Raw genomic sequence first — 112,131 nt, 5'->3', positions numbered from 1 at the left:
AGGAACTCCGTCGTGTCCGGCGCGTCGGCGAACTGGAGGCCGATCCGCAGCCGGGACGCGCCCTCGGCGGCGGTCGTGAAGACCAGCTCGACGGAACTCTCCGCGGTCAACGGGAGCCGCGTGGCGAACAGGCGGACGTCGTTGTCGGCGCTGGGGGTCCCGGTGATCTTGAGGGACGTGCCGCCGTCCCACGGGGTGTCCCAGTCCAGGCTCGGGACCACCTTCGTGCCGGTCGACTGGACGCTCCAGCGCCACGTGGGCAGCACGTCCTGGAGGCTCAGGTTGTTCCACGGGTTCGGGTTGAGGACCTGGCCGCCCACCGCGAACTTCCTGCCGTGGCCGGTGTTGAAGTTCGTGACGAACGGCAGGGTCGTGATCGGGGTCAGCTCGGTGACGTAGTGGGCGACGCCCTTCCAGGCCGCCGTGGACGTCGTGTCGGCCGGGTCGCCGTTCGGACCGATCCAGAACCTGTTGTCCCGCGCGTAGAAGTCGGCCGGGCTGGTCGAGCTCTTGAAGGTCCACTCGGGACGGTAGAAGCCGAGCGAGGTGACGTGCGGCCTGCCCTCCGGGAACACCGACGCCCAGCCGACGGAGGTGTTGTAGCCGTTGGACTCCACGTCCACGCCGGAGTACAGCTCGTACGGGTCGCGCCCCAGCGTCCTGGCCAGCGCGGCGGAGTTGGCCAGACCCGTCGCGCTCCACCAGAAGTTGAGGAACATCTCGTCGCTGGACCGCTGGGCGCCGTCCTGGAGGAACTGCTGGTTGGCGGCGGTCAGGGCGTTCTGCCAGCTCACGCTGCCGGTCCTCGTCATGGCGTCGTACCAGATGGTGTGCAGGCCACTGGCCTCCAGGTACACCATGAAGTCGCGCATGGTCGACGCGAGCGCCGTGTCACCGCCCGCCGTCTCCTGGTTGATGAACCAGCCGTCGAAGCCGTGGTGCCTGGCGACCTCGATCAGCTTGTCCGCCACCGGGAACCGGTCGCCGTCGCGCTGCACGAAGTCCCGCACCCACTGGATCCGGCCGCCGTACGCGGTCGGCGGCAGGAACACGTTGCCGATCACCTTGACGCCGTTGCGGTGCGCGGCGTCCGTGACCGTCGGGTTCGGGGCCAGGATCAGCCCCTCGGACGCCGACCCGCCCCAGAAGACGAGGGTGTCCATGTACTGCCAGTAGTTCGTCGCGTAGTAGTTCATGCTCGGCGCGCCCTGCGCGGGGTTGTCGCTGGTCGGCGCGTACGCGACCAGCGACTGCACCTTCGCCTCACCGGGGCGCGCGTGCGCGTTGGCGGGACGCGCGGGCACCACCCTGGGGGCGAGCGGGACGGAGCTGCGGTTGAACCTGGCGTCGGGGTCCGTGGCCGGGTCCCAGGCCAGGAGCGTGTTGGGGTGCCAGTAGGAGGCGAACGGCTGCCCGTTCGCCGCCGCGTCGATGTCGGCTACCGCTTCCGCGAAGCCCAGGGGGAGTAGTGGAGTGGCCGCTGCCGCGAGGCCGAACTTCATGAACTGCCGCCGTGTGGACACCCTCCCGACCCTAGATGTCCATACCAATTCACGTGCCGCATCCATTGGAGTGAAAGGGAAAGGCCATCCAAGACGGGCGTTTCACGGACGGTGTTCCCGACCAATGGGCCTTGACGAGCAGCACAGGACGAACCCGCCGGCTTGACAAAGGGGAGAGAATAGAAAGTCGGCCCATTTTTTGGAATGCGGCCGCCTATGCATCTATTGTAGCACGAAAGGATCGGGCGTCACATGGAGGAATTGCTCGCGGAACGCGAACGCGTCGCATTCCTGTACGAGAAGCTGGACGGCCAGCGGGCTGTGGCGTTGCGGGCGCTGGAGGAGGCGCTGGGGGACACGGGTGCGCAGCGGTGGCAGCGCGAGGTGACCGTGCGGACGTTGTCCGACCAGCTCAGCAGGTTGCGGATCGCCGACGACGGGCTGTGCTTCGGGCGGACCGACCACGTCGACGGGACCCGCACCTACATCGGGCGGGTCGGGTTGTTCGACGAGGGGGACGAGTACGAGCCGTTGTTGACGGACTGGCGGGCGCCCGCCGCGCGGCCGTTCTACGTGGCGACGGCCGCGGTTCCCGAGGGGTTGACCAGGCGGCGGCACTTCCACACCCGCGGCAGGCGGCTGCACGACTTCCACGACGACGAGCTGAAGCTGGACGGAGTCGCGCTGAACGCCGCACTGGACGCGCCGCGCGAAGAGGCCATGCGGGACATCGTCGCGACGATCCAGGCCGAGCAGGACGAGATCATCCGGCTCGACCACCAGGGCGTGCTGGTGGTCGAGGGCGGGCCCGGCACCGGCAAGACCGCCGTCGCGCTGCACCGCGTCGCCTACCTGCTCTATACGCAGCGCGACCGGCTCGCCAAGCGCGGTGTGCTGATCGTCGGCCCGAACTCGGGGTTCCTGAGCTACATCGGCAACGTCCTGCCGTCCCTCGGCGAGACCGACGTGGTGTTCGCGTCGCCCGGCGACCTGATGCCGAGGCTGCGGACCGTGCGCGAGGACGTGCCGGAGGTGCAGCGGATCAAGGGGAGCCTGGACGTCCTGGACGTGCTCGGCGCCGCCGTGGCGCAGCGGCAGGAACTGCCGGACGAGCCGATCCCGATCGAGCTGGAGCACGCGGTCATCGACCTGGACGCGGCGCTGGCGGACAAGGCCCGCACGATCGCCCGCGCGGCCGGGATGCTGCACAACCACACCCGCGCGGTGTTCCACGAGGCGCTGGTGGACGTGCTGCTCGACGCGGCGCTGGCCGAGATCGACGAGCCGTGGGACGGCGTGAAGCGGGACGTGCGGCGGGAACTGTTCGCGCACCGCGAGCTGCGCGCCGCGGTCGACGTGCTGTGGCCCGCGCTGACCCCGCGCCGGTTCCTGGCCGAGTTCTACGAGTCCGCCGAGCGCTGCGCGGAGCTGGGCGTGCCCGAGCTGCACCGCGAGATCGGCAGGGCGTGGACGGTGTCGGACGTGCCGCTGCTGGACGAGGCCGCCGAGCTGCTGGGCGAGAAGCCCTTGAAGCCCAAGGAGGAGAAGGCCGAGCAGGAGTACGCGCAGGGCGTGCTGGAGATCCTCGACACGGACCCGGCGCTGGACCCGGACGTGCTGCGCGCGGTCGACCTGATCGACGCCGAGCACCTGGCCCAGCGGCACACCGAGCGCGACCACCGCTACCTCGCCGAGCGCGCGGCGGCCGACCGCGAGTGGACCTACGGCCACGTCGTGGTCGACGAGGCGCAGGAACTGTCCGAGATGGACTGGCGGGTGCTGTTCCGCCGCTGTCCAAGCAAGTCCTTCACGATCGTCGGCGACCTGTCGCAGCGGCAGTCCGCGGCGGGGGCCCGGAGCTGGGCCGGGATGCTGAACAGGTACGCGGCCGACCGGTGGCTCTACCGCGAGCTGGCGGTCAACTACCGCACGCCCGCCGAGATCATGGACGTCGCCGCCGCCGCGCTGGCCGAGGTCGACCCGGACGCGACGCCGCCGAGGTCCGTGCGGCACAACGGCATCGAGCCGTGGGCCGAGCTGGTCGACGACCTGCCCGCCGCGCTCGCCCGCAGGCTGGCCGAGCCGCACGCGGGCACGGTCACCGTCATCGCGCCGGAGGGCGTGGAGCTGGACGGACCGGTGATCACGCCGCGCGAGGCCAAGGGCCTGGAGTTCGACACGGTCCTGGTCGTGGAACCGCACCGGATGACGCCGGGGGAGCGGTACGTGGCGCTGACGCGCGCGACGCAGCGGCTCGGCGTGCTGCACACCGAACCACTGCCGGAATCGTTGCGGAGCCTCGCCTAGTCCGGGCTGGGCCGCGGTGGGGTCTCACGGGCGCGGTGACCGCCCCGCGCCCGTGAGACCGTCCGGGCGGGTCGCCCGGACTAGAAGACCGGACCTTCCGGGGCGTCGCCCATCCGCGGCGCCCCGGAGGGGTCGAGGTCGACGCGCAGCCGGTGGGCGCCGGGTTCGATCCGCCTGCTCCGCGCCTTGTCGCGCACGCGGACCTCCAGCGTTCCGGCCGCCGCCGCGGGGATGCGGACGACGTCGGCGAGACCGACCGAGTAGTTCGTCGTGACCCCGCCGCGCCGCCACACCTCCGTGCCGTCCAGGTACACCGCGACGTCGTCGTCGGCGAACCCGGTGCCGAGCTCGACCTCCAGTTGTCCGGTCACTCCAACGACCTCAGCACCGACACGGGCTCGTTCTTGGACTCCGCGAGCTGCCTCGCGTCCTCCTTCAACGCCTGCGCCCGGTTCTCGTCGCCCTCGCCGCGGTAGGCGTCCGACAGGTACGCCAGCGCCTGGTACACCGTGAGGTTGTCGACCCCTTCGTCGCCGCGCGAGGCGTCGACCACCTGCCGCAGCAGGTTCTCGCCCCGCCCGAGGTCGCGTTCCCTGGTCCGCACCTCGCCGTTCTCCAGCACCTCGGTGTACGGCCGCGCCGCGTTGATCCCGAGCGCCAGCTTCGCGTACAGGGCCGCCGGGTGGTCGCCGTAGTCGGAGGCCACTGTTTCCAGTGCGCGCGTGCCCTCGGCCAGGTACCGCGAGTCGGAGCCCAGCAGCGTGAGTGCCATGCCCGCCTGGTCGGTGAGCAGCAGGTCGGCGACCTGCTCGGACTGCTCGGTGCGCGGGGCGGCGATCCGCACGGACGTCGCGTTCGACACGATGAGCGAGCCGTCGGGGGCGACGTAGGACGCGCGGATCCGGTACGTGCCGGGGTCCTCGAAGATCTGCCCGACCGTCGCGTCGTAGCCGATGTACGCGCTGATCGGCTGCGACTCGCCGTGCCCGTCGAGCACGAGGTCGGGGACGGCGCAGTGGCTCACGGGCGGCTGGTGCACGACGACGTCGCCGCGCGGCCTGCTGATCGCGACCTGCACGAAGCGGTACTTCGGGTGGAGCTGCTCGCGCCGGTGCACCTGCTGGGTGCGCTCGACGACCAGCTTGATCTCCAGCACCACCGGGGTGCCGAGCACCGGTCGGTCCGGGGTGACCGCGATCCGCAGCTCCAGCCCGCTGGTGTCGAGGACCGGGTCGGCGAAGCCGTCCTCGGCCTCCAGCGCCGCGCCCGTGCCGAACGGGTTGCCGCCCATGATCACGTTGTTGCGGAAGCCGTGCCGCACGTGCGCCAGCTCCAGGTCGTCGAACTGGAACGGGAACGCGCCCCAGAACGCCGCCGCGCCACCGGGAGCACCGCCGCCGGGGGCGTAGTTCTGCGGGTAGTTCATCCACGACAGGCTGCCCGGCCGGTTCGGCAGCGGCGGCGTCATGAACGTCTTGTGGAACGAGTGGAACAGGTTGAAGCAGTGGCCCAGCTCGTGGGTGTTCACGTAGAGCTGTTCGCGCAGGTTCGCCGCCGTGCCCGCGGAGATGGCCTGGTAGAAGCTCGCGCAGCCCTGCCGCTGAAGCCCCTGCTGGTCGAACATGATGCCGCGCAGCCCGACGCCCAGCTCGTGCCGCATGGCGTGCAGCAGCCACACCTTGAACTGGGACCGCTCCTGGTAGCGCGAGAAGTGGGCGACCATCGCGTTGTGCAGGCTCGCGTTCGTCCAGATGTGGCTGCTCGACGTGGTGATCACGTTGCCCGCGCCGGTGTCGACCATCTGCACGCCCGCCTCGGCGTACGCGCCCGCGGTGCTCAGCGTCCGCGCGGGGCCGCCGCTCGGCAGCGAACCCGTGTTGTACGAGGCGAAGGCGGTGACGCCCGCCTCGGTGTCCTGCTCCAGCTCGACGGTCCGGAACGCGCCGGACTCCCAGGAGCACGCGTACGTCGCGCCCGGTGTGCCGGTCGGGGTCGACCAGCGGATCGTCGCGGGCGGCGCGGGCTGGAAGACCGTGACCCGCGGGATGGTCACCCTGGCGACGGTGTACGTGGTGGTCCACGTGGTGCGGGCGGTGCCGATGATGGTGACCAGCGTCGGTGTCGTCGTGATCGTGACGGCGTCGACCGTCCACGAGCCGAAGTACGTCGTCGTCGCGCCGGAAACGCTGAAGTAGTCACCGCTGAGCTTGCGCAGCGGCCGTCGGCCGTCGACGTCGACGCGCAGTTCGAGCTGGAATCCCAACGCGGGCGAGCGGTACCTGCCGCTGGCCGCCCTCGTGGGCAGCGGGATCGGGATCGAGGCCGCCTCGGGCTCCAGCGTCCTGGATTCGATGCGCTGCAACACCTCGTCGGCGGTGAGGTGGGGTTCGGGAGGCCGTTCGTCCAGCCCTGCCGGTGATAACGGGCCGCTCGGGTCCGCCGTCGTGATCTGGTGGTACAGGTCCCTGCCCGCTTCGTCGGCGCCCACCTGCTGGTCGAAGGAGAGGTCCTGGCCCGCGTACGCGGCGTTCGGTTCCATGACGGTCATCTGCGTCAGCTCCTCGGGACGGGGGTCGGCGTCCCGGTACGAGGAGGTGACGCAGGGCAGAGACGAACCTCCTCGGCCGAGGGACGCTCCGCGGGCTATTGTGCTCCCGCGATCCCTTGCGCCACAGAGTCTTTGGTCCCTCGCCTCAGGCTATCCGCGCGATGCAAACGGGGTATGACCTCGGCTCCGAACAGCCTGATCGCGTCGAGCACCTCGTCGTGCGGCAGGCCGCCGACGTCCACCATCACCAGGTGGGCGTCGAGGTCCAGCAGAACCGCCAGGTCGTTGAGCCGGGCGGTGACCTCGCCGGGGTCGCCGCACACGGCCGCGCCCTCCATCAGCAGGTCCACGTCCACGTCGCCGTCACCACGCCACGGGTCGGCGAACGTGGCGTACCCGCCGAGGTAGGGCCGCCACCGGTCGCGGGCGTCCGCCGACGACGGTGCGACGAAGACGTGGCTCGGCAGCGCGACACGACCCTTGTCCCCCATGGCTTCCCGGTACCGCTGCACGACCGGGACGTGCGTTCCGGGGTCGCGCAACGTGCTCGGCAGCATCAACGGCATCCCGAGTTCGGCACCGAGGTCCGCCGACACCGCGGAACCGCTGCCGATCCACACTGGAGGGTGCGGGCGCTGCAACGGCCGGGGCGTCGTCGTCACGCCTTGCAGCGGCGGCCGGAAGCGGCCCTGCCACGTGACGTCCGACTCCTCCAGCAACCGCAGCAGCAGCCGCAGGTTCTCGTCGAACCGGGCGCGCAGCTCGTCGGAGTGGATGCCGAACACCGCGTCCGTGCGCGGTGACACGCCCCGCGCGACGACCAGTTCCGCGCGACCGAGGGACAGCACGTCCAGCGTCGCCAGTTCCTCGGCGACCAGCACGGGGTCGCGGTGCGCGAGCAGGGTCACACCGGTCGACAGGCGCAGCGTCGTCGTGCGGGCGGCGATCGTCGCGAGCAGCAGTTCCGGCGCGGACACGATGTACCGGGTGAAGTGGTGCTCGCCGATCGCGACACCGGTGAAGCCCGCGCCCTCCGCCACGACCGCCTGCTCGACGACGGCCTGGAGCCGGGAGGCCTCGCTGACGACGGCACCCGTCACCGGGTCCGGCAAGTGGTCGCCGAGGATCAGCAGGTAGACGTCCATCGTGCCATCCTGCCCCGCCGGGCTACGGTGGGCGGACCGGTCGCCGGAGATGATCACCGTCGACCCGACGCCCGAGGTGTCCGCGACGAGGTGGAGGTCAACCCATGGCGACCGTGGTGGACAACGTGCAGTTGCACCGGTACGAGGTCGTGCACGACGGCGCCCTGGCCGGGTACGCCGAGTACCGGCGCTCCTCGGGCTCGATCATGTTCACCCACACCGTGATCGACGACGCGTTCGCGGGCAAGGGGCTCGCGTCGACGCTGATCAAGCACGCGCTGAACGATGCCCGCGGGGTCGGGGTCGCGGTGCTGCCGCAGTGCCCGTTCGTGAAGGGGTACATCTCGAAGCACCCCGAGTACCTGGACCTCGTGCCGGAGGACCGGCGCGCCCACTTCGGCCTCTGACCACGTGCTACCGTCCGGTAACCATGACGGACTGGACGGAGCCAGGTGTCTTCGAGGTGGCGCCGGGCGTGTTCCGGATCCCGCTGCCGCTGCCGAACGACGGCCTGCACACGGTGAACGTGTACGCGATCGACGACGGCGACGGCGTCGTGATGATCGACGCGGGCTGGGCGCTGGACGAGGCTACCGACCGGCTGGAGGCGTCGCTCGACACCCTCGGGTACGGCTTCGCCGACGTCCACCGGTTCCTCGTCACCCACATGCACCGCGACCACTACACGATGGCCGTGGCGCTGCGGAGGCGGTTCGGCACGCGCGTCGCGCTGGGGCTCGGTGAGCAGCCGTCGCTGGAACGGGTGATCGCGGGCCGCGCCGAGGGGCAGGTGGTGAACCTGCGCCGGTGGGGCGCCCCCGACCTGGCCGCGCGGTGGGCGGCGGTCGCGGTGCCGATGGAGGTGAGGGCGTCCGCGATCTACGAGGAGCCGGACGAGTGGCTGACCGGGGAGACCCGGCTCGACCTGGCCAAACGGGTGCTGACGACCGTGCCGACGCCGGGCCACACGGCCGGGCACGTGGTGTTCGTCGACCAGGAGTCGTCGCTGCTGTTCGCTGGCGACCACGTCCTGCCGCACATCACGCCGTCGATCGGCTTCGAGCCCGCGCGCCCCGAACTGCCGCTCGGTGACTACCTCGACTCGCTGCGCCTGGTGCGCGAGCACCCCGACCTGCGGTTGCTGCCCGCGCACGGCCCCGTCACCGACAGCGTCCACGCCCGCGTGGACGAGCTGCTCCAGCACCACGCGGACCGCCTGGAGGCCACGATCGACTCGGTCGCGGGCGGCACGGCCACCGCGCACGAGACGGCCCGCAGGCTCGGCTGGACGCGCAGGCAGCGGGAGTTCGCCGAGCTGGACCTGTTCAACCAGGTGCTGGCGACGGGCGAGACGGCGGCGCACCTCGACGTGCTGGTGCGCGACGGGCGACTCGCCGCGTCCACTGTGGACGGAGTCGTGCACTACAGCGCTACGCTGACCTGATGGTGACTCGGGGCGACGCCCGTCGTGAGCAGATCCTGTACGCGGCTATGGTGGTGTTCGCCGACCACGGCTACCACCGGGCCTCGCTGGCCGGGATCGCCGAGCACGTCGGCATCAGCCAGGCGGGGCTGCTGCACCACTTCCCGACCAAGCCGAGGCTGCTGACGGCCGTGCTGGAGGCCCGCGACCGGCTCGACCGCGAGTGGCTGGCCGAGCTGGACCCGGACGGCCGCACCGGGCCCCGGCTGCTGGTGAACCTGCTCCGCCTGGTCGACCGCAACCGCAGGCTCGGCGGCCTGGTGCAGATCTACACCGCGCTGGCGGGCGAGAGCGTCACCGACGACCACCCGGCGCGGGCCTGGTTCACCGACCGGTACGGGCGCGTCACGGCGTCCGTCGAGGCCGGGCTGCTCGCGGGCGCCGACGCGCTGCGCCCCGACGTGGACTGCGCGCTGCTGGCCCGCGAGGTCGTCGCGGTGATGGACGGCCTCCAGTTGCAGTGGCTGCTGCGGCCGGACGAGGTCGACATGGTCGCCGCGTTCCGCGACTACGCCACCCGGCTCATCAGGTCCACCGCGCTCGACCCGGAGCCCCTCGTGGCCCTGCTGGCCTCGGCGGTTCCGGTTCCGCTCCCCGCTCACGCCGGGTAACGTGCGGATAACGAACCGACCGCCCGCTCGGTAGGAGAACCATGAGCACGATCGAGACCGCCCTGGCCGCCCTCGACCTGGAAACCAAGGTGAGCCTCCTGGCGGGGCAGGACGTCTGGTCGCTGCCCGCCGTGCCGCACATCGGCCTCGGCTCGCTGGTCATGTCGGACGGCCCGATCGGCGTCCGCGGCACCAGTTGGGGCCCGGACGACCCGGCCGTCGTCCTGCCCAGCCCCACCGCGCTGGCGGCCACCTGGGACCCCGCGCTCGCCCGCCGGGTGGGCAGGCTGCTCGCGCAGGAGGCCCGCCGCAAGGGCGCGCACCTGCTGCTCGCGCCGACCGTGAACCTGCACCGCACCCCGTTGGGCGGCAGGCACTTCGAGTGCTACTCCGAGGACCCGCTGCTGACCGCGGAGATCGGCGTCGGCTACGTCCGCGGCGTGCAGGACGGGGGTGTCGGCGCGACCGTGAAGCACTTCGTGGCCAACGACTCCGAGACCGCCAGGTTCGTCCTCGACGCGGCGGTCGACGACCGCACGCTGCGCGAGGTGTACCTGGCGCCGTTCGAGGCCATCGTCAACGCGGGCGTGTGGGCCGTCATGTGCGCGTACAACGGCGTCAACGGCCACACCATGTCCGAGAACGACGCGTTGCAGAACGGCTTGCTCAAGGGGGAGTGGGGCTTCGACGGCGTCGTCGTGTCGGACTGGACGGCCGCGAAGACCACCGCCGCCACCGCGCTGGGCGGCCTCGACGTCGCCATGCCCGGCCCCGGCAACCCGTGGGGTCCCAAGCTGGTCGAGGCCGTGCGCGCGGGCGAGGTGCCGGAGTCCGTGGTCGACGAGATGGTCCGCCGCGTGCTGCGCCTGGCGGGCCGCGTCGGGCTGCTGGAGGGCGTCGAGCCCGCGGTGCCGGTCAGGCCGGAGGCGGTGGTCGACGGCGACGCCCTGGCCGAGGAGGTGGCCTCGCGGTCGTTCGTGCTGCTGCGCAACGACGGGACGCTGCCGCTGGCGTCCCCCACGGTCGCGCTCATCGGCGTGGCGGCGGAGGAGGCCCGGATCCTCGGCGGCGGCAGCGTCACGGTGTTCCCGCCGCACGTCGTGTCCCCTTTGGACGGTCTGCGCGCGCAGGGCGTCGAGCTGACCTACGAACCCGGCGTCGACCCGCGCACCAAGCTGCCTCCCGCGTATGGTCCGGAGTGGACGGACCCGGAGACCGGCGAAGCGGGCTTCCGCATGGTGTTCCGCGACGCGTCCGGCGCCGAACTCGGCAGGCTGCTGCTGGAAGCCGCCGTCACCGGGTGGACCGGCAAGATGCCCGCGGGTGTCGACGGCTCCCTGCTCGACTCCGTCGAGCTCAGCGCGTGGTTCCGCCCGCTGGTGTTCGGCGAGCACCGCTTCGGCGTCGGCGGCATCGGCGAGTTCGTGCTGACCGTCGACGGCGAGGTCCTCTACGACGACAAGCAGGTCGCCTACGACGACGACCCGGCGGCGGGCATCCTGCTGCACCCGGAGACCCGCGTGGCGACCACCGTCGAAGGTCCGGTGCTGGTCACGCTGCGCCACAAGACCTGGGTCCGCAAGGGCATCGGCGCCGTCGTCGGCATCACCCTCGGCCACGCCGAACCCGGTCCCACCGACGACGAGCTGATCCAGCGGGCCGTGGTCGCCGCGGCGGCGGCCCAGGTCGCCGTCGTGGTCGTCGCCACCACGGAGGAGGTCGAGTCCGAGGGCTTCGACCGCCGCTCGCTGGCGCTGCCCGGCAGGCAGGACGACATGGTCGCCGCCGTCGCCGCGGCCAACCCCCGCACCGTCGTGGTGGTCAACGCGGGCTCCCCGGTGGAGATGCCGTGGGTCGACGACGTCGCCGCGGTGCTGCTGACGTGGTTCCCCGGCCAGGAAGCGGGCGCGGCGCTGGCGAGCGTCCTCTTCGGCCACACCGAACCCGCGGGCCGCCTGCCCACGACGTGGCCGGTCCGCATGGCCGACTGCCCGGTCCTCGACGTGGACCCGGTCGACGGCGTCCTGGCGTACCGGGAGGGCCTGTTCATCGGCTACCGCGCCTGGGAGCGCCGCCCGGTCGCGCCCGCGTTCTGGTTCGGCGCCGGGCTGGGGTACACGACGTGGGACTACGAGTCGGTGACGGTCACGCCGTCGGACGCGCTCGCCACCGTGACGGTGTCCCTGCGGAACACCGGGGCCAGGTCCGGGCGCGAGGTGGTGCAGGTGTACCTGGTGCCGGACGCGCCCGCGGCCGACCGCCCGTCCCGCTGGCTGGCGGGCTTCGCGTCGGTGGAGGCCGGGGCGGGGGAGGTCGTGGAGGTCGTGGTCGAGCTGCCACGCCGTTCGGTGGAGGCGTGGGAGGACGGGGCCTGGGTGACGCTGTCCGGGGGCTACACGGTGGACGTGGGGCACGACTACGGCGACACGAGGCTGAGCGCCGCGCTGAAGGTGTGACCTAGGCTCGCGCGCATGACCACTCCGCCGGAGGACTGGGCCCGCTGGCGGGACCAGGTCGACCTCGGTTCCTACGACGACCGCTGGAAGCGCATGGCCGAGGCGGGGCAGGACCCGCACGGCGAGGCCGCGCTGGTCCTGGCCTACGCGCCGACGTCCGTGCTCGACGGCGGGTGCGGCACGGGCCGCGTCGGCATCGAGCTGGCGCGGCGCGGGGTGCGCGTGGTCGGGGTCGACGTGGACGCGGACATGATCACCGCCGCCCGCGCGAAGGCCCCGGAGCTGCGCTGGGAGCACGTCGGCCTGGACGTGATGGACCTCGGCGAGCGGTTCGACGTGGTCGTGCTCGCGGGCAACGTCATCCCGTACGCGGCGGCCGACGTCCGCGCGGCCGTCGTCGCGACCTGCGCGGCCCACCTGGAGGCAGGCGGCGGGTTGGTCGCGGGCTTCGGCCTGCGACCGGGCTGGCCGTCACTCGCCGACTACGACGCGTGGTGCGCCGCGGCGGGGCTGGAACGGGAAGACCGCTGGTCCACGTGGGACCGCGAGCCGTACACCGGTGGCGGCTACGCGGTGAGCGTCCACCGGAAGCATTGAGGGCTCAACGCTTCCCGGCCACGACAGCGGAGGCGATCACGTCCTCGAGCTTCTCGTACCACGAGTTGTCGTAGTCGTTCTGCTGGACGAAGACGGTTCCCTCCGGCGAAACCGCGAACCTCGACGAGGCGTCGAGGTCGTACCTGTCGAGGTACGGGGCACGCCCGGCGGAGGAGAGCCGGACCGATCCGGCGAAGCTCATGTTCTCGTCCAGTTCGACCTGGTCCAGGGTCCCGCTGTTCGGTCCGTGGTCCAGGATGTACCCCGAGTCCCCAGGGGTCAGTCCCGCCTTGCCGAACAGCTCGTGGGTGTCGACGCGCCAGTAGAACGGCACCCTGTCACGTCCTTGGGCGCGTTCGCGGTCCTGCGCCTTCGCCAGGGGTTCCATCGAGAAGCGGGTGCCGCCGACCCGGTACAGGAGCCCGTCATCGCGGACGTGCAGCCTGTTCAACTGCCAGATCCGCGCCACGACCTCGTAGCGGTTCCGGGATCCTCTCAGGCCGCTCAGGAAGCCGCGTTCCGCCCGCACGTACCGCAGGACGAACTCGGGGCCTACCCGCGCCTTCTCGAAGTGCTGAACCGCCTGCCGGAGCAGGTCCCTCGCGGCGGCGACACCGACCGGCACCATCCGGTCCGAAGTGGCCTTGCCCGCCCGTGCCCGCGCGTCGGCCTGGTCGGCTTCCGACTGAGCCCTCCGCAGCGCGTCGTCCAACGACATGGAGTTCGTCTCCTCGCTGGTGGTCCGACCCGTGGTGACGGCGAACGCCGTCAACGCTCAGTCGGCTCCCCGCTCGGATGCGTTACGGCCGAGGCGCGAACGCCGACGACCCCCGCGCGCCGGGGATCAGCGCCGAGGGGCCGGCTGCGACGGCCTCCCGCGCCGCGACCGGCCCGGAGGGCGGAGCGTGTCGAACTTGCCGCGTGCGCTGGAGCCCTTGTTCATGACGATCAACTACCCGACGCGGCGGCGGGTCAAACCAAGGTCATCGCGGGAGCTTCACGACCGTGACGAAGAAGTCGTCGATCTGCCGCACGACCTCGATGAACCGGTCGAAGTCCACCGGCTTGGTCACGTAGGCGTTGGCGTGCAGGTTGTAGCTGCGGAGGATGTCCTCCTCCGCCTCCGACGTCGTCAGCACCACCACGGGGATCGACCGGAAGCGCTCGTCGGCCTTGACCTCGGCCAGCACCTCGCGGCCGTCCATGCGCGGCAGGTTGAGGTCGAGCAGGATCAGGCCGGGCCTCGGGGCGTTGGCGTGCTCGCCCTCGCGGCGCAGGAACTGGAGCGCCTCGACGCCGTCGCGGACGATGTGCAGCGAGTTGCGGATCTTGTGGTGCTCGAAGGCTTCCTGCGTCATCAACGCGTCGCCGGGATCGTCCTCGACCAGCAGGACGTCGATCACGCTCAGTGAGTCATTCATTGGGGGTCTCGGATTTCTCGACGACGGGCAAGGTGAACTTGAAGGTGGTGCCGGTGTCCTGGCTGGTGTCCAACCAGATGGTGCCACCGTGGTACTCGATGATCTTGCGACACATCGCGAGGCCGATGCCCGTGCCGGGATAGGCGTCCTTGTGGTGCAAGCGCTGGAAGATGACGAAGATCCGCTCGGCGTACTCGGTGTCGATCCCGATGCCGTTGTCGTGGCAGGTGAACGTCCAGAACCCCTCGGTGCGCTCCACCGCCATCGTCACGACCGGTGGCTCGTCGCCGTGGAACTTGAGCGCGTTGCCGATGAGGTTCTGGAAGACCCCGCCCAGCAGGGACGCCTCGCCGCGCACGGTGGGCAGGTCGTCCGGGAGGTCGATCACCGCCCCCGACTCCTGGATCGCCGGGGACAACGAGCCGACGACCTGGCCGACCACCTCACCCAGGTCGACGAGGGTGTGCTCGCGGGCCATGCGGCCGACCCGCGAGAACGCCAGCAGGTCGTTGATCAGCACCTGCATGCGCTTGGCGCCGTCGACGGCGAACCCGATGTACTGGTCGGCCCGCTCGTCGAGCTGGCCGCCGTAGCGCCGTTCCAGGAGCTGGCAGAAGCTCGCGACCTTGCGCAGGGGCTCCTGGAGGTCGTGCGAGGCGACGTAGGCGAACTGCTCCAGCTCGGCGTTGGACCGCTGCAACTCGGTGGACTGGGCGTCGAGCCGCTCGTGGGCCTCGCGGACCGAGTCGAGGTCCTTGACGATCCGACCCCGCATGCCGTCGATGTCGTGGCCGAGCATCACGATCTCGCGCGGCCCGGTCACGTCGACCGCCCGCTGGAAGTCACCGGACGCGACGGTCCTGACCTGCTCGGCCAGGCCCGCCAGCGGCAGGATCAGGATCCGGTACAGCACGACGGCGACGACCGCGATCAGCACGACCAGCAGCAGGCCGACGCCCATGGACAGCCACAGGACCGTGTCGGCGGCCCGGTCGAGCCTGGCGCGGGCCGCGTCGACGTCCACGGCCATCCGGACTTCCAGTTCCTTCGCGGTGTTCCGCACGCTGTCGAACAGGGTCTTGCCCTGCTCGGCGGACGCCGTCGTCAGGCTGGGGCCGGTGGCGCGGATCTGGGCGATCACCGGCTCGGCGTAGGTCGAGCGCCACGTGCCCGCGCGCTCCTGGATCAGGTCCAGCTCGGCCGTGTACTCCGGGAACTCGGTGCCGAGGCGGGAGCGGGCCGCGTCGAACGCGGTGCGCTCGTCGGCCTGACCTGACAGGTAGGGCGCCAGGAACTCGTCGCGGCCGCTGAGGGCGAACCCGCGCACCCCGGTCTCCTGGTTCACGTACGAGGTCGACAGCTCCTGCACGTGCCTCCTGGCCGGGCCGATCTCCTCCAGCACGAGCAGGCGCGCGTCGGTGAGCTGGGACAGCGACAGGGCGATGGCGCCCACCGCTCCGCCGGACACGAGGATCAGGATCGCCACGGCGGCGAACAGCAGCCTCTTGGCTGGCCACCGGGTGGTGTGGTCCGGCGAGGTCATCAGGTCCTTTCCGAGAGCAGCAGGACGGCCATGTCGTCGTCCAGTTCGCCGCCGTTGAGGTCCTCGACGCGGGCGATGAGCGTGTCGAGGAGCCAGGGCTGCCTGCGCGGCCAGTCGGGGTCGTTGCCCGCCAAACCCTCGATGAGCGAGATGAGCCGCTCCGAGCCGAGCCGTTCGGTGTCGCCGACGACCCGGCCCTCGACCAGGCCGTCGGTGTAGAGCATCAGCGTCCAGTTCGGCGGCAGCGGCACGTCAAGGCCGCTCCACGTGCTGTCCTGGAGCACGCCCAGCGGCAGGCCCGCCCGGTCGCGCGGCAGCTCCACGACCCGGTCGCCGACCAGCAGCATCGGTTCGGGGTGGCCCGCCAGGTAGACGCGGGCCCAGCGGCGGTCCGGGGAGATCGTCACCATGCACGCCGTGGTGAACAGGCCGGGCTGGTGGCGTTCGTGCACGAGGATCTGGTGCAGCGTGCGCAGCACCTTCCACGGCTCCTGCTCGGCCAGCACGAGCGCGCGCCACGCGATGCGCAGGCACACGCCCAGCGCGGCCTCGTCCGGCCCGTGGCCGCAGACGTCGCCGATGATGAGCTGGAGGGTGCCGTCGGACAGCCGGACCGCGTCGAAGAAGTCGCCGCCGAGCAGCATCCGGCTCCCGCCGGGCCGGTAGCGGGACTCCATCGCCAGGTCGTCGCCGTGCATGATCGGCGACGGCAGCAGGCCGCGTTCCAGCCGGGTCTTCTCGGCCGCGTGGAGCTGCTCGTCGCGGAGCTGCCTGGTGATCTCCTCCGCGCGCTTGCGCTCGACGGCGTAGCGGATGCCCCTGATCAGCATCTCGCCGTCGACCTGGCCCTTGACCAGGTAGTCCTGCGCCCCGGCCGCGACCGCCCGCGTGCCCTGCTGCTCGTCGGTCAGGCCGGTGAGAACGATGATCGCGGCGGGCGAGGAGTGCCTGAGGAGGCGGCGCAGACCGTCCAGACCGGTCGTGTCGGGCAGGCCGAGGTCGAGCAGCACGCAGTCGGCCAGCGGCAGGAGCCCCTCGGCTTCCTGGAGGCTCCGGGCGCGCGACAGGTCGACCGGCGCGGCGGCGTCCTCCAGGAGGGCTTCGACGAGGACCGCGTCCCCCTCGTCGTCCTCGACGAGCAGCACGCGGACCGGTCGGGTCGCGATGGCGACCGGTTCCGCTTCGGTGAGGCTGGGCACGAGCGGGGAGAGTAGTCGACCGAGATCAGCGCGGCTGCGAAGGCGAGCGTTCGCGGGTCCCGGTGGCGGCCCCGCAGGCGCCTGACCAGGACCCGGCTGGAACCACTTCCGGACCGACACCGAAGATCCTGGTGTGAACGAGTCCTCGAAGGCGCTGACCGTGCGCGAGATGGCGGCGCTGACCAAGCGGCTGCCCCGGCGTGAACGCGGGTTCTGGTTCGGGTCGGCCATCGACGTCCTGTGGCCGCTCGTGGTGCTGTTCATCCCGATGCGGATGACCGGTCACGAGCACGTGCCGAAGACCGGCGGGGTGCTGCTGGCGTTCAACCACATCTCCTTCGCCGACCCGGTCAGCTCGACGGTGTTCGCCCTGGTGTCCGGGCGGGTGCCCCGCTACCTGGCCAAGGCGAGCCTGTGGAGGCTGCCGCTGGTCGGGTCCATCATGCGGTCGGGCAGGCACGTGCCGGTCGACCGCGGCACGGAACGCGCGGGCGAGGCCCTCAGCGGCGCCCAGGGGGCCGTGGCGGCAGGCGAGTGCGTGGCCGTGTACCCCGAGGGCACGTTCACCAACGACCCCGACGGCTGGCCGATGACGGGCAAGTCCGGCGTGGCGCGCGCGGCCCTGATCAGCCGCAAGCCGGTGATCCCCGTCGCGCAGTGGGGCACCCAGCGCCTGCTGCCCAGGGGCTCGTTCCTGCCCCGCCCGCTGCCGCGCAAGCGCGTCGACGTCGCCGCCGGGCCCGAGGTCGACCTGTCCGACCTCTACGACCTGCCCCTGTCCAAGGAGGTGCTGGACAAGGCGACCGCGCGCATCATGGCCGCGATCACCGACCTGCTGGCGGGCATCAGGGCGCGGTGATCGCGGCCGACCCGACCTGGAGACCCCCCTGCGCGAACCAGTCGCCCCCAGGTCGAGCCGACCCGGTGACCGACCCGCCCGGCCGGCGCGTCCCGATCACCCACCTCCGTTGTAGTGCACGTTCGTTGTCCGGGCACGGCGTACGTCGGATGGCGGACAACCCCCGGACAACTCGGCCGCCACGGGTGACGCGGGCCGGACGGCACCGGACCAGCGCTCTTGGGCCCCTGCCGTGCGGTTGGCTACCGGGTGGCGGTCTCGCAGAACGTCCACAGCGCTAGACGGTCCTCCTCGGACTCGTGCTGCCACGGCAGGAAGTGCGTCGGCCTGACGCGGCGGTCGTGCCAGAACTTCCCGTTCTCGCGGCCGGCCTCGGCCGACGCGGCCAGCCAGACGATCGTGTCCGCGCCCTGCTCAGGGGTGCGGAGCAGCGGTTTGGTCACCCGGTGGAACCTCGGCAGCGACGTGCTGACACCAGGCGTGTCCGCCCAGCCGGGGTGCATGCTGTGCACGACCACGCCGTCGACCCGCAGCTCCTCGGCCCACAGCTCGGCCAGCACGACCTGCATCCGCTTGACCCTGGAGTACGCCTTGGCACCGGCGAACTCGCCCTCGCGGTACTCGGGGTCGTCGATCCGCAGCGACTGGCTGTACATGCCGCCTGACGACACGAAGACCACCCGGCCGTCGAGGGACGCCTTGAGCGCGGGGGAGAGGAGTCCGGTCAGCAGGTGCGGGCCCAGGACGGCCGTCGCCAACGCGACCTCGTGACCGTCTTCGGTCTCGGCGCGTTCCGGCGGCAGGACACCCGCGTTGTGCACCAGCACGTCGAGCTGACCGGCGAAGGAGTCGCCGAACTCGCGCACGGCCGTGAGGTCGCTCAGGTCACACCGACCGACGTGCAGCTCCGCGCCGGGTACGGCGTCGAGGATCTCGGCTTTCGCCCGCTCACCCTTGGTGACGTCACGAACCACCAGATGCACCACCGCACCAAGCCTCGCCAGCCCCACAGCGGCAGCCTTGCCCAACCCCGAATTGGCCCCGGTGACCAGCGCCACTCGACCCTTGAGCGCGTCGGAAGGCGGATCAGCGGCCCAAAACCGCTTCCGCGCCTCAAAGCCGAGCCGCGAGTAGCCCGGCCCGATGGTCCGGTCCATCGCCCAGTCGACCGCACCTGTCACCACGTTCGTCACTGTCACGGTTCGACGGTAGTGGCGGTGGGGGGTGGGCGCTGAAGGAGCGAGGGGGGTGGTGGCCAGCGGGGGAGGGGGTGGGAGGTGGTGTTGGAGGTGTGGCCCTGCGTGGTTGGTGGACGCCGGTCGTGGCCGGGCAGCGGCTGGCAGGGGGCGCGGCGGGGGCCGCTCAAGTGGGGCTGCGGCGGGGGCCGCTGAAGAGGGCCACGGCGGGGTCGCTGAGGGGTGCGGAGGAGGCGCTGAAGGGGCGGCGGTTGTCGGTGACCGGGTTCGCCTTCGGTGGGAGTGGTCTGGTGAGCGCTGTAGGGCCGGCGCAGCCGGTCGCTGGTTGCCGGGTCCCGTCGTCCCTGGCCGACTTTGCCTCCTCGTCGTCGTCGCTTCCGCTCCCAGCCACCTAGCGACGTTGATCGTCCCTTGTGGACTATTTCTTGACGGTGAGTTTTGCCGTCTGTTCCTTGAGCACGTCCACCGTGCGGTCGACGAAGTCGGAGATGATCTTCTGTTCGGCGGGGGAGTAGCGGGTCATCATCGCGGCCATCGCGGCGCTCAGGTCGGTGAAGACGTTGCTGTGTGCGTTGTGACCTGGGGTGGTGGGGGTGACCAGTACTCGTCTGCGGTCGTTCGGGTCCGGCTCTCGTCGTACCAGTCCGGCTCCTTCCAGACGGTCGACCATGCCGGTCACCGCGCCTGGCGTGAGGCCGATCTCCTTCGCCAGCGCGCCTGCGGTCAGCGGGCCGCCGCGCAGCAGCGTGAGCGCCCGCTGATCACCCGCGCTCACCCCGAGCTTCTGCCCGACGGCCTCGTGGAACATGACCACCGCCGTGCTCAGCTCGCGCCCTACCGCCGCGCTCTTGTCCATGAGCGGTACTTTACCTGGCTCGATAGTTTAGTATACTCAAGTAAAATGTTGAGAGGGGTGAAGGATTGTGGTGAGTGGCCGGGGAGGCGAAGTGCGGCGGTCAGTGGAGGTGCCTCGGTGGGCGTGGCGTTTCTACTGTCGGCATTTCGTGCTGGTGGTCGGTTTGTCGTTGGTGGGGTCGGTGCAGCGGCTGGTGGTGGTTGGGCGGGACGTGCCGGTGTTGCTGGCGGTTGGGTCGGAGGTGGTGGTGCTGGCTGCTCGGGTGTTGTTGGTGGTGCTGGTCTGGCGGCTCGCGTTTCGCGGGGTGTCTTGGGGGTGGGGGAACGTCGGGCGGTTCGTTCGGACGCGGTGGCGGGCGCTCGTGCTTCAGGTTGGGCTGCTGTCGGTGGCGTTCCTGGTGTTCGACGTCGGTGCTGAGGCGCTCGTCGGGCGGGATGGTCTGGCGTTGCTGCTGTTCCTCAAGAACCCGACGGTGATCGCGCTGACGGTGATCTGGTGGGTCGGCCTGCTCCGTCAGATTTTGACCAACGGTCAAGAACCCGCTCCAGGTACCTCCTTGGAGTGGAATGTCCCATCGGGCAAGGGTTTTGGGAGCGATGGGCGTTAGCTTCAGGTGTCATGGACGTACACCTCGACGCCGAGCCGCACACCCGGCCGACCACCGCGCGCAGCCGGGAACTGGGCCAGGAACTCCACCTGGCCCGCATGCGGGCCAACCTGACGGCCACCTCGGTTGCCGAGGGGTTGGGATGGTCGGCGGGCAAGATCAGCAAGATGGAGAACGGATGGCGTGGCACCAGTTCCTGGGACTACGGCACGTTGCTGGGCAAGTTGGGGGCGGATCACCAGACCAGGGAAAGAGTTCGGCGCATAGCTTCCGAACAGGACATCGGACACTTCATCCGGGCGCATGACGGACGGCTTTCGGACAACCTGCTGTGCCTGATGATCCACGAGCGTGCGGCGCGGACGCTGCGCGTGTACGAGCCGATGCTCATCCCTGGGCTCCTCCAGACCGAGGCGTACGCGAGAGCGGTCATCGCCCAGTACGGACCGCTGACGGCCGAGCAGAACGAGTTCTTCGTCGAGGCTCGCTTGGAGCGGCAACAGGTGCTGTGCGGGACCAGGGCGCCGGACGCGGTCTTCTACATCCACGAGGCCGCCCTGCAATCGGCGGTCGGTGATGGTCGGGTCATGCACGACCAGATGATGCGGTTGGCCTTCATGTGCGAGTGGAAGCGGGTGCGACCGAGGGTGGTTCCGCTGTGCGCTCCGGGACACGCCGCGCTGCTCCACTCGTACAACCTGATGACCTTCGCGAAGCCGATCAGACCGGTCGCGTACGCGGAGAACGATGTCTCGACCGTCTTCACGGAGGAGGAGTTGGCGATCAAGGCATACCGGCGCAAGGGGGATGTCCTGGAAAGCCTGGCACTGGATGCGGGACAATCACGGTCAGTGTTCGTCCACTGGGCGGACGTCTACGACCGTCGAGAGGACCGCGATGGACCTGAACTGGCGCAAGAGCAGCTACAGCGGTGACCCCAATGGCAGTTGCGTCGAAGTCGCCCAGCCAGGGCCGGGTGTGCTGGTGCGGGACTCCAAGAACTCCACCGGGCCGGTGCTTGCGTTCTCGGTGGTCCAGTGGCGGGCGTTCCTGGAGGCTCTCGACTAGGTCGGCGGCAACCAGGGCAGCGGCGACTCGGCAGGCGGCGACTGGGCTGGGGCTAGCTGGGGCATCGGCACCGAGGCCAGCGGCAACCAGGCCAGCGGCAAGCAGGTCGTCGGCGCCGAGGTCAGCAACACCTACGTCGGTGGCAACTGGGTCTGGCCCTTGCGGTCTTTCTCCCAGCGCAGGTACACGCCGGTCGCGGCCGACACGCTGGAGAGCAGCCACACCGCCACGCCTGCGTCGTCGGTCACCCCGAGGATCGGCAGCAGTTCCGGGATGACGTCGATCGGGGAGACCAGGTACACCAGGGCGAAGCCCCACAGTGCCATGCGGCCCTTGGGCAAGCCCTGGTAGCCGTCCTTGCGCGCTGCCCTCAACAGGCGGGGCAGTGCTCGTGCGCGGTCGAAGACGTTGCCGATCGGTTCCGGTTCGCCGCGGGCTACGCGCCTTCGGCGGGCCTGTGCGCGGCGGAGGAAGCCTAGGCCGATCGAGGCCGCGCCGATCACCAGCAGGCCGATGCCCAAGCCTAGCGGGGGCACGCCGAGGACGTCGGCGTCGCGGAACGCGAGCGTCACCAAGCCCAGCAGGGCCAGGAGGGCGCCGAAGAAGACCATGCCCCGAACCTTATCGGTCGCGGGGCTACCTCCGCCGATCGTTGACGGCGATCACCATCAGCGCGACGGCGCACAGGCCGCACGCCGCCGCCGTGACGCTGCGCCAGAGGGCCGAGTCGCCCACGGCCAGCACGCCGTTCCAGACGGCCAGTGCCAGGAACACCAAAGCCAGCAGCACGAGGGCCACGGGCCAGCTCGATCGTCCCTTGCTCGGCAGGTCGCCGCGTTGGCTCATGCCTGTTGAGCGTTCCCGCGGGCCGGTCCGTTACTCGGTCCGTTACTTCAGGCCGGAACGCTCCAACCGAGACGCGGCTCGGACTCCTCGTTGTAGCCGATCCAGTGGCCCTCGTGGAACACCGACGGTGCCGCCGTTCGGCCGAACGAGATGCTCCGCGACCTGACCGCTTCGACCGTTTCGGCGGCCTGCCGGTCCAGCAGCACGTCGATCCGAGGCCCGTCCAGGCCCTCGATCTCGTCCCAGAACGTCAGCACGCGGTTCACGTACAGCGCCACCAGGTGGTCGCGGGTCGACTCCAGGTCACCCGCCGCGACACCGGCGACGGCGTCGGCGAGGAGCAGCGGCCACTCGTCCGTGCCGACCCGCAGACCCCAAGGCGCGGCACGGAGGTCGCGCGCGGCCGGGAAGAGGTCGCTGACGCCCTCCCAGCGGTCCGCCAGGTACCGACCCACCTGATGGGTCACGTGGGCCACCACGACCGGATCAGGGCGCACCGAGGCGCTGTCGATGGCGGCGCGGGCGACCTCGTCGCGCGGCGCGGGCGGGCGGACGCCGTCGGTGTGCAGCAGGACGTGGAACAACGAGTCCAGCACCTGCTGGGGCAGCCGCAGGATCTTCGGGAACGGCGAGTTGTGCAGCTTGCGCCCCAACGGGACCTCGACCACGCGCAGGTCCTCCCGCAGCGCGTTCGCCGTCAGCCACACGTCGATGCCGTACAGGTACGAGCTGGCGGGCCGCGCCCACGTCCTGGCGCGCTCGATGAACGCGCGGTTGAACGCGAACTCGCCACCGATCGGCTGCTGCACGTGGACGCCGTACACGGCGGCCAGCAGCGGGCTGGCGAGGTGGTTGGTGGTGTTGGCCTCGAACCTGTTGCGGCGGTAGGCGGGCACGGCGATCGTCGGTTCCGGACCGTCCACGGCGCGCGCCAGCCGGTCGATCCACTCCGGCTCGGTCGACCGGACGTCGGCGTCCAGCAGCAGCACCCGGTCGGCGCCCAGCAGCGCGCCCTGGTCCAGGATCTCGAACACGTTGGTGCCCTTGCCGGTGCCGATCCCGCCGGACCGGACGACCACCTTCTCCACCGCCAGCTCGGTCGCCTCGAAGCGCTCGGCCGTGCCGTCCGTGCTGCCGTTGTCGGCCAGCACCACGACGTTGCGGCCGTCGGGGAACGCCGCCCGCAGGCCCGCGTCCGCCGCTCGGGCCACCGCGGCCACGGTGGTCGCCTCGTTGCGCGCGGGGATCCCCACGACGGTCACCGCTGCGGTCCTGTTCGTCGGCATTGACACCACAACTCCCCGAGCTCGTTCGCCTGTTCGGCGTCAAGTGTTCCCCGGAATGCTGAGCACCGGTCATTACCCCGGTTGGTCGCGCAGGTGAACAGTGCCCGCGGGGGGCTTGTTCGGCATCCGGCGTTCCTCCGCCGCCCACCATCTTCGTGTGCTACCCATGGCAGAGCCGATACAGGGGGGCTCAGCATGGTGCAGGACGTGCGCATCACCGATCTCGAGGACGAGGTCCGGGCACTGCGCAAGCAGGTGGAGGAACTCAGGCGCTCCGACGGCGTCGTCGTGCCGCCGTGGCTGCCGGTGGCGTTCGGGCCGGTCCGGCCGCAGGACCTGCCGACCGTGACCAGCTCGTCGTTCGAGACGGTCTGGGAGGCGCGGTTCACCAAGCTCTACCCGTTCGTCGCGCTGACGACGGTCCAGGGCTGCGACGAGGGCACGGTGGGGGCCGCGCAACTCGTCGCCACCGACCTCGGCACGGGCGAGGAGGAAGTGGTCGACGCGTGGCCGCTCGGCGTCGGCGTCGCCTGGGCCAGACGTGGACCGTACGAGCTGCCGGACGACAGGTACCCCGGCGAGGTGCGGCTGTCCATGAGGTACCGCAGGAGCGGGGGACCGGGCGCGGTGCGGGCGTCCGTGGTGGACGCCGCCCAGCACCCGGCCGACTAGGCCTGGACCGATCGGTCTGGCAGGGCTCGGCGGGGCCGGTTGGGACAGAACGACCCGACCCGAACGACCCGCCCCGAAGGAACCGACCGGTTCGCGCGGGTTCGCCGTGGACTCCACGGCCCCGAACAGACCGCCGCCCCGTGCCCCGGACGAACCGGGGGCACGGGGCGGGTGGACTCGACCGGATCCGCTACCGGGGCGGGCGGGCGCCGCTGCGCCCACCACCTCCGCCGGAGCGCACCAGCAGCCTCGGCTGGCCGCCGGACCGGGACCGCGGGGCCTGGGTGCGGCGGGGGAGGAACGCCTCCGCCATCGCGGCCTCCAGTTCGCGCTCCTGCTCCTGGTCCTCCAGTTCCGGCCGGTACTCCGCCGCGGGGGCGGCGTACTGCGGGTACTGGGGCTCCGGCACGGGCTCGTACCGCGGCTGGGGCTCGCGCCTCGGCGGCTCCTGCACGACGGGCTGCGGCGGCGCGGGCCGTTCCTGCGGCACCTCCTGGCGGGGCTGCTCGGCCACCGGCTGCGGCTGCTCGCGCCGCTGGAGGTGCTGCGTGAGCGTCTCCTGGCGGTCGGGCCGGTTCACGGTGTTCTGCTGGAAGAGCTGCGGCGACAGGCGGATCAGGGCACCGGGGGAGTCCAGCGCGACCATCGCGACGAGCTTGCCGTCCTTGATGAACCCGGTGATCGTGCGGTGGTCGCCGGTCGGCTGCGACAGCGTCGTCGTGTCCGTCGCCAGCGACGCCAGACCCGCGCCCTGGATGCGCATGCCGTACTGCTCGGTCCAGAACCGTGGCACCGGCGTGTACGGGCGGGAGCTCTCCCGGCCCACCAACAGGTTCTCCGCCGCCGCGCGGCCCATCTCCACCGCGTTCAGCCAGTGCTCGACGCGGCGTTGGACGCCGCCGAAGCGCAGGTTCGGCCAGCGGGCGACGTCACCGCAGGCCACCACGTCCGTGCCGCCGACCACGTGCGTGCTCGTCTCGCACATGACGCCGTCCTCCAGCACCAGGCCGGAACCGCGCAGCCACGAGATCGAGGGCACCGAGCCGACCGCGAGCACCACGACGGCGGCGAACAGCACCTGGCCGTCGGACAGGTGGATCGCGATGCCGTTGGCCTGGCGCATCCAGTGCAGGATCTTCACGCCCATCGCCAGGCGCGTGCCCTTGGCGCGGTGGGTCTCGGTGACGTACTCGCCGATCTCCTTGCCGGTCGCGCCGCCCAGCAGCGTGTTGCCGCGGTTGATGATCGCCACGTCGCGGCCCATGCCGCGCACCGAGGCCGCGATCTCGCAGCCGATCAGGCCGCCGCCGATGACGACGACGAGGCCCTGCGTCGAGGCGATCGAGTTGCGGATCGCGATGGCGTCGTCGACCGTCCGCAGCACGTGGACGCGCTGGTCCTGGCGCGGGGCGCCCGGCATGTGCCGGGACTCCACGCCGGTCGCGATGATCAGGCCGTCGTAGCGGACCTCTTCCCCGCCAGGGAGTCCCACCACCCGTCGACCGGTGTCGAGGGACTCGGCGGGCACTCCCAGCCGCCAGGTCGCCTCCATCTCGTCGCTGATCTTGAAGCCCAGCTCGCGCGGGTTCAGCTCGCCGGTGATGACTTCCTTCGACAGGGCCGGTCTGTGGTAGGGCTTGTGCCGCTCCGCCGAAAGGATCATCAGCTCGCCGCCGAAACCCAGTTCCCGCAAGCGTTCACCGGCACGCAGCCCCGCCAGGCCACCGCCGACGATGACCACTCGTTCCTCCGCCTTCACCGCACACGCTCCCGCAGTTCGATCGCCCGCATGGGGCAGGACCTGGCCGCCGTGCGCGTCTTCGCGTACAGCTCGGGCGAAGGCCTGCGCTCGTAGGTCAGCCTGTTGTCGTCGATGAGTTGGAACACTTCCGGTGCCTCGGCCTGGCACACGCCGTAGCGGTGGCACCGGTGGTTGTCGACGCTGACATCCATCGCGTTCCCGCCGCCGGTCGGCTCGGGCTCGAAGCCCGGCTCGGGCTCCATCATCCCCAGTCGCATCAGGATCTCCGGCGGCAGGAAGCGCGCGATGACGATCGTAGCGGTCGGGATCAAGATCGTCAGGCCCGCGAGCCACAGGATCGCCAGGTTCCCGTTGGCGATGGCGCCGAACCAGGAGTGGACGATGGTGATGGTGACCGCCACGTAGGCCATCTGGTGGAACCGCAACCACTTGCGGTACAGGGCCTTCTTCCGCATCCCGACGGTGAAGGCGATGGCGATCATCAGTTCGAGCCCGACGATGCCGAGCGCGTGCCGGACGAGGCCGCCGCCCGCGAACGGGACGAGGATCTTGAGCAGGCCGAAGTCGATGGTCTTCAACATGGTGAAGCAGAAGGCGTGGAGGCTGCCGAACGCGATCGCCAGGGTCGCGAGCACCATGTGGGTGTTGCGGAGCCCTTGGGTACCGGTGATCTTGTGCGCCCAGCCGGTGGCGATGAGGACGCCCCAGGCGAGGGTCGCGCACATGGTCGCGTAGGCAAGACGGGCCGAGAGCTGCGCAACGCTCTTCACTCCGGCGTCTTGGTCGGCGCTTGCCTGAGCGAGCAGGAGCGGGACCTGGTTGAACACGTAAAACCTCCGAGAACGGCGGGGAGGAAGAAGACCTCGGGTGGTGCTGGTTGATCGTGGTGGGTGCGGTACCCGCCCGGCCTGGCGTGCAGGAGTGTTCACGCCAGGACGGACGGGCGGTGGAAACAGTTCCGCGATGGAAGTCGTTGGTGCTTCTAGTACCACCTCCTCCTCGGTAGCGGGAAGACCGGGGTGGGAACCCCGTCAGCGTGGACCGGTCAGTCTGCCTCGCGCCTCGGCTTCGTCAGGCGGAGCAACGTGACCGTGACGGTCGCTCCGATCAGGACGATGAGGCCGATCGACAGCAGGGTGGAGCCGCCACCGCCGAGCAGTCCGGACCGCGCCGACGCCAGCGCGGGATCCCCTGCCATGCCGGGCATCCCGCCCGCCGGGACCGGGTCGGACATCCCGGCCTGCGTGACCAGGCCGGTGCTCTCCAGCATCGTCATGTGCTTGGCGACGATGTTGTTGGTGGCCTGGGCGAAGTCGCGGATCGACTGGTTGCGGGTGCCCATGCGGACCTTGGCGACCTCGCCGAAGCCCTGGCCGTGCGCGGACCGCAGCCGGTTCGCGAAGGCGGTGTCGAAAGCCTTGCCGTTCAACCCCCGCAGTTCGTCGATCCAGGTCTGCTGGGTCGGGTTGACCGTCGCGGGCAACGGGACCTTCATCTTCGAGGCCAACGTCGCCAGCAGCTCGTCGAGCTTGCGGTGGTCGGCCGCGATCTGGAGGCCGACCTCGCGGACCCGCTTGTTCTGCGAGCGGGTCTGGGCCTCCTCGCCCACCGGGCCCTCCCACAGACTGGCCTGCTTCACCTTGATGAGCAAGTCCTTGTCGGCCGCGGAGATCGGGCCGAGCGGGGTCTGCTGGTCGGGACCGTCCTGCGCGGACGCGACACCGGTCGTCGCCAGCGCGAGCGTGATCACGAGGGCGCCGAGCGCGCCGAGGAAGCGGTGGACCGTCACGGGTTCACGCTCCTCAGTAGTCGCTGGCGCCGGGGCCGGACCCCGCGCCGGAGGGCTGCGTGCTCGCCGTGCCGGTGCCCGCGACCTTCCCGCCGTCGGGCGTGACCGCCCACCACGTGCCGCCCTTGCCCTGGCCGCTGATCCGGCCGGGGGCGCGGTCGCCGGTGTAGGTGTAGAGCGGCGAGCCCGCGAACGTGACCTGCGCCGTGCCGTCGGTGCGGGTGACCGTGCCGACCAGCCCGGCGTCCAGTTCCGACACCATCGTGCGCTCGGACGCGAGCACGGGCGGCCACGTCTTCGCGCACTCGCCGTCGCAGGTGGACTTCGACGGCTTCGCCGTGTCCTTGTCGAACCGGTAGACCGTGAAGCCGTGCGCGTTGACGACGAAGGCGCCGAGCTGCCGGGACTCCGACGCCGCGAGCATCCGGTTCGCCGAGTCGTTCGTGGGCTCCGCGCCCGCGGCGGCTGGAGGAGCCGCCTGCGGTGCCGTGGTGGGCCGGACGGCGACGGGAGCGTCGTTGCCGGATCCCGCCTGCGAGTAGCCCGCGTCGGGCGACTGCTGGGAGGGAGAGGCGCCCGTGACGGTGCCACAGGCGGAGGTCGCTACGAGCGCTGCGGCGGCGGGAACGAGGGTCAGGACCCGCCGGGTGCGATTGCCTAGCATCACGTAGAACCTTTCTCTCCTGTTCGGATCCGCCATTCGGAGCAGTGGCGACATGTGTCACCCCGACCCAAAGGAGCGGATACCTAGGAGTACGGTCCGCCTCGGATGAAGGTTCACAAACGATTAGAAAACTTTTCTTCCGTCAAAACTCTCGACTAGAAGGCGAACTCAAGCCAAGATGCGTGACGTGGCGCGGCACAGACGTACGCAAACTGAGCGCGATCAGATGTGGCAACCGGACGGAAGTCTGGAAGACGAACTGATCCGGCGGCTCTACCAAGAATTCGGCAGTCCCCTGCTGGGACACGCCATGCGCTTGACCGGTCACGACCGGCAATGGGCAGAGGACATCGTGCAGGAAACCCTCGTGCGGGCCTGGCGCAACGCGGAGAAGCTCGAGCGAGACCCCGTGTTGCTCCGATCGTGGCTGTTCACGGTGGCGCGACGGCTGGTCATCGACGACCGGCGGAAGCGCAGCGTGCGACCCCAGGAGTCCCAGTTGACGCCCTCGGACGAAGCGCCGGTGCGCGACGAGGCGGACCGCACGCTGTCCGCGATCGTCGTGGCCGAAGCGATGAGCGGACTGACCGAGGAGCACCGGGAGGCTATCCTCGAGACGTACCTGCGCGACCGGACCGTCGGCGAGGCCGCAGAGGTGCTCGGCGTGCCCGCGGGTACGGTGAAGTCCAGGGTTTACTACGCACTTCGCGCCCTTCGGCGGGCACTGCAGGATCGGGGCTGACCAGGTGACAGCGCTGCCGGACCACATCGACGTGGCGGCGTATGTCCTCGGTGTCCTCGACGAGGACGAGGTGGACGCCTTCGAGAACCACCTCGCCCAGTGCCGCAAGTGCGCGCTGGACCTGAAGGACTTCGCCGTGCTTCCGGACCTCCTGGACGAGGCTGACCAGGCAGGACTCCTCCGGGGGACCGCTGGTGAACGCCCCGACGGGCGCTCGGTGCGCGCGATGTTGGACTCGGTTTCGATCGACCGCGGTCGCAAGCGGCGCAACTACGCGCTGGCAGCCGCCGCGGTGGCCGTCCTGCTGATGGGTGGCACCGCCGCCGCCACCGTCAAGCTCACCTCGGGCACCACCTCCACGGTGGCGCAGACGGCCCCGAACACCGGTACCCCGCCGAAGCAGTCGAACGTGGCGAACAACGAGACCGACGTGTTCCAGGAGCTCAGCCGCTCCGACCCCAAGACCGGGCTCAGCGCGAAGATCCACGCGCGTCCCGAGGCGTGGGGCACGTCCATCGAGTTCGAGGTCGAGGGCGCCAAGGGCCCCGGCCGGTGCGACCTGGTGGCCCTCACGCGCGACGGCGGGACGATGCCCGTCACGTCGTGGCTGGTAGGGGCCCCGGCGCTGAACGGCGACAAGCCCGCCGTCGAGCTCAACGGTGGCGTGGGGATGCGGTGGAACGAGATCGCCGCGTTCGTCGTGAAGGACGCCAGTGGAGCGACGCTGCTCCACATGCCGACTTAAGACTACGGATTTCCGCAGGTCAGAGGTTCCGCAACCCGTTCAGCACCCGTTCCAGCAACGCCGTCGAAGGGCGGTTGTCCTGGATCTGGTCGTTGTGGTGGACGGTGATCAGGCTCAGGTCGGACATGTCCGCCAGGAGCACCCGCACGACCCCCAGCGGCAGCCTCAGGCGGGCGGAGACCTCCGCCACGGAGTGGGGGTCGCGGCACAGCGAACTGATGGTCCGGTGCTCGGCGGTGTCGGTCAGCGGATTGGGCGTGACCTGCTCGTTCGTGGTCACGATGGTCTCGATGTCGAGGGTGACGGACGAGCGGGTTCGGCCGCCCGTGAGGGCGTAGGGACGGACCCGGAAGTCGTTCATCAGTAGCTCCGCAGCGGTCGACGGGTGTCGGCGGCCTCCAGCACCTGAGGCCACAGCACTGTAACGACCCGACGGCGAACTGTCTCCAGGTTCTCAATACCTGGCATGTTCCGGCCGGTGGAGCTACGGATCGTGATCGGTGGCCGGAGCCCCGGAGTGGGCATTTAAAGTGCAGTTAAGGATCAAGCAAGTTTTATTTATTGCTACTTCGAAGTTCAATTCACCGATGGTGATCGGGATGCCGGGTGGAATTAGCACCGCGCCCCTCCTTCGTACCACTTCGATTCCCGCCTTCGCACGGCCTCGGCCTTTTACGATGCAGACCCGTGTCCTGGCGCTTGGACCACTGTCGATCTTGGGTTGACATTTGTCATCCGAGGTCCGTGACGCGGCATCACTACTGGGCCGCCCGCCGTCCGGCCAGGCTTGCCCCATGACATCGGTGCTGGAGGTTCAGGGGGTGCGCCACCGCTACGGCGGGACGGTCGCGCTGGACGGGGTGGACCTGGCTGTCGGCGCGGGGGAGTGCGTCGCGCTGCTGGGGCCCAACGGGGCGGGGAAGACGACGCTGGTGAACCTCGTGGTCGGGCTGCTGGCCCGCCAGGAGGGGTCCGTGCTGGTCGCCGGGGGAGACCCGCGGGTCGCGGCCACCCGGCGGGCGCTCGGCGTGGTGCAGCAGTCGCTCGGGTTCCCGACGACGCTGAAGGTGCGCGAGCTGGTCGTGGGGGCGGCGGTCCGGGCGGGACTGCCCAGGTCCGCGGCCGGACCGGTCCTGGCCGAGCTGGGGCTCTCGGAGCTGGGCGGACGGCGGGCGGTCAAGCTGTCCGGCGGGCAGCGGCAGCGGTTGCAGCTCGCGATGGCGCTCGTGGGGTCGCCCGCGCTGTTGGTGATGGACGAGCCGACCGTGGGGCTGGACGTCGCCGCCCGCCGGGCGTTCTGGGCGACCGTCGCCGACCGGCGGTCCCGCGGTGTCGGCGTGCTCGTCACGACGCACCTGATCGAGGAGTCCGCCACCGTGGCCGACCGGGTCGTGGTGGTGGACAAGGGGAAGGTCGTCGCGTCCGGCACGCCGGACGAACTGATCGGTCTGCTGCCGGACCGCACGGTGATCGCCACCACCGCGCTGGACGACGCCCGACTGCTGGACCTGCCGGGGGTGCTGTCTCTGAGCCGGGACGGCGACCGGGTGCGGCTGCGGACCCGGTCACCCGAGGACGCGTTGCGGGTGCTGCTCGCACAGGACCCGACGCTCGCGGACCTGCGGGTGGAGCACGCGGGCCTGGAGGAAGCCGTGCTGAGCCTGGGGGCCGCGGCGTGAAGACCGACCGATCCGTTCCGAGCCCGCCGTCGAACCACCGGAGCCGCGCCATGAGCACCACCGCCGTCGACCTGCCCGCCGACCCCGTCGCCGCACGGCGACCCGTGTCCCTGACCAGGGTCTTCGCCGTGGAGCTCGCGGACGACCTGAGGGGTGTCGTCCGCGAGCCCACGGCGCTGTTCTTCTCGATCGTCATGCCGGTCGGGTTCTTCGTGCTCTTCGCGTCCATGTTCGGGAAGCAGAACAGCGGCATGCTGGCCACGTTCGGCACGTTCGGCGTGCTGGCCGTGACCCTGATGAACCCCGGCATGGGGGTGGCGAAGGACCGGGAGCGCGGCTGGCTGCGGGCCAAGCAGGTGTCCGCCGTGCCGGTGGGGGTGACGCTCGCGGCGAAGGTGGCGGCGGCGTTCCCCTACGCGGTCGGGGTGCTGGTCGCCATGGCCGTCGCTGCCGCCGCCACCGGCTCGCTGGCCGTGACGCCGGGGCAACTCGCCCGGCTGGCCCTGGTCCTGGTGCTGGGGGCCTTCCCGTTCGCCCTGCTCGGGCTGGCGATCGGGTTCCAGGCGAGCACCAACGCGTCGGCGGCGATCCTCAACGCGATCCTGATGCCCTCGGCCATCTTCTCCGGGCTGTGGATGCCGCTGGAGTTCCTGCCCGCGTTCTTCGGGCACGTGGCGCCGTTCCTGCCGTCCTACCACCTGGCGCGGATCGCGCTGGCGCAGATCGGGCCCGGCGAGGTGCTGTCCCACGCCCTCGTCCTGCTCGGGATGACGGCCGTCACCGGGGCGCTGGCCGCCCTGTCCTATCGTTTCGCTCGACCATGAAGACTTCACGACTGCGCGTGTGGACCTGGGTGCACCTGGTCTACCTGGTGCTGCCCGCGTTCCAGCCGATCTTCGACCCCGAGGCGGGCGCGGGGGACTGGGTGCTGGTCGGCGTCATCATCGGGGGCTTCCTGCCGATGTACGCGATGTCGCTGCTGAGGCCCTGGCAGGCCCGCTGGTGGCTGACGGTGCCCGCGACCGTGCTCGGCGTGGCCACGATCCTGTTCAACGCGGGCGCGGCGATCCTGTTCGTCTACGCGGCGGCGTGCGCCGGGCTGACCGAGACGCGGCGGACGGCGCTGCGGTGGATGGGCTTCCTCACCGCGTTGACGCTGGGCTTCGCCACGGTCTCCACGGTGCCGATGCCGTACCTGCTGTGGAACGTCATCCCGCCGGTGATCTTCATCTGGGTGATCGGGCTGGTGCAGATCGCGGAGGCCGCGCGGGCTCGGGACCACACCGAGCTGCGGATGGCCAACGCGCGCATCGAGCACCTGGCCACGGTGTCCGAGCGCGAGCGGATCGCGCGGGACCTGCACGACCTGCTGGGGCACTCGCTGACCGCCGTGGTGATGCGCGCCCAGCTCGTGAAGGAACTGGTGGACCTGGACCCGGCGCGGGCGCGGGCGGAGGTGCTCGAGATCGAGCGCACCGCCCGTGACGCCCTCGCCGAGGTGCGGGCCACCGTGAGCGGCTGGCGGCAGGCCAGCCTGGAGGCCGAGTTGGACGCCGCCCGAGGGGCGCTGGCGAGCGCCGGGGTCGAGCTGCACGTGACCCGCGACCCCGACCTGGAGCTGGTGGGGTCCACCGAGCACCAGTTGGCGCTGGCCGTGCGCGAGGCCATCACGAACGTCGCCCGGCACGCTGGCGCCCGCGAGTGCCACGTCGGCATCCACGCCGTCGACGGCGAGCTGCGGGTCGTGGTCGCCGACGACGGCGTGGGCGGCCAGGGCGTCGACGGCAACGGGCTGTCCGGGATGCGGGAGCGGATCGCCGCGCTGGGCGGCCGGGTGCAGCGCACGGGCACCGAGGGCACGACCGTCACGATCGCCGTACCCCTGCGGGTCGCCACGTGATCCGGGTCGTGCTGGCCGAGGACCAGGGCATGGTGCTCGGGGCGTTCGCCGCGCTGCTGGACCTCCAGCCGGACGTCGAGGTCGTCGCCGGGGTCGCGGACGGGGACGCGGCGCTCGCGGCCGTCGCGGAGCACCGGCCCGACGTGCTGCTGACCGACATCGAGATGCCCGGCCGGTCCGGGCTGGACGTGGCGGCCGAGCTGCACCGGCGGGGCGACCCGACGCGCGTGCTGATCGTGACCACGTTCGCCCGCGGCGGGTACCTGCGCCGGGCGCTGGAGGCGGGCGTGCTCGGGTACGTGCTGAAGGACGCGCCGATCGCCGAACTCGTCGCCGCGCTGCGCAAGGTGCACGCGGGGGAGCGGGTCGTGTCGCCGGAACTGGCCGTGGCGGCGTGGGACTCGGCCGACCCGCTGACCGACCGCGAACGCGAACTGCTGCGGGAGGTCGTGGAGGGCGCGTCCAACGCGGAGATCGCCCGCCGCCTGCACCTCGCCGAGGGTACCGTGCGCAACTACCTGTCCACGGCGATGGCGAAGCTGAACGCGCGCAACAGGTCCGAGGCCGCGTCGATCGCCCGCGAGCGGGGCTGGCTCTGAGGGGCACGGCCTGCTCGACGCGCTGACCGTCCGGCAGGCCGCCGCGTACGGGGGCTCAGGTTCCACCTCGACGACGTCGGCTTCGCGGCGCGGCTCCCGTTCGTCCTGGGCTGACCGCTACCGGCCGTCGTACAGGTGCGCGAGCCGCGTGGCGTCCAGGCTGATGTCGTCGAACCGCACCCGGCAGCCCGCGCCGATCGGCGACTGGACCACCAGGCCCACCCCGACCGGGCGCGGGGCGCCGAGGGTGAACTGCCGCAGCAGCCGCCAGTTCCGGCCGTCGGTGGAGTGGTGCATCGCGCAGCCGCCGTCGAAACCGCTGAGGCGCAACCACATCGCGTCGGCGTCCGCGGCGGGGCCGATCGCGTCGTCGGAGCGGCCGTCGCGGGTCACCACCGAGTACAGGGTCGGGACGCCGTCGGGCGACCGCTCGAAGGTGATCTTCGCCCAGGTGTGCTCGTCGGCGTGGACGAGCAGGCCCCCGGCGTCCCAGGACGCGCCGAAGTCCACGCGCAGCCTCGCCGTCAACTGCCACTCCTCGCCGGGCGGCGGGGTGAGCGCCCTGGCGGCGTCCTCCCTCGGCGCCTCGCCGAACGGGCTGCGGAACACGTCGGTCCTCGCCGCCGCCGTGGCCACGACCGCCGAGCCCTCGACCGTCCAGGACGGCGGCTCCACCAGCCAGGCGTAGGACGTGCCCGCCACCGCGAACTCGGTTTCCACGGTCTCTCCGATCCGTTGGGGGAGAAGGGGTTCAGCGCTTGCGGAGCGCCGCGAGCTGCTCTTCGAACGGGACGACCGCCTGCTCCTGGGCGACGGGCGCGGGCCGGTTCGCCATCAGCGCGGCCAGTTCGCCCGCCGCCTGGTCGACCCGCTTCGCGAGACCGTCGGCGCCCCAGTCCTCCGGCGCGGCGAACACGGCGGTCGGCACGACGGTGGCGCGCAGGTACGCGAACAGCGGGCGCAGCGCGAACTCCAGCGCGAGCGAGTGCCTCGCCGTGCCGCCGGTCGCGCCGATCAGCACCGGCTTGCCCACCAGCGCGGTGTTGTCGACCACGTCGAAGAACGACTTGAACAGACCGCTGTAGGACGCGGTGAAGATCGGCGTCACGGCGATCACGCCGTCGGCGCCGGTGACGGCGTCCAGCTCGGCCTGGAGCTTGGGACTGGCGAAGCCGTTGGTCAGGTTGTGCGCGATGTCGGTCGCGACGTCGCGCAGTTCGACCAGGCGCACCTCCACGCCGGGCAGGTGCTCGCGGGCGGCCGCGGTCAGCCGGTCCGCCAGCAGCCGGGTCGAGGACGGGGTGCTCAGCCCGGCCGACACGACGGCCAGCTCCAGCGCGTTCATCGAACTCTCCATTGTGGACTCACAGCCAGTCGCGCTTCTTGAAGCTCAGGTACAGGAAACCGGAAAGGGCCAGTATGGCCACTGTGGACACCCAGAAGCCGGACGGCTTCTCGAAGCCCGGATAGGGCAGGTTCTGCCCGTAGAAACCGGTGATGGCGGTCGGGACCGCGATGATCGCCGCCCAGCTCGTCACCTTCTTCATGATCATGTTCATCACGTTGCCCTGCGCGGTCAACTGGGTCTCGCGCAGCGTCGTCGTCATCTCCCGCAACGACTCCGTCCAGTCCGTCACCCGCAGGACGTGGTCGTGGACGTCCTGGAAGTACGGCCGCAGCTCGTCGGTGACGATCGGCTGGTCGGCCCGCAGCAGCCCGCCGACCACGTCGGCCATCGGCAGCTCGACCCGCCGGAGCACCACCAGGTTCTTGCGCAGCCGCAACGCCCGGCCCTGCACGGCCTTGTGGTCCGGCCGCTCCTCGAACAGGGCGTCCTCCAGCGCCTCGACCTCGTCGTCCAGCGCCTGCGCCGCGGCGAGGTGGCCGTCGACGATCGAGTCCAGCAGCCCGTGCAGCAGGTACCCCGCGCCGACCGACTCGACGCCGCCCGGCGCGTCCCACCGCTCCAGCACGTCGGCGAAGTCGAAGTCGTCCCGCACCGTGATCAGCGCCCGTTCGGTGATGAACGCGGACACCTCCGACGGCACGAGCCGGTCGCCCTCGAACCGGACGGCCTTCGCCTTCAGGAACGAGTTGCCGTCGAACTGCTCGAACTTCGGCCGCTCGTGCTCGGTCAGCGCGTCCTCGACGGCGAGCGCGTGCAGCCCCAGTTCCTCGGCGACCGTCGTCAGGTCGGCCTCGGTGGGCGAGCGGAAGTCCACCCACACCACCGAGTCCGGGTCTTCGAGGTGCTTCGACACCTCGTCCAGCGGGAAGTCCGACGCTGCGAGCGTCCCCTGGCGGTAGAGCCGCGTCCTGGCCATGCCCGAAGGCTAGTCAGCCGGCGAGGGTGGCGTGCATCTCCCACACCAGCACCTCGGACGCTTCACCCGCCGTCACGCGCTGACCGCCCGTCGCGGTGAACCGGACGGCGTCGCCCTCGGCGAGCGGCCCCGCGCCCTCCAGCGTCACCGCTCCGCGCGCCACGAACAGGTGCAGGTACGGCGCGTCGGGCAGTTCGACCGACTGGCCGGGCTGGAGGCGGGCGGCGTGCAGCGCCGCGTACCGGTTCCTGATCCGGATGGCGGACGCCCCGTCGTGGACGTCCATCCCCGACGCGACCGGCACCAACCCGCCGCTGAGCAGCTCGGCGTCGATCTCCAGTTGCTCGTAACCCGGCGTGATCCGGTTCTCGTCGGGCACCACCCACATCTGGACGAAGTGCACGGGCTCCTGGTGAGTGGCCCCTTCGAGCCGCCACGAGTCGTTCTTCTCCGAGTGCATGATTCCGCTGCCCGCGCTCATCCGCTGCGCCAGGCCGGGGTAGATGATCCCGGAGTGCCCGGTCGAGTCCTGGTGCACGAGCGACCCCTGGAGCACCCAGGTCACGATCTCCATGTCCTTGTGCGGATGCGTCTCGAACCCCGAGCCAGGCGTGACGATGTCGTCGTTGTTCACCAGGAGCAGGCCGTGGTGCGTGTTGGCCGGGTCGTAGCGGTGACCGAACGAGAACGAGTGCTTCGAGTCCAGCCAGGAGATCTTGGTGGCGTCGCGCTCGGCCGAACGCCGCACGTCCACCTTCGGCTGCAAGGTGCTCCGGGTCATGACCGACCTCCTGGGTTGATGTGTCACCTACGTATAGCCACAACCTAGTTGCCGCTGCAACTATTCCCCGGCAGGGGAGTAGCGCTCGCGCAGTTTCTCGACCCGGTCCTCCGGCCACGGACACCGGATCTCACCGAACGTGGCCGCGAAGAACAACTCCAGGTGAACATGCCAGGCGGCCAGGACGGACGCCGCGTCCGCGCCCACCGGCAGGTCGTGGGTCAACTCGACCCGCGTGCCCTCCTCCGGGTCGTGCACGATCTCCCACCGCACCGCCCCGTACGCCAGCACGCGCGGCGCCTCCACCACGGTCAACGGCTCGGCAGGCACGTATCCGTTGACCGCCCGCACCGACGGCTCACCACCCACCGCGGGCTCGGAGCCCTCCACCAACAACGCCCACACGTCCGCGGCGGGCCTCCACACCAAATCCCGAACAAACCGAACCAGCCTCCCCTCCAGGCTCCCTACATCCAGCCCGAACTCCCGGATGTACCCCTCCATCGGCCCGAGCCACCCGGACGGCCCCTCGAACCCCCGCCCGTCCAGGAGGGCGTCCAACGCGTCCAGGCACACGTCCCACCCCACCGCGTTCCGCCCGGCCGCGATCCGACCACCACCGATCACCTGGGTGAACCGGATCAGGCACCCGTCGTCGATGGACGACAGTTCGAAGCGGAGGACGTCGTTGTTCCAGCGAAAGGTGAACACCTCGGGAGGATCCACTTCCAGCACCTCACCCGTGCTGCTCCCGTCCACCGGGGCTTGGTCGGGGAAGGTGAAGCGCATGGCGGCGCCGGGGATCAACTCCAGGTCGACCGACGCGGGAAACCAGACGGCCAGGTGGTCCGCCTCGGTGATCGCCCGCCACACCTTCGCGACCGGATGCTTCACCGTTCGCTCGAACCTCAGCACGGGCCTGCCGTCGACCGTCTCCAGTTTCGCGCTCATCCCCTGGTTCCTTCCTCGGGCATCGTGTCGAGGTGGCGTTCGAGGGCGTCGAGGCTGTTCTCCCACATGCGGCGGTACGGGGCCAGCCAGGCGTCGATCTCGGCGAGCGGCGCGGGTTTGACGCGGTACCAACGCCGTTGGGCCTCTTGGCGGACGTCCACCAGACCGGCTTCGCGGAGGACTTTGAGGTGTTTGGAGACCGTGGGTTGGGTGAGGGTCAGGCGGTCGACGAGGTCGTTGACGGGGCGTTCGCCGTTGCGGAGGAGGTCGAGGATTTCGCGCCGGTTGGGGTCGGCCAGTACGGCGAAGGTAGATGCCATGGGGGGAATATAGCCAGGGTGGCATACTCAAGCAAGTGGCGCTGGGTTGTGCGACGCTGACTGAGATGGGTGGTCGAGTGTCCGGAGGCTCAGTGATGGTTCGAGCCGTTCTGGTTGTGGTGGTTGCGGTTTTGGCGAGCGCTTGTGGGGCGGCGCCGTCGGAGAGTCCCGGGTCGACGTCTTCCGTCGTGACGTTCTCGGCTGAGCGTCCATCTGGTGCGCCGTCGTCTGTGGTGCCGACGTCTGCGGTGCCGACTGGGGCGGTGTCGACTTCTGTGGTGCCGACTGGGGCGGTCGAGCCGGTGGGGAAGACGTGCACGGTTCCGGCGGTGGTCGGGATGGTGCATCAGACGGCTCAGGACACGATGCAGAGCAGTGGGTTGTACGTGCTGCTGGAGAGGGACGCGTCGGGGCAGGGTCGGTTGTTGATCAACGATCGGAATTGGGTCACCACTGCGCAGACACCCGCCGCTGGTGAGGTCGTGGATTGTGGCGTCGAGGTCACGTTGTCAGCAAAGAAGATAGGCGAATAGGCGGTCCGGCGTTTTCCAGTAGCGTCGTTGGTGTGGTCGATTTGACTTGGGGACCCCTCTTTTTGGCCCTTTGTCGGCCAAAAGGACAGGTGGAAAGCTGTCAAGCCGACAAATTTTAGGGCCAAAAACCCCAAGTAAAATCGACCACGCTACCAGCGCAAGTCCGGTAGCGAGATGCGCACGCAACGGCACAAAACGCAAAACGTAAGAACAAGGGCATGAAAAGCCGGGAATCCAACAACCCGCAGCCACCGGGAGGCCCTAGAACCGTGGCCGATTTTACTTGGGGGATTCGACCCTTAAACTTGCGCCGGGCGGCAGCTTCACCTTCTGCCCTTTAGTGCCCGGCGAAGGGTCGAATCTAGGGGCCCCAAGTCAAATCGGCCACCCCACGCTGGAACTCGCACCGCAAAACACCCCCACCAGGCCACACATGCAGCAAGCCCCGGAACTCCCGAGGTGACCACACCCACACCAACCCACCCCCCAACCGCCAAAAGCCCCGCACCCCCCCACAACAGAAAGGGAGGGCACGGGGCAAAAACCACCCTCAATGATCCCGATGCGAAGCGAGCTCAGCCACCGCGTCCAACTCCGCCGCCGCCCGAGCCGTAGGCTCAGCCGCCACCAAATGCCCCCGAGCCCGACTCAACAAATCATCCGCCCGAGCCTGACTCCAAGCCCTCCCCCCAGCCAAATCCACCAAATCAGCAGCCCGCCGCAAATCATCACCCGACAACGGATGATCCGAGTGGTACAGCAAGTCCAGTTCCCGCCCAGCCTCCGTCCCCGAATTCAAAGCCGCCACCACAGGCAACGACTTCTTCCGATTCCGCAGGTCCGAGAACACCGGCTTCCCGGTCACCTCAGGATCCCCCCAGATCCCCAACAGGTCGTCCGCGAACTGGAAGGCCAACCCCAGCGCCTCCCCGAACCCCCGCAGGTGCGCCACCTGATCGGGGTTCCCGCCACCGAACAGCGCCCCGATCTCGCAAGCGCACCCGAGGAGGGCCCCGGTCTTGCCCTCGGCCATCTTCACGCACTCCAGCAGGTCCACGTCCCCGCGCTCCTCGAACGCGAGGTCGGCGGCCTGGCCGTCCAGCAGGGCCTGCACGGCGACGCTGATCATCCGCACCCCCTGCTGGGCGGTGGGGTGTCCGCTGTCGGCCAGCACGTCCAGGGCCAGCATGAGCATCGAGTCGCCCGCGAGGATCGCCGAGTTGATCCCGAACACGCTCCACGCCGTCGGCCGGTGCCTGCGGGTCGTGTCGTGGTCCATCACGTCGTCGTGCAGCAGCGAGAAGTTGTGCACGAGTTCGACCGCGACGGCGCCGCTCATCGCGGCCGCGGCGACCCCGCCCACGGCTTCCGCCGCGAGCAGGGTGAGTGCGGGGCGGATGGCCTTCCCGCCGTTGCCGCCGGTGACCTGACCGTGCTCGTCGCGCCACCCGAAGTGGTACCCGGCGATGGTCCGCATCGACTCGGGCAGCCTGTCGACCGCCGACCTGAGGGCCGGTTCGACGCCGAACCGGCTCCACGACAGCACCTCGTGCGCCGAGCGGACCCCCTGCTTGTCCTCGACATCGGTCATGACCAGTCCTTCCTCACCAGCGTCATCTCAGCGGTCGATCTCGACGTTCTCGAGCACTCCGAGCGCGTCGGGGACGAGCACAGCCGCCGAGTAGTAGGTGCTGACGAGGTAGGACATGACCGCCCTGTCGTCGATCCCGGTGAACCGCACCGACAGGCCGGGCTCGTACTCGTCCGGCAGGCCGGTCTGGTGCAGGCCGATGACGCCGTTGTCCTGTTCGCCCACGCGCATCGCGAGGATCGAACTGGTGCCGTTCGAGCTGATCGGGATCTTGTTCGACGGCAGGATCGGCACCCCGCGCCACGTGTTCACCTTGGTGCCGTTGAAGTCCATCGGCGTCGGGTAGAGGCCGCGCTGGTTGAGCTGGCGGCCGAACGCGGCGATCGTGCGCGGATGGGCCAGGAAGAACCCGGTCTTGCGGCGGCGGCTGAGGAGGTTGTCCATGTCGTCCGGCGTGACCGGGCCGGTGCGGGTGTGCAGCCGCTGCTTGAGGTCGGCGTTGTGCAGGAGGCCGAAGTCCGGGTTGTTCAGCAGGTCGTGCTCCTGCCGTTCCCGCAGCGCGTGCACGGTCAGCCGGATCTGCTGCTGGAGCTGGTCCATCGGCTGGTTGTAGAGGTCCGCGACACGGGTGTGGACCCGCAGCACGGTCTGGGCGACGCCCAGCTCGTACTCGCGCGGGGACAGCTCGTAGTCGACGAACGTGCCGGGCAGCTCCACCTCGCCCTCGTGTCCCGAGGCCATCTCGATGGACGCCTCACCGGCCTTGTTGCTCGGCTTGCCCGCGTTGGCGACGAACGCCTCGATGTGGGCGCGCAGCGCGTCGGCCTGGCCGTTGAGCGCCTGCACCTCGCGCCACGGCAGGACGAGCACGATCACCGGGGTGACCGCCCTGACCGTGAACGGCCACTCGTCGACCGTCCCGGTCAGCACCTCGTCGCCGAAGTGGTCGCCGTCGGCGAGCACGCCGAGCGACGTCTCCTCGCCGTACTCGCCGACCCCGGTCGCGCTGACCTTGCCGTGCGCGATCAGCACGACCTCGTCGGCCGCCCGGCCCGCCTGGACGACCACCTCGCCCGCCGCGTACTCGCGCTGCTGGAACCGGTCGGCCAACGCGGCGAGCACGCCGTCGTCGGTGAACCCGCGCAGCACGGGCAGTTCACGCAGCTCCTGCGGCACCACCTTGACCACGGTGCCGGTGTTGGTGAAGCTCACCCGCCCGTCGCCGACGGCGTAGGTGAGCCTGCGGTTCACGCGGTACGCGCCACCGTTCGCCTCGACCCACGGGAGCGTGCGCAGCAGCCAGCGGGGCGTGATGCCCTGCATCTGCGGCGCCGACTTCGTGGTCGACGCGAGGTTCCGCGCGGCCCTCGTGCTCAGGCTCGAAGGCGCGGTGGCCTCGTCGAGCCCCGGATCTGTCACCGTCACGTGTCTTCCCATCTCCTGTCTTGCCTGCGCCGGACGGACGGGTCGAACTCAGCCCTCACGGCCGATCTCGACGTTCTCCAGGACACCGAGCGCGTCCGGGACCAGCACGGCCGCGGAGTAGTAGGCGCTGACCAGGTACGAGATGACCGCCTTCTCGTCGATGCCCATGAACCGCACGGACAGGCCGGGCTGGTACTCGTCGGGCAGGCCGGTCTGGTGCAGGCCGATGACGCCCTGGTTCTGCTCGCCGGCGCGCAGCAGCAGGATCGAGCTGGTGCGGGTCGAGCTGACGCCGATCTTGTTGCACGGCAGGATCGGGACGCCCCGCCACGACGGGACCTGGTGGCCGCCGAGGTCGGTGGACGCCGGGTAGAGGCCGAGCTTGCTGCACTCGCGGCCGAACGCGGCGATCGTGCGCGGGTGGGCGAGGAAGTAGCTGGGCTCCTTCCACACCGTGGCCAGCAGGGAGTCCATGTCGTCCGGGGTGGGCGGGCCGGAGCGGGTGTGGATGCGCTGGCCCAGGTCCGCGTTGTGCAGCAGGCCGAACTCGCGGTTGTTGATCAGCTCGTGCTCCTGGCGCTCGCGCAGCGCCTCGATGGTCAGGCGCAACTGCTGCTCGACCTGGTCCATCGGCTGGTTGTAGAGGTCCGCGACGCGGCTGTGCACGCGCAGGACCGTCTGGGCCACGCTCAGCTCGTACTCGCGCGGGGACAGCTCGTAGTCGACGAACGTGCCGGGCAGCTCCACCTCGCCCTCGTGCCCGGAGGACATCTCGATGGCCGCTTCGCCGCTCTCGTCGCGCTTGCCGTTCTCGCCGCGCGCCCGTGCGTGCTGGATGTGCTCGCGCAGGCCGCCCGCCGCGCCGTTCATCTCCTCGAACGAGCGCCAGTCCAGGGTCAGCACGGTGACGGGGGTGACCGCCTTGACCGTGAAGTCCCACTCGCCCTGCGGGCCCGCGAGGACCTCGCCGCCGAAGTGGTCGCCGTCGGCGAGGACGCCGAGTGCCGTCGTGTCGCCGAACTCGCCGACGCCGATCTTGTTGACCTTGCCGTGCGCGATGAGGAACACCGCGTCCGCGCGCTGCCCGGACTCGACGATGAGGTCGCCGGGGGCGTACTCGCGCTGCACGAACTTCAGCGACAGCGCGGCGAGCACCGCGTCGTCGTCGTACCCGCGCAGCAGCGGCAGCTCGCACAGCTCCTGCGGGATCACCCGGATCTCGGAGCCGGTGTTGGTGAACGTCACCCGGCCGTCGCCGACCGCGTAGCTCAGCCGCCGGTTGACCCGGTAGGCGCCGCCCGCGGCCTGCACCCACGGCAGGACCTTCAGCAGCCACCGCGAGGAAATGCCCTGCATCTGCGGCACGGACTTGGTCGTGGTGGCCAGGTTCCTGGCCGCGGCCGTCGCCAAGCTCGATTGCGCACGGCCCGCATCCACGTCCGACGAGGGGTTGTCCGTCACAGTCACCCGTGTTACCGCCTATCCGCTTGCGCGCCTCTGTGGCGCGTAGTGGGAATTCAATTCACGAACAATGGACTTGTTCGTGGCGGTCAGACGTTAACCAGCGGCGGCACGTGTGCGGAAGCGGCCAATGCGGCGTCCTTCAATGGTGTGACCAGCGCTGTTGGCAGGCACGCGCCGTGCACATGGGGGACGGATCACACTACATCGGGTGAAAATTCCGGGTCGACACGATTGATTCGCGTCGACCCGGAATAAATCACTCCAATGCCGCAATGATGATCACTCGAAGGTGTGTCTCAAGCTCCGGAATTGGTGAATGGTGTCAGGTGATTACGCGACCGTGGAGAAAAATTCCCACGGTCGATGAAGCTGGAAAAGGCCTACTTCTGCAAAGCGGCGGTGAACAGCGGCACCGCGTTCTTGATCGCGTACGACGTGCCGAGGGTCGATCCGCTGGAGAACGCGTCCGACAGGGCCTTGTCCTCCAGGATCACCAGGTGCCCGGCCTTGGCCGACGGGATGCCGTTGAGCACCGGGTCGGCCTTCAGGACGGCCGCGTCGCCGCCGATGGGGAACATCACCGTCAGGTCGGAGTCCAGCAGGGCGAGCTGCTCGGTGGAGATGTCCACGTAGAACGAGCCCTTGGCCAGCGAGTCGACGTCCTTCTTGGTGCCGAAGCCCAGTTCCTTCATGAAGTCCACGCGGCTGTCGCCCGGCACGTAGGCGCCGTACTTGCCGCCGAAGAAGGCCCCGACCACGGCGGTCTTGCCGCTGAACGCCGCGGCGTCCTTGAACTCCTTCTCGACGCCCGCGATCAGCTCCTTGCCCTTGTCCGGCTTGCCGAGCGCCTTGGAGACCAGTTCGGTCTGCTGGCGCCAGGTCGTGCCGTAGGGGATGACGTCCTTGGGCGCGGCGATGGTCGGCGCGATCTTCGCGAGCGTCTCGTGGGTCTTCTGGTCGAGGTTCGAACGGGTGTTGAGGATCAGGTCGGGCTGGAGCGCCGCGACGGCCTCGAAGCTCAGCTCCTGGGTGCCGAGGATGGTCGGCGCCTTCTCGTAGAGGCCCTTGGCCCACGGGCCGACGCCCTCGCCGCCGAAGGCCAGCCAGTCGCTCGCGCCGATCGGCTGCACGCCCAGCGCGAGCGCCGTCTCGGCGTCCGACCAGCCGAGCGCGACCACGCGGGTCGGTGCCTTCTCGACGGTGACCTGGCCGAACGCGGTGTCGACGGTCACCGGGAACGCGGAACCGGCGCCCGACGGCGCGTCGCTGGTCGCGGGGGTGGAGGAACTGCCGCAAGCGGCCAGGGAGGCGGTGAGGATGGCTGTCAGTAGCCCGATGGCGGCGCGCTTCATGTTCACCCGTTCGTTCTAGTGTTTAGGTAACCCTAAGCTAACATGCTGGTGGGGTCGGCTGAGAATCCCCTGTGAAGTCCGCGTGAGCGGCACGATTCAGCGGGGGCCGCGCGTTGAAGGGGGTGTAAGAGGACGAAACGCCCCCACGAGGGGTCGTTCACAGAGGTGAGTGAGATGACAGCGTTCATGCAGTCCCCGTCGACGGTGAACATCCCGACGCTGCCCGAGGGATGGCCGATCGCTTCCTACAACACCTACGCCGAGGCCCAGCGCGCGGTCGACTACCTCGCCGACAGCGCCTTCCCCGTGCAGGGCATCACCATCGTCGGCGTCGAGCCGATGCTGGTGGAACGCGTCGCCGGTCGTCTGACCTGGGGCCGCGTGCTCGGCAGCGCCGCGGCGTCCGGAGCGTGGCTCGGTCTCTTCGTCGGCCTCCTCCTCAGCCTGTTCACGCCGAACGCCGGGTTCGCGCCGATCGTCATCGGCCTGGTCGGCGGTGTCCTGTTCGGACTGGCGACGTCCGCCGCCCGCTACGCCGCGACCAGGGGCCAGCGCGACTTCGTCTCGGTCAGCCAGGTCGTCGCCCGCCGCTACGATGTGCTGAGCATCCCGACCAGCGCCCAGCGCGGTCGCGACATGCTCGCCACCCTGGCGATGAAGGCCCCGCAGGCGAGCTGACCCGGACGTAGAGTCCGGGGCATGACGGAGATCGGTGCGGTGGGCCTCGTCCTGCACCCGCGCAGGGACTGCGCCCAGGTGATCGGCACCATGGTCGACTGGGCGCGGTCCCGCGACATCAAGCTGTTCGGCGTCGAGTCGGAGGTGGAGCGCGCCAAGGGCGCGGTCTCCTCCGTCGACGCCGCCGACCTCGCCGACCGGGTCGACCTGCTGGTCAGCCTCGGTGGCGACGGGACGATGCTGCGGGCCATGAGGCTCGGCATCCCCGACCGGACCCCCGTGCTCGGGGTGAACCTCGGCAAGCTGGGCTTCCTGGCCGAGATCGACCCGCCCGAGCTGTCCGACGCGCTGTGCGCGATCGACGAGCACCGGTACACCACCGAACCCCGGTCTGGGCTGCGCGCGGTGACCGAGGGCAAGACCGCGGTCGCCTTCAACGACATCGCCCTCGTCCGGGTGCCGGGCAACGGCATGGCCGCCGTGCGCCTGCACGTCGAGGGCCACCCGTTCGTCAGCTACTCCGCCGACGCCGTCGTCGTGGCCACGCCGACCGGGTCCACCGCCTACAGCTTCTCCGCGGGCGGCCCGATCATCTCGCCGCGTGCCGAGGGCCTGCTGATCACGCCCGTCGCCCCGCACTCCACGTTCAACCGGGCGGTGTTCCTGTCCGGCGGCGAGAAGCTGGCGCTGGAGATCACCGGCGGCCAACTGGGCGTCGAGGCCGATGGGCTGCTCATCGGGCACGTCGGCGTCGGGACCGTGATCGACATCGAGGTGCTGCCCGCCGCGGCCCAGGTCGTCCGGCTCGGTCGGACGACCTTCTACCAGCGGGCCCAGCGCAAGTTCGGGCTGAGCGGCTTCACGTCCACGGATTCCTAGGGGCGGCGCGTGAACGGGAACACCGCTCTGGCCGCGCGGTTCGAGGCCGACCGGCCGCGGCTGCGGGCCGTGGCGCACCGGATGCTCGGTTCGACGAGCGAGGCCGACGACGCCGTGCAGGAGGCGTGGCTGCGGCTGGACCGCTCGGACACCTCCGAGGTGGGGAACCTCTCCGGCTGGCTGACCACGGTCGTCGCCCGCGTGTGCCTCGACGTGCTGCGCTCCCGCAAGTCCCGGCGCGAGGAGCCGCTGCCGACCGAGGACCCGGCGGGTGGCGTCGACCCCGAGCACGAGGCGCTGCTGGCCGACTCCGTCGGGGTGGCGCTGCTGGTCGTGCTCGACACCCTCGCCCCCGCCGAACGTCTGGCGTTCGTGCTGCACGACCTGTTCGGGGTGTCGTTCGTCGAGATCGCGCCGATACTGGGGAAGTCACCCGCCGCCGCCCGCCAGCTCGCCAGCCGGGCCCGCCGCCGGGTGAGGGGCACCGAGTCCGCCCCCGACCCGCACCGCGGCCGGGTGGTCGTGGACGCCTTCCTGGCCGCGTCCCGCGAAGGCGACTTCGCGGCCCTCCTCACCCTGCTCGACCCCGACGCGGTCGTCCGCTCCGACGCCGCTGCCGCCGCGGCGGGGTCCGACGCCGAGGTGCGCGGGCGCGACGCCGTGGCGGCGTTCTTCAACGGCCGCGCCAAGCACGCCCGGTCGGCGTTCGTCGACGGGCTCGCGGGAGCCGCGTGGGCACCCGGCGGCACACCGAGGGTGGTGTTCGACTTCGTCGTCTCCGACGGCCTGGTCGTCGCGATCGACGTGCTGGCCGACCCGGACCTGCTGGCGGGACTGGACCTGGAGCTGGTGGACTAGCCGTTCCCACCCGCGGTAGACGGCTCCCGCGGGTGGGCCATGGCCGGGACCGGGCGGACCGGGTTACCGCGGCGTGAAGCGCACGGGCAGCGACAGCGGGCCGCGCATGATGCCGCTCGACACCCATTCCAGCTCGTCGAGCGGCACGGAGGGGCGCAGGTCGGGGATGCGGCGCAGCAGGGTCTCCAGTGCGGTGGCGGCTTCCAGCCGCGCCAGCGGGGCGCCGAGGCAGTGGTGGACGCCGTGCCCGAACGACAGGTGGCGGACCCCTTCGCGGGACACGTCCAGCACCGCGGGGTCGCCGGGGACGGGTGTGTCCCGGCTGGCCGACGACAGCGCCACCATGACCACCTCGCCGCGGGTGATGGCCGTGCCGCTCAACACCAGGTCCGCGTTGGCGTAGCGGGGTGTGGCGTGCTCGACCGACGAGTCGTAGCGCAGGAACTCCTCCACCGCGCCCGGTACCAGCTCGGGCCGCGCCCGCAGCAGGTCCGCCTGCTCCGGGGCGCGCAGCAGCGCCACGAGCGCGTTGCCGAGCAGGTTGACCGTGGTCTCGTGGCCCGCGACGACGAGCAGCACCGCCGTGCCGACCAGCTCGACCTCCGACAGCCTGCCGTCGTCCTCGTCCCGCATGGCCACCAACGCCGACAGCAGGGCGTCGTCCGGCTCCCGACGCTTGGCCGCCACCAGGTCGGCGAGGTAGCGGTTCAGGTTCTCGCCCGCCGCCCGCTGCGCGTCCGACGGTGCCGTCAGCATGAGCGAACTCCACGCGCGGAAGTCGCCGCGGTCGTGCCGCGGCACACCGAGCAGCTCCGAGATCACCGCCACCGGCAGGGGAGCGGTGAACGCCTCCACCAGGTCCACCTCGCCCTTCGGCGCGAGCGCGTCCACCAGTTCGTCGGCGATCTCCTGGACGCGCGGACCGAGCCGCCTCGTGCGGGCGGGGCTGAACGCGCCCGCGACCAGCCGTCGCAGCCGGGTGTGGTCCGGCGGGTCGGCCACCAGCATGTTGCCGCCGAGCCCGACGCCGGTCCGGTGGCTCGTGTAGCCCGCCGCCTCCAGCACGTCCAGCGAGGGCGTGGGGTCCTTGACCAGCGCGGGGTGCAGGAGCGCGTCCTGCGCGGCGTCGTGGCCGACCACCAGCCAGCCCTCGATGCCGTTGGAGAACCGCGAGCGGTGCACCGGACCCAGCCGCCGCAGTTCGGCGTACCGCGCGGGCGCGTCGGCCTTGAACTCGGCGGTGATCGTCACGAGCTCGGACATCCCTGACCCCCTCGTCGCTGCCTGGCGAACCACGCCACGCTACGGGGAGGGCCGGGTCGGGCAACGGCGCTGAAAGGGTGGTTCGGGCAGCGAAGGGCCCGGACGCCGAGACGTCCGAGCCCTTCGACCTAAGCGCGTTCGGGCACCTTCTCCGGTTCCGGGGTGTCCTCCTCGCGGTCGAGCATCGTGGCCTCGTCGAACGGGTCCGCGCCGCTGAACACGCGTTCCGCCTGCGCCTTGTCGAACTCGCCGACCCAGTTGCCGATCAGGACGGTGGCGACCGCGTTGCCCGCGAAGTTCGTCAGCGCCCGCGCCTCGGACATGAAGCGGTCGATGCCGACGATGAGGCCGACGCCGTCGAGGAGTTCCGGCCGGTGGGCCTGGAGGCCGCCCGCCAGGGTCGCGAGACCGGCGCCGCTGACGCCCGCGGCGCCCTTCGACGCGATGATCATGAACAGCAGCAGCGAGATTTGCTCGCCGATCTGCAACGGCGTGCCGAGCGCGTCGGCGATGAAGATCGACGCCATGGTCAGGTAGATCGCCGTGCCGTCCAGGTTGAACGAGTACCCCGTCGGCACGGTGATGCCGACGACCGGCCGTGCGACGCCGAGGTGCTCCATCTTGGCGATCAGGCGGGGGAGCGCGGACTCCGACGAGGACGTGGAGACGATCAGCAGGAACTCCCGGCCCAGGTACCGCAGCAGGTTCAGGATGTTCACGCCGGTGCCGAACTTCAGCACCAGGCCGAGGATCACCAGGACGAAGATCAGGCAGGTGATGTAGAAGCCGAGCATGATCTGGAGGAGGCTGGCAAGCGCTTTCCAGCCGGTTTCGCCGACGACGGCGGCGATGGCGCCGAACGCGCCGACCGGGGCGGCCCACATGATCATGGCCAGCACGCGGAACACCAGGCGCTCGAAGTGCTTCACGCCGCGCAGGATCGCGTCGCCCGACGCGCCGAGCTTGGGGATCGCGAAGCCGATCAGCAGCGCCACGAACAGCGTCTGGAGGACGTTGCCCGCGGTCAGCGGCGACACGAGCGTGTCGGGGATGATGCCCAGCAGGAACTCGGTCGTGGACTGGGCTTCGGCGCTCGCGGCCTTCTCGCCCGCCTTCCTGGCGGTCTCGGACAGGTTCAGGCCCTCGCCGGGCTTGATGATGTTGCCGACGACGAGTCCGATGGCGAGCGCGAACGTCGACATCACCATGAAGTAGCCGAGTGCGAGGCCGCCGACCTTGCCGACGGTGGCGGCCTTCCTGATGGAGCCGACGCCGAGCACGATCGTGCAGAAGATCACCGGGGCGATCATCATCTTGATCAGCGAGACGAACCCGGTGCCGACGGGCTTCAGCGCGACGCCGAACTTCGGGAACACGAAGCCGACGAGGATGCCGAGCAGCACGGCGATGATCACCGCGATGTAGAGGTAGTGCGTACGGTCGCGCTTCGGCGCGGTTGCCGTGTCTGACATGTGTGGGGCCTCCCGACAGGCTTTGCGTGCGCGACCGCAGGTGTCGCGACGGGTGGGATCCTCCTCCACCAGCGGCGTCGACGCAGTGGTGAGCGGTCTCATCAGGCGGCGTGTCGGGCTGCTTCGCCTTGAGCACTATTGCTTCAGTGTTGACTAAATTCAATTTAGGTGAACCATCCTCACGTGCCGGACCGAAGCACGTGCAGGGAACCGGAAGAGGGGTTCCGGGGTCCAACGCGCGGTGCGGGAACGGCGTTGCGCCATCCGGAGCAGTGGCGCGGAGTTGTCGTACCAGCGGGTTAGCATCCCCGCCGTCGAGGGAGGGCCTGATGGGCTTGGGGCAGCGCCTGGCGAGAGTCGGGCGGCGTGTGGTGGGCAGCGGTGGTCGTGAGTCGGCGAGCTTCGGGGCGGCGCTGGTCGGGGTGATGCTCCTGGCGGGGGCGGCCTTCGGCAACGGCATCTCGCGCACCGCCGTGTCGGTGTCGGACGGGCTCACCTGGCTGGGTGATGACGAGCGCGGCGAGGTCGTGCAGGTCAACCCCAGCTCCGGCAAGCCGCAGACCCGCTTGCAGATCAGCGGCGGCGACGCCCAGCTCGAGATCGCGCAGGACGACGGCACGCTCATCGTGCTCGACCGGCGCACCGGTCAGATCACCGTGATCGACCTGTCCACGCTGCTCTCCAGCGGTAGGCGGCAGGCCCCCGCCGGGGCGTCCGCCAAGGTGCTGATCGCGCAGGGCCGCGTGTTCGTGGTCGACCGGACCGCGGGCACGATCCACAACGCCGACCCCGTGACGCTCGCCGACATCGGCGCGGCCTGGTCGGCCGGTCAGCCGCTCGCGGACGTCGTGGTCGACGACAGCGGCCTGGTCTGGGCGGTGGACCACGGCGGCAACCTGCACGCGCTGGAGTGGTCGGACGACCAGGAGCGGTTCGTCGAGAAGTCCAACCGGCCCGTTCCCGGCGCGGGTCCGCGCACCGCGCTCGTGCCGCACGACATGGGCGTGACGCTGCTGGGCCTCGAAGGCGGGGTGGTCCTTCAGGACGGCACCGGCCAGCCGCTGTCGGTGATGACGGTGCAGCTCACCGGGGACGTGCTGGCCGCCGCAGGCAGCCCGAGCGACCTCGTGCCCGCCGCGGTCCCGGACTCCGGGGTCGTGGTGCTGGTCAGCGGTGACAAGGTGCTCCGCGTCGACGTGGCCGGGTTCGGCTGCTCGAAGCCCGGCCGTCCCGCGGTGTTCCGCGGCAAGGTCTACGTGCCGTGCCACGGCGCCGGGAAGGTCGTCGTGCTCGACGGCGGCGGCAAGAAGTCCGGCGACGACGTGCTGACGCAGGGTTCCGGCGACCCGGAGCTGGTGTTCGACGACGGCAAGCTGTTCATCAACACCCCCGGCGCGTCCCAGGGCGTGATCGTGGACTCCGACGGCACCACCCGGTCCGTGACGGTCCGCAGCCCGGACCTCGCCGTGACCGACCCGGACCGCGAGCCGCTGCCGACCGTGCCGCCGCCCCCGCCGCCGAGGCCGGAGGAGCTGCCGACCGGCACGCGCGTCAACAGCAACGGCAACCAGCCGCCCGCCGTGACGACCACCGTGGTGGCGCCCCCGACGACCACCGGGTCGGTGTCCGTCGACGGCGTGCCCGGCAAGCCGCCGGGTGTGTCGGTGTCGCTCAAGAGCCGGGACGCCTCCACCGTCGTCGTGACGGTGTCCTGGGGTGCGGTCACGCCTGCCACCGGGTACACCGTGACGGCGAGCGGGTCGTTCAGCGGCGGTAGCCGGACCGCCCAGGTGGCGGGTACGAGCACCGACCTGTCGATCCCCTGCGGTGGCAGCACGTTCTGCGCGTCGGGCAGCCTGGACGTGTCCGTGACGGCCTACAGCGGCGCGGGCACGAGTGCCGCGTCGACGGCGGCGTGGAGCGTCCCGCCGGCGGGCACGACGCCGCCGCCGGTGGTGACCACGACGACGCAGCCCCCGCCGCCGCCGCCGGTGGTCACGACGACGACCGAGCCGCCGCCACCGCCGGTGGTCACGACCACGACGACCGAGCCTCCTCCACCTCCGTCGCTGCCGCAGGCGGGCGCGACGCTGATCACCTCGATCACCGGTGGCGTCGCCTCGTACATCAAGACGGTGAACATGGCCTGGCCCGCGGACTGGGCGAGCCACAACGGGACGTGCGAGGTCGTCAACACCACGTTCGGCTACAGCACGCCGATCGCGTGCGGTACGACGCAGACGACCATCGACGCGGACATCGGCCCCAACCGGATCGTGGTGCGGGCGTACGCGGCCACGGGTGGTGGATCGGTCGACTCGCTGTCCAAGAGCACGACCGTGCGCGACCTGGAGCAGTGCGGCAACAAGCCGTGCCAGGTCCCGCGCAGCGCGCCGGAAGCACCCGAGTCCGCCCCGATGGGCGCGGGCGGGCTGGGCTTGATCGCCGTGGCGGCGCTGCTGCGCGTCGGCCGTCGGCGCGACGACGAGGAAGGCGAAGTCCGGTGACGACTCTGGAGAGCACGGCGATCGGCGAGGACGAGATCGCGGCGTTCCGGGCGCTGCACACGCGGCTGGGTGACGCGGTGGAGACGGCCGTGCGCGGCAAGCGCGACGTGGTCGACCTCGTGCTGGTGTCGATGTTCGCGGGCGGGCACGTGCTGCTGGAGGACGTGCCAGGCACCGGGAAGACGACGCTGGCGCGGGCCGTGGCGGGTGCGCTCGGCGGGGTGTCGCGGCGCGTCCAGTTCACGCCGGACCTGCTGCCGTCGGACGTGACCGGCACGTCGGTGTTCGACCCGCAGACCGCCGAGGTCCGGTTCCGGCCGGGTCCGGTGTTCGCGAACGTCGTGCAGGCGGACGAGATCAACCGCGCGGCGGCGAAGACGCAGTCCGCGCTGCTGGAGGTCATGGAGGAGCACACGGTCACCGTCGACGGCGTCGGCCACGCGGTGCCCGCGCCGTTCCTCGTCGTCGCCACGCAGAACCCGATCGACCTGGACGGCACGTACCGGCTGCCCGAGGCGCAGCTCGACCGGTTCATGATCCGCGTGTCCATCGGCTACCCGGACGTCGAGCACGAGCTGGACGTCCTGCGGCCGGGCAGCGGGGCGGGCCGGGTCGGCGCGGTGCCGACGGTGAGCAACCCGCACGAGGTCGCCGCGTACGGGCGCAGGCTCTCGCTGCTGCACGTGGCGGACCCGATCCTGCGCTACATCGGCGAACTCGGCACGGCGACCCGTGCGGACTCCCGGCTCCGGCTGGGGGCCAGCACGCGCGGTCTGCGGGCGCTCGTGCGCTGCGTCCAGGTCCACGCCGCCGCCCGCGGCAGGCACTTCGCCGTTCCGGGTGACGTGCAGGAGCTGGCCGTCGCCGTGCTGGCGCACCGGTTGGTGCTCACCAGGGAGGCGCAGCTCGCGGGCACGACCACCGCCGAGGTCCTGGCGGACGTGCTGTCCGGTGTGGACGTTCCCCGACCGGAAACCCGATGAGACTCACCGCGCGCGGCGCCGGAACACTGGTGCTGGGCGCCGTGCTCGCGGGACTCGGGCTGTGGTGGCGCTACCCCGGCGTCGCCGGGCTGGGGTTGGCGCTGGTGCTCCTGGTGGCGGCCGGTGTGGTCTCGGTGCGCACGACTGTGCCGGTCGCGGCGTCCCGCGACGTGCGGCCGCGCACGGTCCAGCGGCTGGCCGGGTGCACCGGCCGGGTGGAGCTGGTGAACCCCGGCAAGCGCTTGCCCGTCGTGCTCGACGCGACGGACCACGTGGCGGGCAAGCCCATGCCGGTCGACGTGCCGCTGCTGGCGCCCGGTGAGCGGACGGTGGTCGAGTACGCGATCCCGACCGACCGCCGCGGTGTGCTGCGCGTCGGCCCGCTCACGGTGCACCGCAGGGGTTTCGCCGGTCTGGCCGCCGCCAGGTCCGTGCTGGGCGAGGTGATCGACGTGCGGGTGGTGCCGCGGGTGCTGCCGGTGCGCGGCCTGCCCGGTGGGGTGCGGCGCGGGCACGTCGGCGCGGACGAGCGCGTCGAGAGCGGCGGCACGGACCTGGTGGGGCTGCGGGAGTACGTGGCCGGTGACGACCTGCGCAGGCTGCACTGGGCGACCACCGCTCGCACGGGGACGCTGATGATCCGCGAGGACGCCGACCCGTCGCTGCCGCACCTGGCCGTGGTGCTGGACGACGGCGTGGCGGCGTACGAGGACCCGGTGTCGTTCGAGGACGCCGTCGAGGTGGCGGCGTCGCTGGTCGGGGCGGCTGTCGAGAGTGGACACCCGGTGCGGCTGCTGACGTCGTCCGGGACGGTGGACGTGTCCGTGGTGGACGAGCCGTCGCTCGCGCTGGCGGCGTTGGCGGACCTGGAGCTGACCGGTGTGAAGCGGTCGGTGGGGCTGCGGGACCTGGACGTGGTCGCGGTGGTGTGCGGCGACTCGTCGGACCTGCCGTCGCTGCTGCTGGAGGTCGGCCGGGCGGCGTTCGGCGTGGTGCTGGCCGTCGCGCCCGAAGCGCCGGTGTCGGCCGTCGGCTCGGTGCTGGTGCTGCGCGCGCCGAAGGCGGACGACCTGGTGACGGCGTGGAACACGGTGGTGGCGAAGTGAACGCCACGTGGTTCGTCCACACCGGACTCGGAGACTTGGTGGTGGCGCGATGAGGCTCGCGTGGTCGGCGTTGGTGGTGCTGGTGGCCGCCGTGCACCTCGGTGCGGGGTGGCAGGGAGTGGTGCCGCGGCTGGTGTTCGCGGGGGCGGTGCTGGTCGCGTTCGCGTGCCTGCCGGTGATCCGGCGGGCGAAGGTGTCCGTGGTGCCGGTGCTGGGGTTCGCCCTGACGGGCGCGTACCTCGTGGCGCGGTCGGACGGCACCGCGCCGGTGTCGGTGCTGCTGGACCTGCTGCCGCGGCTGCTGAGCGCCGCCCGTCCCGCGCCCGCGACGCCGACGCTGCTGGTGCCCGGCGCGCTGCTGGTGTTCCTGGTGGCGCTGGGCGTGGCGATGGCGAGGTCGTTGTTCGCGCCCGTGCTGGGTGCGGCCGTGCTGTACACCGCGACGGCGCTGCTGACGACGGGTCGGGCCGACCCGCACGGCGTGGTCGCGCTGGCGCTGGTGCTGCTGGTCGTCCTGGGATGGCTGCTGGTCGACCGGCGCGAGTCGGGGCGGCCGATCCCGGTCGGACGGCCCGCGGCCGTGCTCGGCGTGCTGGGGGCGGTGACGTTGACGGCGTCCGTCCTGCCCGCGGCACAGGCGTTCGAGCCGCGGGAGCTGGTCCGGCCGCCGATCTCGAACGTGGCGGTGACGAGTCCGTTGCCGCGCCTGGCCTTCTGGGCCGGGATCGGGGACACGGAACTGCTGCGGGTGCGCGGTCCGGAACGGCCGCTGCGGCTCGTGGCCCTCGGCGACTACAACGGGGCGACCTGGCGGGCGGCGTCGCTGTACGGGCCGATCGGCGCGGTCGCCGAGCCGGACCTGCCGCCGGGCGCTCGGGTGGCGGAGTCGACGATCGACGTGACGGTCGGCGCGCTGGGCGGCACGTGGCTGCCCGCCGTCGGCAGGCCGACCGCCGTCAGCCTGGACGGCGCCGCCGTGGACACGGACTCGGGGTCCCTCGTGCTGCCGGGCGAGCTGTCGGCCGGGCTGCGGTACGAGATGAGCGGCACGGTGGACACGCCGGACGACCAGGACCTCGTGAAGGCGTCGGTGCCGACCGGGTCGGCGGCGCGGAGGTACGTGGCGCTGCCCGGCCTGCCGTTCTCGCTGGCGGAGTACGCGCGCAAGTCAGTAGCGGGTGCGAAGACCCCGTACGAGCAGGCCGTGGCGATCGAGCAGGTGGTCCGGTTGGGGCGCAAGCCCGACGTGGAGGCGCCGGTCGGGTCGTCGTACGCGCGGCTGGAGACGTTCCTGTTCGGCGCGGAGGGCCAGTCGGGCGCGAACGCGGGCACGGCGGAGCAGTTCGCGTCGGCGTTCGCCGTCCTGGGCCGCGCGGTGGGCCTGCCGACCCGTGTGGTCGTGGGGTTCCAGCCGGTGCCGGAGGGGCCGGACGGCGTCCGGGTCGTGCGGGGGAGCGACGCGACGGCGTGGCCCGAGGTGTACTTCTCCGGTTGGGGCTGGGTGCCGTTCGACCCGGTGTCGGGTACCGGTTCCGGGCCGAGCCCGGCGTCGAAGCGCGAGGTGCTCGACCGGCTGGCGTCCGTGACCGCGACGCCGACCACGCCGCAGTCCGCGCCCCCGCCGCCCCCACTGGTGCAGCCCGCGGCACCGGTCGCCGCGCCACCCGCGGAGCAGACGGGCGCGCGGCTCCTGCTGCTCGCGATCCCGCTGGTGCCGCTGGCCCTGCTGCTGTCGTTGCGCGGTGGCCGCCGACTGCGCCTGAGGCGCGCGGGTGCTCCCGGCGCGTGGGCGTACGTGCTGGACTCGCTGCAACTGGCGGGCCGCACGCCCCGCCGTGACCGGGCGGCGCCGGACATCGCGCGGGACGTGGCCGCGGTCGCCCCGGCCGCCGTGCCGCTGGCCGAGCTGGCCGACCGGGCGGCGTTCGGCCCGACGCCGACGCGCGACCCGGAGGCGTGGAAGCTGGCCGTGGAGGTGCGGAAGGGCCTGCGGCGCGTGGTGCCGTGGTACCGACGCCTGTTCTGGTCGGTCGATCCCCGGCCCCTGCGCCGCCGCTGACCTACTCGGGGTCCTCCACCGCGGGTTCGAGCAGCTCCGGCTGCTCCTGGCTGTTCTCGTCGGCCTGCTGGTCGGGCTCGGCGACCTCGTTCTCGCCGAGCCGGGGGTCTGGCGCGTAGGGGGCGGTCATGCGTCCGGGGTACACCGCGGGCGCGTTCCGCACACCTGGTGTTTGCCGCTCGGCGGCCTCGGGTACCGCGAACAGGTGTTCGAGCGTAAGGAGAGCGCCATGACCGGAACGCCGGAGAAGGACCTGGACGAGTGGACGACCGGTGACGAGCCCATGACCGGCCCGCAGGAGTCCTACCTGCACACCCTCGCGCGGGAAGCGGGGGAGGACGTGCCGGAGGAGCTGACCAAGGCGCAGGCGTCGCAGCTCATCGACCGGTTGCAGCAGGAGACCGGCCGCGGCGCCTGAGGTCAGCCGCTCGTCGTGCAGGTGCGCGGGGAGGCGCCGCGCTGCGCGTTCGGGTCGTCCAGGCCGATGGCGATGACCTGGAAGCAGTAGCGGCGGGAGGTGTCGAGGCCTTCCAGCACGTGGGTCGTGGTGCCCGCCGTGACGGTGACCAGCGGTTCGGGCTTCTTGCCGGTCACGTCGACCAGCACGAACTGGGCCTTGCCTAGGCTGGGGTCGGACCAGTCCAGCTCGACGCTGGTCGGGCCGAGGACCTCGACGCGGTTGAGGGCCGGTGAGAACCTCGGGTCGCCGCCCGGCGGGACGCTCGCGCTGGTGGGCGGTTCCGTCGTGGTCGGCGGCGCGGAGGTCGTCGTCGAGGCGGGGGACGGTGCTCCCCGCGTGTCCATCCGCTCGCCGGTGAGGGCGATGCCCAGCACGGCCCCGCCGATGACCGCGACCACCGCGAGCGGGATGAGCCAGCGCGGGCGGGTCCCGGTGCGGCTCTTCGGCGGTGGCGGTCCGCGGTCGTCGAGGGGCGCCAGGAACGTGGGCTGGGTGTTGGGCTCGCCGGGGAGGACGGCGACCTGGACCGGTGGCGCGGCAGGCCTCGGCGCCGGGGCCGGTCGATCCGCGTGGGCCGTGGGGTCGTCGAAGTCGAAGTCCGTGGTGCGCGCGGCCGGTGGTGGGCTCGGCTCGGCCTCCGGGGTGGGCTCGTCCGGGCGCGGGCTGTAGTCCTGCACCGGGGGAGGCGGTCCGTCCGACGTCGTCGGGCGGGGCCCGAAGTCGGGGGTCTCGGGTTCGGGCTCGTGGTGGCGGACGGTCAGGTCGGCGAGCTGGTCGGCCCACGTCTTCGGCTCCTCGGGAGCCGGTGCCGGGGCGGGTGCCTCCTCGACCGGGCGCGGGCCGAAGTCCGGCAGCGCGGTCGGGCCCTCGGGGTAGACCTGGGGCGGGGCGAGGGGGAGCACGGCCCTGGTGCTGTCCGGGTCCACAGTGGACGGCGTCGGGGCCCAGGCGGTGTCGACGGCGGCCAGCGCCGTCCGCAGGGAGGCGGCGTCGGGGAACCGGTCCTCGCGCGCCTTCGCCAGGCAGCGTTCGATGATCGACACCAGGACCGGCGGCACGTCCGGGCGGGTCAGCTTCCTCGGCTGCGCCGAGCGGACCCGGCCGAGGTAGCCCAGCATCGAGTCGGAGTCGTCCGCCGCGAACGGCGGCGCGCCGTCCAGCAGGGTGAACAGCGTCGAGCCGAGCGACCAGACGTCGTCGGTGGCGGCGGGCTTCTCGCCGTCCACCATCTGCGGGGCCGCGTGGCGGTAGCTGACCAGTTGCAGCGACGCGGAGTGGCCCGCGTCGACCGCCCGCGCGATGCCGAAGTCCGCCAGCACGTACGACGTGGGCAGCACCAGGATGTTCTGCGGCTTCACGTCGCGGTGCAGCACGCCCTGGCCGTGCGCGAACGCCAGCGCGTCCGCGACGGCGATGCCCGCGGCGACCACCTCGGTCACCGGCAGCGGTCCCCGCGCGCGGAGCCGGTCGTGCAGCGAGCCGAGGTCGTGGAACTCCATGACGATGCACGGCCTGCCGCGCACCACACCGGTGTCCAGCACCGTGACGATGTGCGGGTGCTGCCTGCCGAGCCGGACAGTGATCTCCAGTTCGCGGCGGAACCGCGCGAGCGTGGAGTCGTCCTGCGCTTCGAGCACCTTCACCGCGACGTCCCGGCCGAGGCCGTCCTGGCGGGCGCGGTACACGGTGCCCTCACCGCCCTGGGCGACCAGCCGGAAGCCGCTGTAGCCCGCGAGCGCGATCCCCGTCGGCGCGGTCGGTTTCGGCGCCCACGCCATCAGCTCGTCGTCAGTCGACACCCTTCGATCCTACGACGGCTTCGGGGGTCACCGAGGCCGTCGTGATCTCCCCGTGGCAGTGCGCGCACACCAGCAGCGCGTCGACGACCGAGCCGCACGCGTCGTGGCGCAGGGCGATGGGGGGTCCGGCCGGTCCGGACAGGTGCGCGTCACCCCACTTCATCAGCGCGACGATCGCCGGGAACAGGTCGCGGCCGCGATCGGTGAGCCGGTACTCGTGGTGGTCCTCGTGCGGCACGCGGTCCAGCAGACCGGCGTCGACGAGCGTCCGCAGGCGCGCGGACAGCGTGGGCCTCGGGACGCCGAGGTTCCGGCTCAGCTCGCCGAACCGGCGCACCCCGAAGAACGCCTCGCGCAGGATCAGCAGCGTCCAGCGCTCACCGACCAGCGCGAGGGCCCGCCCGACGGAGTCGGCGTCGAACCGCTGCGGGAGGTCGTGCACGGCTCACCCCACCGCGGCCAGGACCCGGCGCCCGGCCGGATCGTCGGCGGTCGACGGCGCCACGCCGACGTGGTCGGCGCCCGCGCGGTGGTACTCGGCGATCCGCTCCCGCACCGCGGCGGCCGACCCGAGCGCGCACACCGCGTCCAGCAAAGCCCGCGGTACGGCCAACTCCCGCCGCGGCACCCCCGCTTTCGCCTGCGCCACCAGCGTTCCGTGCCCGAGTTCGGTGAACATCTCGGCGTAGCCGGGTGCCCGCAGGTACAGCGCGAGCTGTTCGGACACCTGGCGGAGCGCGTTCGGCCCCGGATCCACCGCGGCCGTGACCCAGACGGCCAGCCGGGGCGCGGCGCGGCCCGCCTTGGCCGCGTGCCCGTCCACGACCTCCCGCACCCGTGCCACCTGCTCCGGTGTCACCAGGTTCAGCACGACCTCGTCCGCCTCCTCGGCGGCGACCCGGAGCATCGCGGGCCCGAAGGCGGCCACGGACACCTCGGCCCCCGGCACCGGCTCGCGCAGCCGGAACCCGTGCGACCGGACGTGCGCGCCGTCGACCGAGAGCCGCTCGCCGCCCAGCAGCGAACGCACCGCTCGGACCGCCTCCCGCATCCTCGGCGCGGCCCCGGCCCACGGCCGGTCGTGCCACCCGGCCACGATCGCCGGGCTGGACGCGCCCAGCGCCAGGTCCACCTGCCGCCCGGTCAGCGCCACCACCGACGAGACCCCGAGCGCGAGCGCCACCGGACCGCGGACCCCGGCGGCCAGCGGTCCGACCCGCAACCGGATGTCCTTGGTGCGCAAGCCGATCGCGGTCGCCAACGCGAACGCGTCGAACGTCGCCATCTCCCCGACCCACACCGTCCCGAACCCCAGCCGGTCGGCCTCGACCGCGATCTCCACGGCCTCGCCGTCCGGCCGGTCCAGCCAGTACGGCAGCACGACCCCCGTGCTCACAACTGCTCCGTCCGCGTGGGCAGGCCCAGCAGCAGCCGCCCGCTCAACTCGTAGCTGGCCGGGTTGACCTGGAAGTGCGCGGTGGCCGTGTGCGCGTCCCGGAAACGCCGCTGCAACGGCGAACCGGCGTAGATCGCCGACCCCGCGCCGAGGTCGTACATGGACGTCACCACCGACGCCGCCGTTCGGGTCGCGTGCGTGGCCGCCAGCCGCAACCCGACCCGAGCGGCGATCCCGTCCTCCGGCTCCCGCCACGCGTGGTCGACCGCGTCGAACACCAGCAGCCGAGCCGCCCGCAACGCCGCTTCCGCCTCGGCGACGGCGGCCTGCGTCTGCCCCCGCTCGGCCAGCGACTTGCTGGACCCGAGCGCCTTCTTGTCCACGGCCAGTGCCGTCAGGTCGTCGATGGCGCCGCGGGCGTTCCCCAGCGCCGCCACCGCGATCGACAGCGCGAAGAACCCGAAGATCGGGAACCGGTAGAGCGCCCCGCCGTGCACCGGCCCGTCGAGCACCGACAGCACGCGGTGGTCGGGCACGAACACCTCGCGCGCCGCGGTGTCGTGGCTGCCTGTGCCCCGCAACCCGTTCGTGTGCCAGGTGTCCAGCACCTCGACCTCGGTCTTGGGCAGCGCCACGACCCTCAGCACCGCGCCGTCGAGCACGCACCCGGCGAACAGCCAGTCGGCGTGCGGGATCCCGCTGCAGAACGGCCACTGCCCGGACACCACCACCCCGCCGTTGACGGTCGTGGCCCGGCCCCGCGGGGCCCACACCCCGGCCGCCACGACGTCGGGCGGCCCGAACACCTCCCGCGCCCCCTCGGCGGGCAGGTACGCGGCGAGCAGGCTGCTGGTGGCGGCGATCGACACGCACCACCCGGCCGACGCGTCACCCCGCGCCACGGCTTCGGCCGACCGCAGTATCGCCTCCGGCGGGAGTTCCGGACCGCCGAGGTCCGCGGGCACCCCGGCCCGCAGCAGCCCGCTCTCCCGCAACGCGGCCAGCACCTCGGGCGCCAGCGCTCGCCGCGCCTCCGTCTCGGGCGCGAACTCCCGCGCCACGTCGGCTACGGCCACGGCGGACTCGATCACGGTGCCTCCAGCACTCCGGACGGTGGTTCAAAATCTTTACCTCCCAGTTCAGCCCGAGTCAAGGCGGCCTCGACCAGTCGAGACAGCGGCCCGCGCGGCACGTCTCGGCGCGCGTCGTCCCGTCGTCGTCGATCACCGAGGTCACGAGAGGTGGGAAGACCGGATCGGCCGACGTCTCAACGGGTTCGATCAAGGATTCGACCATCCACAGTGGACTGGTCGCGGTCGAACCCGGCGCTCAGGGGTGTATCGGCGGAATGGTCGCGGCGTTAAAGTCGCGAGACCGGGGCGACTTGACCTTGACGGGGCTGCTACCAGGGTCAATGCTGTCGCGCATCCAGAAACGATGTGCGCGATCCGCAACAAGGCGCACGGTTTGGAGCGTAGGTGACGGCCCAAGAAGTCGAGGTCGATCCGGTCGGAGCGGGGCAGCCCGACCCGGTCATCTCTGTTCGGGATGTGTGGAAGGTGTTCGGCCCCAAGGCCTCGGAGGTCCCGAAGTCGCCCGAGCTGTGCGCGCTGTCGCGCCGGGAGCTGATGGACCGCACCGGGTGCACGGCCGCGGTGCGCGACGTGGGGTTCGACGTGGCGCCCGGCGAGGTGTTCGTGGTGATGGGACTGTCCGGGTCCGGCAAGTCCACCCTCGTGCGGTGCCTCACGCGGCTCGTCGAGCCGACGTCGGGCCAGGTGCTGTTCGAGGGCGAGGACATCCTCGCGGCCGACGAGAAGCGGCTGCGGGACCTGCGCCGCAACAAGTTCTCCATGGTGTTCCAGCACTTCGGCCTGCTGCCGCACCGGAGGGTGCTGGACAACATCTCCTACGGCCTGGAGATCCGCGGCGTCGGCAAGGCCGAACGCGCGAAGCGGGCCATGGAGGTCGTCGACCTGGTCGGCCTCAGCGGCTACGAGAAGTCCTACCCGGACCAGCTCTCCGGCGGCATGCAGCAGCGCGTCGGACTGGCCAGGGCGCTCGCGGGCGACCCGGACGTGCTGCTGTTCGACGAGCCGTTCTCCGCGCTCGACCCGCTGATCCGCCGGGACATGCAGAACGAGGTCGTCCGGCTGCACCGCGAGGTCGGCAAGACGATGCTGTTCATCACCCACGACCTGTCCGAGGCGCTGAAGCTCGGCGACCGCATCCTGATCATGCGCGACGGCAAGGTCGTGCAGGTCGGCACCGGTGACGAGCTGGTCGGCGCGCCGGTGGACGACTACGTGCGCGACTTCGTCCGGGACGTGCCGCGCGCCAACGTGCTGACGCTCAAGTGGATCATGCGCGACCCGCGTCCCGACGACGTCCTCGACGGTCCCGAACTCGGGCCGGACGTGGTCGTGCGCGACGCCACCCGCGCGGTGCTCGCCGCGGCGGCGCCGGTCAAGGTGGTGCGGGACGGCGAACTGCTCGGCATCGTCGGCGACGAGGAGATCCTCGCCGTCGTGGCGGGGCAGGAGGCGGACGCCTGATGGCCGCCGTCGCGGTGTCCGGAGTGGACTTCCGCCGCCCGAGCCGCGGTGTGGTCGTCGCGCTCATCCTGGCCCTGTGGCTGGCCCTGTGGGCCGTGCTCAAGGGGCTGCACACGCTCGCGCTCGGCCCGGCCCAGCTCACGCCGCTGCACCAGGGCCTCAACGACCTCAACGACGCCATCGGCGCGAGCCGCAACACCAACCCGCTGTTCCTGTACTTCTTCAACGAGATCCGGCTCGTCATCGACGAGTTCGTGATCCTCGTCCAGTCGTTGATCGCGCAGCCCGCGTTCGGCAGGCCGCTGCCGCTGATCGGCTGGCTCGGCGTCGTCGCGCTGGCCGCCTTCGTCTCCTACGCCGCGGGCGGCTTCCGGGTGGCGCTGCTCGCCGCCGCCGGGTTCACCTTCCTCGGCTTGCAGGGCCTGTGGCAGGAGAGCATGGACACGCTCGCGCTGACGCTCTCCGCCGTGCTCATCGCGCTGCTCTTCGGCATCCCGATCGGCATCTGGGCCGGGCTGTCCGACCGCTTCGCCAAGATCATCACGCCGGTGCTCGACTTCATGCAGACCATGCCGACGTTCGTGTACCTCGCGCCGCTGACGCTGTTCTTCCTCATCGGCCCGGCGTCGGCGACGATCGCGACGCTGATCTACGCGGCCCCGCCCGCGATCCGGCTCACCGCCCACGGCATCCGCAACGTCCCCGGCGACACCGTGGAGGCCAGCGAGTCGCTCGGCGCCACCCGCGCGCAGACGCTGGGCAAGGTCCTGCTGCCCACGGCGAAGCGCACGATCATCCTGGGCGTCAACCAGACGATGATGGCCGCGCTGTCCATGGTCACCATCGCCGCCCTGATCGACGCGCCCGGCCTCGGCAAGACCGTGATCAAGGCGCTCCAGACGCTCGACGTCGGCACGGCGTTCAACGCGGGCCTGGCGATCGTCGTGCTGGCGATCGTGCTCGACCGCGTCACGACGGCGGCGGGCACGCGCGTCGAACGCGCCCGGCAGAACCGCAACCCGTTGGCCGCCAAGGTCCGCACCGGCGGGCTGATCGGCGGGGGAGCGCTCACGGCCGTCGCGATCTGGCTGTCCTACACCTACGTCTGGGCGGCGGAGTTCCCATCGGACGGGGAGATCGGCGGTTCCATCGCCAAGGGCGTCGCCACCGCCACGGACTGGGTGCAGGGCAACCTGTCCGGGATCACCAACGGTGTCAAGGACTTCGCGACCCTGGTCCTCGTCGACCCGTTGCAGTCGGTGCTGACCGGCTCGCCGTGGTGGCTCGTCGCCGCCGCGGTCGTCGCGATCTCCGTGGTGCTGGGCGGGGTCCGGGCCGCCATCGGCTCGGCGGTGTGCCTTGGTCTGCTGGTCGCGACCGGCCTGTGGCAGGACGCCATGGCCACGCTCGCGTCCACGCTCGTCGCGACCGCCGCCGTGATGGTGCTCGGCGTCGTCGTTGGCGTGTGGATGGGCCGCAGCTCCCACGCCGACCGGTTCATCCGGCCGGTGCTCGACGCGGCGCAGACCATGCCCGCGTTCGTCTACCTGGTGCCGTTCCTCGCGCTGTTCGCGGCGAGCCGGTTCACCGCCATCGTCGCGGCCGTCGTGTTCGCCGCGCCGGTCGCGATCAAGATCGTCGCCGACGGCGTCCGCGCGGTGTCGCCGACGACGGTCGAGGCCGCCACCGCTTCCGGGTCGAGCGCGTGGCAGACCATCACCAAGGTGCAGTTGCCGATGGCGCGGCAGGCACTGGTCCTCGCGACCAACCAGGGGCTCATCTACGTGCTGTCGATGGTCGTCGTCGGCGGGCTGGTCGGCGCGGGAGCGCTCGGCTACGACGTGGTGGCCGGGTTCTCGCAGGGACAGCTCTACGGCAAGGGACTCGCGGCGGGGTTGGCCATCGTCGTGCTCGGGGTGCTGCTCGACCGCCTCACGCGCGCCGCCGCCGCCCGGACCGGCCGGGCGTGACCCAGTGGACGCGCCACCTTCGAGGTGGCGGAACGAGGAGGTTCGATCACGTGGTTCGGAACGGGAAGACCGGCGTGCGCGGAGCGGGCGTCGTGCTCGCCTGCGCGCTCGCGCTGGCAGGCTGCGGCGGCGCCAAGGTCGGTGACACCGGCAGTGCGCAGTCCGGGTCCACCGGCGACTGCGGGACCTTCACCATCGCGATCAACCCGTGGGTCGGCTACGAGGCCAACGCCGCGGTGCTCGCCGAGGTCGCCGAGAAGGAACTCGGCTGCAAGGTCACCAAGAAGGACCTGAAGGAAGAGGTCGCCTGGCAGGGCTTCGGCACCGGCGAGGTCGACGCGGTCGTCGAGAACTGGGGGCACGACGACCTGAAGAAGAAGTACATCGAGGAGCAGAAGACGGCCGTGTCGGCGGGCTCGACCGGTGTCGAGGGGCAGATCGGCTGGTACGTCCCGCCGTGGCTCGCGGAGAAGTACCCGGACATCACCGACTGGAACAACCTCAACAAGTACGCCGACCTGTTCAAGACGTCGGAGTCCGGCGACAAGGGCCAGTTGCTCGACGGCGACCCCTCGTTCGTCACCAACGACGAGGCGCTGGTCAAGAACCTGAACCTCAACTTCAAGGTCGTCTACGGCGGCAGCGAGACCGCGCTCATCCAGGCGTTCAAGCAGGCCGAGGAGAAGAAGACGCCGCTCATCGGCTACTTCTACTCGCCGCAGTGGCTGCTGTCGCAGGTCAAGCTGGTCAAGGTGAAGCTGCCCCCGTACGCGGCGGGCTGCGACGCCGTCGCCGAGGCCATCGCGTGCGACTACCCGGACTACGACCTGGACAAGATCGTCAGCAAGAAGTTCGCCGACGCCAACGGGCCCGCGTTCCAGCTCGTGAAGAACTTCACCTGGACGAACGAGGACCAGAACCTGGTCGCGAAGTACATCGCCGAGGACAAGATGTCCGCCGACGCGGCGGCCAAGAAGTGGGTCGGCGACAACGCCGACAAGGTCAAGGCCTGGCTGCCGGGAGGGGCCAAGTAAGACCGGCCTCCCGAGTTCGCTTGAACGTTCGCCGACCGTCGTCCGTATCCCCCCGTGGAGGTGGACGAGTGCGGACTCGGGCGATGTTGGTGTCTGCGGTCGCGGTCCTGTTCACGGTTCTCGCCGTCGGGACCGCGGCCGCGCACGGTTCGGTGGTGTCCCCGGTGAGTCGAGCCGCCGCGTGCGGTGCCGACGGCGCCCAACCCCCTCCGGTGGCGTGCAAGGCGGCGCTGTCCGCCAGCGGCCCCAAGGCTTCCGCGGAGTGGGACAACATCCGGATCGCCAACGTGCGGGGCCGCGACCGCCAGGTCGTCCCGGACGGCAAGCTGTGCAGCGCCGGGCTCCGCGAGTACGCCGGGCTCGACCTGGCCCGCGCCGACTGGCCCACGAGCACCCTCGACGTCTCCGCCCCCGCGCGGATCACCTACCGGGCGACCATCCCGCACAAGGGCACGTTCCGGCTGTACCTGAGCAAGGACGGCTACCGCCCGGAGGCCGCGCTGCGCTGGGCGGACGTCGAGGAGCAGCCGTTCCTCACGGTCACCGACCCGCCGCTGGTCAAGGACTCGTACGTGCTGAACGGGAAGCTCCCCGAGGGCAAGACCGGCAGGCGGGTCATCTACACGATCTGGCAGAACTCCGACACCCCGGACACCTACTACTCGTGCTCCGACGTGACGCTGGTCGCCAAGGCCGCGGCGGGTACCCAGCCCGCCGCCGAGGCGGCGGCCGATCCGGGCACCCCGAGGCCCGGCGCCCCGAACCCCGACGCGGCGCAGGCCGCGGGCACCCCCGAGGTCGACCGGCTCGCGTCGATCGCCTCCAACAACAAGGTGCTGATCCCCGCGGGCGTCGTCGTGGTCGGTGTCCTGCTGGTGGCGGCGGCCCTGTTCTGGCGCCGCCGCGCATAGACGTTCTGGCGAGCCCGCACCGGTGGCACAACGACGTGCCGCCGGTGCGGGGTTTAACTTCTGCTCCACTGTGGACAGTTCCCGCGCGGCACGAAGGAGCCCCCGCCCGCCCGGAGGCTTGCGGGGGCTCCCTCAGCCTGTCAGGGGCAGGGCTTCCAGGCGAAATGATACGTCGTCTCGATCGTGCCGTCGGTGGAGTCCATGGCCATGAAGCTGGTCGTCCTCGTGGGGTCGGAGGTCCCCGCGTTGACGCGCAGCTCCGTGTTGATGTTGAAGTTGCGCCGCTCACCGCACGGCGAGTAGACGATCGCGGCCACCTCGGTGGTGTCCGTCGCCTGCCAGTCGTCGCTGAACGGCCCGCTGTAGGTGTGGGACTTGTAGGCGGTGGGCGACATGCCCTGGAAGTAGTAGTTGGCCCTCTCCGTGCCGCTCGCCCCTCTCTCCAGGTGGGCGAAGCCGCGGTAGTCGGCCTGCGCGATGCCGTAGGTGAAGCCCTGCGGCACGTTGACCCGCAGGTTGAGCTGGCAGTTCTTCCGGAAGTCGGTGGGCAGGGCACCCACGCCGACCTGGGCGAGGAAGTCGCTGTAGGTCACCGTGAACGCCTTGTTGTCCGGCGAGACGGCCACCGCCGCCGTGCCCGCCGGGCAGCCCGACCCGTTGACCGTCACGACGTCGATCGTGATGTGGTCCGGTGGGGGAGTGGTGCCCGGTGCGCCGCCGGGTGGGAACGTGATGGCGAGGGTCATGAAGGCAGCCGTGATCGCACTGAGCATGGGTGCACCTTTCTAATGCGGTCAACCGTGATTGGCGGCGCGGGTGAAAACGTTCTAGAGGGAGATGAAAACGTTCCTAGTCGACCGAAAACAATTTCAGGGGCACCGTTTCCACGAGAAGTGGAATGTGGTCTTGACGCTGCCGTCGGTCGAATCCATCGCCATGAAGCTCGTCGTTTTCGAGATGTCCGACGTGCCCGCGCTGACGCGCAATTCGGTGTTGACGTTGAAGATGCGCTGCTCGCCGCAGGGGGCGTAGACGATCTGTGCGACCTCCGTCTTGTCGGTCGCCTGCCAGTAGTCGCTGAGCGGTCCGCTGAACGGGTGGGTGGCCCCCGTCGACGGGGATCCGGAGAAGTAGTAGTTCGCCTTCTCCGTGCCCTTCGCTCCCGCCACGAGGTGGGCGAAGCCGCGGTAGTCGGCCTGTGCGATGCCGTAGGTGAAGCCCTGCGGGTAGTTCACCCGAAGGCTGAGCTGGCAGTTCTTCCGGAAGTCGGTCGGGCTCGCCCCCACGCCGATCTGCGCGAGGAAGTCGCTGTAGGTCACGGTGAACGCGGTGTTGTCCGCTGCCGCGGCCACGGCCGCGGTGCCCGCCGGGCACCCGGAGCCGTTGACCGTGACGACGGTGACCGTGATCCGGTCGTCCGGTGGTGAATCGGCGGCTTCGGCAGGTGCCACGACCGTCGATAAAGCCATGACGGCAGCAGCCATCGCAGTGAGCATGGGGATACCCTTTCCGATACCTCGACCTGATGGCGGCGCAGGATTCGAACGGTAGCGCAAGGCGGTTCCGCGAGCACCAGGCTGGATGGAGTAAAAATTTCCGCGCAATTTACTTAGCCGAAGCAAGCGGCTGCGGTTGGAGTTTCACCGGTTGTTCGCGAAAAATGTTCTACGAACGTTTTCAGCGCACGCCGCGCGGGCGGAACTGGACGCTGACGCGCGGGCCGACCGGCTTCGCGGTCTTCGGGATGGCGTGCTCCCACGTCCGCTGGCACGAGCCGCCCATGACGATCAGGTCGCCGTGGCCCAGCGCGTGCCGCACGACCTCGCCGCCGCCGCGGGGGCGCAGCAGCAGGGCGCGCGGGGCGCCGACGGAGACGATCGCGACCATCGTGTCGTCGGTGGCGCCGCGGCCGATCGTGTCGCCGTGCCACGCCACGCTGTCGCGCCCGTCGCGGTAGTAGCACAGGCCCGCGGTGCGGAACGGCTCGCCGAGTTCGGCGGCGTAGTGCTCGCTCAGCGCGGCGCGGGCGGCGGTCAGCACGGGGTGCGGCAGCGGCACGCGCTCGTCGTAGAAGCAGAGCAGGCGCGGCACGTCCACGACCCGGTCGTACATCTGCCGCCGCTCGGCCACCCACGGCACGGTCTCGGCCAGTTCGGTGAACAGGTCGGTCGCCCCGGTGAGCCAGCCCGGCCGCACGTCGACCCACGCCCCGGCGGCCAGTTCGGTCCGGCGCACGGTCAGCTCGCGGAGTCCGATGGCCTCCGCGTCGTCGAACAGCGACGCCTGCACGGGTACCGACATGCCCGGCAGCCTAACCCAGGTCGAACGGGTGTTCGAGTCTGGACATTCTGTCCAATCGGTAAGTAGTGTCCAGATCATGCCGTCCCTTCCCGACTTCCGGCTGGAGAAGCACTTCGCCCGCTGGGAGTTCGCCGCCCGCTACCACCTGACCGCCTCCGACGCGCAGACGCTGTCGCTGGCCGAACTGCTGGCCCTGGCCGACGACGACGGCCGCGAGCGGTGGGAGTCGCTGCACCTGGGGTACGGCGAGACCTACGGGCTGCCCGCGCTGCGCCAGGCCATCGCGGACACCTACGACCACGTGGAGGCCGAGGACGTCCTGTGCTTCGCGGGCGCCGAGGAGGCGCTGTACCTGGCGATGACGACGCTGCTCGACCCCGGCGACCACGTCGTGGTGATCACCCCCAACTACCAGGCCGCCGAGACGGTCCCGCTGTCGGTGTGCGAGGTGTCCGGTGTGGCCCTGCGCGCGGACGACGGGTGGGCGCTCGACGTGGACGCCGTCGAGGCCGCGCTGCGGCCGACCACGCGGATGGTGTCGGTCAACTTCCCCAACAACCCCACCGGCGCCGTGCCGGACCTCGACACGTGGACGCGGCTCGTGCGGCTGTGCGACGACCGCGGGCTGTGGCTGTTCAGCGACGAGGTCTACCGCGGTCTGGAGAGCGGTCCCGCGCTGCCGCAGGCGGTCGACCTGTCACCGCGGGCGCTGTCGTTGAACGTGATGTCCAAGGCGTACGGGCTGCCGGGGCTGCGGATCGGCTGGATCGCCTGCCGCGACCGGGAGGTGCTGTCCAGGTTGGACGGTGCGAAGCACTACACGTCGATCTGCAACTCCGCGCCGAGCGAGGTGCTGGCGCTGATCGCGGTGCGGGCGCGGGACCGGGTGCTGGGGCGCAACCGGGCGATCATCGCCGAGAACCTGCCGGTGTTCGACGCGTTCTTCGCCCGGTTCCCCGACCTGTTCGAGTGGGCTCCGCCGCAGGGCGGCTGCGTCGCGTACCCGCGCTACCTCGGCGCGGACGGCGTGGAGGCGATGTGCGCGGACCTCGTGGAGCAGGAAGGGGTTCTGCTGCTGCCCGCGAGCGTCTACCGGTCCGAGCTGACCCCGACGCCGACCGACCGGTTCCGGGTGGGGGTCGGGAGGTCGGCGCCGGAGGAGGGGTTGGCGCGGTGGGGTGAGTGGCTGGAGAAGCGGCGTTGAGCACGGGGCGGGCGGGTCACCCCTTCTCGACCAGCCCCCGCACGAACGCCGCCTGGCCCGCGTGCTGGAGGTCGTCGGACACGACGCTGACCAGCCGCACCGCCAGCGTCACCGGCGGGTCCCAACGCTCGTCCACGACCCGGCCGAAGTCGGCGTCGGCCAGCCCGCGCACGTAGTCCGTGGACGCGCGGTGCACGGCGTCGTGGTAGTCCAGCAGCAGCTCGGCCGACCGCACGCGCACCGCGGCGACCTCGTCGGAGCCGTGGCCGTAGCCGATGTCGGCGTCGTCCAGGGGCAGGTCGAACTTGCGCGCCCAGCCCTGCGCGGTCCACACCTGCTCGGTGCCCGCGACACCCGCCACGTGGTCGTCTTGGACACGGGTGAGGTGCCAGAGGAGCCAGGCGATCGAGTTGGCGGTGCCGTCGACGCGCTGGGCCAACTGCTCGGCGGACAACCCGTCCGCGACCTGGTGGACCACCTCGCGCACCCGGTCCAACGCGTCGACCAGCAGGGCGGTGCTCGTGTCGGTGCTCATGCCGTCGACGGTAGTGCCGCCGCGAACGGCCCGCGACGGGGGCGACTTCCCGACCTGCCGGAACGGCGGGGTTTGCCGCGGGAGGCGTTACCCTTCGACGCTCAGGCGACTCCGGAGGTGCGGGGATGTCCGAGGTGAGCAACCGAATCGACACGGTCCATGGAAAAGTGGTCCAGGCGGCCGACGTCCACGGTGACGTGGTGTTGGTGGACGTGAACCTCCACCCCACGGTTCCCGCACCCGTGCCACGACAGCTTCCTCTGCAGAGCAAGGACTTCACCGGTCGCGCCTCGCACGTCGAAGCCCTGAACTCACTGCTGCTCGGTCCGGGGATGAGTCCACCTGTGCTCTTGACCGGGTCCGCCGGGGTGGGCAAGACGACGTTGGCGGTCCACTGGGCCCACAGCAGCGGTGAGAGCTTTCCCGACGGCCTGCTGTACGCGGATCTCCACGGCTTCACCCCCGACCAGGTGGAGACCGCGAGCATTCAGGTTCTCAAGAGGTTCTTGAAGGCGTTGGGAACGCGTCCGGAGTTCCTCCCGGACGACCTCGACGGGTGTGCCGCCGCGTACCGGACGCTGTTGGCTGACCGGAAGGTCCTGGTCGTGCTCGACAACGTGGGTTCGGCCGCTCAGGTGAGGCCGTTGCTGACCGCGTCGACGAAGTGCCGTCTGCTGCTGACCAGCCGAACGCGCCTGGCGGGGCTCGACATCGAGCGCCTGCCGGTGGAGGTGTTCTCCTCGGCCGAGTCCGACGGGCTCCTCCGGCGGATCCTGGGTGCGGAGCGCGTCGACGAGGAGCCTGCGGTGGCGGTGAGGATCGCGCTGCAATGTGCGCGGTTGCCGTTGGCCCTGCGCGTCGCCGCGGAGCGGCTCAGGCACCGCCCGCACTACACCTTGGCCGACCTGTCCGCCGAACTCGACGACGAGCGGCTGTCCGCGCTGGAACTGCCGGGAGACGTCCTCATGGCCGTGGGGCCCGCGATCTCCCTGTCCTACAGATCGCTGGACCCGTGCAGCGCCAAGGTGTTCCGCCTGCTCGGCGTGCAAGCCTGCGCCGACAGCAGTGAGCAGGCGGTGGTCGCCCTGACGCGTTTGGAGCCTCGCCAGGTCCGGAAGTCGCTCGCGTTCCTGCTCGACGCCCACCTGCTGGAGGAGGTCGAGCACGGCCGCTACCGGTTCCACGACCTCCTGCGTGCCTACGCGCGGCAGCAAGCTGCCGAGGTCGACTCGACCGAGGACAGGTTCGCGGCCATCCTGGGCCTGACCACCTGGTACGCCTCCATGGCCGATCACGCGGACCGCACGTTGGCGGGGCACCGCGCCCGGCGTCACCTCGATCTCCGCGAAGACGCGCACAAGGTCGAATTCGCGAGCCATGACGAGGCCATGAAGTGGTGCGACGCGGAACTCGTCAACATCGAGTCGTGCCTGGAACAAGCTCACCCGCTCGGACTGCGCGACCTCGTGTGGCAGGTACCCGCCGCGCTCCAGGGCTTCTTCAACCTGACCAAGCACCTCTCGGTGTGGTGCGACTCCCACGGTCTCGGCCTCGCCGCCGCGACGGCCGGGAACGACCTCGCCGGAACGGCGTTGATGCACCACGGCCTCGCGTGCGGGTACCGCTATCGCCAGGATGACGAAAAGGCCGTCATCCACGGCGTGCGAGCACTCGACGGCTTCAGGGAACTGGGAGACCGGCGGTTCCAAGGCATCGTGTTGAGCAACCTCGGCCTCAGCTACTTCTGCCTGGGCCAGTACGACGAGGCTCACGAACGGCTGGAGGAAAGCCTGCGTGCTGCACAGGAGGTCGGTGACCGCCACGCGGAGGCGTGGGCGTTGACGAACCTCGGATCGGTCCACCGTCGGCAGGACGAGTTCGGCAAGTCGTTGGAACGGCTGCTCCTGGCGGTGCGGATCAGGGACGAGATCGGTGATCTCGACGGAGAGGCGTGGACGCGCGACGAACTCGGACGCACCTGTGCGAACCTGGGTCGGTCGGAAGACGCTGTGGAAGCGTTCGACCGCGCGATCGACCTGCACCGCGCGAACAGCAACGTCTACGGCCTGGCCAGGGTTCTTCACCACCTCGCCCTGCACCTCGTGGGCACAGGGCAGGAGGAGCGGGCGCGAGCCGCCGGAGCGGAAGCCTTGCAGATCTTCGACAGGCTCGGGAGTTCCGACGCGAGTGCTCTTCGCCTGTTGCTGGCCGCGCTCGACCAGGTTCGAACGGGAACACCGCTTCGTCCTGACGACCTGAGGAGCTAGGTTGCCCGTCATGGTGAACGGGTCCGGGCGGGACGTGCTGGGGCACATCGTCGAGCGGTGGCCGGTGTGGTTCGGGCAGGCTTCCGGGTTGCCCGCGGCCATTGAGGTCGACGCGGACGCGCCGCCGCCGCGGCGTGGACCGGTCGATCTGCTGCTGTCCAAGAGTTTGTGGCTCGTGGTCATGGCGCTGCTGTGGGGTGGTCTCGCCGTGGGCATGGTGGGGGTGCCGGTGTGGGCGTTCCGCGCGCGGTTGGAGTCGGCCGAGCTGTTCCTGGTGGGGGTGCCGCTGGCGCTGGTGGTGATGCCGTTGCTGTTCATCACCATCGGCTACACCTACGCCGTCGCGAAGCGGGCCGAGCGGTGGCGGGTCGCGGCTACCTCAGGTGGGACGCGCCGTTCAGGTCGATGACCGCGCCGCTCGCCCAGCCCGCGCCGGGTGTGGCCGAGCCAGGCCACGGCGGAGGCGACGTCCTCGGGGGTGGCGACGCGGCCGAACGGGCTCTGCGCGCGGATCGCGGCTCCGCGTTCGCCCGCCAGGATGTCGTGGGTCATGTCGGTGTCGACGAACCCCGGCGCGACGGCCGTGACGGCGACGCCCAGCGGGGCCAGTGACACCGCGAGCGACTGCGTGAGCGAGTGGACGGCCGCTTTCGAGGCGCCGTACGCGGGCGCGTCCGGTTCGCCGCGGTAGGCGCCGCGCGAGCCGACGGTGATGATCCGCGCCCCCTCCGGCCCCCGTGGCCGGGTGCGCAGGTGCTCGACGAAGCACCACGTGGTGTTGGCCGTGCCCAGCACGTTGACGTCGGTGATCCGCCGCCACTGCCCGATCCACTCGTCGTAGGAGGTGGCCGGCAGCGGGTGTTCGGTGTAGATCCCGGCGTTGTTGACCAGCACGTCGACGTCGCCCAGCCGCGCGACGGCGTCGGCGACGAACGCCTCGACCCGCTCCGGGTCGGCGAGGTCGCCGCCGACGACCACGTGCCCGTCACCCGGCAGCGCCGCGACGACCGCCTCCGCCGCGGCCAGGTCCGCCCTCGCGTGCACCGCGACGGTCATCCCCGCCTCGGCCAGCGCCCTCGCCACGGCCGCCCCGACGCTCCGTGCCCCGCCCGTCACCAGTGCTCCTGTCATGGCCGAAGTCAATCACCCCGAAAAACTGTTATTGACTATCAAGTGGTAGCGAGTAACACTTCGGTCATGGACATCACCGTGGTAGGAGCAGGACCGACCGGGCTCGTGCTGGCGTGCGGGCTGCTCGGAGCAGGACTCCAGGTGCGGGTGGTCGACGGGGCCGACGGCCCGGCGGTCACCTCCCGCGCGCTCGGCCTCCAACCCCGCGGCGCGGAGGTGCTCGACCGGCTCGGCGCGCTGGGCGACCTGCCGGAGCGGTCCATCGGCATCGACCGGATCGCCCTCCACGTCAACGGGAAACCGCTGGGGGCGCTCAAGGTCGGGCAGGTGACCAAACTGGTGAAGCGGCGCGGGCTGATGATCTCCCAGACCGAGGTCGAGGGGCAGTTGCGCGAGAGGCTCGCCGAACTCGGCGGCGCGGTCGAGTGGGGCACCTCGCTGGTCGACGCGCACCAGGACGCCCGCGGGGTCCGGCTCACCACCGCCGACGGCCGGGAGTCGCGGACGGACTGGCTGGTCGGCTGCGACGGCGCGCACAGCGTCGTCCGCAAGGCCTCGGGCATCGGCTTCCCCGGCGCGCCGCTGGTCGAGCGCTTCCTGCTCGCCGACGTGGTCGCCGACCTGCCGCTGGAGCGCGACGTGGTCGCGGTCTGGCTCAGCGGCGAGGACATGCTGGCCGCGTTCCCGCTGCCCGGCGGCGTGTGGCGGCTGATGGCACCCGCACCGGCCGGGTTCCGCGACGACGGCGACATCGCGGCGGTGATGGCCGGGCTGCTGCGCGACCGGGCGGCGCTGCCGGACGTCGTGGTCGCCTCGACCGCGTGGACGTCGAGCTTCCGCTTCCACCGCAGGCTCGCCGACACCTACTGCCGAGGTCGTGTGCTGCTCGCGGGCGACGCCGCCCACATCCACAGCCCGTTCGGCGGCCAGGGCATGAACACCGGTCTCGGCGACGCGGAGAACCTGGCGTGGAAGCTCGCGCTGGTCGCCTCCGGCCACGCCGAGGCCGCGCTGCTGGACACCTACGAGGCCGAGCGCCGCCCGATCGCCGAAGGCGTCCTGTCGTCCACCAGCGGCATGACCAGGCTGATCGTCGGCGAATCAGCCACGGCCAGGTTCCTGCGCGACCACGTCCTGGTGCCCATGATGAACCGCGGGTTCGTGCAGAAGGCCATCTGGGAGAAGTCCTCGCAGCTCAAGGTCACCTACCGCGGCGGCCCGCTCGGCGGCGGCCACCGGTTCGGCCGCGGCCCGCGACCCGGTGACCGCGTCCCGGACCGCCAGTGCGCCCGCGCCGACGGCACCGGTACGCGGCTGCACGCCGAACTCGGCTCGCGCTGGGTGCTGCTCGGCGGCGCGGACCACGCCCTCGTGGCCCGCAAGAGGCTGGGGGAGGAGCGCGTCACGGTCCTGCCGACCGACGGCGAGACCGAGCTGATTCGCCCCGACGGCCACCTCGCCTGGCGCGGCCACGGGGGACCCGACGCGCTCGACTCCTGGTTGACCGGCATCCTTGGCACGTGAGCTCACCAGCACCGGGGCTGCGGGAACAGCGCAAGGCCCGAACCAGGAAGGCCATCCAGGAGCACGCGCTGCGCCTGTTCCTGGCCGACGGCTACGACGCCACCACGGTCGAGCGGATCGCGTCGGCCGCCGGGGTCTCGCACATGACGTTCTTCCGCTACTTCCCCAGCAAGGAAGCGGTCGTGGAGAACGACGAGTACGACCCGATGCTGGTCGAGCTCATCCGCGCCCAACCCGCCGGGGCCGGTCCGCTCACGGCCCTGCGCAACGCCGTCGTCGGCGGCATCCGCGAGGTCTACGCCACCGACAAGGACGCGCTGCTCGTCCGCACCAGGCTCATCCTCACGACCCCGGCGCTGCGCGGACGGCAGTGGCGCAACGCCGAGAGCACCCAGGCGCTGTTCGCCGAAGCGCTCGCCACCCGCGCGGACGGCGGGACCACCTTCGAACTCCGCGTGCTCGCGGCGGCGGTGCTCGGAGCGCTGTCCACGGCCCTCGCGGAGTGGGCGGAGGGCGACGGCGCCGACGACCTGCCGACGCTGATGGACCGGGCCTTCGACGCGCTGGCCCACCTGGACTCCTAGCGCGTCGACCCCGTGCCCCGATCCTTTCGACCGAAGGGGTTCGCGGTGCGGCATCAGGGCTCAACCCCGAGGAGTTTCCGGGGTAGCCCCCTGCCCCGGATGGGGCACCTTCCCGACGCGCCGGGCCGCGCCGATCGACAGGATTTCCCCAACACACCTGCAAGCGGGGGAAAGACGGAGGATCCGGTGACAGCGACGATGCGGACGGCGACGACCGTGGCGGCCAGGGCCGTTGGCGTGACGAAGGTCTACGGATCGGGGGAGGCGAAGGTGACCGCGCTCGACGGCGTGTCCGTCGACATCGAGCGGGGGCGGTTCACCGCGATCATGGGACCGTCGGGGTCGGGCAAGTCGACGCTCATGCACTGCCTGGCGGGACTCGACGACGTCGACGGCGGCGAGGTGTTCGTCGGGGACACCAGGGTGACCGGGTTGAAGGACAAGGGCCTCACGGACCTCAGACGGATGAAGGTCGGGTTCATCTTCCAGCAGTTCAACCTGCTGCCCACATTGACCGCGGAGGAGAACATCGTGCTGCCGCTGGCGATCGGCGGCCGCAAGGTGGACCGCGAGTGGTTCGACACGGTCATCGACACCGTCGGGCTGCGCGACCGGCTGAGCCACCGGCCCACCCAGCTCTCCGGCGGCCAGCAGCAGCGAGTGGCGTGCGCCCGCGCGCTGGTCAGCCGTCCCGAGGTGGTGTTCGCCGACGAGCCGACCGGCAACCTGGACTCGACGTCGGGCGCCGAGGTGCTCGGGTTCCTCCAGCGGTCGGCGCAGGAGTTCGGCCAGACCGTGGTGATGGTGACGCACGACGCGAACGCCGCGTCCTACGCGGACCGGGTGATCTTCCTGGCCGACGGCCGGATCGTCAGCGAACTGGTCGAGCCGACCGCCGAGGTCGTCCTGGACACGATGAAGCACCTCGACGGCGTGATCGCGCGATGATCAAGGCCACGCTCAAGAGCCTGATGGCGCGCAAGCTGCGCCTCCTGCTGTCCGGGCTCGCCGTCGTGCTCGGCGTGATGTTCGTGTCCGGCTCGTTCGTGCTGACCGACACGCTCGACCGCTCGTTCACCTCCCTGTTCTCCAGCGTCTACACCGGGGTCGACGCCCAGGTCACCGCCAAGCCCAAGCTGGAGGGCGGGGAAGGCGGGCCGGACTACGCGGTCCAGTCCCTGCCCGCGTCCACACTGGACACCGTGCGCGGTGTCGACGGCGTGCGCGCGGTGACCGGTGACGTCATCGGCTCGGCCCGCGCGATCGGCAAGAACGGCAAGGTCCTCACCACCAGCGGCGCGCCCCGCGTCGGCGACGCGTGGGGCGAAGACCTGTCAGGCCAACGGGTGCTGCGCGAAGGCCGCGCCCCCACGGCCGACAACGAGGTCGTGCTCGGCGGGTTCCTGGCCAAGTCCGGCGGGTTCTCCGTCGGCGACGACGTCGCGGTGCTCACCGCCGCGCCCAAGGAGACCTTCGAGGTCGTCGGGATCTTCGGCTACCAGGGCGGTCGCGACTCGCTCGGCGGCGAGATGAGCCTGAGCTTCAGCCCCGCCACCGCGCACCGCGTCCTGCTGGGCGAGCCGGACACCTACAGCTCCATCACCGTCCAGGCCGCCGACGGCGTGTCGCAGGACGTCGTGCGCGACCGGGTCGCCGCGGCCGTCGGCGCGGACGTCCAGGTGAAGACCGGCGCGGAACTGGCGAAGGCGCAGACCGACGCGATCGGCGAAGGCCTGAAGTTCTTCAACTACATCCTGCTCGGCTTCGCCGGGATCGCCCTGTTCGTCGGCACCTTCATCATCTTCAACACGTTCTCCATCATCGTCGCGCAGCGCACCAAGGAACTCGCCCTGATGCGGGCCATGGGCGCGAGCCGCAAGCAGATGATGGTGTCGGTGGTGCTCGAAGCGCTGGTGATCGGCGTGATCGCCTCGGTGGTCGGCCTCGGCGCGGGCGTCGGCGTGGGGGCGCTGCTCGCGACCCTGTTCGCCACGTTCGGCGGCGGCAGCCTCCAGCTCGCGGCCGTCGGCCTGCCCGCCGCCGCGGTGATCTCCTCCTTCGCCGTCGGCATCCTCGTCACCATGGCCGCGTCGGTGTTCCCGGCCGTCCGCGCCTCGCGGATCGCGCCGGTCGCGGCGATGCGCGAAGCCGCCACCCCGGACCGGCCGCTGACCAAGCCGACCGTCGCGGGCGCCGTGCTGTCGGCGGCCGGTGGCGCGCTGCTGGGCGTCGGACTCGCGAACGCGGTGCTGTGGATGGTGTTCTCCGGCATCCTGGTGGCGTTCCTCGGCGTCGCGCTGCTGACCCCGTTGATCAGCAAGCCGGTCGTGGCCGTCATCGGCGGCCTGCTGTCCTGGTCGATGCCGGGCACGCTGGGGCGGCGCAACTCCGCGCGCAACCCGCGCCGCACCGCCATCACCGCCGCCGCGCTGATGGTCGGCATCGCGCTGATCACCGGTGTGAGCATCATCCTGACGTCGGCGACCGCCAGCATCACCAAGGTCGCCGACACGCAGATCTCCGCCGACCTGATCATCTCCGGCGAGCAGCAGGCCACGTTCGAGCCCGCCGTCCTGGACGCGGTGAAGGCCACGCCGGGCGTCGAGTCCGCCTTCGGGTTCTACTCCGACTACGCCGTGGTCAACGGTGAGCAGCAGTACCTCCAGGCGATCACCGACTTCTCCGCGTGGCAGCGGCTGTTCGGCCTGAAGGCCACGGCCGGGTCCTTCGACGGCGCGGCAGGCCGGACCGTCGCGGTGGCCGAGGAGACCGCGAAGGAGAAGGGGCTGGGCGTCGGCAGCGCGGTGACCGTGCAGCTCAGCAAGGGCGAGCAGCAGACGTACACGGTGGCCGTGGTCTACGCGAAGAACGGCGCCATGGACGGCATCCAGCTCTCCGCCGCGGCGGCGGTCGACTTCTCCCAGGCCAAGCTGACCGACGGGTTCGCCAAGGCCGCGGCGGGCACCTCGGTCGCCGACGTGCAGAAGCGCATCGAACCGCTGTTCGCGGACAACCCCGAGGTGTCCGTGCAGGACCGCAGCGCGTACGTGAAGCAGCAGGCCGCGCAGCTCGACACCGTGCTGCTCATGGTGCAGATCCTGCTCGCGCTGGCGATCCTGATCGCCGTGCTCGGCGTGATCAACACCCTGGCCCTGTCGGTCATCGAGCGGACCCGTGAACTCGGGCTGCTGCGGGCCATCGGCATGCGCCGCTCCCAGATCATGCGGATGATCACCGTGGAGTCGGTGGTGATCTCGGTGTTCGGCGCGCTGCTCGGCCTCCTGGTCGGCACCGGCCTCGGCGTGGCCACCGTCGAGGCGCTCAAGGACCAGGGGATCACCGAACTCGGGTTCCCGTGGACGCAAATGGGTACCTACCTGGCGGTGGCGGCGGTGGTCGGCGTGGTCGCGGCGATCCTCCCCGCCATCCGGGCGGCACGCCTCAATGTGCTGAACGCGATCTCGTACGAGTAGGTAGGGTGGGTGGAATGTCGTTGCGCCGCAGGATGTCCGAGTACGACGGTGAGGCGTGGGACGCCCTCATCGCGAGCGAGCGGCCGTCCGAGCGCTCCTTCCTCCCCGCCGTCGTGCGGAACCGCCTCCAGAAGACCGGTGAGGTCGCCAAGCGCCGGATCGACATGATCCCCGGCTCCGAGCAGTTCCAGGGACTGCTGATGAAGGCGCTCGGCGGCTTCACCGACCTCGGCTCGCGCGCGGCACGGGCCAGCGTCCGGTCCGGCGCCGTGCTGAAGGCCTACCAGAAGCGCGGCCACGCCGTGGAGACGATCGAGGACATCCGCAAGCTGCCGCTCAGCGAGATGGACAAGGTGAAGCCGCACCTCGACATCGCCTACATGACCGCGTCCACCGTGCAGGGCGCCGCCGCCGGGCTCGCGGTGTCCGGCGGCGAGCTGCTGGGCCTGGCGAGCGGCGGCGCGCCGGGCGCGGGCGTCGTGGTCGGCGCGATGGCCGCGGACGCCGCCGCCGTGCTGGTCGCGAGCCAGCGGGCGGTCGCGCACGTGGCCGCCTACTACGGCTACGACCTGACCCGGCCAGAGGAGCAGATGTTCGCGCTGGGCGTGCTGAACCTCGGCACGTCCTCGGACGTGACCAAGGCCGCCGCCTACCTGGAGCTGAACAAGCTGGTCCAGGGCCTGGCCCGCAAACACACGTGGGACCAGCTCCGGCAGAACGTCGTCACCAAGGTCGTCGAGCAGGTGTACGCCCAGCTCGGCATCCGGCTCACCCAGCGCAAGCTCGGCCAGGCCGTCCCCGTCGTCGGTGTGCTGATCGGCGCGGGGATGAACGCCATCACGCTGCGGCGGGTCGTGGACGACGCCGAGCACGCGTACCGCAAACGGCACCTCCAGGAGAAGTACGGCATCGTCGAGGACGTGCCCCAGCCGACCGTGACGGCGGAGCGCGACGACACGATCCCGATCGTGGACATCCTGGACGCGGAGATCGTCGAGGCCGAGCCCGACGTGTCCCCTTGACCTCGGTGGGCGCGGAGAGGTCTGCTGCTACCCGCAGCCCAGAGCGAGGAGAACACCCGTGGCAGTCCACCCGCGCGCCGGTCAGCCCGCGACGCGAGCCGACCTGGTCGACGTAGCGCACCTGGTCACGTCGTACTACGCGGAGCACCCGGACCCGGCGGTCGCCGAGCAGCGGGTCGCGTTCGGCACCTCGGGGCACCGCGGGTCGGCGTTGAGGATCGGCTTCACCGACGACCACATCGCCGCCGCCTCCCAGGCCGTGTGCGAGCACCGGGCGCGCGCGGGCGTCACCGGGCCGCTGTACCTCGGCCGCGACACGCACGCGCTGTCCGAGCCCGCGTTCGTCACGGCGCTGGAGGTGTTCGCCGCCAACGACGTGCAGGTGCTGGTCGACAGCCGTGAGGGCTACACGCCGACGCCCGCCGTGTCGCTGGCGATCCTGGTCCACAACGAGGGTCGTACCGACGGCCTCGCGGACGGTGTCGTCGTCACGCCGTCGCACAACCCGCCCGAGGACGGCGGCTTCAAGTACAACCCGCCGGACGGCGGGCCCGCCGACTCGACCATCACCAAGGGCATCCAGGACCGCGCGAACGAACTCCTCGAAGCGGGCCTGGTCGGCGTCAAGCGCGTCCCGCTGGCTCGCGCGCGCCAGTCCGCCAAGCCGTTCGACTTCCTCGACCTGTACGTGTCCGAGCTGCCGTCCGTGGTCGACCTGGACGCCATCCGCTCGGCGGGCGTGCGCATCGGCGCGGACCCGCTGGGCGGCGCGAGCGTCGCGTACTGGTCGGAGATCGCCGACCGGCACCGCATCGACCTCACCGTGGTCAACCCCGTGGTGGACGCGACGTTCGGGTTCATGACGCTCGACTGGGACGGCCGCATCCGGATGGACTGCTCCTCGCCGTACGCGATGGCGTCACTCATCGAGCGGCGCGCCGAGTTCGACGTGGCCACCGGCAACGACGCGGACTCCGACCGGCACGGCATCGTGACGCCGGACGGCGGCCTGATGAACCCGAACCACTTCCTCGCCGTGGCGATCGACTACCTGTACTCGCACCGTTCCGGGTGGGCTTCCTCCGCGGCCATCGGCAAGACGATGGTGAGCTCGTCGATCATCGACCGCGTCGCCTCGTCGCTGGGACGGCGGCTGGTCGAGGTGCCCGTGGGGTTCAAGTGGTTCGTGCCGGGGCTGCTGGACGGGTCGATCGCGTTCGGCGGCGAGGAGAGCGCCGGGGCGTCGTTCCTGCGGCGCGACGGGCGGGTGTGGACGACCGACAAGGACGGCCTGATCCTGGCGCTGCTGGCGTCGGAGATCATCGCGGTGACCGGGTCCACGCCTTCCGCCCGGTACCGCGAGCTGACGGCGTCGCTGGGCGACCCGGTGTACGCCCGCGTCGACGCGCCCGCCACTCGGGAGCAGAAGGCCGCCCTGGGTGCTCTGTCGCCCTCGCAGGTGGCCGTGGAGGAGATCGCGGGCGAGAAGATCCTCGACCGGCTGACCAACGCGCCCGGCAACGGGGCCGCCGTGGGCGGGCTGAAGGTCGTGACGGAGTCGGGCTGGTTCGCCGCCCGGCCGTCGGGGACCGAGGACGTGTACAAGCTGTACGCCGAGTCGTTCAAGGGGCCGGAGCACCTGGCGCGGTTGCAGGAGGAAGCGCAGACCGTGCTGGACGGCGTGCTGGGGTCGTGACGTTCGCGCGGGGCTCCCGATCGGGAGCCCCGCGGCGGCGATCACCACTATCGTGTTCCCATCCGGCGGCGAGGGCCGTGGTCTGCCGCGCCACCGCTGGGGAAGGCAGGGTTCGGTGGACCACGGGGAGTCCGGCGACGCCTGAGCGGTGAGTCCGGGGGGAGCTTCCAGTGGGCAACGGGTACAGGTACTTCGCGATCGTCGACGCCGAACGCGGTGTGGACGACCCGCTCGCGGTCGTCCGGGAATGGGACACCGAAGGTGGCTTCACCAACGAGGAAGTGTTCACCAGCGCGGGGTGGGAATCGACCAACCGGCTGGCGCGCCTGCGTGCCGGCGCGGGCCACACCGACCAGCGGGCCGTGCCGATCGGTCCGCCCGCGGTCGAACCGCCCGCTCCGGTGCGTGAGCTGGTCGCCGTGGCCCCGAAGAAGAACCTGGTCAAGCTCGCGGTGCGGATCGGCGTTCCGGTCGTGCTGCTGGTCATCGCCGTCGTGGGCGGGAACGCCTACTCCTCGCGGACCAGCTCCGTGGGCGACTGCCTGCGCGGCTCGATCGACAAACCCGAGGACGTCCGACCGGTGACGTGCGGATCCGCCGCCGACTACAAGGTGGTCGGCAAGACCCGAGGCGTGGACGAAGCCAGGGCCACGGCGAGCACCACCTGCGAGGCCTTCGGCACGACCGACGCGGTCTTCTGGGAGGGGTTGTCCGGCTCGCCAGGCACCGCGCTCTGCCTGGAAGACCTCAGGAACCCCGGTCCGCGCGTCCCGGCGGTGGGTGATTGCGTCAAGGGCGACCTCACGGTGCTCGAGACGGTGCACAAGGTCGAGTGCGGGCCCGAGGCCGAGTACAAGGTGCTCGGCAAGGACGTCGAGCTGACCGCCAACTCGCAGAGCAGCCCGACCTGCGTCGACTTCCCGGCCGCCAGCGTCAAGCTGAGCTGGGAGCGGAAGGGCGCTGCCATCCCCGCCGACAACGTCCTCTGCCTGGAAGACCTCAAGGGCTAGAGCGGGGGTCCTCCCGGAGGGCTCCGACGAGCCCTCCGGGAGGGGCCGGTCAGTCCGACAGCAGCTTGCGGACGCGGTCCGCGCCCACCGCCAGCAGCAGCGTGGGCAGGCGGGGGCCGGTTTCGACGCCCACCAGCAGGCGGTAGAGGAGGGCGAAGAACGTGCGTTGCGCGACCTTCAGCTCCGGCGTCGGCTTGGTGTCCCTCGGCAGGCCCGCCTGGTCCTTCGGCACGCCGTAGACCAGGTCGGTCAGGCCGTCCAGCGACCAGTGGGTGTCGAGACCCTGCGTGAGCAGGCGCAGTGATTCGCGCTGCTGCTCGTCCAGCGACTGGATCAGCTCCACGTCCGCGTGCTCGCGGACGCGGGTGCGCTGGTCCAGCGGCACCTGGTTGGTGATCCAGTGCGCGGCGCGGTCCAACCTCGGGCGGACCTCGTCCAGTGACGCGACCTGGCGCTCGGGGTCGAGGTCGCGGACGATGCGCAAGGTCTGCTCGGGGTCGCCGGTGGTGATGTCCACGATGGACGCCAGCGTGCGGTAGGCGATCGGGATCGGTGTGCTCGGCAGGGGACCGGCGGCCGTGCGGACCGCGCGGTCGTGCGCGAGCGCGTCGACGGCGACCGCGGTGCCGTCGGCGAGCTTGCGCTCCAGCGCGTCCCACTCGTCGTAGGTGCGCTGCACCTCCTGGTCGAACGCGACCTTGAACGACTGGTTGGGCTTGCGGCGCGCGTACAGCCAGCGCACCAGCGGGGCCTCCATGATCTCCAGCGCGTCGCCCGGCGTCGGCACACCGCCCTTGGAGCTGCTCATCTTCGCCATGCCGGAGATGCCGACGAACGCGTACATCGGGCCGATCGGCTGCTTGCCGCCGAACACCTCGCGCACGATCTGGCCGCCCACGACGAACGACGAACCGGGGGACGTGTGGTCCACACCGGACGGTTCGAACACGACGCCCTCGTACGCCCAGCGCATGGGCCAGTCGACCTTCCACACGAGCTTGCCGCGCGTGTGCTCGCTGAGCAGCACGGTCTCGGCGTGGCCGCACACGCAGGTGTACGACAGCTCGGTCGTCTCGTCGTCGTACGAGGTGACCGTCGTCATGTCCCGGTCGCACACCGAGCAGTACGGCTTGTACGGGAAGTACTGCTCCTCGTCGTCCTGCTCCGTGGCGGGCTTGTCCTTGGTGCGGTACCGGTCGAGCACCGCGTCGATCGCGGCCCGCTCGCGCACGGCCAGCAGCACCTGGTCGCGGTACGCGCCGGACGTGTACATCTCGGTCTGGCTGACGCCCCGGTACTCGATCCCCAGCTCGGCGAGCGCCTTGACCATCGGAGCCTTGAAGTGCTCGGCCCAGTTCGGGTACTCGCTGCCCTCGGGCGCGGGAACGGACGTCAACGGCTTGCCGATGTGCTCCGCCCACGCCGGGTCGACCCCCACCGGCACCTTGCGGAACCGGTCGAAGTCGTCCCACGACAGCAGGTGCACGACGTCGTGGCCGCGACGGCGGATCTCGTCGGCCACCAGGTGCGGTGTCATGACCTCGCGGAGGTTGCCGAGGTGGACCGGGCCGGACGGGCTCAGGCCGGAAGCGCAGACGATGGGTTTGCCGGGCGCCCGGCGTTCGGCTTCGGCGATGACGTCGTCCGCGAAACGGGAGACCCAGTCGGTCTCGGTCTGAACCTGCATGGGTCGATTGTCCTACGGCGTGTCGAGCGAGTTCACACCGAGGGGTGGTTGTGACCACCGCATACCGGAGGCCGCGCACACCGTCGATGGGCGCGGCCTCCGGTATGCGGTGGAGCTGTGTTCAGTTGTCGAACCGACCGTTCCGCGCATCCATCAGGAAACGGTCGAAGTGGTCGCGGTCGAACCGGAGCACGATCCCCGGATTCTTCGAGTCGCGAACCGCGTCGAGTTGGTGCGCCACCTCAACGCAGTCCGTGTTCGTCCCGGACCTCAGCGATTTCTTCCAGCGTGTCATTCCTTCTTGATCCGATCCGCCTCGTCGGCGAGGAGTGCGGCCGTCTGTTCCGCCGTCATCGCCACACGAAGCACCATCTGCGCAGCCTCTCTGTAGACCGCGACATCCTTGTCATCCCTCAGGAACAGTCCGGAACTTCGATTCTCCAGATGGACGACCTCCGTGGACCCGTCGATGGACAGCATGAGGAAGTTGCCGTCCAGACCGGGGTGCCATCCTGCGTCGAACGGGATGATGCGCAGATCGACGTTCGGCAGTTCGGCCATCTTGGCCAAGTGCTCCAGTTGCAGGAGCATGACTTCCGGGGTGCCGATCTTCTGGCGTAGAGCGCCCTCGCCGAGTAGTGCGGTCATCTGCACTGGTTGTGGCCGGGTAAGCACATCTCGGCGACCCATTCGGACGGCCACACGCGTCTCGATCTCGTTTTCCGGAACCACCCCGCCGCTCATGATCGCTCGCGTGTAGGAGCTGACCTGAAGAAGGCCGGGAACGAGCAGCGGCGACCAACTGACGATCGATTTGGCGATCTGCTCGAAATCGAGGAGGGCCGCAAGTTGGGCGCGCTGTTCCGGCAGGCTCACGGCCAACCACGCCGTGCCTGACGTGTCGGTCGAAAGTTCGATGATCCGCTGTAGTTCGGCACCGCTCACACCGAGTTCCACGAGGATCGTGGATACGAGTTCGGGGCTCGGTGGCCGCTCGCCCGACTCGGCTCGCGACAGGGTGCTGTGGTCGATGCCGATGCGCTTGGCCAACGCTCGCACGCCGATGTTCTGTGCATCTCGGGCACTGCGGAGTTGTGAGCCGAGAGCGAGTGCCTTTGGGCTGGTGCGAACCATGCACCACAGCATAGGTGCGCTGCTGGATGGCTTTCGGGTCGCTCGATCAGGGCATTGACGGAGTGGTGCCGCACCACGGACTCTTGGTGCGGCACCACGCTCGTCCGCTGTGCCACTCCAAGCGTCCAGCCCAAGGAGACGGATTTGACCATCCGCGTTCGGCCCTCGATGCCGGGAGCACCGTCATGACGGCCGCGTTGCTCACCCTCCTCATTGCGGGCCCGATCACCTGGTGGCTGACTTCACCTCGACGGCGAGCCCGCCGCGCGGTGCGACGCTGGGAGCGCATCGGCGCCGAAGTTGTTCTCCTGATGAACGCGCCACGACCACCGGTCGTCCTGAGCGGCCGGACATGCGCGGCGGGAAGCGCCAGTGCGCGCGACGTCTGCGCAGCGCCAGGTGCGCCCGCCGTGCCCGCGTTCCCCCGGCGGGTACCGCTTGGTGTTGTGGGGCCGAGCCTCTCTTCAGCGGCTGACTGCTACCTGGTCGGAGTCAGGGCCGATGACGGAGAACTGGTCTACGCGACGGTGATGAGAATGGTCGAGGCGGCTCACGATGAGTGAGTACAGGGGTGCGATGCTGACCGTGGCCGACCTCCTGGCGAAGGCCGCGCGCGAAGGGTGGCCCACCAGCGCACTCTCCGTGTGCTCCCATGAACTCGGCCCAGCCGGTGACGACACCCCGACCGGGCCGATCTCGATGGTGCGCCCCTACCTCGAAGGGGCACCGATGCCAGCGCGACCTGAAGCCGACTGGACGGCGAGGCCGCTCTGCCCACCGCGGCGGAAGTGACCTGGCGAGTTCACCCCGGGATGTCGACCGCGATCTCCGCGCTCAGCTCCGCGCCCAGTTCGAGCTCCAGGCCGTCGCCGCTCCAGAACCGGCCGGGGTCGTACCAGTTCACCCGGCGACCCGTCGGCAGCAGCCCCATCGCCTCGTAGGTGATCGCCACGACCTCCGCGCAGTACGCCGTCTCCAGCGCCGCGTCCGGCACGCCCTTGCGCACCTTCGGCAGCCGACCGCGCAGCCACCGCGACGCCAGCTTCGCCGTCGACGGGAACGGCGTGCCGTCCAGGCGGGCGATCGTCTTCAGCACGGCGTCGTCCGTCTCCCGCGTGTGCGTGTGGTCGAGCTGCCGCAGCCACGCCCGCTGCCCGTACCTGTTCGCCCACACCAGCACCGCGCTGCGCAGGTCGTGCAACTGCACCCCGCGCTGGTGCGTGCCGGTCCACACGTCCGTCAGCGACTTGCCCAGCTCGGCGTGCCACATCAGCGGCGGCAGGTCGTCGATGACCACGGCCATGCCGACGTGGTTGACCGGGCTGTTCGTGGTCATCCTGATCGCCCGGTCGGCCGCCGAGTCGCCGCGGAACAGCCACACGTCACCCGTCCTGGTGAGACTGACGGCTTCGTCCAGGGTGATCCGCGTTTCGGCCATGGCTTGTAGCCTAGGCAGATGAAGCTGTGGAAGGTGCTGGGGCTCGCGGGTGTGGTCGGAGTGGCCGCGACCGGGGCGGTGGTGGCGCGGGCGGAGCGCAAGCGGCAGGCGTACACGCCGGACGAGATCCGGGAGCGGTTGCACGCCCGCATCGCCGAGGTGGAGACCGCCGAACCGGTGAAGTGAGTCCTCGCTGTTCCTGACGGCGCTGTGCGGTGGGACGATGGATTCCGCGGTCGGGGAATCCGCGGTCCACCGGAGGCGACGCTGTACCAGGACGATTCCTCGACCGGTCCGCGATCAGGCGGGCCCAGCGAGAACACGATGTCCGGCACGGTTCACGGGAATGCGATCCAGGCTGGTCGGATCGACTCGGTGACCATCGGGCACAAGCCCCCTCCGTGGTGGAAGTCGCTGGTGGCGGTGCTCCTGGTGGCCGTTTGCGCGGTGGTGGTCGCGGTCGTGCTCGACGGTTCCGGGAAATTCGGTGGAACCCGGTCCGATTCCAGTTCCACCGGAATTCCCTCCGCGACGGAAATCATTTCGGGAACGACGGAACCGGACATCCCGACTTCGACCAAGACCACCACCACCACGCGCGAGTACGAGGTGGGAGGTCCGGTTCGGACAGGTGAGGTCGAACTCGCCGCGCTCACCGGTCACGACCTCGACCGGGACCGGGAGGCCTTCCCGCGCGAGGGCGCCGACGTGCTCCTGGACTGCTGCGCGCTGCACGCGCTCGCCGAAGACGAGATGAGCTTCCCCCGCGGCGACCGGCCCGCGGACTGCCTCGGTCAACCCACCCGGCAGGAACTGGCGGTGGAGAAGCTCCAGGAGCACCCGACGCTGTGCGTGGTCACCGACCAGGGCGGGCTCGCCACGGTGCACGCGACGCTCGTGTCGGGGCCGCTGGAGAGCAGCCCGCGCGTCGCCATCACCTACGAGCTGTGGACCGTCTCTAGATGAGGAACCGGTACGCCGTCGTGCCGGGCGCGACGTGCTGGATCTTCAGCGGGCTGGCCTTCATCCTGGCCCACAGCGGGTCGTAGTCCTCGCGGGCGCCGATCTCCACGCCGCACAGCGCGGCGCCGGTCTCGCGGTTGTCGCGCTTGACGTACTCGAACAGGACGATGTCGTCGTCCGGGCCGAGCACCTCGTCCAGGAAGCGGCGCAGCGCGCCCGGCTCCTGCGGGAACTCGACCAGGAAGTAGTGCTTGAGGCCGCGGTGGACGAGTGAGCGCTCGACGACTTCCGCGTACCGGCTGACGTCGTTGTTGCCGCCGGACAGCAGGCAGACGACGGTCTGGCCGGGCTCGACCACGACCGATTCGGCCAGCGCCGCCGACGCCATCGCGCCCGCGGGCTCGGCGATGATGCCGTCGACCTGGTAGAGGTCGAGCATCTCGGTGCAGATCTGGCCCTCGGAGACCGTGACCAGCTCCGCGCCCGAGGACCGGACCAGCGGGAAGCTCGCGTCGCCGACGCGGCGGACGGCGGCGCCGTCGACGAACGTGTCCACCTCGGGGAGCCTGACCGGGCCGCCCGCGGCCAGCGCGGCGATCATGCTGGCCGCGCCCGCCGGTTCCACGCCGACCACGCGGGTGGACGGGTGCCGCTCGGCCAGCCACGTGCCCAGGCCCGCGAGGAGACCGCCGCCGCCGACCGGGACGACGACCACGTCGGGGGCCTCGCCCAGTTGGGCGAGGATCTCCTGGCCGACGGTGCCCTGGCCGGTGATCGTGCGGATGTCGTCGAACGCGGGCACGACGGTCGCGCCGGTCTTCGCGGCGTACTCGGCCGCGGCGGTGGCCGCGTCGTCGTAGGTGTCGCCCTCGACGACCAGGTCGACCACGTCACCGCCGAGGGAGGCGATGCGCTGGCGCTTCTGCCTCGGGGTGGTGCTGGGGACGTAGACGCGGCCGTGGACGCCGAGGCGCCCGCAGGCGTACGCGACGCCCTGGCCGTGGTTGCCCGCGCTCGCGCAGACGGCGCCCGCCTCGCGTTCGGCGGCGTCGAGCTGGGCCAGGAGGTTGTAGGCGCCGCGGAGCTTGTAGGAGCGGCCGACCTGGAGGTCCTCGCGCTTGAGCCACACGTCGGCGCCGGTCGCGGTGGAGAGGCGGTCGTTGCGCTGGAGCGGGGTGGTCAGGGCGACGCCGTGCAGCCTGGCGGCGGCCGCGGACACGTCATCGGCGAAGGACATGCTCCGGGATTGTCCTCCGCCGGGTTCACCGTGCGCGCACGAGGGCGGTGAATAGGGTCGGGGCATGAGCTCACTCGCAGACAAGGCCACGACGTTGTTGGACCTGCACCGCGCGCCCGCGTTGCTCAAGGTGGTGAACGTGTGGGACGTGATCGGCGCGAAGGTGGTCGCCGACGTGGAGGGGACCACCGCGCTGGCCACCGCCAGCCACTCCATCGCCGCGTCCTACGGCTACCCGGACGGGGAGAAGATCCCCGTCGACCTGATGATCGAGGCCGTCGGCCGGATCGCCGCCGCGGTGGACCTGTCGGTCACGGCCGACCTGGAGGCCGGGTACGGCGACGCCGGGGAGACCGTGCGCAAGGCGATCGGCGTCGGGATCGTCGGGGCGAACATCGAGGACCAGATGAAGCCGCTGGACGAGGCCGTGGCCGTCGTGTCGGCCGTGGTGAAGGCGGCCGAGGCCGAGGGCGTGCCGTCGTTCGTGCTGAACGCCAGGACGGACGCGTTCGTGCGGGGGCGGGACCGGGACCCGGCCGACGTGCTGGCCGACGCGGTCGTGCGCGGGAAGGCGTTCCTGGACGCCGGCGCGCCCGTGGTGTTCGTGCCCGGCCCGCTGGACGAGGCCGCGGTGTCGACCCTGGTGGAGGCCTTCGGGCCGCAGCGCCTGACGGTGATCGGCGCTCCGGGGAGCCTGCCGCTGGCGAAGCTGGAGGAGCTCGGGGTGGCGCGGGTCTCGTACGGGCCGTTCAGCCAGCAGGTCGCGCTGACGGCGTTGCAGGACCTGGTGATCGACGTGGTCGCCGGGGGCGGGCTGCCCGAGGGGACCCGGCGGCTGAACTGAGGTCGGTTCGATCGACGGTGTTCGGGGCTCCGCCCCGGCGCTACGGTCGGGCCTGCTGGGTGCGTCCATTGAACGGATCGGGGAGTGCGTCTTGAGGTTCCGGGTTGTCGCTGTTCTCACCGTCGTCGCCGTGGCCGTCGGTGGGTGCGGGGGCTCGTCCACGACCTCGGGCGCCTCCACGAGCGGCAGCGCCGCGTCCAGCGGTGTGCCGTCCTCCGGAGGGGCGGCCACGTCCAGCGCCTCGGCGGCGGCGCCGTCGTCGTCCGCGCAGGCCGTGCCCTCCGCTCCCGCCGGGTCGTCGGCGGTCGTGCCGCCGTCCGCCGCGCCGTCCGCGCCGGTCGTCGTGCCCCCGCCCGCCGCGAACACCGGCAAGGACAAGGGGGTCCTGTTCCTGGAGGCCCTCACCGGCGCGGGGGTGCCGACCAGCACCACCGGGGCCGCCGAACTCCAGCTCGCCCAAGGCGTGTGCTCCTCGCTCGCGAGCGGGACGCCGCGGGTGAAGGTGGTCGACGACATCGCCCTGCGGGGCGGGCTGATGACCGACGAGCAGGTGGACGCGCTGGTGACGGCCGCGGAGACGATCTACTGCTGATCGAGGACAGTGGTTGTCCCGCACCGGTCCTAGCCTCGCGGCCATGACGAACGAACGGATGATCCTGGTCACCGGTGCCACCGGGACCGTCGGCGCGCACCTGGTCGGCAGGCTGCTCGCCGACGGCCACCGGGTCCGGGCGCTGACCCGCGCCCCCGAGCGCGCCGACCTGCCCGAGGCCGTCGAGGTGGTCCGGGGGGACCTCGCCGACGTGGACGGCCTCGACGGCGTCTTCGACGGCGTGGACGCCGCGCACCTGATCACCTTCGACGGCAGCGCTTTCGGGCCGCTGACCACCGGGGCGGAGATCGTCGCACTGGCGGAGAAGGCGGGCGTGCGGCGGATGACGGTCCTCAAGGGGGACCTGGAGCCGAGCCCGCTGGAGACCGCGATCGACGCGAGCGGGCTGGAGCGGGTGTTCCTGGCGCCCGTGGAGTTCATGGCCAACACGCTCGACTGGGTGGCGGGCATCAGGGACGAGGGCGTGGTGCGGGAGGGGTTCCCGGACGTGCCGAGCGCGCTGGTGCACGAGGCGGACATCGCGGCGGTCGCCGCCGTCGGCCTGACCGGTCCCGAGCACGGGCGGACCCACTGGATCACCGGCCCGGAGGCGTTGACGCCCCGCGAGCGGGTGCGGATCGCCGCCGACGTGCTCGGCCGCGAGCTGGAGCTGGTGGAGCTGAGCCGGGACGAGGTCGTGGCCGGGTGGCGGGGGAGCGGGTTCACCGAGGAGGACGTGGAGTTCTTCCTGCGCATGAGGACCGAGCCGCCGGAGGCGGGGTACCGGGTGCTGCCCACGGTCGCCGAGGTGACGGGGGTGCCCGCGCGGACGTTCGCGTCCTGGGTGCGCGAGCACGCCGCCCTCTTCTGACCCGTCAGTCCGGGATGGACTCCTGGGCCAGCCTCAGCTTGTCGCACAGCCGTCGCAGGGTGCGCAGCTCCTCGTCGTCCAGCGCCGGGCCGACGTAGCGGCGGATGCTGGTGGTGTGCCGCCTGCCGACGGTCCGCTGCATGGCCGCGCCCGCCTCGGTCAGGACGACCACCGTGCCGCGGCCGTCGGCGCGGTCCGGTTCGCGGGCGACCAGGCCCGCGGCCTCCAGGCGCTCGACCATCCTGCTCAGCGACGGCTGGCTCAGGAGCACCTCCCGGTTGAGGTCGCGCAGCCGGGCCCGCCGGTCCGGCCTGCGGCTCAGCGTGAAGAGCACGTCGTACTCCCGCAGGCTGATCGGGTCCCACACGTCGTCGGCCGCGAACCGCCGCAGGAGCGCGGACTGCGCTCGGAAGAGCGCTTCCCACGACTCCGCGGCGAGTTCGGCGCGGCTGGGGTCAGCCGACGGGGGCGGCGTCACGGGCCAGCTTCCTCGACGAGTGGGTGGGCGGGTCGGACGGGACGTCGGCGGGCCTGCGGGCGTCGAACTCGCGGCGCAGCTCCGGGGCGATCTCGCCGAGCATGTCGAGCTGCTCCAGCACGACCTTGAGCGGCAGGCCCGCGTGGTCGAGCAGGAAGAGCTGGCGCTGGTAGTCGCCGAAGAACTCCTGGAACGTCAACGTCTTCTCGATGACCTCCTGCGGGCTGCCGACCGTGAGCGGCGTCTGCGCGGTGAAGTCCTCGAGGGACGGTCCGTTGCCGTAGACCGGCGCGTTGTCGAAGTACGGGCGGAACTCGCGGACGGCGTCCTGGGAGTTGCGGCGCATGAACACCTGACCGCCCAGCCCGACGATCGCCTGGTCGGCGCGGCCGTGGCCGTAGTGCTCGAAGCGCTCGCGGTAGAGGTTGATCAGCCGGATGTAGTGCTCCTTCGGCCAGAAGATGTTGTTGGCGAAGAACCCGTCGGCGAAGTAGGCGGCGATCTCGGCGATCTCCGGGCTGCGGATGGAGCCGTGCCACACGAACGGCGGCAGGTCGTCCAGCGGCCGGGGCGTGGAGGTGAAGCCCTGCAACGGGGTGCGGAACTTGCCCTCCCAGTCCACGACCTCGTTGTCCCACAGGGCGCGCAGCAACTGGTAGTTCTCGACCGTGAGCGCCATGCCGTCCTGGATGGACTTCCCGAACCACGGGTACACGGGTGCGGTGTTGCCGCGGCCCAGCATGAGGTCGATCCGGCCGTCGGCGAGGTGCTGGAGCATCGCGTAGTCCTCGGCGATCTTCACCGGGTCGTTCGTGGTGATCAGCGTCGTCGAGGTGGAGAGGATCAACCGCTCGGTGCGGGCCGCGATGTGGCCGAGCAGCGTCGTCGGCGACGACGGCACGAACGGCTTGTTGTGGTGCTCACCGGTGGCGAAGACGTCCAGGCCGACCTGCTCGGCGTGCTCGGCGATGGTGACCATCGCCTTGATCCGCTCGTGCTCGGTGACCGTGGTGCCGGTGGTGGGGTCCGGGGTGACGTCCCCGACCGTGAAGACGCCGATCTGCATGGTGCCTCTCCCAAAGTCGATGCGTTTGCATGAACATTGGGGTCAACACCGAGCAGACCGGCGGCTATTCCCGGCTAGTTCGCGGGGACGACGCCGATGGCGTCGGCGATCTTGATGGTCAGCGAAACGCTGCTGGTCACGGTGCCGGGCTTGATCCACGACGAGTCCGGCTTGTCGGCCGCGACGGCTCGCTCGCCGATGATCTCACCGTTGTCGGGGTCCACGATCAGGTCGCGGCGCTCCCGCTCGTCACCGATCCCCAGCGCGATGCCCTTGCGGCCGTCCGAGGTGGTGGCCTCCTCGACGACCTTCACGCCGTCGATCTTCGCCATCGCGCGCAGGAACGGTCCGCGCAGGTCGGCGGGCATCACCCCGGAGGTCAGGAACTGCACGCCGAAGTGGAACATCGTGGTCGGGGCCGAGCCGCGCTGTGCGGTGTAGTCCGTGAGCCACGTCACGAGCTGGTCGGGGTCGCGCGGGAGGGCCTCGTAGAACGCGGGCTGCCCGAAGTCGGTCGTGTCGCCGCACACCTTCTTCGGCTTGGCCTTCGGGAAGAAGTCGCCGCACGCGCCGCGCCGCTCACCGGACTGGACGTCCGAGAACTCGTAGGCGGGCACCTCCGACTTCGGCATGGAACTGGCGAGGTACTCCGCCTTGCCGGGAATGCGCTTCTCCAGCCAGTCCTGCGTCACGTCCTGCGGGATCCAGGTCTGGTTGGTGGAGTCCACCAGGTAGGTGTACCCGGTCTCGGGGTCGGTCGAGTCCTGCGGGACCCCGTTGATGGTGCTGCTCGCGTAGGTGGCCTTGACCTCGATGAACCGGTACTGGCCCGGCTTGAGGTCCAGGTCCTTCGCGGTGATCTTGTCCGCGGTGTCGTTCAGTACCTGGGCCGCCGACAGGAGCGACACGTCGCGCTTGACGGGCTGCTGCGAGGTGGTCGGCTGGGCCGACTGCGCCGCGGGCTGCTGCTCCGGCGCCTTGCCGCTCCCGCCGAAGGCAACGGCGCCCCCGACGATCGCGACCGCCGCCGCTGCCACGCCGACGACCAGCCCGCGCCTGCGGAAGGGCGACCTCGTCGGAAAGGAGGCGGGGGCGCTCGCGGAGGACGCCTCGGCCATCAGCCTCTCGCGGGCGTCGTCGAGCGAGCGGTCGGACATGCGTGCCTCCAGGTGCAGCGAGGCGAGCGCCTCGTCGAGTTCGCGATCGGGGTCGTGGTCGCCGCGCTCAGTCATCGCGGTTCTCCTCGTCGGTGGTGCGGAGGTGCGCCCGGAGCTTGTGGCGCACCCGGTGCAGACGTGATCGGACGGTGCTGGCGGGCACGCCGAGTGCCGCGGCGACCTCGATCGGTTCGAGCCCGGCCCACGACGTCAGCAGCAGCACGTCGCGCTCCTGCTCGTTCAGCGAGGCCAGGCCGTCGGCCAGGACCCTGGTGTGCCGCTGGGCGTCCAACCGGTCGACGGTCTGCGCGTCGTGGTCGACCCCCGCGTCCCGGAGCGCGTGCACGCGGGCGGAGGCCCGGTAGCCGCGGATCTCCGTGCGGACGTGGTTGCGCGCCAGGTTGGTGGCGATCCCGTACAGCCAGCCGCGGACGGGGGCCTGCTCGGGGTCGTAGGTGGCACGTCTGCGCAGGGCCACCAGGAACGTCTCGGCGACCAGGTCGTCCGCGATGTCGACGCCGACCCGGCCCGCCAGGTACCCGTGCAGGGCTCGGGCGTACGTGTCGAACAGCCTGGCGAACGCGGCGGAGGGCTCCGCGTTCGCCAGGTCGGGGCGCGTTTCGTCCACGTCCGGAGCGCCTCGCGCCCGTTCTGCTCTGCGTTCCTCGATCCGGTTCACGCTAGTTCTTGTCCGGGAACGCCGCTCGCGTCCCCGGACGGGCCCGGCTATGTGACCGGGGTCACTTCGTGAGCGTGTCCCAGAGGAACGTGTACGTGAGGGCCCACATGAACGCCGACTGCTCGTTGTCGGCCGCCGCGCCGTGACCGCCCTCGATGTTCTCGTGGTAGGGCACGTCGTAGCCCAGGTCGTGCAGCTTGGCGACCATCTTGCGCGCGTGTCCGGGGTGAACGCGGTCGTCGCGGGTGGACGTCATGAACAGCGTCGGCGGGTAGGGCCTGCCCGCCTCGGCGTTCTGGTAGGGCGAGTACTCCTTGATGAACTCCCAGTCGCCCGGCTCGTCGGGGTCGCCGTACTCGGCCATCCACGACGCGCCCGCGAGCAGCAGGTGGTACCGCTTCATGTCCAGCAGCGGCACCTGGCACACGATCGCCCCGAACAGTTCGGGATAGCGGGTGAGCATCACGCCGACGAGCAGGCCGCCGTTGCTGCCGCCGCGGACGCCGAGCCGCTCGGGCGTGGTAATGCCGCGCCCGACCAGGTCGCGGGCCACGGCGGCGCAGTCCTCGTAGGCGCGGGACCGGTTCTCGCGCAGCGCGGACTGGTGCCACTCCGGTCCGTACTCGCCGCCGCCGCGCAGGTTCGCGACCACGTACGTGCCGCCGCGGGACAGCCAGCCCAGCCCCGCGGTGGAGTTGTAGCCGGGCCGCAGCGACACCTCGAACCCGCCGTAGGCGTTCAGCAGCGTCGGCCCGGTCGACCCGCCGGGAGGCGTGACGACGAAGTACGGCACCTGGGTGCCGTCGTCGGAGGTGGCGAAGTGCTGCGCCACGGTCATGCCCTCGGCGTCGAAGAACGCCGGGGCCCGCTTGAGCACCTCGACCTCGCCCCCGACGTGCCCGAGCCGCAGTTCCGAGGGCACGGTGTACCCGCTGGAGGAGATCAGGTACTCGTCGCTCTGGTGCGGGTCGGTGCCGACGACGTCCGCCGTCTCGAACTCCCGGACACCGTCCAGCGGTGCCCGCGACCAGCCGTCCGGGCCGGGCGTGAGCACCTCCATCCGGGTCTGCACGTCCCGCAGCACGCTCAGCACCAGGTGGTTGCGCGTCCACACGTAGCCGGTCAGCGACGTGTGCGCGTCCGGCGTGAACAGGGGCGTCAGGTCGCGCCCGCCCGCGAGGAAGTCGTCGAACGGCGTCGCGAGCAGCGCGCCCGCCGGGTGCGTCGTCCCGGCCACCGCCCACGGCGTGCGCAGGCTGATGAGCAGCCACTCGCGGTGCACGTCGGTCTCGGCGTCGTCCGGCACGTCGATCCGGACCAGGTCGCCGTCGTCGGAGCGGACGAACTCCTCGGCGGTGTAGAACGTCGTGCTGCGCCGCACGAACGTCCGCTCGAACCCGTCGGTCGAGTCGTGGTAGGCCCGGACCGACACGTCGTCGACCTTGCCCGCGTAGACGACGGTCGCCGTGTCGAGCGGGGTGTCGCGACGCCACTCCTTGACCACCCGCGGGTAGCCGGAGCTGGTCAGCGTGCCCTGACCGAAGTCCGTGCCGACCAGGATCCGGTCGGCGTCCAGCCAGCCCACCGACGACTTCGCCTCCGGCAGGGTGAAGCCGCCGCTGACGAAGTCGCCGGTCTCCAGGTCGAACTCGCGCACGACCACGGCGTCCGCGCCGCCCCGTGACAACTGCACCAGCGCGAGCCGGTACTCCGGGCGCAGCACGGCCGAGCCCTTCCACACCCAGTTCTCGCCCTCGGCGGCGGCGACCGCGTCGAGGTCCAGCAGCACGTGCCAGTCCGGCTGCTCGGCGCGGTAGGACTCCAGCGTCGTGCGCCGCCACAGGCCGCGCGGGTGCGCGGCGTCCTGCCAGTAGTTGTAGAGGAACTCGCCGCGCCGCCGGACGTACGGGATCCGCTCGTCCGAGTCCAGCGCGGCCAGCACCCGCGCCCGCAGCGCCTCGAACTCCTCGGACCCGCTCAGCGCGCCCAGCGTCCGCTCGTTCTGGGCCCGCACCCACGCCAGGGCGTCCTCCCCGGTGACGTCCTCCAGCCAGAGGTGCGGGTCATCGGCGGGCACGGCGAGTTCCTCGGTCATGCCGCCCAGTCTGCCCCGGGTGATCGTCCGTGTCGGGGGAACCGGCGCGGTGACCGTCAACTGATCGTCGCGGCGGCCTCCACGGGTGGGGTCCGCAGCACGTAGGTCGTCGACAGCACGGTCGACAGCAGGGTCAGCCCGGACGCGCCGCCGATCACCGCGAGGTAGATCCACAGTGGACCGCTCGGCCACGGCGAGTCGTACACCGCGTAGGCGAACGGGATCAGCGTCATGGCCGACACCAGCGCGCCGAGGATGATGCCGCCGAGCGCGATCAGCACCGCCTCGACGCCGACCATCCGCAGGATCTGCCCGTGCGTCGCGCCGATCAGGCGTTGCAGCGCGAACTCGCGCCGCCGCTCACCGGTCGCGATCACCAGGGTGTTGACCAGCGAGATCACCGTGTACGCCAGGATCATGCCGACCAGCAGGTAGTTCACCCACGCGCCGGTCTGCTCGCCGCCGCCACCGCCGCCGGAGCTGATCAGCGACGCGCGGTCGCCCACCCGCAGGTCCTGGTCGGACGAGATGAGGCCCTGGAGCGCGCCGACCAGCGAGGCCTCCGACGTGCCGTCCGCGGCGCCCACCAGGATCTGCGAGGCCAGGCCGGTCGTGGTGTGCTTCGCCACCAGGTCCGCGGGCAGGAGCAGCGTCTCCTCGCCGGACCCCTCGTACAGGGCGACCAGCTTCGCGTCGACGTTCGCGCCGTCGCCCATCTTGAGCTGGACGCTGTCGCCCAGCGCGTGGCGCATCCGGTCCGCGCGCTCCGTCGTGAGCGCGACCGTCGTGCCGGTCAGGTCGGCGAACGTGCCGGAGGTGGGGTTGATGCCCAGGGTGCCCTGGACGCCGTCGCCGTTCACGCCGAGCGCGGTGGCCGAGTCGTCGGCGTCCTCACCGGAGCGGAAGATCACCGTGCTGTCCACCAGCGCGGACACGGCGCCCACGCCCTCCCGGCCCTTGATCCTCGACACCACGTCGAGCGGGACTCCACCGGTCTGGGACGTGATGGCCGCGTCGGCGGTGAGATCGTCGGCGAAGCTGGAGCCGCCGCCCGCCGAGGTGGTCTGGAGGTAGATGAGCGCGGTCGCCAGGCCGGTCGCGAGCATGACCGGCGTGATCGCGCCCGCGACCCGGACGCGGCGCGCGTCGGAGTTCATCACGGCCAGGTAGCCCGACAGCCCGGTCACCGCGCGCACCGGCCAGCGCAGCACGGCGATGATCACCCTGGTGATGCCGGGGGAGAGCAGCGCCAGGCCGGACGCCCACAGCATCGCCGTCGGACCGGCGGTGCTGGCGGCCACGGGACCGGACATCACCAGCGCGGTCACGATCGACAGGGCCGTGCCGCCCGCGAGGCAGATCAGCGCGAACGTGAGCCGCACCCAGCTGAACCACTTGACCTGGAGGCTCGCCTCGGCCAGCGCCTCGGTCGGCCGGGTCAGCGCCGCGCCCCGACCCGCGACGAACGCGGCGACCGTGGCGCTGAGCAAGGAGATGCCGACACCCGCCGCGATCGGGATCCAGCCCTGGCGGAACACGATGGCCTGCGACGTGACGCCCGCGGTGGCCAACTGCTCCAGCAGCCACTCGCCGAGCACCCGGTTGAGCGGGTACGCCAGCGCCGTCGCGAGCACCGCGACCACGATCGTCTCACCGAGGATCATCCGCCGCAGTTGGCCCGGCGTGCTGCCGATCGCCCGCAGCAGGGCCATCTCCCGGTGTCGCTGTTGGACGGACAGCCCCAGCGTGCCCGCCACGACGAACATCGCGACCATCACCGCGAGGCCGCCGAACACCGCCGACAGCGCGATCAGGTCGTCACCGCTGCCGACCGCCCCGTCGGCTTCGGCGCGCCCGCGGTCGTCGCCCGTGAGCACGGCGAGCTTGCTGTCCGCGATCACGGCCGTGAGCCGCTCCTGGAGGTCGGCCACCGACACGCCGTCGGACGGCAGGACCGCGATGGCGTCGACCTTGCCGGACTTGCCGTGCAGCCGGGTCGCGTCGGCGTCGCTGAAGAACGCCGACCGGTCGTCCGACGCGGCCGACGCGATCCCGGTGACGCGGAACGCCTGCTTCTTGCCGCCGACGGCCACGTCGAGCGTGTCGCCGACACCCTTGCCGGTCTCCGCGGCCACGGCCTCGTCGAGCACCACCGTGCTGTCACCGGTGGGCGCGGTGCCGTCCTTGAGCGCGTACGGCGTCAGCTCCGCCGACGTCCACGCGTGGCCCTCGACCTCGCTCGCCGGAGCGCCGTTCCGCAACGGGGACACCGGGAACGTCACGTCCGGCACGGCCTTCGCCACACCGGGGACCTTCGCGATCTTCGCCGTCAGCGACGCGTCGACCCGCGCGCGCTCCAGGAAGGACTGGCTGCTGGCCACGACGAGCGGCGCGTTCACCAACCGCTGCGGCGGCACGGCGTCGCGGATGCCGGTCTCCATCAGACCGCCGCAGGCCATCACGATGGCTGCGCCGAAGAACAGCGCGATGAACGAGGCGGCGAACCCGCCCTTGCGGAAGCGCAGCGTGCGCAGCGCGAGCCGGAACATCAGTTCACCGTCCCCGCGGGCTCGTCGGCCCAGGCGCCGAGCTGCGTCATGCGCTCACCGACGGCGTGCGCGGTCGGCGAGTGCAGCTCACCGGCGATCTGGCCGTCCGCGAGGAAGATCACCCGGTCCGCGTGGGAAGCGGCCACCGGGTCGTGCGTCACGATCACGACGGTCTGGCCGACCTCGCGCACGGCCCGGCGCATCAGCGCCAGCACCTCCAGCGCCGTGCGGGTGTCCAGCGCGCCGGTCGGCTCGTCGCCGAAGATGACGGCGGGCTTGGTGATCAGCGCCCGCGCGATGGCCACGCGCTGCTGCTGGCCGCCGGACAGCTCACCCGGCCGGTGGTGCTTGCGGTCGGCGAGGCCGACCCTCGCCAGCACCTCGTCCACGTCCGCGCGCTTGGCCTTGCGGCCCGCGAGCCGCAGCGGGAGCTGCACGTTCTCCACGACGTTCAACGCGGGCAGCAGGTTGAACGACTGGAAGATGAAACCGATCCGGTCGCGCCGCAGCCGCGTCAGCTCGCGCTCGTTCAGGCCCGTCAGCTCGTGCCCGTCCAGGACCACCGAGCCCGACGTCGGCCGGTCCAGGCCCGCCGCGCAGTGCAGGCACGTGCTCTTGCCCGATCCCGACGGACCCATCACGGCCGTGAACGTGCCGCGCCGGATGCCGAGCGACACGCCCGCCAAGGCCACCACGCCGTTGCGGTCGTTGCCGTACATCTTGCGCACGGACTCCAGGCGCACCACGTCGTCGTCCACTGTCCCGCTCCCCACGTCTCCCACTCCGAACACCGGGAGGACCTTACGGACGGTGCGCAAGCCGTCGCACTGGTGCAGACCCCCCGAACCCTTCGCCCGATCGGGTCAGGGCTGGTGGGGACAGCGATAGGCAGAACGAATCGCTCGGGGGGCCGACCTTCGGCTCTCCGACGAAACGCCGGGTTCCGCGCGAGGTGCTGGGGTAGGTTTGGCCGAGCCACCCCGTCCCAGGTGAACGGTGGGTCGCATGCACCTCGAAATCCGGCACGCACGGGTGGTGATGACGCTCGCCGAGGCGGGCAGCATCTCGAAGGCGGCGGCGAAGCTGTCGCTCCCGCAGCCCAGCCTCACCGCCCAGTTGCGGCGCATCGAGAAGGCCGTCGGCGGCGACCTGTTCGTGCGATCGGCTTTCGGCATCACCCCGACCCCGCTGGGCGAACGGCTCATCCCCATGCTCGCCGACCTCGCGACGCGCGCCGACGCGGTCGTGGCCGAGGCGTCCTCATTGGCCAGCGGCATCCTCCGCTTCGGCAACGCCGAGTGGACACCCGTCACCCTGCGCCGCGCGTTGCAGGCGTCGCTGCCGTCCGTCGAGGTCCAGACCGTGACGCTGGACCCGGCGCTGAGCGTCGAGGCGGTGAACCGCGGCGAGCTGACCGCCGCGCTCGTCCCCAGCCCCGAGGCGGTGGACGGCGTCCGCCCCCTCGACCCCTCGCTGGCGAAGGAGATCATCGTCCGCGAGCCCATCTGGCTCGCGCTGCCCCGCGAGCACGCGCTCGCCCGCCGGACCACCGTCAGCCGCAGGCACATGGCCGCGCTGAGCTGGGTGCAGCACGTCCAGGGCCACTGGTTCCACCCCGTCGAGGAGCACCTGTTCCGCAAGCTCGACCACCCGACCCCCGAGGTGCTGCACTACGCGGGCGGGCACGCCGAGGCCATGGCGTGGGTCCGCGACGCGGGCGCCGCCGCGCTGGCGACGCCGACCGGCTCCACGTCCGACGTCAGCCTCGTGGCCATCACCGAACCGCTGCGCAGCCGGCTGCTGCTGGTGTGGCGGCCGGGCTCGATCCACCCGAACACGCTGCGCCAGTTGATCGACGCCCTGCGCCGGTACTACTGCGACTACGCGAGGACCATCCCGCGGTACTGGAACTGGATGACCGAGCGCCCGACGGACTTCCCGGAGCTGGCCAACTTCCTGCCCCGCCCCGGCCGCTGGTGGCCGCGTGACCCGAGCGACGCCGAACCGCACCAGGCGTCGAGCTGACCTGCCCGTTCGACGGTTCGGCGCGGCCGGTGGGATGACCGCCGGGCCGCTCCCCGCGGTGCGCGGCCCGTGGTCCGGTCCGGCGGTCAGCCCGGTGTCAGCGGGTGGTCAGCACGGGCGGTGACGCTGTGGCCATGACGTCATTGGTGGCAGTGTCGAGTCATCTGCCGGAGACCGTGTCCGTGGCGGACCTGCGGGAGTCGTTGGGGTTGAACGACCAGCAGGTGCGGCGGTTCACCAGGCTGTACGGCCTGGACCGGATCTGCCAGGCGCCGGGGCAGACCGAAGCGGAGCTGATGATCGCGGCGGCCGGGAAGCTGGACGCCCTCATCGGCCAGGAGGAACGGGTCCGGTACGTCATCCGGGCCAAGGGGATGCGGACCACCGCGCCCTACCCGGTCAGCCCGGTGCAGGACGTGCGCGAAGCGCTCGGGCTGGCGCACGCCAAGACGTTCGCGGTGGCCGACCACGGCTGCGCGACCGGGCTGCTGGCGCTGGACGTGGCGGGCACGCTGCTGGCCGCCGACGGCGACCCGGACGCGATGGCGCTGATCCTCGCGGGGGACAAGACGTTCACGCCGTTCACCCAGTGGGTCGAGGACGTGTCGATCATGGGCGAGGGCGTCGCGGCGGTGCTGGTGTCCGCCAAGGGCGACCGCGACCACCTGCTCGGCTACGCCACGCGCATCCACGGGCGCGACGACGGCGTGATCGACATGACGCCGGACGTCGCCAAGTACGCGCGCAAGATCTACCAGGACGCGCTCGAAGAGGTGATCCTCGGGGCACTGGGCGAGGCAGGCCTCACGCTCGCCGACATCGACCTGGTGCTGCCGCACAACGTGAACCGGGTGTCGTGGACGGTGGCCGCCAAGAACCTCGGCCTGCCGAACGAGAAGTTCTTCCTGGACAACCTGGACAAGACCGGGCACTGCTTCTGCGCTGACCCGTTCATCAACTACCAGACCGTCCGCGAACTGGGCCTGCTCAAGCCGGGCGACAAGTACCTGATGACGTCGGCCGGCCTCGGCCAGACGTTCTCCGCAGCCGTTTTCCAGCACTAGGACGCGACATGGATGACTTCACCACCCGCCTGAAGCGGGCCGTGGTCGGCGAGCCGGACACGTCGCTGGTGTTCCTCGGCAACTTCGAGGTCGAGGAGCAGTGGGCGCGCGGCGAGCACACGCTGCCGCGCGTGTCCGCCGCGAGCGGCAGCGCCGTGGTCAACCACATGGACGAGTTCGCCCTGCTGCTCGCGGGACCGACCGACCACGTGGTGCTCAAGGCGGCGCCCGACGCCGACCACCTCGCCTACCTGGCGGGCCTGGGCATCGAGCTGCCGACGGTGCACGTCGTCGCCGACCAGGACCCGCTGCGCAACGTCACCGAGGACGCGCTGGCCGCCCCGGCGCTGGTCACGACCCTGAGCGGCCTCGACGCGCACCTCGTCGCGCACGGTGTGTCCGAAGTGGAGGAACGGCTCGCCGCGGCGACCGGGCTGCCGCTCGCGGCACCGGACGCGGCGACCTGCAAGACCGTCAACAGCAAGGTCTACAGCCGCCGCGTCGCCGACGAGCTGGGCCTGCGGCAGCCCGTCGGGTGGGCGTGCGACACGGTGGAGCAGCTCGAACGGGCGTTCGCCGAGGCCGCGCCGCTGGTCGAGCGCGGCGAGAAGGTCGTGGTGAAGGAAGCGCTCGGCGTGTCCGGCAAGGGCATCGCCGTGCTGGAGAGCGCCCGCCGGATGGACCGGCTGTTCCGGATGATCGCCCGGTCGGTGGAGAAGTCCGGTCAGCCGAGGATCGCGTTCTGCGTCGAGAACTGGGTCGCGAAGAAGACCGACCTGAACTACCAGTTCACCGTGGGCCGCGACGGCGTGACGCACTTCGACTTCGTCAAGGAGCTGTTCACCGAGGGCGGTGTCCACAAGGGACACCGGATGCCCGCGCGGCTGTCCGGCGCGCAGGTGGACGAACTGGTCGCCACGGCCGAGCTGCTGGGCAAGAAGCTGTCCGCCGACGGGTACTTCGGCGTCGTCGGCGTGGACGCGATGGTCGACCCCGACGACGGGCTCTACCCGGTCATCGAGATCAACGCCCGCAACAACATGTCGACGTACCAGGTCCCGTTGCAGGAGCGGTTCGTCGGCGCGGGCCAGATCGCGCTCGCCCGGCACTACCCGCTGCGGCTGACCGGCGAACTCGGCTTCGGCACCGTGCGCACCCTGCTCGACGGGCTGGTGCTGGAGCGGCAGGGCGGCGCGGGCCTGCTGGTCAACAACTTCGCCACGGTCAACGCGGGCGCCCGCGACGACGCGGCGTTCGACGGACGGCTGTACGGGATCGTCGTCGGCTCGACCGACGCCGAGATCGCGGCCATCGACGCGGAGATCACCACCCGACTGGCGAAGGAGGACCGATGACCGCCGAGTTCGAAGTCCAGGGCATCCCGATCACCGAGCTGGCCGAGGAGTTCGGCACGCCGATGTACCTCTACGACGGCGACGAGCTGTCGGCGCGGGTGCACGGCCTCAAGGCCACCATGCACCCGCGGCTGGAGTTCTTCTTCTCCCTCAAGTCGAACCCCAACATCGGCGTGTGCGCGGTGCTCCAGGCCGCGGGCGCGCGGGTCGAGGTGTCGTCGATGGCGGAGCTGATCACCGTCCGCCGCTCGGGCGCCGCCCCGGAGAACATCATCTTCCTCGGTCCCGGCAAGAGCGAGCGGGAGATCGAGGCCTGCCTCGACGAGGGCATCTACACCATCATCTGCGAGTCCTTCGGCGAACTCGCGCTGATCGACCGGTTCGCCCGCGACCGCGGTGTCGTCGCGCCGGTCGCGCTGCGGATCAACCCGAGCTTCGCGGTCAAGGGCTCCGGCCTGACCATGGGCGGGAAGCCGCGCCAGTTCGGCATCGACGAGACGCAGGTCTTCGACAACGCCGACCTCGCGCAGCGGCACCCGAACGTGCGGCTGATGGGCGTCCAGGTGTACATGGGCACCCGCATCCTCAGCGAGGAGGCCATCGCCGAGAACACCGAGCGCATCTTCGACCTGGCCAACCGGGTGTCCGACGTCCTGGGCTTCCCGCTGGAGATGGTCGACATCGGCGGCGGCCTCGGCGTCGCGTACTTCGACGGTGAGCGCGACCTCGACCTCGAGCTGCTGGCCGCGCGGGTGAACCCGATCATCGCCGAGTTCGCCGACGCGCACCCGGAGACCCGGCTGGTCATGGAACTCGGCCGCTACCTCACCGCCACGTCCGGCACGTACGTCGTGCGGGTGCGGTACGTGAAGGAGTCGATGGGGGAGAAGTTCGCGGTCGCCGACGGCGGCACGAACCACCACATGGCCGCGGTCGGCATCGGGTCCTTCGTGAAGCGCAACTTCCCGATGGCCGTGCTGAACCGGATGGACGAGCCCGCGGTCGAGAGCTGGCACGTCACCGGCCCGCTGTGCACCCCGAACGACACCCTCGGCAAGAAGATCGCGCTGCCGCCGGTCCAGGTCGGCGACCTCGTCGGCGTGCTGCGCTCCGGCGCGTACGGCCCGACCGCGTCCCCGGTGCTGTTCCTGAGCCACGGCTACCCCGCCGAGGTGCTCGTCCAGGACGGCCGCGCCCACCTGGTGCGCGAGCGCGACACCACCGAGGACCTGCTGCGCCACCAGAGGCTCCCGAACCTCACGGCCGTGGCGACGCCGGAATAGACCCGCATTCCCCCGAAAGGACAACAGATGAGCGACACGGCCGACATCCAGACGACGGCGCCCGAGCGGGCCAGGATCGTCTCCGCCATCACGACCGTGCTGGCGCAGGTGCTCGACTACGACCTGCCCGAGCTGACCGAGTCGTCGCGCCTGTTCGACGAGCTGGGCCTCGACTCGACCGGCGTCTTCGAGCTGCTGATGCAGTTGGAGGAGGCGCTGGAGGTGGAGTTCGACACCGACAACCTGGAGATGGCGCACTTCGAGACGGTCGCGTCGCTCGCCGACTTCGTCGTGGCCGAGCGGGACGCCTGAGCATGTACCGGACGGCGGCACCCGTTCCCGAGACGACCAGGCGCCCGCGCCTGGTGCGGTCCCCGCTCGGGGTGGCACGGGTCGTGCACAGGAAGTTCGACGGCGGGGACCGCCGGATCGACGACGAGTTCTCCCAGCGCCACTTCGCTGACCTCACCAGGGGCTACGGCGTCGCCGTCCGCCCCGAGGTGCTCGTGGCCGGGACGACGTTCACCGCGATGGCCCAGAACCTGGTGGCGGAGCTGGACCTCGGTGAGGACCGGGTCGACCTGGCGCTCGTCGCGCACAGCACCCCGGACCTGGACTGCCGCCTGTCCGCGGCGACCTTCCTGTCCGAGGAGCTGACCAACGGCCCGCTGGTGTTCGCGCTGTCCGACAGCGGCACCTGCGCGCCGTACACCGCGCTCAAGCTCGCGGGCGACTACGCGAAGCGGCACGGCTACCAGCGCGCGCTCGTGCTGGTGCTGGACCAGTCGACGCTGCCCTACGAGGTCGGGGATTCCGCGCCGCAGGGCAACGCCGGTGTCGCGGTCCTGCTGGAGGACAAGGGTTCCACGGGGCTCACCGTCGGGCACGAGGTCGGCGTCCGCCTGGCCGACCTGCCCGGTGCGATCGACGCCGCGCTCGGCTCGCTGCTCGGCCCCGACTCGTCGGCCACGGTCGTCGTCGGCGCGGGCATCGACCCGGACCTGGTGCGGCACAGCGGTCCCGTGCTCGTGGCCGAGGCGGGCTACCCGTGCACGGCGGCGTGGTCGCTGCTGGCCGCGCACGGCGTCGACGCCGACCCGGTGGTGCTGATCGACCACGACCCGAGCACCGGCGACCTGGGCTACTGCGCCGTGGGGGGACCGTGACCACGCTCGCGCACACCGACCAGTGGTCGCGCTGCCACCGCGCCGCGCGCACGGACGGCGTGGCCCCGGCGGTGACCGAACTCGCCGTGGCGGTGCTGCCCGGCCTGCTGCCGTGCGGCCCCGCCGGGCACGCCATCGTCTCCGAGGAGATCGCGGCGGGCACGTCCCGCGTGTGGGCCGACGGCGTCACGGTCGACCGGTCCGCCTGCGCGGAGACCGCGCTCGGCGAGATCGACCTGCCCGGCGGACCGGTTCTGCTGCAACGCCACCGGGCACCGGGCGGGGTGAACGGCTTCGCGCCCGCGCAGCGCGCCGCGTGGACGCTCGGGCTGGTGTGGCTGCGGCTCGGCCTGTCCGAGGAGCTGCGGGAGACCGCGATGCGCTACCTCAACGGCAGGCGCACCGGGAACTCGACGCTGCTCCAGCAGCAGATGGTGAAGTCCACGGTCGCGGACGGCCTCATCGAGCACCTGGAAGTCCGCGCGGTGCTGACCGGCATCGGGCCCGGCGAACTGCCGGACACCGTGCTCAACCACCTGCACGCCCAGCTCACCCAGGCCGACCGCGCGCTGGTGAAGCTCCTCGGCGCGAGCGGCTACCTGGCCGGTGGGCCGGGGCAGGTGGCACGCGTCTCGGAGCTGCTCGCCGAGGCCTACTGCCGTCCGGAGGAGTGGCTGTGACGACGATCCGGCTTGACGACCGGCTGCTCGCGCTGCGTGGCCAGGTCCGCGAGTGGGGTGCCGACTTCCGGACGCTCGGGCTGGCGCTCGACCGCGACCCGGAGCTGATCCGGGAGCACTTCGACCTGCCCGCCGTGCGCTACCTGTCCACGATGGGCATCCCGCCGGAGTACGGCAACGTGCCGATCCCCATCGCGGGCAACAGGTTCTACGGGACGCTCGCGCTGGAGCGGGCGATCATCATGGAGGAGCTGTCCTGCGCCGACGTGGGCATGCTCGTCGCCTCGCCGGGCCCGCTGCTCGCGGGGGTGCTGATCGACCTGCTGGCCGACGAGCAGCAGAAGGACTGGTTCTACGGGCGGATGCTGGAAAGTCCGCTGTGGACGTTCTTCGCGCTCACCGAACCGGACCGGGGCTCCGACGCGGGAGCGCTGAGCACCACCGTCGTGCCCGCGACCGGTGACAAGCCCGCGCTGCTCAGCGGCGCGAAGCGGTACGTCGGCAACGCGGCCCGCGCGCAGCTCGGCGTCGTGTTCGCCCGCACCAGCCCCGGCCCGCTGGGCATCAACGCCGTGCTGGTCGAGAGCCCCAGCCCCGGTTTCCACGCCGAGGCGCTGGAGACCATCGGGCTGCGGGGCGCGCGGATCAGCGCGATCACCATGCAGGACGTGGAGATCGCGCCCGAGCGCTTCCTCGGTCGCCACCTCTCCCCGTCGCGGCGCGGGATGTGGGCGTTCGTGCAGACGTTCAACCTGCTGCGGCCGGGTGTCGCCGCCATCGCGCTGGGCATCGCGCGGGCCGCGCACGAGTACGTGATCACCCACCGCAGCGCGCTGCGGCGCGACGAACGGGACCGCCTGGACCTGCTGGCCCGGCGGATCGACGGCGCGCGCAGGCTGGTGCACCTGGCGGCGGCCGCGGTCGACGCCCGCACCGGCGACGGCTACCTGGCGTCCGCGGCCAAGGTCCGCGCCGCGGAACTGGCCCACGACGCCACGCAGCAGGCGTGCACGTTCTTCGGCGCGGGCGCCAGGCTGGAACACCCGGTGCTGGACAAGCTGGTCCGCGACGCGCGCGGAATGGAGTTCATCGAGGGCACCGGGAACATGCAGAAGCTGAACCTGTTCCAGGGGCTCTTCACCGGCAAGCTGGACCGCGACGACCCGTTCCGCACGGCCCCGCTGGCGGGGTGACGCGCCCGTTCCTCGCCGTCACGGGCTGACGGCGAGGAACAGGAACGCGGCGAGCAGTCCGATGTGGACGCCGCCCTGGAGCAGGGTCGCCCTGCCCGGCACGATGGTCAGCGTCCCGGTCACGACCGTGAGCGCGAGCAGCACCATGTGCGTCGGGCCGAGGCCGAGCACCAGCGGGCCGGTGAGCCAGATCGACGCGATGGCGATGGACGGGATCGTCAGGCCGATGCTGGCCATCGCCGAGCCCAGCGACAGGTTGATGCTGGTCTGCACCCGCCCGCGCCGAGCCGCCCGGACGGCGGCCAGCGTCTCCGGGGCCAGCACCAGCAGCGCGATGACCACACCGACGACGGCGAGCGGGAACCCGGCCGCCTCCACACCCGCCTCGATCGCGGGGGACACGGCCTTGGCGTTGCCGACGACCGCCACGAGCGACACCAGCAGCAGCACCAGGCTGGCCACCGCCGCCTTCGCGGTCGGCGGCTCCGCGTGCTCCTCCAGCACCTCGCCGTGCTCGTCGAGCGGGAGGAAGTAGTCGCGGTGCCGGACGGTCTGCATCGCCACGAACAGGGCGTAGAGGCCGAGCGACGCGACGGCGGCGAACGCGAGTTGCGCGGTCGAGAACTCCGGGCCCGGCTTGGTCGTGGTGAACGTCGGCAGCACGAGGCTCAGCGTCGTGATCGTGGTGACGGTGGCGAACATGCCGCCCGTGCCCTCGGGGTTGAACGTCGCCACCCGGTGCCGCAGCGCGCCCACGAGCAGCGAGATCCCCATGATCCCGTTCACGGTGATCATGACCGCGGCGAACACCGTGTCCCTGGCCAGCGTTTCGCTGCCGGGCTTCCCGTCGGCCATCAGCGTGACGATCAGCGCCACCTCGATCACCGTCACCGCGACCGCCAGCACCAGCGACCCGAACGGCTCACCGACCCGGTGCGCCACCACCTCCGCGTGGTGCACGGCGGCGAGCACTGCACCCGCCAGCAGCACGGCCACGACGACGACGGCCGCGACCGGCAGCTCACGCCCCCAGGTCAGGCCGAGCGCCGCGACGGCGATCACGGGGACGACGGTGGTCCAGTGCAGGGCGGTGGTGCGGGTCGGGTTCGCCATACTTCCTCACGTGCTCGGTGACGGACACCTCCCAGCATTCCTGTTCGGACCGCCATCCGCACGTCGACCTGGCCTCCGACCTGGGACGATGCCACCAGATGTGGTGAATCCGACCCCGTGCGGCACGGGGAGCGGGCACCACGGGCGCAGATCCGACCGAGGGGAACCGCAGGAGATCGTCGACGTGGTGGGCTCGCAGGAGCCCGGTCAGGTCCGACGGGGGACATCCGGGTGAGTAGCGCCCGACTCACAGCTCGCGGGCGTACAGGGCGAGCTGGGTGCGGTCGCGCAGGCCGAGGCGGGACAGGATCCGCGAGACGTGGTTCTTCACCGTGCCCTCGCTGAGGTAGAGGCGCGCGGCGATCTCGCGGTTCGTCGCGCCGGTGGCGACCTGGCGCAGCACCTCGACCTCCCGCGCGGTGAGGGCGGACGTGGCCGGGCGGGGAGCGGCGAGCGCCCTGGCCACGGCCGGGTCGAGCTGGGTCACGCCCGCGTGCGCCAGCCGGACGGCCTCGGCCAGCTCGCGGACCGGCAGGTCCTTGAGCAGGTAGCCGACCGCGCCCACCCGCAGCGCCCGCACGACGTACTCGTGGTCGTCGAACGTGCTGAGCATGACGACCTTGCACGTGGGCGCCAGCTCGGCGGCGGCCGCCACGCCGTCCATCACGGGCATCCGCACGTCCATCAGCACGACGTCCGGCTCGACCTGCGGCGCCAGCTCGACGGCGGACCGGCCGTCGCCCGCCACGCCGACGACCTCGATGCCGGGCTGGAGCCCGAGCAGCGACGCGATGCCGTCGCGGACCAGCTCCTGGGCGTCGACGACGAGCACCCGGACGGTCACGACGGCACCACCACCGTGACCCGCGTGCCCGCGCCCGGCTCGCTGACCACGTCGACCCGGCCGCCGACCAGCTCGGCGCGTTCCCGCATGCCGCGCAGCCCGAAGCCCTCCGGCGCGGCGGTGTCGAAGCCGCGGCCGTCGTCGGCCACCTCCACCCTGGCGTCGTGCGGGCCGAACACCAGCCTCGCCGTCACGGTCGACGCCCGCGCGTGCCTGCTCGCGTTGGTCAGCGACTCCTGCGCGGCGCGGTAGAGCGTGGTGAGCGCGGCCCGGTCCGCCCCGTTCTGCCCGCCGACGACGGTCAGCCGGACGTCCGTGTCGCGCACCAGGTCCGCGAGCGCCGACGGCAGGTCGAACGGCGTGGTGTCGGACCGCATCGCGCGCACCGAGGACCGGACCTCCTCCAGCGCCTGCCGCGCGGACCGGCGCGCGTCGCCGACGGCCCGGTCGGCGGTCTCGGGGTCGAGGTCGCGGAACGCCTCGGACTTCTCCAGTTGCACGGCGATGGCGGTCAGGTGGTGGCCGAGCCCGTCGTGGAGGTCACGGGCCAGGCGGGTGCGCTCCACCGCCGCCGACAGCTCCGCCACCCGGTCCCGCGCCTCCCGTGCCCCGGTCGCGATGGCGGCCATCGACAGCGCCAGCACCAGGCCGACGCAGAACATCAGCACGTCGGACACGGCGGTCGCGTCGGTGTACCACCCCGGTTGCCACAGCAGGTGGCCGCCGACCAGCAGGGCGAGGCACACGCCGCCGAGCGCCAGCCCGGCCCGGCGGCCGAACTGGAGGTACCCGAGGAACGGCACCAGCAGGAACAGCACCCGCGACAGGCCCGACTCGTCCAGCGCGGCCACCGCGACGAACAGCGCCAGCCGGGCCGACGCCAGCGCCACGGGGTGGCGCGGTCCGCCGAACTCCAGCGCCACCAGCAGTCCGACGCAGACGACGAAACCGGCCAACCGCGCCGGATCCGGGTCGGGGGACAGGCCGGTGAGGGCGTAGTAGAGCCCGGCGACCAGCACGACGCCGTACACGAGGACCGACACCCAGAGGATTCGCATCGGGACCACTGTCGCGCGTCCGGGCCCGGATGAGTAGTGCCGACCGGCACGTGCCGGTCG

General features: G+C 71.2%; 107 protein-coding genes (1 of these 107 only partly in view). 52 read left to right on the top strand and 55 right to left on the bottom strand.

Annotated elements, in window-relative coordinates; genetic code table 11:
- Positions 1–1,523, bottom strand: partial view of an endo-beta-N-acetylglucosaminidase gene (locus tag NZH93_RS30025; protein WP_259626602.1) — the 5' portion only. 445 nt of this gene lie to the left of the window's left edge; only the first 1,523 of its 1,968 coding nucleotides appear in the window; it begins with the start codon at positions 1,521–1,523; its stop codon lies beyond the left edge, outside the window.
- A gap of 231 nt (positions 1,524–1,754) precedes the next feature.
- On the opposite strand from NZH93_RS30025, the gene NZH93_RS30020 reads away from it, so the two are divergent.
- The gene (locus NZH93_RS30020) at positions 1,755–3,809 is read left to right on the top strand and encodes a UvrD-helicase domain-containing protein (protein ID WP_259626601.1); all 2,055 of its coding nucleotides are present in this window, start codon (positions 1,755–1,757) and stop codon (positions 3,807–3,809) included.
- Between the two features lie 80 nt (positions 3,810–3,889).
- Here the strand turns inward: NZH93_RS30020 and NZH93_RS30015 are convergent, their stop codons facing one another.
- The 3 genes from NZH93_RS30015 to NZH93_RS30005 all read right to left on the bottom strand — a co-directional run bounded on the left by NZH93_RS30015 (position 3,890) and on the right by NZH93_RS30005 (position 7,502).
- On the bottom strand, positions 3,890–4,180 hold the full coding sequence (locus NZH93_RS30015; protein WP_259626600.1) for a hypothetical protein: 291 nt from the start codon (positions 4,178–4,180) through the stop codon (positions 3,890–3,892).
- A complete protein-coding gene (locus tag NZH93_RS30010) occupies positions 4,177–6,357 on the bottom strand; it encodes a hypothetical protein (RefSeq protein ID WP_259626599.1) in 2,181 nt (726 codons plus the stop codon). The genes NZH93_RS30015 and NZH93_RS30010 overlap by 4 nt, the downstream gene beginning before the upstream one ends.
- 95 nt (positions 6,358–6,452) lie before the next feature.
- Positions 6,453–7,502 (bottom strand): LLM class flavin-dependent oxidoreductase, encoded by a 1,050-nt coding sequence (locus NZH93_RS30005; protein ID WP_259626598.1) that lies wholly within the window; start codon positions 7,500–7,502, stop codon positions 6,453–6,455.
- Between the two features lie 104 nt (positions 7,503–7,606).
- Between NZH93_RS30005 and NZH93_RS30000 the strand changes: the two genes are divergently transcribed.
- The 5 genes from NZH93_RS30000 to NZH93_RS29980 are packed head-to-tail and all read left to right on the top strand — an operon-like array spanning position 7,607 to position 12,649.
- Positions 7,607–7,909: a GNAT family N-acetyltransferase gene (locus NZH93_RS30000; protein ID WP_259626597.1), complete on the top strand. Its 303-nt coding sequence runs from the start codon at positions 7,607–7,609 to the stop codon at positions 7,907–7,909.
- Positions 7,910–7,932: 23 nt separating this feature from the next.
- Positions 7,933–8,946: an MBL fold metallo-hydrolase gene (locus NZH93_RS29995; protein ID WP_259626596.1), complete on the top strand. Its 1,014-nt coding sequence runs from the start codon at positions 7,933–7,935 to the stop codon at positions 8,944–8,946.
- On the top strand, positions 8,946–9,596 hold the full coding sequence (locus NZH93_RS29990) for a TetR/AcrR family transcriptional regulator (protein ID WP_259626595.1): 651 nt from the start codon (positions 8,946–8,948) through the stop codon (positions 9,594–9,596). The genes NZH93_RS29995 and NZH93_RS29990 overlap by 1 nt, the downstream gene beginning before the upstream one ends.
- Before the next feature lie 41 nt (positions 9,597–9,637).
- Positions 9,638–12,052: a glycoside hydrolase family 3 protein gene (locus tag NZH93_RS29985; RefSeq protein ID WP_259626594.1), complete on the top strand. Its 2,415-nt coding sequence runs from the start codon at positions 9,638–9,640 to the stop codon at positions 12,050–12,052.
- Between the two features lie 15 nt (positions 12,053–12,067).
- Positions 12,068–12,649: a class I SAM-dependent methyltransferase gene (locus NZH93_RS29980; protein ID WP_259626593.1), complete on the top strand. Its 582-nt coding sequence runs from the start codon at positions 12,068–12,070 to the stop codon at positions 12,647–12,649.
- Positions 12,650–12,653: 4 nt separating this feature from the next.
- Here NZH93_RS29980 and NZH93_RS29975 read toward each other — a convergent pair whose 3' ends face one another.
- From NZH93_RS29975 to NZH93_RS29960, 4 genes are all read right to left on the bottom strand, one after another.
- The gene (locus NZH93_RS29975) at positions 12,654–13,421 is read right to left on the bottom strand and encodes a hypothetical protein (RefSeq protein ID WP_259626592.1); all 768 of its coding nucleotides are present in this window, start codon (positions 13,419–13,421) and stop codon (positions 12,654–12,656) included.
- A gap of 211 nt (positions 13,422–13,632) precedes the next feature.
- A complete protein-coding gene (locus tag NZH93_RS29970; protein WP_259626591.1) occupies positions 13,633–14,070 on the bottom strand; it encodes a response regulator in 438 nt (145 codons plus the stop codon).
- Positions 14,063–15,613 (bottom strand): sensor histidine kinase, encoded by a 1,551-nt coding sequence (locus tag NZH93_RS29965; protein ID WP_259626590.1) that lies wholly within the window; start codon positions 15,611–15,613, stop codon positions 14,063–14,065. Before NZH93_RS29965 ends, NZH93_RS29970 begins: the two co-directional genes overlap by 8 nt.
- Positions 15,613–16,812 carry a PP2C family protein-serine/threonine phosphatase gene (locus NZH93_RS29960; RefSeq protein ID WP_259626589.1) on the bottom strand — a complete coding sequence of 400 codons (1,200 nt, stop codon included), beginning with the start codon at positions 16,810–16,812 and terminating at the stop codon, positions 15,613–15,615. Before NZH93_RS29960 ends, NZH93_RS29965 begins: the two co-directional genes overlap by 1 nt.
- Before the next feature lie 169 nt (positions 16,813–16,981).
- Here NZH93_RS29960 and NZH93_RS29955 point away from each other — a divergent pair, with 169 nt between their 5' ends.
- Complete coding sequence (locus NZH93_RS29955) at positions 16,982–17,671, top strand: lysophospholipid acyltransferase family protein (RefSeq protein WP_259626646.1); 690 nt, start codon at positions 16,982–16,984, stop codon at positions 17,669–17,671.
- A gap of 242 nt (positions 17,672–17,913) precedes the next feature.
- Here NZH93_RS29955 and NZH93_RS29950 read toward each other — a convergent pair whose 3' ends face one another.
- Together NZH93_RS29950 and NZH93_RS29945 are read right to left on the bottom strand one after the other, a co-directional pair.
- The gene (locus NZH93_RS29950) at positions 17,914–18,870 is read right to left on the bottom strand and encodes an SDR family NAD(P)-dependent oxidoreductase (RefSeq protein WP_259626588.1); all 957 of its coding nucleotides are present in this window, start codon (positions 18,868–18,870) and stop codon (positions 17,914–17,916) included.
- Positions 18,871–19,285: 415 nt separating this feature from the next.
- Complete coding sequence (locus tag NZH93_RS29945) at positions 19,286–19,723, bottom strand: MarR family transcriptional regulator (protein WP_259626587.1); 438 nt, start codon at positions 19,721–19,723, stop codon at positions 19,286–19,288.
- Positions 19,724–19,871: 148 nt separating this feature from the next.
- On the opposite strand from NZH93_RS29945, the gene NZH93_RS29940 reads away from it, so the two are divergent.
- From NZH93_RS29940 to NZH93_RS29930, 3 genes are read left to right on the top strand one after another with little or no spacing between them, the layout of a single operon-like run.
- Positions 19,872–20,330, top strand: coding sequence for a hypothetical protein (locus tag NZH93_RS29940; protein ID WP_259626586.1), 459 nt, complete (start codon positions 19,872–19,874; stop codon positions 20,328–20,330).
- An 11-nt stretch (positions 20,331–20,341) separates the two neighbouring features.
- The gene (locus NZH93_RS29935; RefSeq protein ID WP_259626585.1) at positions 20,342–21,265 is read left to right on the top strand and encodes a helix-turn-helix domain-containing protein; all 924 of its coding nucleotides are present in this window, start codon (positions 20,342–20,344) and stop codon (positions 21,263–21,265) included.
- A complete protein-coding gene (locus tag NZH93_RS29930) occupies positions 21,228–21,398 on the top strand; it encodes a DUF397 domain-containing protein (RefSeq protein ID WP_259626584.1) in 171 nt (56 codons plus the stop codon). The genes NZH93_RS29935 and NZH93_RS29930 overlap by 38 nt, the downstream gene beginning before the upstream one ends.
- Before the next feature lie 131 nt (positions 21,399–21,529).
- Here NZH93_RS29930 and NZH93_RS29925 read toward each other — a convergent pair whose 3' ends face one another.
- The 3 genes from NZH93_RS29925 to NZH93_RS29915 are packed head-to-tail and all read right to left on the bottom strand — an operon-like array spanning position 21,530 to position 23,530.
- A complete protein-coding gene (locus NZH93_RS29925) occupies positions 21,530–22,009 on the bottom strand; it encodes a YkvA family protein (protein ID WP_259626583.1) in 480 nt (159 codons plus the stop codon).
- 25 nt (positions 22,010–22,034) lie between these two features.
- Positions 22,035–22,244: a hypothetical protein gene (locus NZH93_RS29920; RefSeq protein ID WP_259626582.1), complete on the bottom strand. Its 210-nt coding sequence runs from the start codon at positions 22,242–22,244 to the stop codon at positions 22,035–22,037.
- A 47-nt stretch (positions 22,245–22,291) separates the two neighbouring features.
- Entirely contained in the window at positions 22,292–23,530 is a 1,239-nt protein-coding gene (locus tag NZH93_RS29915) for a glycosyltransferase (protein ID WP_259626581.1), read from the bottom strand.
- Positions 23,531–23,737: 207 nt separating this feature from the next.
- On the opposite strand from NZH93_RS29915, the gene NZH93_RS29910 reads away from it, so the two are divergent.
- A complete protein-coding gene (locus tag NZH93_RS29910) occupies positions 23,738–24,202 on the top strand; it encodes a hypothetical protein (protein WP_259626580.1) in 465 nt (154 codons plus the stop codon).
- Between the two features lie 190 nt (positions 24,203–24,392).
- On the opposite strand, the gene NZH93_RS29905 is transcribed toward NZH93_RS29910, so the two are convergent.
- From NZH93_RS29905 to NZH93_RS29890, 4 genes are all read right to left on the bottom strand, one after another.
- Positions 24,393–25,961, bottom strand: coding sequence for an NAD(P)/FAD-dependent oxidoreductase (locus tag NZH93_RS29905; protein ID WP_259626579.1), 1,569 nt, complete (start codon positions 25,959–25,961; stop codon positions 24,393–24,395).
- Complete coding sequence (locus NZH93_RS29900) at positions 25,958–26,734, bottom strand: ferredoxin (RefSeq protein ID WP_259626578.1); 777 nt, start codon at positions 26,732–26,734, stop codon at positions 25,958–25,960. The genes NZH93_RS29905 and NZH93_RS29900 overlap by 4 nt, the downstream gene beginning before the upstream one ends.
- 275 nt (positions 26,735–27,009) lie before the next feature.
- Positions 27,010–27,753, bottom strand: coding sequence for a DUF4142 domain-containing protein (locus NZH93_RS29895; RefSeq protein WP_259626577.1), 744 nt, complete (start codon positions 27,751–27,753; stop codon positions 27,010–27,012).
- Positions 27,754–27,766: 13 nt separating this feature from the next.
- Positions 27,767–28,417, bottom strand: a complete 651-nt coding sequence (locus NZH93_RS29890) for a COG4315 family predicted lipoprotein (protein WP_259626576.1) — start codon at positions 28,415–28,417, stop codon at positions 27,767–27,769.
- Between the two features lie 226 nt (positions 28,418–28,643).
- On the opposite strand from NZH93_RS29890, the gene NZH93_RS29885 reads away from it, so the two are divergent.
- Together NZH93_RS29885 and NZH93_RS29880 are read left to right on the top strand one after the other, a co-directional pair.
- Positions 28,644–29,159 carry a sigma-70 family RNA polymerase sigma factor gene (locus tag NZH93_RS29885; protein WP_259626575.1) on the top strand — a complete coding sequence of 172 codons (516 nt, stop codon included), beginning with the start codon at positions 28,644–28,646 and terminating at the stop codon, positions 29,157–29,159.
- Positions 29,160–29,163: 4 nt separating this feature from the next.
- A complete protein-coding gene (locus tag NZH93_RS29880) occupies positions 29,164–29,904 on the top strand; it encodes an anti-sigma factor family protein (protein WP_259626574.1) in 741 nt (246 codons plus the stop codon).
- Between the two features lie 19 nt (positions 29,905–29,923).
- Here NZH93_RS29880 and NZH93_RS29875 read toward each other — a convergent pair whose 3' ends face one another.
- Positions 29,924–30,265, bottom strand: a complete 342-nt coding sequence (locus NZH93_RS29875; RefSeq protein WP_259626573.1) for a DUF742 domain-containing protein — start codon at positions 30,263–30,265, stop codon at positions 29,924–29,926.
- Positions 30,266–30,698: 433 nt separating this feature from the next.
- Here NZH93_RS29875 and NZH93_RS29870 point away from each other — a divergent pair, with 433 nt between their 5' ends.
- Genes NZH93_RS29870 through NZH93_RS29855 form a run of 4 tightly spaced genes read left to right on the top strand, consistent with a single transcriptional unit; the run spans position 30,699 to position 34,082 of the window.
- Complete coding sequence (locus NZH93_RS29870; protein ID WP_259626572.1) at positions 30,699–31,583, top strand: ABC transporter ATP-binding protein; 885 nt, start codon at positions 30,699–30,701, stop codon at positions 31,581–31,583.
- 50 nt (positions 31,584–31,633) lie between these two features.
- On the top strand, positions 31,634–32,407 hold the full coding sequence (locus tag NZH93_RS29865; RefSeq protein ID WP_259626571.1) for an ABC transporter permease: 774 nt from the start codon (positions 31,634–31,636) through the stop codon (positions 32,405–32,407).
- Positions 32,404–33,483 (top strand): sensor histidine kinase, encoded by a 1,080-nt coding sequence (locus NZH93_RS29860; RefSeq protein ID WP_259626570.1) that lies wholly within the window; start codon positions 32,404–32,406, stop codon positions 33,481–33,483. The genes NZH93_RS29865 and NZH93_RS29860 overlap by 4 nt, the downstream gene beginning before the upstream one ends.
- Positions 33,480–34,082, top strand: a complete 603-nt coding sequence (locus NZH93_RS29855) for a response regulator transcription factor (RefSeq protein ID WP_259626569.1) — start codon at positions 33,480–33,482, stop codon at positions 34,080–34,082. Before NZH93_RS29860 ends, NZH93_RS29855 begins: the two co-directional genes overlap by 4 nt.
- A gap of 117 nt (positions 34,083–34,199) precedes the next feature.
- On the opposite strand, the gene NZH93_RS29850 is transcribed toward NZH93_RS29855, so the two are convergent.
- The 10 genes from NZH93_RS29850 to NZH93_RS29805 form a co-directional block, all read right to left on the bottom strand.
- Complete coding sequence (locus NZH93_RS29850) at positions 34,200–34,802, bottom strand: DUF1349 domain-containing protein (RefSeq protein ID WP_259626568.1); 603 nt, start codon at positions 34,800–34,802, stop codon at positions 34,200–34,202.
- Positions 34,803–34,833: 31 nt separating this feature from the next.
- Positions 34,834–35,427: an FMN reductase gene (locus NZH93_RS29845; RefSeq protein WP_259626567.1), complete on the bottom strand. Its 594-nt coding sequence runs from the start codon at positions 35,425–35,427 to the stop codon at positions 34,834–34,836.
- Between the two features lie 19 nt (positions 35,428–35,446).
- On the bottom strand, positions 35,447–36,406 hold the full coding sequence (locus tag NZH93_RS29840) for a magnesium transporter CorA family protein (RefSeq protein ID WP_259626566.1): 960 nt from the start codon (positions 36,404–36,406) through the stop codon (positions 35,447–35,449).
- Between the two features lie 13 nt (positions 36,407–36,419).
- Entirely contained in the window at positions 36,420–37,187 is a 768-nt protein-coding gene (locus NZH93_RS29835; RefSeq protein ID WP_259626565.1) for a pirin family protein, read from the bottom strand.
- A 60-nt stretch (positions 37,188–37,247) separates the two neighbouring features.
- The gene (locus NZH93_RS29830; protein ID WP_259626564.1) at positions 37,248–38,138 is read right to left on the bottom strand and encodes an SRPBCC family protein; all 891 of its coding nucleotides are present in this window, start codon (positions 38,136–38,138) and stop codon (positions 37,248–37,250) included.
- The gene (locus tag NZH93_RS29825; RefSeq protein WP_259626563.1) at positions 38,135–38,458 is read right to left on the bottom strand and encodes an ArsR/SmtB family transcription factor; all 324 of its coding nucleotides are present in this window, start codon (positions 38,456–38,458) and stop codon (positions 38,135–38,137) included. The genes NZH93_RS29830 and NZH93_RS29825 overlap by 4 nt, the downstream gene beginning before the upstream one ends.
- Before the next feature lie 1,083 nt (positions 38,459–39,541).
- On the bottom strand, positions 39,542–40,582 hold the full coding sequence (locus NZH93_RS29820) for a family 2 encapsulin nanocompartment cargo protein polyprenyl transferase (protein WP_259626562.1): 1,041 nt from the start codon (positions 40,580–40,582) through the stop codon (positions 39,542–39,544).
- 27 nt (positions 40,583–40,609) lie between these two features.
- A complete protein-coding gene (locus NZH93_RS29815; RefSeq protein ID WP_259626561.1) occupies positions 40,610–42,007 on the bottom strand; it encodes a family 2B encapsulin nanocompartment shell protein in 1,398 nt (465 codons plus the stop codon).
- A 48-nt stretch (positions 42,008–42,055) separates the two neighbouring features.
- Positions 42,056–43,474: a family 2B encapsulin nanocompartment shell protein gene (locus tag NZH93_RS29810; protein ID WP_259626560.1), complete on the bottom strand. Its 1,419-nt coding sequence runs from the start codon at positions 43,472–43,474 to the stop codon at positions 42,056–42,058.
- A gap of 377 nt (positions 43,475–43,851) precedes the next feature.
- On the bottom strand, positions 43,852–44,823 hold the full coding sequence (locus tag NZH93_RS29805) for an ABC transporter substrate-binding protein (protein ID WP_259626645.1): 972 nt from the start codon (positions 44,821–44,823) through the stop codon (positions 43,852–43,854).
- 174 nt (positions 44,824–44,997) lie between these two features.
- Here NZH93_RS29805 and NZH93_RS29800 point away from each other — a divergent pair, with 174 nt between their 5' ends.
- Genes NZH93_RS29800 through NZH93_RS29790 form a run of 3 tightly spaced genes read left to right on the top strand, consistent with a single transcriptional unit; the run spans position 44,998 to position 47,238 of the window.
- Entirely contained in the window at positions 44,998–45,501 is a 504-nt protein-coding gene (locus tag NZH93_RS29800; protein ID WP_259626559.1) for a YflT domain-containing protein, read from the top strand.
- A gap of 21 nt (positions 45,502–45,522) precedes the next feature.
- Positions 45,523–46,380 (top strand): NAD(+)/NADH kinase, encoded by an 858-nt coding sequence (locus NZH93_RS29795; protein WP_259626558.1) that lies wholly within the window; start codon positions 45,523–45,525, stop codon positions 46,378–46,380.
- A gap of 9 nt (positions 46,381–46,389) precedes the next feature.
- Positions 46,390–47,238 carry a sigma-70 family RNA polymerase sigma factor gene (locus NZH93_RS29790; RefSeq protein ID WP_259626557.1) on the top strand — a complete coding sequence of 283 codons (849 nt, stop codon included), beginning with the start codon at positions 46,390–46,392 and terminating at the stop codon, positions 47,236–47,238.
- Positions 47,239–47,301: 63 nt separating this feature from the next.
- Here the strand turns inward: NZH93_RS29790 and NZH93_RS29785 are convergent, their stop codons facing one another.
- Positions 47,302–48,501: a cytochrome P450 family protein gene (locus NZH93_RS29785; RefSeq protein WP_259626556.1), complete on the bottom strand. Its 1,200-nt coding sequence runs from the start codon at positions 48,499–48,501 to the stop codon at positions 47,302–47,304.
- Positions 48,502–48,629: 128 nt separating this feature from the next.
- On the bottom strand, positions 48,630–49,973 hold the full coding sequence (locus tag NZH93_RS29780; protein WP_259626555.1) for a cation:dicarboxylate symporter family transporter: 1,344 nt from the start codon (positions 49,971–49,973) through the stop codon (positions 48,630–48,632).
- Between the two features lie 329 nt (positions 49,974–50,302).
- Here NZH93_RS29780 and NZH93_RS29775 point away from each other — a divergent pair, with 329 nt between their 5' ends.
- From NZH93_RS29775 to NZH93_RS29760, 4 genes are read left to right on the top strand one after another with little or no spacing between them, the layout of a single operon-like run.
- Positions 50,303–52,480: an NHL repeat-containing protein gene (locus tag NZH93_RS29775; protein ID WP_259626554.1), complete on the top strand. Its 2,178-nt coding sequence runs from the start codon at positions 50,303–50,305 to the stop codon at positions 52,478–52,480.
- Positions 52,477–53,463: an AAA family ATPase gene (locus NZH93_RS29770; protein WP_259626553.1), complete on the top strand. Its 987-nt coding sequence runs from the start codon at positions 52,477–52,479 to the stop codon at positions 53,461–53,463. Before NZH93_RS29775 ends, NZH93_RS29770 begins: the two co-directional genes overlap by 4 nt.
- On the top strand, positions 53,460–54,569 hold the full coding sequence (locus NZH93_RS29765; protein ID WP_259626552.1) for a DUF58 domain-containing protein: 1,110 nt from the start codon (positions 53,460–53,462) through the stop codon (positions 54,567–54,569). Before NZH93_RS29770 ends, NZH93_RS29765 begins: the two co-directional genes overlap by 4 nt.
- Positions 54,570–54,618: 49 nt before the next feature.
- Positions 54,619–56,628, top strand: coding sequence for a transglutaminase TgpA family protein (locus NZH93_RS29760; RefSeq protein ID WP_259626551.1), 2,010 nt, complete (start codon positions 54,619–54,621; stop codon positions 56,626–56,628).
- A gap of 1 nt (position 56,629) precedes the next feature.
- Here NZH93_RS29760 and NZH93_RS29755 read toward each other — a convergent pair whose 3' ends face one another.
- Positions 56,630–56,758: a hypothetical protein gene (locus NZH93_RS29755; protein ID WP_259626550.1), complete on the bottom strand. Its 129-nt coding sequence runs from the start codon at positions 56,756–56,758 to the stop codon at positions 56,630–56,632.
- A 99-nt stretch (positions 56,759–56,857) separates the two neighbouring features.
- Between NZH93_RS29755 and NZH93_RS29750 the strand changes: the two genes are divergently transcribed.
- Complete coding sequence (locus tag NZH93_RS29750; RefSeq protein WP_259626549.1) at positions 56,858–57,046, top strand: DUF3072 domain-containing protein; 189 nt, start codon at positions 56,858–56,860, stop codon at positions 57,044–57,046.
- Between the two features lie 2 nt (positions 57,047–57,048).
- Here the strand turns inward: NZH93_RS29750 and NZH93_RS29745 are convergent, their stop codons facing one another.
- Genes NZH93_RS29745 through NZH93_RS50865 form a run of 4 tightly spaced genes read right to left on the bottom strand, consistent with a single transcriptional unit; the run spans position 57,049 to position 61,374 of the window.
- Entirely contained in the window at positions 57,049–58,887 is a 1,839-nt protein-coding gene (locus tag NZH93_RS29745) for a serine/threonine-protein kinase (protein WP_259626548.1), read from the bottom strand.
- A complete protein-coding gene (locus NZH93_RS29740) occupies positions 58,877–59,329 on the bottom strand; it encodes a winged helix-turn-helix transcriptional regulator (RefSeq protein WP_259626547.1) in 453 nt (150 codons plus the stop codon). Before NZH93_RS29740 ends, NZH93_RS29745 begins: the two co-directional genes overlap by 11 nt.
- Positions 59,330–59,332: 3 nt before the next feature.
- A complete protein-coding gene (locus NZH93_RS29735; RefSeq protein WP_259626546.1) occupies positions 59,333–60,283 on the bottom strand; it encodes an LLM class F420-dependent oxidoreductase in 951 nt (316 codons plus the stop codon).
- Positions 60,280–61,374 (bottom strand): acyl-CoA dehydrogenase family protein, encoded by a 1,095-nt coding sequence (locus NZH93_RS50865; RefSeq protein ID WP_259626545.1) that lies wholly within the window; start codon positions 61,372–61,374, stop codon positions 60,280–60,282. Before NZH93_RS50865 ends, NZH93_RS29735 begins: the two co-directional genes overlap by 4 nt.
- Before the next feature lie 387 nt (positions 61,375–61,761).
- Here NZH93_RS50865 and NZH93_RS29725 point away from each other — a divergent pair, with 387 nt between their 5' ends.
- The 4 genes from NZH93_RS29725 (at position 61,762) to NZH93_RS29710 (ending at position 66,753) form a co-directional block, all read left to right on the top strand.
- Positions 61,762–62,838 (top strand): quaternary amine ABC transporter ATP-binding protein, encoded by a 1,077-nt coding sequence (locus NZH93_RS29725; protein WP_259626544.1) that lies wholly within the window; start codon positions 61,762–61,764, stop codon positions 62,836–62,838.
- Complete coding sequence (locus NZH93_RS29720; protein WP_259626543.1) at positions 62,838–64,808, top strand: ABC transporter permease subunit; 1,971 nt, start codon at positions 62,838–62,840, stop codon at positions 64,806–64,808. The genes NZH93_RS29725 and NZH93_RS29720 overlap by 1 nt, the downstream gene beginning before the upstream one ends.
- Positions 64,809–64,858: 50 nt before the next feature.
- Complete coding sequence (locus NZH93_RS29715; RefSeq protein ID WP_259626542.1) at positions 64,859–65,842, top strand: ABC transporter substrate-binding protein; 984 nt, start codon at positions 64,859–64,861, stop codon at positions 65,840–65,842.
- An 83-nt stretch (positions 65,843–65,925) separates the two neighbouring features.
- On the top strand, positions 65,926–66,753 hold the full coding sequence (locus NZH93_RS29710; protein ID WP_259626541.1) for a lytic polysaccharide monooxygenase auxiliary activity family 9 protein: 828 nt from the start codon (positions 65,926–65,928) through the stop codon (positions 66,751–66,753).
- Between the two features lie 140 nt (positions 66,754–66,893).
- Here NZH93_RS29710 and NZH93_RS29705 read toward each other — a convergent pair whose 3' ends face one another.
- The 3 genes from NZH93_RS29705 to NZH93_RS29695 form a co-directional block, all read right to left on the bottom strand.
- Entirely contained in the window at positions 66,894–67,499 is a 606-nt protein-coding gene (locus tag NZH93_RS29705) for a DUF4360 domain-containing protein (protein WP_259626644.1), read from the bottom strand.
- 123 nt (positions 67,500–67,622) lie between these two features.
- On the bottom strand, positions 67,623–68,249 hold the full coding sequence (locus NZH93_RS29700; protein ID WP_259626540.1) for a DUF4360 domain-containing protein: 627 nt from the start codon (positions 68,247–68,249) through the stop codon (positions 67,623–67,625).
- Positions 68,250–68,430: 181 nt separating this feature from the next.
- Positions 68,431–69,054, bottom strand: coding sequence for an alpha-ketoglutarate-dependent dioxygenase AlkB (locus NZH93_RS29695; RefSeq protein ID WP_259626539.1), 624 nt, complete (start codon positions 69,052–69,054; stop codon positions 68,431–68,433).
- A gap of 76 nt (positions 69,055–69,130) precedes the next feature.
- Here NZH93_RS29695 and NZH93_RS29690 point away from each other — a divergent pair, with 76 nt between their 5' ends.
- A complete protein-coding gene (locus tag NZH93_RS29690; protein ID WP_259626538.1) occupies positions 69,131–70,258 on the top strand; it encodes an aminotransferase class I/II-fold pyridoxal phosphate-dependent enzyme in 1,128 nt (375 codons plus the stop codon).
- Between the two features lie 16 nt (positions 70,259–70,274).
- Here the strand turns inward: NZH93_RS29690 and NZH93_RS29685 are convergent, their stop codons facing one another.
- Positions 70,275–70,793, bottom strand: coding sequence for a mycothiol transferase (locus NZH93_RS29685; RefSeq protein WP_259626537.1), 519 nt, complete (start codon positions 70,791–70,793; stop codon positions 70,275–70,277).
- 134 nt (positions 70,794–70,927) lie between these two features.
- Here NZH93_RS29685 and NZH93_RS29680 point away from each other — a divergent pair, with 134 nt between their 5' ends.
- Together NZH93_RS29680 and NZH93_RS29675 are read left to right on the top strand one after the other, a co-directional pair.
- Positions 70,928–73,060: an ATP-binding protein gene (locus tag NZH93_RS29680; RefSeq protein ID WP_259626536.1), complete on the top strand. Its 2,133-nt coding sequence runs from the start codon at positions 70,928–70,930 to the stop codon at positions 73,058–73,060.
- 1 nt (position 73,061) lies between these two features.
- Positions 73,062–73,469 (top strand): hypothetical protein, encoded by a 408-nt coding sequence (locus tag NZH93_RS29675; protein WP_259626535.1) that lies wholly within the window; start codon positions 73,062–73,064, stop codon positions 73,467–73,469.
- On the opposite strand, the gene NZH93_RS29670 is transcribed toward NZH93_RS29675, so the two are convergent.
- A complete protein-coding gene (locus tag NZH93_RS29670) occupies positions 73,394–74,191 on the bottom strand; it encodes an SDR family NAD(P)-dependent oxidoreductase (RefSeq protein ID WP_308214254.1) in 798 nt (265 codons plus the stop codon). The genes NZH93_RS29675 and NZH93_RS29670 overlap by 76 nt on opposite strands.
- A gap of 66 nt (positions 74,192–74,257) precedes the next feature.
- Between NZH93_RS29670 and NZH93_RS29665 the strand changes: the two genes are divergently transcribed.
- From NZH93_RS29665 to NZH93_RS29635, 7 genes are all read left to right on the top strand, one after another.
- The gene (locus NZH93_RS29665) at positions 74,258–75,715 is read left to right on the top strand and encodes an FAD-dependent monooxygenase (protein ID WP_259626534.1); all 1,458 of its coding nucleotides are present in this window, start codon (positions 74,258–74,260) and stop codon (positions 75,713–75,715) included.
- Complete coding sequence (locus NZH93_RS29660) at positions 75,712–76,299, top strand: acyl-CoA-like ligand-binding transcription factor (RefSeq protein WP_259626533.1); 588 nt, start codon at positions 75,712–75,714, stop codon at positions 76,297–76,299. The genes NZH93_RS29665 and NZH93_RS29660 overlap by 4 nt, the downstream gene beginning before the upstream one ends.
- Positions 76,300–76,497: 198 nt before the next feature.
- Positions 76,498–77,247, top strand: a complete 750-nt coding sequence (locus tag NZH93_RS29655; RefSeq protein WP_259626643.1) for an ABC transporter ATP-binding protein — start codon at positions 76,498–76,500, stop codon at positions 77,245–77,247.
- Positions 77,244–79,772 (top strand): ABC transporter permease, encoded by a 2,529-nt coding sequence (locus NZH93_RS29650; RefSeq protein ID WP_259626532.1) that lies wholly within the window; start codon positions 77,244–77,246, stop codon positions 79,770–79,772. Before NZH93_RS29655 ends, NZH93_RS29650 begins: the two co-directional genes overlap by 4 nt.
- Positions 79,773–79,786: 14 nt before the next feature.
- On the top strand, positions 79,787–80,794 hold the full coding sequence (locus NZH93_RS29645) for an EcsC family protein (RefSeq protein WP_259626531.1): 1,008 nt from the start codon (positions 79,787–79,789) through the stop codon (positions 80,792–80,794).
- Positions 80,795–80,852: 58 nt separating this feature from the next.
- The gene (gene pgm, locus NZH93_RS29640; protein WP_259626530.1) at positions 80,853–82,490 is read left to right on the top strand and encodes a phosphoglucomutase (alpha-D-glucose-1,6-bisphosphate-dependent); all 1,638 of its coding nucleotides are present in this window, start codon (positions 80,853–80,855) and stop codon (positions 82,488–82,490) included.
- Between the two features lie 170 nt (positions 82,491–82,660).
- Entirely contained in the window at positions 82,661–83,500 is an 840-nt protein-coding gene (locus tag NZH93_RS29635) for an LppU/SCO3897 family protein (protein ID WP_259626529.1), read from the top strand.
- Between the two features lie 49 nt (positions 83,501–83,549).
- Here the strand turns inward: NZH93_RS29635 and lysS are convergent, their stop codons facing one another.
- From lysS to NZH93_RS29615, 4 genes are all read right to left on the bottom strand, one after another.
- The gene (gene lysS / locus NZH93_RS29630) at positions 83,550–85,187 is read right to left on the bottom strand and encodes a lysine--tRNA ligase (RefSeq protein ID WP_259626528.1); all 1,638 of its coding nucleotides are present in this window, start codon (positions 85,185–85,187) and stop codon (positions 83,550–83,552) included.
- Positions 85,188–85,308: 121 nt separating this feature from the next.
- Positions 85,309–85,482 carry a DUF397 domain-containing protein gene (locus NZH93_RS29625; RefSeq protein ID WP_259626527.1) on the bottom strand — a complete coding sequence of 58 codons (174 nt, stop codon included), beginning with the start codon at positions 85,480–85,482 and terminating at the stop codon, positions 85,309–85,311.
- On the bottom strand, positions 85,479–86,321 hold the full coding sequence (locus NZH93_RS29620) for a helix-turn-helix domain-containing protein (RefSeq protein ID WP_259626526.1): 843 nt from the start codon (positions 86,319–86,321) through the stop codon (positions 85,479–85,481). Before NZH93_RS29620 ends, NZH93_RS29625 begins: the two co-directional genes overlap by 4 nt.
- An 802-nt stretch (positions 86,322–87,123) precedes the next feature.
- Entirely contained in the window at positions 87,124–87,759 is a 636-nt protein-coding gene (locus NZH93_RS29615) for a hypothetical protein (RefSeq protein WP_259626525.1), read from the bottom strand.
- Between the two features lie 18 nt (positions 87,760–87,777).
- On the opposite strand from NZH93_RS29615, the gene NZH93_RS29610 reads away from it, so the two are divergent.
- Both NZH93_RS29610 and NZH93_RS29605 read left to right on the top strand, forming a co-directional pair.
- On the top strand, positions 87,778–87,945 hold the full coding sequence (locus NZH93_RS29610; RefSeq protein WP_259626524.1) for a hypothetical protein: 168 nt from the start codon (positions 87,778–87,780) through the stop codon (positions 87,943–87,945).
- A 138-nt stretch (positions 87,946–88,083) separates the two neighbouring features.
- Positions 88,084–88,725 carry a hypothetical protein gene (locus tag NZH93_RS29605; protein ID WP_259626523.1) on the top strand — a complete coding sequence of 214 codons (642 nt, stop codon included), beginning with the start codon at positions 88,084–88,086 and terminating at the stop codon, positions 88,723–88,725.
- Here the strand turns inward: NZH93_RS29605 and ilvA are convergent.
- Positions 88,718–89,959: a threonine ammonia-lyase IlvA gene (gene ilvA / locus NZH93_RS29600; RefSeq protein ID WP_259626522.1), complete on the bottom strand. Its 1,242-nt coding sequence runs from the start codon at positions 89,957–89,959 to the stop codon at positions 88,718–88,720. The two genes, NZH93_RS29605 and ilvA, sit on opposite strands and share 8 nt — an antisense overlap.
- Before the next feature lie 64 nt (positions 89,960–90,023).
- Here ilvA and NZH93_RS29595 point away from each other — a divergent pair, with 64 nt between their 5' ends.
- From NZH93_RS29595 to NZH93_RS29585, 3 genes are all read left to right on the top strand, one after another.
- Positions 90,024–90,803 carry an isocitrate lyase/PEP mutase family protein gene (locus NZH93_RS29595; RefSeq protein ID WP_259626521.1) on the top strand — a complete coding sequence of 260 codons (780 nt, stop codon included), beginning with the start codon at positions 90,024–90,026 and terminating at the stop codon, positions 90,801–90,803.
- Between the two features lie 91 nt (positions 90,804–90,894).
- Positions 90,895–91,395: a DUF732 domain-containing protein gene (locus tag NZH93_RS29590; protein WP_259626520.1), complete on the top strand. Its 501-nt coding sequence runs from the start codon at positions 90,895–90,897 to the stop codon at positions 91,393–91,395.
- A 43-nt stretch (positions 91,396–91,438) separates the two neighbouring features.
- The gene (locus tag NZH93_RS29585; RefSeq protein WP_259626519.1) at positions 91,439–92,266 is read left to right on the top strand and encodes an SDR family oxidoreductase; all 828 of its coding nucleotides are present in this window, start codon (positions 91,439–91,441) and stop codon (positions 92,264–92,266) included.
- 4 nt (positions 92,267–92,270) lie between these two features.
- Here the strand turns inward: NZH93_RS29585 and NZH93_RS29580 are convergent, their stop codons facing one another.
- The 7 genes from NZH93_RS29580 to NZH93_RS29550 all read right to left on the bottom strand — a co-directional run bounded on the left by NZH93_RS29580 (position 92,271) and on the right by NZH93_RS29550 (position 101,009).
- Complete coding sequence (locus NZH93_RS29580; RefSeq protein ID WP_259626518.1) at positions 92,271–92,744, bottom strand: MarR family winged helix-turn-helix transcriptional regulator; 474 nt, start codon at positions 92,742–92,744, stop codon at positions 92,271–92,273.
- On the bottom strand, positions 92,722–93,810 hold the full coding sequence (locus NZH93_RS29575; protein WP_259626517.1) for an LLM class flavin-dependent oxidoreductase: 1,089 nt from the start codon (positions 93,808–93,810) through the stop codon (positions 92,722–92,724). The genes NZH93_RS29580 and NZH93_RS29575 overlap by 23 nt, the downstream gene beginning before the upstream one ends.
- A 74-nt stretch (positions 93,811–93,884) precedes the next feature.
- On the bottom strand, positions 93,885–95,042 hold the full coding sequence (locus tag NZH93_RS29570) for a CU044_5270 family protein (RefSeq protein ID WP_259626516.1): 1,158 nt from the start codon (positions 95,040–95,042) through the stop codon (positions 93,885–93,887).
- Positions 95,035–95,595, bottom strand: a complete 561-nt coding sequence (locus NZH93_RS29565; RefSeq protein WP_259626515.1) for an RNA polymerase sigma factor — start codon at positions 95,593–95,595, stop codon at positions 95,035–95,037. Before NZH93_RS29565 ends, NZH93_RS29570 begins: the two co-directional genes overlap by 8 nt.
- 112 nt (positions 95,596–95,707) lie before the next feature.
- The gene (locus NZH93_RS29560; RefSeq protein WP_259626514.1) at positions 95,708–97,741 is read right to left on the bottom strand and encodes a prolyl oligopeptidase family serine peptidase; all 2,034 of its coding nucleotides are present in this window, start codon (positions 97,739–97,741) and stop codon (positions 95,708–95,710) included.
- Positions 97,742–97,797: 56 nt separating this feature from the next.
- Positions 97,798–100,290 carry an ABC transporter permease gene (locus NZH93_RS29555; RefSeq protein WP_259626513.1) on the bottom strand — a complete coding sequence of 831 codons (2,493 nt, stop codon included), beginning with the start codon at positions 100,288–100,290 and terminating at the stop codon, positions 97,798–97,800.
- Positions 100,290–101,009, bottom strand: coding sequence for an ABC transporter ATP-binding protein (locus NZH93_RS29550; RefSeq protein WP_259626642.1), 720 nt, complete (start codon positions 101,007–101,009; stop codon positions 100,290–100,292). Before NZH93_RS29550 ends, NZH93_RS29555 begins: the two co-directional genes overlap by 1 nt.
- 286 nt (positions 101,010–101,295) lie before the next feature.
- Between NZH93_RS29550 and NZH93_RS29545 the strand changes: the two genes are divergently transcribed.
- From NZH93_RS29545 to NZH93_RS29510, 8 genes are all read left to right on the top strand, one after another.
- Complete coding sequence (locus NZH93_RS29545; RefSeq protein WP_259626512.1) at positions 101,296–102,315, top strand: LysR family transcriptional regulator; 1,020 nt, start codon at positions 101,296–101,298, stop codon at positions 102,313–102,315.
- 134 nt (positions 102,316–102,449) lie between these two features.
- Entirely contained in the window at positions 102,450–103,379 is a 930-nt protein-coding gene (locus tag NZH93_RS29540; RefSeq protein ID WP_259626511.1) for a 3-oxoacyl-[acyl-carrier-protein] synthase III C-terminal domain-containing protein, read from the top strand.
- 8 nt (positions 103,380–103,387) lie between these two features.
- Positions 103,388–104,734 (top strand): preATP grasp domain-containing protein, encoded by a 1,347-nt coding sequence (locus NZH93_RS29535; RefSeq protein WP_259626510.1) that lies wholly within the window; start codon positions 103,388–103,390, stop codon positions 104,732–104,734.
- Positions 104,731–106,017, top strand: coding sequence for a type III PLP-dependent enzyme (locus NZH93_RS29530; RefSeq protein ID WP_259626509.1), 1,287 nt, complete (start codon positions 104,731–104,733; stop codon positions 106,015–106,017). Before NZH93_RS29535 ends, NZH93_RS29530 begins: the two co-directional genes overlap by 4 nt.
- Positions 106,018–106,044: 27 nt before the next feature.
- Positions 106,045–106,329, top strand: coding sequence for an acyl carrier protein (locus tag NZH93_RS29525; RefSeq protein WP_259626508.1), 285 nt, complete (start codon positions 106,045–106,047; stop codon positions 106,327–106,329).
- Between the two features lie 2 nt (positions 106,330–106,331).
- Positions 106,332–107,183 (top strand): beta-ketoacyl-[acyl-carrier-protein] synthase family protein, encoded by an 852-nt coding sequence (locus NZH93_RS29520; protein ID WP_259626507.1) that lies wholly within the window; start codon positions 106,332–106,334, stop codon positions 107,181–107,183.
- On the top strand, positions 107,180–107,863 hold the full coding sequence (locus NZH93_RS29515) for a DUF2786 domain-containing protein (protein WP_259626506.1): 684 nt from the start codon (positions 107,180–107,182) through the stop codon (positions 107,861–107,863). Before NZH93_RS29520 ends, NZH93_RS29515 begins: the two co-directional genes overlap by 4 nt.
- Positions 107,860–109,056 carry an acyl-CoA dehydrogenase family protein gene (locus NZH93_RS29510; protein WP_259626505.1) on the top strand — a complete coding sequence of 399 codons (1,197 nt, stop codon included), beginning with the start codon at positions 107,860–107,862 and terminating at the stop codon, positions 109,054–109,056. The genes NZH93_RS29515 and NZH93_RS29510 overlap by 4 nt, the downstream gene beginning before the upstream one ends.
- Positions 109,057–109,074: 18 nt before the next feature.
- On the opposite strand, the gene NZH93_RS29505 is transcribed toward NZH93_RS29510, so the two are convergent.
- From NZH93_RS29505 to NZH93_RS29495, 3 genes are all read right to left on the bottom strand, one after another.
- Positions 109,075–110,169, bottom strand: a complete 1,095-nt coding sequence (locus tag NZH93_RS29505; protein WP_259626504.1) for a calcium:cation antiporter — start codon at positions 110,167–110,169, stop codon at positions 109,075–109,077.
- Between the two features lie 247 nt (positions 110,170–110,416).
- Positions 110,417–111,013 carry a response regulator transcription factor gene (locus NZH93_RS29500; protein ID WP_259626503.1) on the bottom strand — a complete coding sequence of 199 codons (597 nt, stop codon included), beginning with the start codon at positions 111,011–111,013 and terminating at the stop codon, positions 110,417–110,419.
- Positions 111,010–112,071 carry a sensor histidine kinase gene (locus NZH93_RS29495; RefSeq protein WP_259626502.1) on the bottom strand — a complete coding sequence of 354 codons (1,062 nt, stop codon included), beginning with the start codon at positions 112,069–112,071 and terminating at the stop codon, positions 111,010–111,012. Before NZH93_RS29495 ends, NZH93_RS29500 begins: the two co-directional genes overlap by 4 nt.
- Between the last annotated feature and the right edge of the window lie 60 nt (positions 112,072–112,131).

Source organism: Umezawaea endophytica, from assembly GCF_025061645.1.
GTDB classification, from domain to species: domain Bacteria; phylum Actinomycetota; class Actinomycetes; order Mycobacteriales; family Pseudonocardiaceae; genus Umezawaea; species Umezawaea endophytica.
Note: the sequence above shows the minus strand (reverse complement) of the source record. Positions and strands in the feature narration are given on the sequence as shown.

Bases quoted from the DNA above. Each gene is read 5' to 3' on its own strand.
- NZH93_RS29780 (WP_259626555.1), bottom strand. From the start codon at position 49,973: ATGTCAGACACGGCAACCGCGCCGAAGCGCGACCGTACGCACTACCTC.
- NZH93_RS29955 (WP_259626646.1), top strand. From the start codon at position 16,982: ATGGCGGCGCTGACCAAGCGGCTGCCCCGGCGTGAACGCGGGTTCTGG.
- NZH93_RS29720 (WP_259626543.1), top strand. From the start codon at position 62,838: ATGGCCGCCGTCGCGGTGTCCGGAGTGGACTTCCGCCGCCCGAGCCGC.
- NZH93_RS29650 (WP_259626532.1), top strand. From the start codon at position 77,244: ATGATCAAGGCCACGCTCAAGAGCCTGATGGCGCGCAAGCTGCGCCTC.
- NZH93_RS29705 (WP_259626644.1), bottom strand. From the start codon at position 67,499: ATGACCCTCGCCATCACGTTCCCACCCGGCGGCGCACCGGGCACCACT.
- lysS (WP_259626528.1), bottom strand. From the start codon at position 85,187: ATGCAGGTTCAGACCGAGACCGACTGGGTCTCCCGTTTCGCGGACGAC.
- NZH93_RS29595 (WP_259626521.1), top strand. From the start codon at position 90,024: ATGAGCTCACTCGCAGACAAGGCCACGACGTTGTTGGACCTGCACCGC.
- NZH93_RS29935 (WP_259626585.1), top strand. From the start codon at position 20,342: ATGGACGTACACCTCGACGCCGAGCCGCACACCCGGCCGACCACCGCG.
- NZH93_RS29835 (WP_259626565.1), bottom strand. From the start codon at position 37,187: ATGACCCGGAGCACCTTGCAGCCGAAGGTGGACGTGCGGCGTTCGGCC.
- NZH93_RS29700 (WP_259626540.1), bottom strand. From the start codon at position 68,249: ATGCTCACTGCGATGGCTGCTGCCGTCATGGCTTTATCGACGGTCGTG.
- NZH93_RS29980 (WP_259626593.1), top strand. From the start codon at position 12,068: ATGACCACTCCGCCGGAGGACTGGGCCCGCTGGCGGGACCAGGTCGAC.
- NZH93_RS30010 (WP_259626599.1), bottom strand. From the start codon at position 6,357: ATGACCGTCATGGAACCGAACGCCGCGTACGCGGGCCAGGACCTCTCC.
- NZH93_RS29785 (WP_259626556.1), bottom strand. From the start codon at position 48,501: ATGTCCGAGCTCGTGACGATCACCGCCGAGTTCAAGGCCGACGCGCCC.
- NZH93_RS29945 (WP_259626587.1), bottom strand. From the start codon at position 19,723: ATGGACAAGAGCGCGGCGGTAGGGCGCGAGCTGAGCACGGCGGTGGTC.
- NZH93_RS29885 (WP_259626575.1), top strand. From the start codon at position 28,644: ATGTGGCAACCGGACGGAAGTCTGGAAGACGAACTGATCCGGCGGCTC.
- NZH93_RS29840 (WP_259626566.1), bottom strand. From the start codon at position 36,406: ATGGCCAGGACGCGGCTCTACCGCCAGGGGACGCTCGCAGCGTCGGAC.
- NZH93_RS29625 (WP_259626527.1), bottom strand. From the start codon at position 85,482: ATGACACGCTGGAAGAAATCGCTGAGGTCCGGGACGAACACGGACTGC.
- NZH93_RS29695 (WP_259626539.1), bottom strand. From the start codon at position 69,054: ATGTCGGTACCCGTGCAGGCGTCGCTGTTCGACGACGCGGAGGCCATC.
- NZH93_RS30000 (WP_259626597.1), top strand. From the start codon at position 7,607: ATGGCGACCGTGGTGGACAACGTGCAGTTGCACCGGTACGAGGTCGTG.
- NZH93_RS29520 (WP_259626507.1), top strand. From the start codon at position 106,332: ATGTACCGGACGGCGGCACCCGTTCCCGAGACGACCAGGCGCCCGCGC.
- NZH93_RS29995 (WP_259626596.1), top strand. From the start codon at position 7,933: ATGACGGACTGGACGGAGCCAGGTGTCTTCGAGGTGGCGCCGGGCGTG.
- NZH93_RS29535 (WP_259626510.1), top strand. From the start codon at position 103,388: ATGGATGACTTCACCACCCGCCTGAAGCGGGCCGTGGTCGGCGAGCCG.
- NZH93_RS29865 (WP_259626571.1), top strand. From the start codon at position 31,634: ATGAGCACCACCGCCGTCGACCTGCCCGCCGACCCCGTCGCCGCACGG.
- NZH93_RS29615 (WP_259626525.1), bottom strand. From the start codon at position 87,759: ATGGCCGAAACGCGGATCACCCTGGACGAAGCCGTCAGTCTCACCAGG.
- NZH93_RS29930 (WP_259626584.1), top strand. From the start codon at position 21,228: ATGGACCTGAACTGGCGCAAGAGCAGCTACAGCGGTGACCCCAATGGC.
- NZH93_RS29820 (WP_259626562.1), bottom strand. From the start codon at position 40,582: ATGACCGATGTCGAGGACAAGCAGGGGGTCCGCTCGGCGCACGAGGTG.
- NZH93_RS29990 (WP_259626595.1), top strand. From the start codon at position 8,946: ATGGTGACTCGGGGCGACGCCCGTCGTGAGCAGATCCTGTACGCGGCT.
- NZH93_RS30020 (WP_259626601.1), top strand. From the start codon at position 1,755: ATGGAGGAATTGCTCGCGGAACGCGAACGCGTCGCATTCCTGTACGAG.
- NZH93_RS29860 (WP_259626570.1), top strand. From the start codon at position 32,404: ATGAAGACTTCACGACTGCGCGTGTGGACCTGGGTGCACCTGGTCTAC.
- NZH93_RS29570 (WP_259626516.1), bottom strand. From the start codon at position 95,042: ATGACTGAGCGCGGCGACCACGACCCCGATCGCGAACTCGACGAGGCG.
- NZH93_RS29825 (WP_259626563.1), bottom strand. From the start codon at position 38,458: ATGGCATCTACCTTCGCCGTACTGGCCGACCCCAACCGGCGCGAAATC.
- NZH93_RS29575 (WP_259626517.1), bottom strand. From the start codon at position 93,810: ATGCAGATCGGCGTCTTCACGGTCGGGGACGTCACCCCGGACCCCACC.
- NZH93_RS29555 (WP_259626513.1), bottom strand. From the start codon at position 100,290: ATGTTCCGGCTCGCGCTGCGCACGCTGCGCTTCCGCAAGGGCGGGTTC.
- NZH93_RS29505 (WP_259626504.1), bottom strand. From the start codon at position 110,169: ATGGCGAACCCGACCCGCACCACCGCCCTGCACTGGACCACCGTCGTC.
- NZH93_RS29690 (WP_259626538.1), top strand. From the start codon at position 69,131: ATGCCGTCCCTTCCCGACTTCCGGCTGGAGAAGCACTTCGCCCGCTGG.
- NZH93_RS30005 (WP_259626598.1), bottom strand. From the start codon at position 7,502: ATGGACGTCTACCTGCTGATCCTCGGCGACCACTTGCCGGACCCGGTG.
- NZH93_RS29775 (WP_259626554.1), top strand. From the start codon at position 50,303: ATGGGCTTGGGGCAGCGCCTGGCGAGAGTCGGGCGGCGTGTGGTGGGC.
- NZH93_RS29915 (WP_259626581.1), bottom strand. From the start codon at position 23,530: ATGCCGACGAACAGGACCGCAGCGGTGACCGTCGTGGGGATCCCCGCG.
- NZH93_RS29870 (WP_259626572.1), top strand. From the start codon at position 30,699: ATGACATCGGTGCTGGAGGTTCAGGGGGTGCGCCACCGCTACGGCGGG.
- NZH93_RS29665 (WP_259626534.1), top strand. From the start codon at position 74,258: ATGGACATCACCGTGGTAGGAGCAGGACCGACCGGGCTCGTGCTGGCG.
- NZH93_RS29875 (WP_259626573.1), bottom strand. From the start codon at position 30,265: ATGAACGACTTCCGGGTCCGTCCCTACGCCCTCACGGGCGGCCGAACC.
- NZH93_RS29545 (WP_259626512.1), top strand. From the start codon at position 101,296: ATGCACCTCGAAATCCGGCACGCACGGGTGGTGATGACGCTCGCCGAG.
- NZH93_RS29560 (WP_259626514.1), bottom strand. From the start codon at position 97,741: ATGACCGAGGAACTCGCCGTGCCCGCCGATGACCCGCACCTCTGGCTG.
- NZH93_RS29620 (WP_259626526.1), bottom strand. From the start codon at position 86,321: ATGGTTCGCACCAGCCCAAAGGCACTCGCTCTCGGCTCACAACTCCGC.
- NZH93_RS29805 (WP_259626645.1), bottom strand. From the start codon at position 44,823: ATGAAGCGCGCCGCCATCGGGCTACTGACAGCCATCCTCACCGCCTCC.
- NZH93_RS29830 (WP_259626564.1), bottom strand. From the start codon at position 38,138: ATGAGCGCGAAACTGGAGACGGTCGACGGCAGGCCCGTGCTGAGGTTC.
- NZH93_RS29755 (WP_259626550.1), bottom strand. From the start codon at position 56,758: ATGACCGCCCCCTACGCGCCAGACCCCCGGCTCGGCGAGAACGAGGTC.
- NZH93_RS29965 (WP_259626590.1), bottom strand. From the start codon at position 15,613: ATGACCTCGCCGGACCACACCACCCGGTGGCCAGCCAAGAGGCTGCTG.
- NZH93_RS29495 (WP_259626502.1), bottom strand. From the start codon at position 112,071: ATGCGAATCCTCTGGGTGTCGGTCCTCGTGTACGGCGTCGTGCTGGTC.
- NZH93_RS29540 (WP_259626511.1), top strand. From the start codon at position 102,450: ATGACGTCATTGGTGGCAGTGTCGAGTCATCTGCCGGAGACCGTGTCC.
- NZH93_RS29750 (WP_259626549.1), top strand. From the start codon at position 56,858: ATGACCGGAACGCCGGAGAAGGACCTGGACGAGTGGACGACCGGTGAC.
- NZH93_RS29685 (WP_259626537.1), bottom strand. From the start codon at position 70,793: ATGAGCACCGACACGAGCACCGCCCTGCTGGTCGACGCGTTGGACCGG.
- NZH93_RS29920 (WP_259626582.1), bottom strand. From the start codon at position 22,244: ATGAGCCAACGCGGCGACCTGCCGAGCAAGGGACGATCGAGCTGGCCC.
- NZH93_RS29795 (WP_259626558.1), top strand. From the start codon at position 45,523: ATGACGGAGATCGGTGCGGTGGGCCTCGTCCTGCACCCGCGCAGGGAC.
- NZH93_RS29925 (WP_259626583.1), bottom strand. From the start codon at position 22,009: ATGGTCTTCTTCGGCGCCCTCCTGGCCCTGCTGGGCTTGGTGACGCTC.
- NZH93_RS29890 (WP_259626576.1), bottom strand. From the start codon at position 28,417: ATGCTAGGCAATCGCACCCGGCGGGTCCTGACCCTCGTTCCCGCCGCC.
- NZH93_RS29610 (WP_259626524.1), top strand. From the start codon at position 87,778: ATGAAGCTGTGGAAGGTGCTGGGGCTCGCGGGTGTGGTCGGAGTGGCC.
- NZH93_RS29845 (WP_259626567.1), bottom strand. From the start codon at position 35,427: ATGAACGCGCTGGAGCTGGCCGTCGTGTCGGCCGGGCTGAGCACCCCG.
- NZH93_RS29670 (WP_308214254.1), bottom strand. From the start codon at position 74,191: ATGACAGGAGCACTGGTGACGGGCGGGGCACGGAGCGTCGGGGCGGCC.
- NZH93_RS29645 (WP_259626531.1), top strand. From the start codon at position 79,787: ATGTCGTTGCGCCGCAGGATGTCCGAGTACGACGGTGAGGCGTGGGAC.
- NZH93_RS29970 (WP_259626591.1), bottom strand. From the start codon at position 14,070: ATGAATGACTCACTGAGCGTGATCGACGTCCTGCTGGTCGAGGACGAT.
- NZH93_RS29530 (WP_259626509.1), top strand. From the start codon at position 104,731: ATGACCGCCGAGTTCGAAGTCCAGGGCATCCCGATCACCGAGCTGGCC.
- NZH93_RS29585 (WP_259626519.1), top strand. From the start codon at position 91,439: ATGACGAACGAACGGATGATCCTGGTCACCGGTGCCACCGGGACCGTC.
- NZH93_RS29605 (WP_259626523.1), top strand. From the start codon at position 88,084: ATGTCCGGCACGGTTCACGGGAATGCGATCCAGGCTGGTCGGATCGAC.
- NZH93_RS29800 (WP_259626559.1), top strand. From the start codon at position 44,998: ATGACAGCGTTCATGCAGTCCCCGTCGACGGTGAACATCCCGACGCTG.
- NZH93_RS29985 (WP_259626594.1), top strand. From the start codon at position 9,638: ATGAGCACGATCGAGACCGCCCTGGCCGCCCTCGACCTGGAAACCAAG.
- NZH93_RS29760 (WP_259626551.1), top strand. From the start codon at position 54,619: ATGAGGCTCGCGTGGTCGGCGTTGGTGGTGCTGGTGGCCGCCGTGCAC.
- NZH93_RS29550 (WP_259626642.1), bottom strand. From the start codon at position 101,009: ATGTACGGCAACGACCGCAACGGCGTGGTGGCCTTGGCGGGCGTGTCG.
- NZH93_RS29525 (WP_259626508.1), top strand. From the start codon at position 106,045: ATGAGCGACACGGCCGACATCCAGACGACGGCGCCCGAGCGGGCCAGG.
- NZH93_RS29710 (WP_259626541.1), top strand. From the start codon at position 65,926: ATGTTGGTGTCTGCGGTCGCGGTCCTGTTCACGGTTCTCGCCGTCGGG.
- NZH93_RS29765 (WP_259626552.1), top strand. From the start codon at position 53,460: ATGAGACTCACCGCGCGCGGCGCCGGAACACTGGTGCTGGGCGCCGTG.
- NZH93_RS29655 (WP_259626643.1), top strand. From the start codon at position 76,498: ATGCGGACGGCGACGACCGTGGCGGCCAGGGCCGTTGGCGTGACGAAG.
- ilvA (WP_259626522.1), bottom strand. From the start codon at position 89,959: ATGTCCTTCGCCGATGACGTGTCCGCGGCCGCCGCCAGGCTGCACGGC.